The organism is Spirosoma montaniterrae, assembly GCF_001988955.1.
GTDB lineage: Bacteria > Bacteroidota > Bacteroidia > Cytophagales > Spirosomataceae > Spirosoma > Spirosoma montaniterrae.
Genome location: NZ_CP014263.1, coordinates 2,938,559 through 3,053,901 on the forward strand (window position 1 = coordinate 2,938,559; position 115,343 = coordinate 3,053,901).

General features: G+C 53.7%; 102 protein-coding genes, 1 tRNA gene and 1 pseudogene (2 of these 104 running past the window's edge). 52 read left to right on the forward strand and 52 right to left on the reverse strand.

Going from position 1 to position 115,343, the window contains the following annotated elements; all coding sequences use genetic code 11:
* From AWR27_RS12730 to lepB, 5 genes are all read left to right on the forward strand, one after another.
* Positions 1-163 carry the final stretch of a ParA family protein gene (locus AWR27_RS12730; protein ID WP_077131518.1) on the forward strand. The gene continues 620 nt to the left of window position 1, outside the view, so only the last 163 of its 783 coding nucleotides appear in the window; its start codon lies beyond the left edge, outside the window; the stop codon is at positions 161-163.
* Between the two features lie 62 nt (positions 164-225).
* Positions 226-1,152: a ParB/RepB/Spo0J family partition protein gene (locus AWR27_RS12735; RefSeq protein WP_077131519.1), complete on the forward strand. Its 927-nt coding sequence runs from the start codon at positions 226-228 to the stop codon at positions 1,150-1,152.
* A gap of 67 nt (positions 1,153-1,219) precedes the next feature.
* The gene (locus tag AWR27_RS12740) at positions 1,220-2,032 is read left to right on the forward strand and encodes a DUF5683 domain-containing protein (protein ID WP_077131520.1); all 813 of its coding nucleotides are present in this window, start codon (positions 1,220-1,222) and stop codon (positions 2,030-2,032) included.
* Between the two features lie 97 nt (positions 2,033-2,129).
* Positions 2,130-2,882, forward strand: coding sequence for a 4-hydroxy-tetrahydrodipicolinate reductase (dapB, locus tag AWR27_RS12745; protein WP_077131521.1), 753 nt, complete (start codon positions 2,130-2,132; stop codon positions 2,880-2,882).
* 95 nt (positions 2,883-2,977) lie between these two features.
* Positions 2,978-4,150, forward strand: a complete 1,173-nt coding sequence (gene lepB / locus AWR27_RS12750) for a signal peptidase I (RefSeq protein ID WP_077131522.1) — start codon at positions 2,978-2,980, stop codon at positions 4,148-4,150.
* A 102-nt stretch (positions 4,151-4,252) separates the two neighbouring features.
* On the opposite strand, the gene ung is transcribed toward lepB, so the two are convergent.
* Positions 4,253-4,918 carry a uracil-DNA glycosylase gene (gene ung, locus AWR27_RS12755; RefSeq protein WP_077131523.1) on the reverse strand — a complete coding sequence of 222 codons (666 nt, stop codon included), beginning with the start codon at positions 4,916-4,918 and terminating at the stop codon, positions 4,253-4,255.
* A 139-nt stretch (positions 4,919-5,057) separates the two neighbouring features.
* Here ung and apaG point away from each other — a divergent pair, with 139 nt between their 5' ends.
* Both apaG and AWR27_RS12765 read left to right on the forward strand, forming a co-directional pair.
* The gene (gene apaG / locus AWR27_RS12760; protein WP_077131524.1) at positions 5,058-5,444 is read left to right on the forward strand and encodes a Co2+/Mg2+ efflux protein ApaG; all 387 of its coding nucleotides are present in this window, start codon (positions 5,058-5,060) and stop codon (positions 5,442-5,444) included.
* 1 nt (position 5,445) lies between these two features.
* Positions 5,446-6,225 (forward strand): O-methyltransferase, encoded by a 780-nt coding sequence (locus AWR27_RS12765; RefSeq protein ID WP_077131525.1) that lies wholly within the window; start codon positions 5,446-5,448, stop codon positions 6,223-6,225.
* 79 nt (positions 6,226-6,304) lie between these two features.
* Here AWR27_RS12765 and AWR27_RS12770 read toward each other — a convergent pair whose 3' ends face one another.
* Together AWR27_RS12770 and AWR27_RS12775 are read right to left on the reverse strand one after the other, a co-directional pair.
* On the reverse strand, positions 6,305-8,497 hold the full coding sequence (locus AWR27_RS12770) for a DEAD/DEAH box helicase (RefSeq protein WP_077131526.1): 2,193 nt from the start codon (positions 8,495-8,497) through the stop codon (positions 6,305-6,307).
* Positions 8,498-8,959: 462 nt separating this feature from the next.
* Positions 8,960-10,522, reverse strand: coding sequence for a hypothetical protein (locus tag AWR27_RS12775; RefSeq protein WP_077131527.1), 1,563 nt, complete (start codon positions 10,520-10,522; stop codon positions 8,960-8,962).
* Between the two features lie 119 nt (positions 10,523-10,641).
* Between AWR27_RS12775 and AWR27_RS12780 the strand changes: the two genes are divergently transcribed.
* Positions 10,642-12,069 carry a hypothetical protein gene (locus tag AWR27_RS12780; protein WP_077131528.1) on the forward strand — a complete coding sequence of 476 codons (1,428 nt, stop codon included), beginning with the start codon at positions 10,642-10,644 and terminating at the stop codon, positions 12,067-12,069.
* A 31-nt stretch (positions 12,070-12,100) separates the two neighbouring features.
* Here AWR27_RS12780 and AWR27_RS12785 read toward each other — a convergent pair whose 3' ends face one another.
* A complete protein-coding gene (locus tag AWR27_RS12785; protein ID WP_077131529.1) occupies positions 12,101-12,910 on the reverse strand; it encodes a sugar phosphate isomerase/epimerase family protein in 810 nt (269 codons plus the stop codon).
* A gap of 234 nt (positions 12,911-13,144) precedes the next feature.
* Between AWR27_RS12785 and AWR27_RS12790 the strand changes: the two genes are divergently transcribed.
* Both AWR27_RS12790 and fbaA read left to right on the forward strand, forming a co-directional pair.
* Positions 13,145-13,510 (forward strand): hypothetical protein, encoded by a 366-nt coding sequence (locus tag AWR27_RS12790; RefSeq protein ID WP_077131530.1) that lies wholly within the window; start codon positions 13,145-13,147, stop codon positions 13,508-13,510.
* A gap of 153 nt (positions 13,511-13,663) precedes the next feature.
* Positions 13,664-14,743 (forward strand): class II fructose-bisphosphate aldolase, encoded by a 1,080-nt coding sequence (gene fbaA / locus AWR27_RS12795; RefSeq protein ID WP_077131531.1) that lies wholly within the window; start codon positions 13,664-13,666, stop codon positions 14,741-14,743.
* 123 nt (positions 14,744-14,866) lie between these two features.
* Here the strand turns inward: fbaA and AWR27_RS12800 are convergent, their stop codons facing one another.
* Both AWR27_RS12800 and AWR27_RS12805 read right to left on the reverse strand, forming a co-directional pair.
* On the reverse strand, positions 14,867-15,451 hold the full coding sequence (locus AWR27_RS12800; protein ID WP_077131532.1) for a hypothetical protein: 585 nt from the start codon (positions 15,449-15,451) through the stop codon (positions 14,867-14,869).
* A 129-nt stretch (positions 15,452-15,580) separates the two neighbouring features.
* Entirely contained in the window at positions 15,581-15,823 is a 243-nt protein-coding gene (locus tag AWR27_RS12805) for a hypothetical protein (protein ID WP_077133970.1), read from the reverse strand.
* Between the two features lie 132 nt (positions 15,824-15,955).
* Here AWR27_RS12805 and AWR27_RS12810 point away from each other — a divergent pair, with 132 nt between their 5' ends.
* Entirely contained in the window at positions 15,956-17,026 is a 1,071-nt protein-coding gene (locus AWR27_RS12810) for an Ldh family oxidoreductase (protein ID WP_077131533.1), read from the forward strand.
* A gap of 54 nt (positions 17,027-17,080) precedes the next feature.
* Complete coding sequence (locus AWR27_RS12815; protein WP_077131534.1) at positions 17,081-17,497, forward strand: hypothetical protein; 417 nt, start codon at positions 17,081-17,083, stop codon at positions 17,495-17,497.
* 39 nt (positions 17,498-17,536) lie between these two features.
* Here the strand turns inward: AWR27_RS12815 and AWR27_RS12820 are convergent, their stop codons facing one another.
* Entirely contained in the window at positions 17,537-18,112 is a 576-nt protein-coding gene (locus AWR27_RS12820; RefSeq protein ID WP_077131535.1) for a hypothetical protein, read from the reverse strand.
* A 196-nt stretch (positions 18,113-18,308) separates the two neighbouring features.
* On the opposite strand from AWR27_RS12820, the gene AWR27_RS12825 reads away from it, so the two are divergent.
* Both AWR27_RS12825 and AWR27_RS12830 read left to right on the forward strand, forming a co-directional pair.
* Complete coding sequence (locus AWR27_RS12825) at positions 18,309-19,796, forward strand: circularly permuted type 2 ATP-grasp protein (protein WP_198044992.1); 1,488 nt, start codon at positions 18,309-18,311, stop codon at positions 19,794-19,796.
* 89 nt (positions 19,797-19,885) lie between these two features.
* Complete coding sequence (locus AWR27_RS12830; RefSeq protein ID WP_077131536.1) at positions 19,886-20,866, forward strand: glycosyltransferase family 2 protein; 981 nt, start codon at positions 19,886-19,888, stop codon at positions 20,864-20,866.
* Between the two features lie 963 nt (positions 20,867-21,829).
* Here AWR27_RS12830 and AWR27_RS25785 read toward each other — a convergent pair.
* Positions 21,830-22,891 carry a hypothetical protein gene (locus AWR27_RS25785; protein WP_232325827.1) on the reverse strand — a complete coding sequence of 354 codons (1,062 nt, stop codon included), beginning with the start codon at positions 22,889-22,891 and terminating at the stop codon, positions 21,830-21,832.
* Between AWR27_RS25785 and AWR27_RS25790 the strand changes: the two genes are divergently transcribed.
* A complete protein-coding gene (locus tag AWR27_RS25790) occupies positions 22,838-23,833 on the forward strand; it encodes a T9SS type B sorting domain-containing protein (RefSeq protein ID WP_232325828.1) in 996 nt (331 codons plus the stop codon). The two genes, AWR27_RS25785 and AWR27_RS25790, sit on opposite strands and share 54 nt — an antisense overlap.
* A 1,068-nt stretch (positions 23,834-24,901) precedes the next feature.
* Here the strand turns inward: AWR27_RS25790 and AWR27_RS26040 are convergent.
* The gene (locus tag AWR27_RS26040; protein ID WP_335695382.1) at positions 24,902-25,963 is read right to left on the reverse strand and encodes a hypothetical protein; all 1,062 of its coding nucleotides are present in this window, start codon (positions 25,961-25,963) and stop codon (positions 24,902-24,904) included.
* Between AWR27_RS26040 and AWR27_RS26045 the strand changes: the two genes are divergently transcribed.
* Positions 25,910-26,905 (forward strand): gliding motility-associated C-terminal domain-containing protein, encoded by a 996-nt coding sequence (locus tag AWR27_RS26045; RefSeq protein WP_335695383.1) that lies wholly within the window; start codon positions 25,910-25,912, stop codon positions 26,903-26,905. The genes AWR27_RS26040 and AWR27_RS26045 overlap by 54 nt on opposite strands.
* Positions 26,906-27,041: 136 nt before the next feature.
* On the opposite strand, the gene AWR27_RS12845 is transcribed toward AWR27_RS26045, so the two are convergent.
* Positions 27,042-27,806, reverse strand: a complete 765-nt coding sequence (locus AWR27_RS12845; protein WP_077131539.1) for a YebC/PmpR family DNA-binding transcriptional regulator — start codon at positions 27,804-27,806, stop codon at positions 27,042-27,044.
* Positions 27,807-27,848: 42 nt separating this feature from the next.
* Entirely contained in the window at positions 27,849-29,132 is a 1,284-nt protein-coding gene (gene lysA / locus AWR27_RS12850; protein ID WP_077133972.1) for a diaminopimelate decarboxylase, read from the reverse strand.
* Positions 29,133-29,194: 62 nt separating this feature from the next.
* Between lysA and AWR27_RS12855 the strand changes: the two genes are divergently transcribed.
* From AWR27_RS12855 to AWR27_RS12890, 8 genes and pseudogenes are all read left to right on the forward strand, one after another.
* Positions 29,195-30,514: an alkaline phosphatase D family protein gene (locus AWR27_RS12855; RefSeq protein ID WP_077133973.1), complete on the forward strand. Its 1,320-nt coding sequence runs from the start codon at positions 29,195-29,197 to the stop codon at positions 30,512-30,514.
* A 1-nt stretch (position 30,515) separates the two neighbouring features.
* Complete coding sequence (locus tag AWR27_RS12860) at positions 30,516-31,241, forward strand: 6-phosphogluconolactonase (RefSeq protein WP_077131540.1); 726 nt, start codon at positions 30,516-30,518, stop codon at positions 31,239-31,241.
* Between the two features lie 122 nt (positions 31,242-31,363).
* Positions 31,364-32,671, forward strand: a complete 1,308-nt coding sequence (locus tag AWR27_RS12865; RefSeq protein ID WP_077131541.1) for an NCS2 family permease — start codon at positions 31,364-31,366, stop codon at positions 32,669-32,671.
* 110 nt (positions 32,672-32,781) lie between these two features.
* Positions 32,782-33,585 carry a 5'-methylthioadenosine/adenosylhomocysteine nucleosidase gene (locus AWR27_RS12870; protein WP_077131542.1) on the forward strand — a complete coding sequence of 268 codons (804 nt, stop codon included), beginning with the start codon at positions 32,782-32,784 and terminating at the stop codon, positions 33,583-33,585.
* Between the two features lie 79 nt (positions 33,586-33,664).
* A complete protein-coding gene (locus tag AWR27_RS12875) occupies positions 33,665-34,315 on the forward strand; it encodes an NAD(P)-dependent oxidoreductase (RefSeq protein WP_077131543.1) in 651 nt (216 codons plus the stop codon).
* Between the two features lie 141 nt (positions 34,316-34,456).
* Positions 34,457-35,637: pseudogene (locus tag AWR27_RS12880) on the forward strand (amine oxidase).
* A gap of 54 nt (positions 35,638-35,691) precedes the next feature.
* A complete protein-coding gene (locus AWR27_RS12885; protein ID WP_077131544.1) occupies positions 35,692-36,777 on the forward strand; it encodes a lipase family protein in 1,086 nt (361 codons plus the stop codon).
* A gap of 29 nt (positions 36,778-36,806) precedes the next feature.
* A complete protein-coding gene (locus AWR27_RS12890; RefSeq protein WP_077131545.1) occupies positions 36,807-37,292 on the forward strand; it encodes a hypothetical protein in 486 nt (161 codons plus the stop codon).
* A 132-nt stretch (positions 37,293-37,424) separates the two neighbouring features.
* Here the strand turns inward: AWR27_RS12890 and AWR27_RS12895 are convergent, their stop codons facing one another.
* The 7 genes from AWR27_RS12895 to AWR27_RS12925 form a co-directional block, all read right to left on the reverse strand.
* The gene (locus AWR27_RS12895) at positions 37,425-39,914 is read right to left on the reverse strand and encodes a cation-translocating P-type ATPase (RefSeq protein ID WP_077131546.1); all 2,490 of its coding nucleotides are present in this window, start codon (positions 39,912-39,914) and stop codon (positions 37,425-37,427) included.
* Positions 39,915-40,035: 121 nt separating this feature from the next.
* Entirely contained in the window at positions 40,036-42,690 is a 2,655-nt protein-coding gene (locus AWR27_RS12900) for a PQQ-dependent sugar dehydrogenase (protein ID WP_077131547.1), read from the reverse strand.
* Between the two features lie 118 nt (positions 42,691-42,808).
* The gene (locus tag AWR27_RS12905; protein WP_077131548.1) at positions 42,809-44,299 is read right to left on the reverse strand and encodes a RagB/SusD family nutrient uptake outer membrane protein; all 1,491 of its coding nucleotides are present in this window, start codon (positions 44,297-44,299) and stop codon (positions 42,809-42,811) included.
* A gap of 33 nt (positions 44,300-44,332) precedes the next feature.
* Positions 44,333-47,857 carry a SusC/RagA family TonB-linked outer membrane protein gene (locus AWR27_RS12910; RefSeq protein WP_077131549.1) on the reverse strand — a complete coding sequence of 1,175 codons (3,525 nt, stop codon included), beginning with the start codon at positions 47,855-47,857 and terminating at the stop codon, positions 44,333-44,335.
* A gap of 13 nt (positions 47,858-47,870) precedes the next feature.
* On the reverse strand, positions 47,871-48,911 hold the full coding sequence (locus AWR27_RS12915; protein ID WP_077131550.1) for a FecR family protein: 1,041 nt from the start codon (positions 48,909-48,911) through the stop codon (positions 47,871-47,873).
* A 98-nt stretch (positions 48,912-49,009) separates the two neighbouring features.
* Positions 49,010-49,591, reverse strand: coding sequence for an RNA polymerase sigma factor (locus AWR27_RS12920; RefSeq protein WP_077131551.1), 582 nt, complete (start codon positions 49,589-49,591; stop codon positions 49,010-49,012).
* A 111-nt stretch (positions 49,592-49,702) separates the two neighbouring features.
* Positions 49,703-49,774, reverse strand: a tRNA-Glu gene (locus tag AWR27_RS12925).
* A gap of 185 nt (positions 49,775-49,959) precedes the next feature.
* Here AWR27_RS12925 and AWR27_RS12930 point away from each other — a divergent pair.
* The 4 genes from AWR27_RS12930 to AWR27_RS12945 all read left to right on the forward strand — a co-directional run bounded on the left by AWR27_RS12930 (position 49,960) and on the right by AWR27_RS12945 (position 56,581).
* Positions 49,960-52,533, forward strand: coding sequence for a M14 metallopeptidase family protein (locus tag AWR27_RS12930; RefSeq protein WP_077131552.1), 2,574 nt, complete (start codon positions 49,960-49,962; stop codon positions 52,531-52,533).
* Between the two features lie 126 nt (positions 52,534-52,659).
* Positions 52,660-54,006 carry a transposase gene (locus tag AWR27_RS12935; protein ID WP_077130382.1) on the forward strand — a complete coding sequence of 449 codons (1,347 nt, stop codon included), beginning with the start codon at positions 52,660-52,662 and terminating at the stop codon, positions 54,004-54,006.
* Between the two features lie 79 nt (positions 54,007-54,085).
* Entirely contained in the window at positions 54,086-56,290 is a 2,205-nt protein-coding gene (locus tag AWR27_RS12940; protein ID WP_198044993.1) for a carbohydrate binding family 9 domain-containing protein, read from the forward strand.
* Between the two features lie 96 nt (positions 56,291-56,386).
* Positions 56,387-56,581: a hypothetical protein gene (locus tag AWR27_RS12945; protein WP_077133974.1), complete on the forward strand. Its 195-nt coding sequence runs from the start codon at positions 56,387-56,389 to the stop codon at positions 56,579-56,581.
* 178 nt (positions 56,582-56,759) lie between these two features.
* Here the strand turns inward: AWR27_RS12945 and dapA are convergent, their stop codons facing one another.
* The 3 genes from dapA to ligA are packed head-to-tail and all read right to left on the reverse strand — an operon-like array spanning position 56,760 to position 60,479.
* On the reverse strand, positions 56,760-57,656 hold the full coding sequence (gene dapA / locus AWR27_RS12950) for a 4-hydroxy-tetrahydrodipicolinate synthase (protein WP_077131554.1): 897 nt from the start codon (positions 57,654-57,656) through the stop codon (positions 56,760-56,762).
* Positions 57,657-57,711: 55 nt separating this feature from the next.
* The gene (locus AWR27_RS12955) at positions 57,712-58,350 is read right to left on the reverse strand and encodes a DUF2203 family protein (RefSeq protein ID WP_077131555.1); all 639 of its coding nucleotides are present in this window, start codon (positions 58,348-58,350) and stop codon (positions 57,712-57,714) included.
* A gap of 59 nt (positions 58,351-58,409) precedes the next feature.
* Complete coding sequence (ligA, locus tag AWR27_RS12960) at positions 58,410-60,479, reverse strand: NAD-dependent DNA ligase LigA (RefSeq protein WP_077133975.1); 2,070 nt, start codon at positions 60,477-60,479, stop codon at positions 58,410-58,412.
* Between the two features lie 149 nt (positions 60,480-60,628).
* On the opposite strand from ligA, the gene rpe reads away from it, so the two are divergent.
* From rpe to AWR27_RS13025, 13 genes are all read left to right on the forward strand, one after another.
* Positions 60,629-61,300 (forward strand): ribulose-phosphate 3-epimerase, encoded by a 672-nt coding sequence (gene rpe / locus AWR27_RS12965; protein ID WP_077133976.1) that lies wholly within the window; start codon positions 60,629-60,631, stop codon positions 61,298-61,300.
* 210 nt (positions 61,301-61,510) lie between these two features.
* Positions 61,511-62,749: an alpha-amylase family glycosyl hydrolase gene (locus tag AWR27_RS12970; protein WP_335695384.1), complete on the forward strand. Its 1,239-nt coding sequence runs from the start codon at positions 61,511-61,513 to the stop codon at positions 62,747-62,749.
* Between the two features lie 129 nt (positions 62,750-62,878).
* On the forward strand, positions 62,879-64,915 hold the full coding sequence (locus AWR27_RS12975) for an OmpA family protein (RefSeq protein ID WP_077131556.1): 2,037 nt from the start codon (positions 62,879-62,881) through the stop codon (positions 64,913-64,915).
* Positions 64,916-64,945: 30 nt separating this feature from the next.
* The gene (locus AWR27_RS12980; RefSeq protein ID WP_077131557.1) at positions 64,946-66,736 is read left to right on the forward strand and encodes a glycosyltransferase family 39 protein; all 1,791 of its coding nucleotides are present in this window, start codon (positions 64,946-64,948) and stop codon (positions 66,734-66,736) included.
* A gap of 21 nt (positions 66,737-66,757) precedes the next feature.
* Positions 66,758-67,570 carry a transketolase gene (locus AWR27_RS12985; RefSeq protein WP_077131558.1) on the forward strand — a complete coding sequence of 271 codons (813 nt, stop codon included), beginning with the start codon at positions 66,758-66,760 and terminating at the stop codon, positions 67,568-67,570.
* A gap of 13 nt (positions 67,571-67,583) precedes the next feature.
* Positions 67,584-69,587 (forward strand): NAD-dependent epimerase/dehydratase family protein, encoded by a 2,004-nt coding sequence (locus AWR27_RS12990; RefSeq protein ID WP_077131559.1) that lies wholly within the window; start codon positions 67,584-67,586, stop codon positions 69,585-69,587.
* 15 nt (positions 69,588-69,602) lie between these two features.
* The gene (locus tag AWR27_RS12995; RefSeq protein ID WP_077131560.1) at positions 69,603-70,511 is read left to right on the forward strand and encodes a transketolase family protein; all 909 of its coding nucleotides are present in this window, start codon (positions 69,603-69,605) and stop codon (positions 70,509-70,511) included.
* Positions 70,512-70,519: 8 nt separating this feature from the next.
* Positions 70,520-72,304 (forward strand): hypothetical protein, encoded by a 1,785-nt coding sequence (locus tag AWR27_RS13000; RefSeq protein ID WP_077133977.1) that lies wholly within the window; start codon positions 70,520-70,522, stop codon positions 72,302-72,304.
* Between the two features lie 3 nt (positions 72,305-72,307).
* Positions 72,308-73,477 (forward strand): acyltransferase family protein, encoded by a 1,170-nt coding sequence (locus tag AWR27_RS13005; RefSeq protein ID WP_077131561.1) that lies wholly within the window; start codon positions 72,308-72,310, stop codon positions 73,475-73,477.
* A 147-nt stretch (positions 73,478-73,624) separates the two neighbouring features.
* Positions 73,625-74,386 (forward strand): glycosyltransferase family 2 protein, encoded by a 762-nt coding sequence (locus AWR27_RS13010; RefSeq protein WP_077133978.1) that lies wholly within the window; start codon positions 73,625-73,627, stop codon positions 74,384-74,386.
* A 120-nt stretch (positions 74,387-74,506) separates the two neighbouring features.
* On the forward strand, positions 74,507-75,898 hold the full coding sequence (locus tag AWR27_RS13015; RefSeq protein ID WP_077131562.1) for a protoporphyrinogen/coproporphyrinogen oxidase: 1,392 nt from the start codon (positions 74,507-74,509) through the stop codon (positions 75,896-75,898).
* A gap of 106 nt (positions 75,899-76,004) precedes the next feature.
* Positions 76,005-78,722, forward strand: coding sequence for a PH domain-containing protein (locus tag AWR27_RS13020; protein ID WP_077131563.1), 2,718 nt, complete (start codon positions 76,005-76,007; stop codon positions 78,720-78,722).
* 11 nt (positions 78,723-78,733) lie between these two features.
* Complete coding sequence (locus AWR27_RS13025; protein ID WP_335695385.1) at positions 78,734-79,735, forward strand: hypothetical protein; 1,002 nt, start codon at positions 78,734-78,736, stop codon at positions 79,733-79,735.
* Here AWR27_RS13025 and AWR27_RS13030 read toward each other — a convergent pair.
* From AWR27_RS13030 to AWR27_RS13095, 18 genes are all read right to left on the reverse strand, one after another.
* Entirely contained in the window at positions 79,732-80,127 is a 396-nt protein-coding gene (locus AWR27_RS13030; RefSeq protein ID WP_077131564.1) for a hypothetical protein, read from the reverse strand. The two genes, AWR27_RS13025 and AWR27_RS13030, sit on opposite strands and share 4 nt — an antisense overlap.
* Positions 80,128-80,200: 73 nt before the next feature.
* Positions 80,201-80,452, reverse strand: a complete 252-nt coding sequence (locus AWR27_RS13035) for a hypothetical protein (protein ID WP_077131565.1) — start codon at positions 80,450-80,452, stop codon at positions 80,201-80,203.
* 109 nt (positions 80,453-80,561) lie between these two features.
* Complete coding sequence (locus AWR27_RS13040) at positions 80,562-81,005, reverse strand: hypothetical protein (RefSeq protein WP_077131566.1); 444 nt, start codon at positions 81,003-81,005, stop codon at positions 80,562-80,564.
* Between the two features lie 11 nt (positions 81,006-81,016).
* Positions 81,017-82,471 (reverse strand): TolC family protein, encoded by a 1,455-nt coding sequence (locus tag AWR27_RS13045; protein WP_083732841.1) that lies wholly within the window; start codon positions 82,469-82,471, stop codon positions 81,017-81,019.
* A complete protein-coding gene (locus tag AWR27_RS13050) occupies positions 82,468-84,732 on the reverse strand; it encodes a peptidase domain-containing ABC transporter (RefSeq protein WP_077131567.1) in 2,265 nt (754 codons plus the stop codon). Before AWR27_RS13050 ends, AWR27_RS13045 begins: the two co-directional genes overlap by 4 nt.
* 36 nt (positions 84,733-84,768) lie before the next feature.
* A complete protein-coding gene (locus AWR27_RS13055) occupies positions 84,769-85,950 on the reverse strand; it encodes an HlyD family secretion protein (RefSeq protein ID WP_077131568.1) in 1,182 nt (393 codons plus the stop codon).
* A gap of 327 nt (positions 85,951-86,277) precedes the next feature.
* The gene (locus AWR27_RS13060) at positions 86,278-86,463 is read right to left on the reverse strand and encodes a hypothetical protein (RefSeq protein ID WP_157579201.1); all 186 of its coding nucleotides are present in this window, start codon (positions 86,461-86,463) and stop codon (positions 86,278-86,280) included.
* Between the two features lie 14 nt (positions 86,464-86,477).
* Positions 86,478-86,771 carry a hypothetical protein gene (locus AWR27_RS13065; RefSeq protein WP_077131570.1) on the reverse strand — a complete coding sequence of 98 codons (294 nt, stop codon included), beginning with the start codon at positions 86,769-86,771 and terminating at the stop codon, positions 86,478-86,480.
* 46 nt (positions 86,772-86,817) lie between these two features.
* Positions 86,818-86,943: a class IIb bacteriocin, lactobin A/cerein 7B family gene (locus AWR27_RS25975; protein ID WP_157579202.1), complete on the reverse strand. Its 126-nt coding sequence runs from the start codon at positions 86,941-86,943 to the stop codon at positions 86,818-86,820.
* A gap of 247 nt (positions 86,944-87,190) precedes the next feature.
* On the reverse strand, positions 87,191-87,325 hold the full coding sequence (locus AWR27_RS25980) for a hypothetical protein (RefSeq protein WP_257788514.1): 135 nt from the start codon (positions 87,323-87,325) through the stop codon (positions 87,191-87,193).
* A 45-nt stretch (positions 87,326-87,370) separates the two neighbouring features.
* Positions 87,371-87,601, reverse strand: coding sequence for a hypothetical protein (locus AWR27_RS25290; RefSeq protein ID WP_157579203.1), 231 nt, complete (start codon positions 87,599-87,601; stop codon positions 87,371-87,373).
* A 74-nt stretch (positions 87,602-87,675) separates the two neighbouring features.
* The gene (locus AWR27_RS13070) at positions 87,676-87,867 is read right to left on the reverse strand and encodes a hypothetical protein (RefSeq protein ID WP_077131571.1); all 192 of its coding nucleotides are present in this window, start codon (positions 87,865-87,867) and stop codon (positions 87,676-87,678) included.
* Positions 87,868-88,164: 297 nt separating this feature from the next.
* Complete coding sequence (locus tag AWR27_RS13075) at positions 88,165-88,368, reverse strand: hypothetical protein (protein ID WP_077131572.1); 204 nt, start codon at positions 88,366-88,368, stop codon at positions 88,165-88,167.
* A 100-nt stretch (positions 88,369-88,468) separates the two neighbouring features.
* A complete protein-coding gene (locus AWR27_RS13080; protein WP_077131573.1) occupies positions 88,469-88,648 on the reverse strand; it encodes a hypothetical protein in 180 nt (59 codons plus the stop codon).
* Positions 88,649-88,816: 168 nt separating this feature from the next.
* A complete protein-coding gene (locus tag AWR27_RS13085) occupies positions 88,817-91,897 on the reverse strand; it encodes a lantibiotic dehydratase (protein WP_077131574.1) in 3,081 nt (1,026 codons plus the stop codon).
* Between the two features lie 180 nt (positions 91,898-92,077).
* On the reverse strand, positions 92,078-92,437 hold the full coding sequence (locus tag AWR27_RS13090; protein WP_077131575.1) for a response regulator: 360 nt from the start codon (positions 92,435-92,437) through the stop codon (positions 92,078-92,080).
* A 5-nt stretch (positions 92,438-92,442) separates the two neighbouring features.
* Positions 92,443-92,571, reverse strand: coding sequence for a hypothetical protein (locus AWR27_RS25985; RefSeq protein WP_257788515.1), 129 nt, complete (start codon positions 92,569-92,571; stop codon positions 92,443-92,445).
* A gap of 163 nt (positions 92,572-92,734) precedes the next feature.
* The gene (locus tag AWR27_RS13095; RefSeq protein WP_077131576.1) at positions 92,735-93,742 is read right to left on the reverse strand and encodes a sensor histidine kinase; all 1,008 of its coding nucleotides are present in this window, start codon (positions 93,740-93,742) and stop codon (positions 92,735-92,737) included.
* A gap of 266 nt (positions 93,743-94,008) precedes the next feature.
* Between AWR27_RS13095 and AWR27_RS13100 the strand changes: the two genes are divergently transcribed.
* Positions 94,009-94,251: a helix-turn-helix domain-containing protein gene (locus tag AWR27_RS13100; protein WP_077131577.1), complete on the forward strand. Its 243-nt coding sequence runs from the start codon at positions 94,009-94,011 to the stop codon at positions 94,249-94,251.
* Here AWR27_RS13100 and AWR27_RS13105 read toward each other — a convergent pair.
* Positions 94,246-95,022, reverse strand: a complete 777-nt coding sequence (locus AWR27_RS13105; RefSeq protein WP_077131578.1) for a LytR/AlgR family response regulator transcription factor — start codon at positions 95,020-95,022, stop codon at positions 94,246-94,248. The two genes, AWR27_RS13100 and AWR27_RS13105, sit on opposite strands and share 6 nt — an antisense overlap.
* A 44-nt stretch (positions 95,023-95,066) precedes the next feature.
* On the reverse strand, positions 95,067-95,786 hold the full coding sequence (bshB1, locus tag AWR27_RS13110) for a bacillithiol biosynthesis deacetylase BshB1 (protein WP_077131579.1): 720 nt from the start codon (positions 95,784-95,786) through the stop codon (positions 95,067-95,069).
* Between the two features lie 145 nt (positions 95,787-95,931).
* On the opposite strand from bshB1, the gene AWR27_RS13115 reads away from it, so the two are divergent.
* The 4 genes from AWR27_RS13115 (at position 95,932) to AWR27_RS13130 (ending at position 99,345) form a co-directional block, all read left to right on the forward strand.
* Positions 95,932-96,939: a nitrilase-related carbon-nitrogen hydrolase gene (locus AWR27_RS13115; protein WP_077131580.1), complete on the forward strand. Its 1,008-nt coding sequence runs from the start codon at positions 95,932-95,934 to the stop codon at positions 96,937-96,939.
* Positions 96,940-97,095: 156 nt separating this feature from the next.
* On the forward strand, positions 97,096-97,623 hold the full coding sequence (locus AWR27_RS13120) for an L-threonylcarbamoyladenylate synthase (protein ID WP_077131581.1): 528 nt from the start codon (positions 97,096-97,098) through the stop codon (positions 97,621-97,623).
* On the forward strand, positions 97,620-99,080 hold the full coding sequence (locus AWR27_RS13125) for a CCA tRNA nucleotidyltransferase (RefSeq protein ID WP_077131582.1): 1,461 nt from the start codon (positions 97,620-97,622) through the stop codon (positions 99,078-99,080). Before AWR27_RS13120 ends, AWR27_RS13125 begins: the two co-directional genes overlap by 4 nt.
* 58 nt (positions 99,081-99,138) lie before the next feature.
* Complete coding sequence (locus AWR27_RS13130) at positions 99,139-99,345, forward strand: hypothetical protein (protein ID WP_077131583.1); 207 nt, start codon at positions 99,139-99,141, stop codon at positions 99,343-99,345.
* Between the two features lie 2 nt (positions 99,346-99,347).
* Here the strand turns inward: AWR27_RS13130 and AWR27_RS13135 are convergent, their stop codons facing one another.
* From AWR27_RS13135 to AWR27_RS13165, 7 genes are all read right to left on the reverse strand, one after another.
* Entirely contained in the window at positions 99,348-100,139 is a 792-nt protein-coding gene (locus AWR27_RS13135) for a M23 family metallopeptidase (RefSeq protein WP_198045148.1), read from the reverse strand.
* A gap of 67 nt (positions 100,140-100,206) precedes the next feature.
* Positions 100,207-100,878, reverse strand: a complete 672-nt coding sequence (porG, locus tag AWR27_RS13140; RefSeq protein WP_198044994.1) for a type IX secretion system protein PorG — start codon at positions 100,876-100,878, stop codon at positions 100,207-100,209.
* Between the two features lie 24 nt (positions 100,879-100,902).
* Entirely contained in the window at positions 100,903-101,823 is a 921-nt protein-coding gene (locus AWR27_RS13145; protein WP_157579204.1) for a DUF6089 family protein, read from the reverse strand.
* A 224-nt stretch (positions 101,824-102,047) separates the two neighbouring features.
* Positions 102,048-102,923 carry an NAD kinase gene (locus tag AWR27_RS13150; protein ID WP_077131585.1) on the reverse strand — a complete coding sequence of 292 codons (876 nt, stop codon included), beginning with the start codon at positions 102,921-102,923 and terminating at the stop codon, positions 102,048-102,050.
* A gap of 85 nt (positions 102,924-103,008) precedes the next feature.
* Entirely contained in the window at positions 103,009-103,677 is a 669-nt protein-coding gene (locus tag AWR27_RS13155) for a CBS domain-containing protein (RefSeq protein ID WP_077131586.1), read from the reverse strand.
* Between the two features lie 38 nt (positions 103,678-103,715).
* Positions 103,716-104,522, reverse strand: a complete 807-nt coding sequence (locus AWR27_RS13160; RefSeq protein ID WP_077131587.1) for an alpha/beta fold hydrolase — start codon at positions 104,520-104,522, stop codon at positions 103,716-103,718.
* Positions 104,519-105,130: an anthranilate synthase component II gene (locus AWR27_RS13165; protein WP_077131588.1), complete on the reverse strand. Its 612-nt coding sequence runs from the start codon at positions 105,128-105,130 to the stop codon at positions 104,519-104,521. Before AWR27_RS13165 ends, AWR27_RS13160 begins: the two co-directional genes overlap by 4 nt.
* A 230-nt stretch (positions 105,131-105,360) precedes the next feature.
* Between AWR27_RS13165 and AWR27_RS13170 the strand changes: the two genes are divergently transcribed.
* Together AWR27_RS13170 and AWR27_RS13175 are read left to right on the forward strand one after the other, a co-directional pair.
* Positions 105,361-106,614, forward strand: coding sequence for an NAD(P)/FAD-dependent oxidoreductase (locus tag AWR27_RS13170; RefSeq protein WP_077131589.1), 1,254 nt, complete (start codon positions 105,361-105,363; stop codon positions 106,612-106,614).
* A gap of 10 nt (positions 106,615-106,624) precedes the next feature.
* Positions 106,625-108,097 (forward strand): flavin-containing monooxygenase, encoded by a 1,473-nt coding sequence (locus AWR27_RS13175; protein ID WP_077131590.1) that lies wholly within the window; start codon positions 106,625-106,627, stop codon positions 108,095-108,097.
* Here the strand turns inward: AWR27_RS13175 and AWR27_RS13180 are convergent.
* Positions 108,029-109,021 (reverse strand): NAD(P)/FAD-dependent oxidoreductase, encoded by a 993-nt coding sequence (locus AWR27_RS13180; protein WP_077131591.1) that lies wholly within the window; start codon positions 109,019-109,021, stop codon positions 108,029-108,031. The two genes, AWR27_RS13175 and AWR27_RS13180, sit on opposite strands and share 69 nt — an antisense overlap.
* Before the next feature lie 68 nt (positions 109,022-109,089).
* Here AWR27_RS13180 and AWR27_RS13185 point away from each other — a divergent pair, with 68 nt between their 5' ends.
* Complete coding sequence (locus AWR27_RS13185) at positions 109,090-109,902, forward strand: hypothetical protein (protein ID WP_157579205.1); 813 nt, start codon at positions 109,090-109,092, stop codon at positions 109,900-109,902.
* A 36-nt stretch (positions 109,903-109,938) separates the two neighbouring features.
* Here the strand turns inward: AWR27_RS13185 and AWR27_RS13190 are convergent, their stop codons facing one another.
* On the reverse strand, positions 109,939-110,847 hold the full coding sequence (locus AWR27_RS13190; RefSeq protein ID WP_077131592.1) for a hydrogen peroxide-inducible genes activator: 909 nt from the start codon (positions 110,845-110,847) through the stop codon (positions 109,939-109,941).
* A 103-nt stretch (positions 110,848-110,950) separates the two neighbouring features.
* Between AWR27_RS13190 and AWR27_RS13195 the strand changes: the two genes are divergently transcribed.
* The gene (locus tag AWR27_RS13195; protein ID WP_077131593.1) at positions 110,951-111,739 is read left to right on the forward strand and encodes a hypothetical protein; all 789 of its coding nucleotides are present in this window, start codon (positions 110,951-110,953) and stop codon (positions 111,737-111,739) included.
* Positions 111,740-111,771: 32 nt separating this feature from the next.
* Entirely contained in the window at positions 111,772-112,833 is a 1,062-nt protein-coding gene (hemH, locus tag AWR27_RS13200) for a ferrochelatase (RefSeq protein ID WP_077131594.1), read from the forward strand.
* A gap of 17 nt (positions 112,834-112,850) precedes the next feature.
* Here hemH and AWR27_RS13205 read toward each other — a convergent pair whose 3' ends face one another.
* Both AWR27_RS13205 and AWR27_RS13210 read right to left on the reverse strand, forming a co-directional pair.
* Entirely contained in the window at positions 112,851-113,849 is a 999-nt protein-coding gene (locus AWR27_RS13205; protein WP_077131595.1) for a c-type cytochrome, read from the reverse strand.
* 162 nt (positions 113,850-114,011) lie between these two features.
* A complete protein-coding gene (locus AWR27_RS13210) occupies positions 114,012-115,094 on the reverse strand; it encodes a hypothetical protein (RefSeq protein WP_198044995.1) in 1,083 nt (360 codons plus the stop codon).
* 203 nt (positions 115,095-115,297) lie between these two features.
* Here AWR27_RS13210 and AWR27_RS13215 point away from each other — a divergent pair, with 203 nt between their 5' ends.
* Positions 115,298-115,343, forward strand: partial view of an OmpA family protein gene (locus AWR27_RS13215; protein ID WP_077131596.1) — the beginning only. The gene runs 878 nt beyond the window's last position; 46 of the gene's 924 nt are visible here — the first part of the coding sequence; its start codon is at positions 115,298-115,300; its stop codon lies beyond the right edge, outside the window.

A 115,343-nucleotide genomic window follows, 5' to 3' on the forward strand; every position in this document is an offset into this window, starting at 1 on the left:
GGTGTTCAATACCATTATTCCCCGCAATATCCGGCTGAGTGAGTCGCCCAGTTTTGGCGTACCTGCTTTGGCGCAGGATGCCGACAGCAAAGGCGCGGTAAGTTATTTGAACCTCGCCCGCGAGATTTTGATTAAAAACGGCCTGATGCCACAGGAAGCCTAAGCAACGCGGGTGGAAGCCCGTGATTTCTTCCAACACTGCGGGTTTTTACCCGCGTTACAGGTATGGAAAACGCGAACACCAAAGCACCAAATAAGAAAATGATTGGCTTGGGCCGGGGGTTGGGTGCGCTGTTGCACGACAGCGAATCCGTAAACCGGCAAAGTAAGCCGTCGCCTTTCGAGGCCATCAGCACGATGACCGAGATTGGGCTGTCGCTGATTGAAACCAACCCGTTCCAGCCGCGTACCCGTTTTGATGAAGAAGCTCTTCAGGAACTGGCCGAATCGATTCGGGTGCAGGGTATTATTCAGCCTATTACGGTTCGGCAACTCGGCAAAGATCGCTACCAGCTTATTTCGGGCGAACGCCGGTTGCAGGCTTCCAAGCTGATTGGGATGGTCACCATCCCGGCCTATGTGCGCACGGCCAACGACCAGCAAATGCTGGAAATGGCACTGATCGAGAACATTCAGCGCGAAAACCTCAACTCCATCGAAATTGCCCTCAGCTATCAGCGGCTCATTACCGAATGTAGTCTGAAACAGGAAGAACTGGGCGAACGCGTAGGGAAGAATCGCACAACGGTCAATAATTACATTCGGCTGCTGAAACTGCCGCCCGTAATTCAGGCCGCCCTCCGCGACAACCTCATCTCGATGGGCCACGCCCGCGCCATTATTAATATCGACAACCCCGACACGCAAATTCGGCTGTTCAACCGGGCCGTCGATGAAGAATGGTCGGTGCGGAAGGTAGAGGAAGCCGTTCGTAACCTTGCCGATGAGGCCAATCAGCCCACTACTACCCGGCGTGTTACGCTGCCCAAGCAGGAAATGCGCAGTTTGCAATTCAAACTGTCGTCGTTGTTTGGCACGAAAGTATCTATTAAAGCCGATGAGAAACACAAAGGCGAGATTAAGATACCATTCACCTCGCAGGAAGAACTAACCAAAATTCTGGAGGTGCTGAACTCGCAGGGGCAGGGGTAAGCGTGTTAAATTTTCGTAACGACGCACCGAACCAATCAAAACGCGCCGTTCGGGACGTTGTGTAAGCATGAAGCAATTTGTTGTCGCTCTTCGTATTACGCTGTTGCTGCTTGCGTCGATTCGGTTTTCGTGGGCGCAGCAACCTGCCATTACGCCAGCTCCTACGCCCGCAGCCGTTGATTCTACCCAAATCGATACGGACAGCATTCCCGTTCCTGCCGGGCAGGTCATTCGTGTGGGTCAATCCGAACTAATAAGCGATTCAAGTGCATTGGTCCGGCCCGACACAGCCCGCCTGACAGCAAAACAGGAAGCTCAGATTCGCAGGATTGTTCCGCGCGTTGCTACGCTTCGGTCGCTGATGCTGCCCGGTTTGGGGCAAGCCTATAACAGGCAGTATTATAAGATTCCGTTCATCTACGCCGGTTTCGGAGTGATGGGCTATTTGTTTGTGCGGTATCGGGGCCTGGCCCGTGAAGCCGCCGAAGGTTATCGACTCCTGCTGTTCGGCAACATGATTCGGCCCGAGCAACGAGCCACGCTTAGTCCTACGCAGGTGCCGGGTATTTTGATTAATCCGGCCGAAGTAAAGATACCTGCCGTGTACGACAAACCCGAACAGGTGATAATTGGCGAGGGGGTTTTTCGGTCGGCAGCCAATGCAAAAAATGCCTATGATACATATCGCCGGTATCGCGACCTGAACGTAATTTTGTCTATCGCACTCTACGCGCTCAATGCCGTTGAAGCCAACGTATCGGCGCACCTAAAAACCTTTGACCTCTCTGACGACATTTCGATGCGCGTCGAACCCAGCATATTGCCCATGCCCAGCACCGGCCTCGTTCCCGGTGTTCGGGTTGCACTAACATTCAAATGAAAAATGTAGAATGAAAAATGAAAAATGTTATAGTCTTTCACTAAAGCATTGGTAATCCCTTCACTTTTCATTCTACATTTTTCACTTTTCATTACCTATGAATATTCTTCTTCTTGGCTACGGTAAAATGGGGAAAACCATTGAGCAGATTGCGCTCGACCGGGGCCATCAGATTGCAGCCCGCATTGACGTCAACAACCGTGCTGATCTGGAAACCCTGCCCGCCGATGCTGTTGATGCGGTCATTGAATTCAGTTCGCCCGAATCGGCGGTCGAAAACATCAAAATCTGCCTGACACGCGGCTGGCCCGTAGTCTGCGGCACAACCGGCTGGCTCAGCCACCGTGCCGAAGTCGAGCAGTTGTGCCGCGATACAAACGGCGCATTTTTTTATGCGTCGAACTACAGCATTGGCGTAAACCTGTTTTTCCGGCTCAACAAAACGCTGGCGAAGTTCATGCGCGATTATCCGTCGTATCGGGCATCGATGACCGAAATTCATCATACCGAGAAAAAAGACGCGCCCAGTGGCACGGCCATTACACTGGCAGAAGGATTGCTGGAACACTTACCACACAAAAGCCGTTGGACGCTTAAAGAAACCGACCATCCAAATTTGGGTGAAAATCAGGCCGATGCGGTTGAAATTGAGTCGCTGCGCGAAGGCGCGGTGCCCGGTACGCATACCGTCCGGTTCGATTCGGACGTTGACCTGATAGAAATTACGCACGTCGCCCACAGCCGACAGGGCTTTGCGCTCGGTGCCGTTGTGGCTGCCGAGTGGCTCGCTGGCCGCGAAGGCGTGTTTGGGATGGATGATCTGTTAGGAGTGATGAGTGATGAACGATGAGTGATGAGTTTGCTGACGCCAGGTCATTTCTTGTGTAGCACTCATCGTTCATCATTCATCACTCATCGTTCATCACTTATAACTTGTAGAATACTGTGTCTGAAGTAAAAACTCGTGCCGACGTGAAGCCGGCCAAAGCTAAAAAATCGGCCATCCGCGAATGGTTCGACTCGGTTCTGTTTGCCGTTGTGGCCGCAACACTCATTCGGTGGCTGTTTATGGAAGCCTTTACGATTCCAACGCCTTCGATGGAGAATAGCCTGATGGTGGGCGATTTTCTGTTTGTCAGCAAACTCCACTACGGCACCCGAACACCCCGGACGCCCCTGCAAGTGCCACTAACGCACCAGAAAATCTGGGGCACCAACATTCCGTCGTATAGCACGGCCATTCAGTTGCCGTCGTACCGCCTGCCGGGCTTCACAAGCGTTAAGAATGGCGACGTGGTCGTATTTAACGTGCCGCCCAAATACCTGAACGAAAACATCGACTACCCTGTCGATTTGAAAACCAACTATATCAAACGCTGCATCGGCATTCCGGGCGACGTTCTCGAAATAAAGCAGCGCGTGGTGTACGTAAACGGCAAAGAGTTTCCGAAGCCACCCCGCTCCGAGTATAAATTTTTCATCAAAACGACTGAGGTGCTCGACGCGAATTTCTTCCGTAAATACGACATCGTGAATGACTACCGCGACCCGAACCAGCCTACCGAGAACTGGAAACCGCAGGAGCAATATAACGATTCGACCAAAACAACGGCTTTGGTTGGCTACGTACTTAATACCACAGAAGACGTTATTGCTCAGTTCAAAAACTTTGATTGGGTGAAAGGTATCGAGCCGCTCGTCGACAAGCCGGGCGAAACCATGCCGGGCATTTACGGTACGCCAACGTTTAACTGGAATCACGATAATTTTGGTCCGATTACCGTTCCGAAAAAGGGTGCAACCATTCAAATTGATGCCAAAACGGTTGCGCTCTACGGCCCGGTCATTGAACTTTATGAGGGTAACGAAAAGGTAGAGACCACCCCCACGAGCATCAAAATCAACGGTCAGCCGATTACGTCGTACACGTTTAAGCAGGATTATTACTTCATGATGGGCGACAACCGCGACAACTCGCTCGATTCGCGGTTTTGGGGCTTTGTACCCGAAGACCACATTGTTGGTAAAGCGGTATTCGTCTGGATGTCGCTCGACCCCAATCCAGCTAACATCTGGAACAAAATCCGCTGGAACCGCCTGTTCAGAACGATAGACTAAAAAAGTTGTATAGTTATAAAGTTACAGGGTTGTAAAGTTAGCTGGCGCGTTCAGAAACCGGCGGAGCCAACTTTACAACCCTGTAACTTTATAACGCAATAACTACCATTCTATCGGCTTCAGCCCCTTGCTTTCGAGGTATTCATTGGCCTGGCTGAAGTGTTTGTTGCCGAACCAGCCTCCCCACTGTGCAGCCATTGGGGAAGGATGTTTAGCTTTCAGAATCAGGTGCTTTTTGCTGTTGATAACCGCGCCTTTCTTTTGGGCGTAGGCTCCCCAAAGCATGAACACCACGTTCTCTTTCTCGTCGGATATTAATTTAATCACGGCGTCGGTGAACGTCTCCCAGCCTTTGCCCTGATGCGATCCGGCCTGCCCTGCACGCACGGTCAGTGTAGCATTGAGCAGCATTACGCCCTGACTCGCCCAGCGTTCGAGATTACCTGATTTCGGTATGGGTTTCCCTAAATCGTCCTGAATCTCCTTAAAAATATTGACGAGCGATGGTGGTTTTTGGATGCCATCGGCCACTGAAAACGCCAATCCGTTGGCTTGCCCTTCGCCGTGATAGGGGTCCTGACCTAAAATAACGACCCGTGTATCGTCGAAACTGCATTTGTCGAACGCGTTGAAAATCAGCCGTCCCGGAGGGAACACACGTTGCGTACTATATTCGTGCCGCAGAAATTCGGCTAACTGAACAAAGTACGGCTTATCAAATTCGGCTTGTAGCCGCAACTGCCAGGACTCGGCGATAGATACTTTCATGAGTAAACGAATGCGTGAACGGATTGTCTATACGTAAACAAGACAGAATTAGCTGCAAAAATTTTTTGGAGCGGGTTCTTGCGTAACAGAACTAATCAACTTAATTTTCGTTGTAAGGTTGCCAAACGACACGAATTTTATGGTATCGTCCGTCACAGAAGGCGTAAAAGTTAGCGTGAAGACCGAGTACCAGTCGGATTATTCAAGCCCGATGCAGGCACATTACGTGTTTACGTACCGGATCACGATTGAAAACGCAAGCGACTACACCATCCAGTTGCTTCGGCGGCATTGGCTGATTTTTGACTCGAACGGCACTGTTCGCGAGGTAGAAGGTGAAGGGGTAGTGGGTTTGCAGCCCGTACTTGAACCCGGCGAAGTGCATGAGTACGTGTCGGGTTGCAATTTGCGCTCAAGTATGGGCAAAATGACCGGTACTTACCTCATCGAACGCATCATCGACGGCAAACAGGTACGCGTTACCATTCCCGAATTCACGATGATTGCGCCGTTTAAACTGAATTAAGTTGTTTCTCGCTTATCTCCGCTATCTCGCCCGCGCCCGCGACGAGCATTCTCTTCATTCGCCGTTTTTATTTTCGCTCTACACTACTGTTATCCGTGCCGACAATCGGCGCGAAGCGGCTTTCCGCCCAATTCGTGCACTGCGGCAACGGCTCCTGAACAACCGCCATTCCATTCAGATTACCGACTACGGAGCCGGTTCGCGCCTGAACCGTTCTAACCGCCGACGTATTAGCGATATTGCCCGTACCTCGCAAAAATCTGAACGCTTTGGACGACTGTTGTTTCGGCTTCTCCGGCATTCTGAAGCGCGAACGGTACTTGAACTGGGCACGTCGCTCGGTCTGACTACGGCATATTTAGCCGAAGCCGTTCGCCCGCAACAGGGCCGTGTGTTGACGTTTGAGGGATGCCCGCAAACAGCCACCGTAGCACGTCGAAACGTTGACGAACTAAATCTATCAAACGTAGAAATTATAGTAGGCAACCTCGACCAAACACTAATCCAGCAAACGGCAGGGTTATCAATGGTTGACCTGGTATTTTTCGATGCCAACCACCGCTACGAACCGACTGTCCGGTATTTTGAAACGCTCCTCCCCTACGCGCACAATGACACTGTGTTTGTGTTTGACGACATTCACTGGTCAGCCGATATGGAACGAGCCTGGACCTATTTAAAAACTCACCCTGCTGTTACGGTCACGGTCGATTTATTCTGGGTTGGGCTTGTCTTTTTCAGAAAAGAGCAGCCAAAGCAGGATTTCGTGTTGCGGTTTTGACTGAGTTTTCCATAAAAAGCGAATGCCATTACTTGACGTAATGGCATTCGCTTTTTATGGAAAACCAGCAACGGTTTGATTACCGCGCAATTTCAACGTTCACTCGGCGACCTTTGATGGTGTTGCCTTCCATAGCATCGACCACCCGATTAGCCACGTCTTTCGGTACGTCAACGTAGGTGTGCTTGTCGAAGATATCGATGCTCCCGATGGTGTTGCCAGGAATGTTAGCCTCACCGGCAATGGCACCGACAATATCGCCCGGACGCACAAAATCACGCCGACCAATGCTCACCATCAGGCGGGTCATGTTGGCTTCGCGCTCGCGCGGAGCCCGCTTCTCGTTACGGTCGCGATCTCCCCCACGGCGATCCTCGCGGTCGCCAAAGCGCGGGCGATCTGCTCCCTCACTACGGCCAAAACGGCCCTGATCACGGTCATTACCCCGGCCCCGGTCGTCGCGGTCGCCGAAACGGCCCCGACCTTCAGCGCGGTCGCCAAAACGGCCACGGCCTTCGGTGCGGTCGCCGAAACGCCCTCCCCGGTCATCGCGGTCGCCGTAGCGATCTCCTCCCCGACGGTCTGGTCCTTCGCGACGGCGGTCGTCGTCAAGGCCAAGATTCTGGTCGGCGAATTCGTTTTTCTCTAAGCCCATGCTGCGTTTCACGAGCGCGGCCACAACCTGCTCGGTCGAGAAACCGGCGTGGTGCAACTGCGTCAGCGTATCTTCATAGAGGTTCAAATCCTTGCTCTCCTGAATGGTTTGCTGAACCTGCTCGATAAAGCGGGCTTTGCGCACACCCACGATGTCTTCAAACGACGGAATAACGCCCTTTTCGACCCGTACTTTGGTATACGACTGAATTTCGCGGAAACGGTATTTTTCGTCACGACCTACCATCGAGAACGCCCGGCCCGACTTACCCGCCCGGCCTGTACGGCCAATACGGTGTACGTAATATTCTTCATCGAGCGGAATATCGAAGTTGATAACCGCGTCGACATCGTCGACGTCGATACCGCGTGCCGCTACGTCGGTGGCAACCAGAATGCTGGTTGTACCTGAGCGGAACTTGCCCATTACGTTATTACGCTGTGCCTGCCGCAGATCGCCGTGCAAGCCTTCGGCCTGATAGCCCCGAATTTGCAGGTCTTCAACAATCTCATCGACTTTGCGCTTTGTATTACAGAACACCAGCATCAGTTTGAGGTCGTACATGTCGATCAACCGGCACATCACCTCAACTTTAGCTTTCGGCTTCACTTCAAAATAGACCTGCTCGATGTTGGTGTTGGTCAGTTCTCTCTTGACCACCTTCACCAACACAGGGTCTTTCTGAAATTTCTGCGTAATCTGCATAATCGGCTTCGACATCGTAGCCGAGAACAGGATTGTCTGCCGCTCTTCGGGCATATCTTCCAGTATGCTTTCAATATCTTCACGGAAGCCCATGTCCAGCATTTCGTCGGCCTCGTCAAGAATCATCATCTTCACGTTGTCGAGCTTGAGCGTGTTACGCTCCATGTGGTCCATAACACGGCCTGGCGTACCAATCACGATGTGTACGCCCGACTTGAGTGAGCGAATCTGACGTTCGATAGAATCACCGCCGTAGATAGCTTCGATACGTACACCGCGCTTGTATTTAGCAAGCTTACGGATTTCCTCCGACACCTGTAGGGCCAGTTCGCGGGTAGGGCAAAGAACAAGCACCTGCACCGAACGGTCCTGCGTATCGATCAAATCGAGAGCAGGAATACCGAATGCGGCTGTTTTACCCGTTCCCGTCTGGGCCTGACCAATTACATCGCGACCAGCCAGAATGGGCGGAATCGCTTCGGCCTGAATCGGCGACGGGCTAACGAAGCCCATATCGGTCACGGCCTGCAAAATTTCGTCTGAAATGGCAAGGTCAGAGAACAGCGGCACAGCCGGTTCGGTTTTGGCCGGAGCCGTTGCCGAAGCAACTGGCTGTGCTATTAAAACGGGCGACACTTCGGCCTGTACGGGTTCAGTCTGAACTAATTCTTCCTGAACTTGCTCAGCCTGAACTGGCTCGTTTTCAACAATTTCCGCCATCGGCATTTCGTCGATTGCGGGGGTGTCCTCCGTTTTTTTAGTGCGGGGTTTAGCTGCTTTTTTCTTTGGCGTTTCGGCAGTAGCGTCGGTTGCGGGCGTAGCGGCAGCGGCCATTTGCTGGGCTACCTGTTCAATTTGGTCGAGCGTCAGGAGATCGTCCTGTGCATCGGCCTTTGTTTTTTTCGTTTTCATAAACTTGGAAAAATAGATAATAAACCCTCCAAGCGAAGACGAGTGTGTACCGGTGAACGGCGCGATACTGCGAGAATTGCCCAACGAACGATGCCCAACGACCCAACAAGGACCAACAGCCCCCTAACCAACCACGGGGGAGAAGACAGCGAAAATTGACGATTAGCCCACGCGCAAGTGTTCCGTCACAGCGGAACGTCCACACAGAAAACCCATCCAGTACATCCGTACAGTAGTTCTGGCAGACCCAACTCAGCGTGTAAAACAGGAGAAGACCAGAAACGCGACGGATGTCGCTTGTAAAATCTGGTGCAAAATTAAGAAGAATATCTTTAAATTGCAAATAAGCGTTTGTTATTGTTGTATTATTTTGAGAAACCCCGAATGATCGGCAAAACTATCATGCTCTTCGGAGTCGCGCTGTTGTTACCTGCCCTGTCGTAAGCCTTCTGCTGAACGTCATTATCGCTCTGGTCCGTCGTTTTTTCGGGTCGTAGCTTCCGCTGGCTTGGCAGGCGCATTGATGCTGTAGGTAAGTTTATTCAGGTAAAAAACCTCACGCTGAGGTGCGTTTGGGCGGTTTTGGGCAATCTTCTGAAAGCCACAGGCCAGAAAATACCGGTCGTACCACGCCATTACGTTTTCCTGCGCCGAAAACGTAACCCGTTCGTTTTCGATGTTTGTTTGTAGCTTGAACGTTTCCGTCTGTCGGAGTACCTCGCTGCCCTGAATTACCGACGTTGTAATTTGCCCGTCGTTGGGGTATGCCAGTACCATACGGTCGTCCTGTTGCGAAAGCTGCACCATCTCAGCCAGATCAGGACTTACCAATTCTTTGATTGGCAGGCAGTTGTCCCACAGTAAATTCCCCTGTTTGTCAAATCCACAGACAAATGCGTGCGTGAATCGAAACCCGTCGTAGCGGTCGGCTCCGCGCAGGTAGCCACCATACATAATCGAGTTACCCCGATACTGCGGGTAATAAACTTCAGCAATGAGCGTCAGACCGTTGGGCGAGGGTTGCAGATCATGAACCAGCAGCCGATACCGAAATTTATAGTCTTTCCCCTCTTCTTTTTTCTTTTGAGCTTTCGCCAGTATTTTTTGCTGCCGGTTGGGTTTCAGGTAGTTGAAAAAATTCTGCAATTGCGAAAATTCGACGTACCGGATATTGCGGGCCGCTTCGTCGGCAGCATCGGCAGAGTCGGTATGGCGAATGCGAGTTACGTAAATACCCTGCGAGAATGGTGTGCAGTCGGTTGAGTAGTTACCTACCAACATTGATTCCTGCTCGTTGATGGGCAGTAGTTTACCCGAAATCAGGTTATGTTTGGGGTCGTTGAAATCAACCGTTCGGGTTAGTTTGCCGTCGTAGTTGTAGGTTCGGATCGAGAATGTACACCGTCGGCGCGATGAATGCACCAGCACGTTGATTTCGCGCCGGGCGTCGTCAACTTCTACGCTGTTCAGTTCCATGTTGTTGACATACATGCCGGGCAGCACTTTGGCCGTGTGGTCGAAAAACGAGAACGACATCACCACGGGCCGCCCGTGCCGGTAGCCGCCCACATACGCCTGACTACCCATTACCTTAAACTGCTGTACATCGAATTGATCGAGCAAATGGCCCTGATGCGTTTCCACGCTGCCATCATCGAGATTAAGTTGCAGAAACTCGAATTCATTGCTGTCGTAATTGCGTAGCAAATGGTACTCATACTGCTCGTTATGGTACGACAACAGAGGCCGAAACCGAATATCCTGCGTGACTTTGCGTTTCCAGATGAGTTTCAGGTTTTTATCGAACCGCTGAAAATGAAACCGGGTTGGCGTATTATCAACAATGCCGCCCGTCCGCACGGTCATCAGCAAACCGCGTTCGGCCAATGGCAGCACGTCGAAGGCTTCGGCTTCGTTGGGATCGGCGGGCACCTCAACCCGAACGGCCTGCGCCAACTGCGCCCGCACCAGACCAATGGGCAGGTTTAACAGAACGAGGCAGAGAAAAAGTTGGACATGACGCATGTATCAAATGTACGAAGTACGCATGATGATAGTAACTATCCAGCCGCAAAATTGATGCCTCATACATAAAGCCGGGCAACTATCTTTGTCTTGAACTGGTATTATCTGGCTATTATCACATGCCCCACGCGTTGATTTCGCAGCGAAACGTATCTATACTGCTTTCTTTTTTTATTGTTCTGACGGGTCTGACATACTGGCATCGCTACCCAACGGGCGATGATGCCTGGTTTGCCGAGCAGTCGTACTGGCTGCAAAAAGAGGGCGTAATCCGATCAGAGTTTTTCAGGGGCATCCTGGGTTGGGAGAACCAGCTCTTGGTCAGCCATAAACTTTTCCTGCTGTTCGGGGCGGGGCTGATTCGGCTGTTTGGGTATCAATTGCCAACGGTTCAGTTTGTAGGTTTTATCTGCTTTTGCGTGCTGGTGGCCCAACTGATCTATTACGTCCGGCAACACGAACGCAACAACACCGGCTGGTATGTTCTGGCGGTTTTGGTACTCGTTTTCGCCAACCGGGTAATGGTGCGTATGAGTTTCGAGAACCGCCCGGAACTAATGCTGGCCGCTTTTGGCTTCGGCTCGTTTCTCTGTCTACAAAGCCGACCAACCACACCCGTCAAAACCGTATTGGCCGCTATGCTGGCGGGCATGGCAATGCTGGCTCACCTCAACGGGGTTATTTATTTGATTGCTGGCTTTGGGCTGCTCCTTTACCAGCGGCAGTATAAAAACGGGTTGATTTTTGCCGTAGCAGGTGGGTTAACTGGACTGCTGTATTTTGTTGACGTGATGCAGGCCACCAACGGATTTTCAGTGTGGTACTACCAATTTCGGAACGACCCCGCCACGCAGGATGCGTTTGGGCTAATGGCGAAGCTGCTGGTCATGCTCACGTATCCGAAGCTGTTTTTCGAATCGCCCGAACAGGCCGCGCTATCGCTGCTGCTGGTGTTCCTGCTTTGGCACCAACGCCGGTTATTAAGCCGTATCAATCAGCCGCTACGGGTATATGCACTTATTTTGCTGGTCTCATTCTGGCTACTAACCAAGAAAGGTTCCGGCACGTACCTGCCGCTGTTCATGCCGTTTATGTTTGCCCTGATTTATGAGCTATACCGCGTAAACCCATTCAAAAAGACAGCCCTATATGTGGTTTTAGCCGTGTACTTCATTATTGGCATCTACGGGACCGTGGAAATTATCTATAAAAATTTCTCTCAGCAGTATCTGCCTGTCGCCTACGAACGCCTACGTGCCAAGATTTCGCCGGGCCAAACGGGGCTGGTTCCACTAACCTTTTTTTTCAACGAGTATGAACACTATTCTCATCTGCTCAGCAACGAGAATTACAAACATCACGCCACACCCACAACCAACCCGGCGGCTGACATGGCGACATGGGCGTATGAGCGTGATGTAGATTTTATTCTGATGGATTACACGTACCGGCGCGAAGACTTCTATCCCGAATTAGGCACAGAACAGTTGCCCCATTACAAGCTTTCTTACGTTGATAACAGATTCGCCATCTACAAACGCCAGTAGCTGTTTATTGCCCCGTCTACACGCAAAACACTCAGACACTCCAGCGTTTCTTCAGGAAATCTTTCATAAACACGTTAATATCCCACTGACTCGCCACGGGCTGATTGGTATAGGGCAGCGTTGGTAAGTAGCCCGGTGCGGGGCCAAATTCGCAGGTAACGGTCAGTGCGGGAGCATTGGCCCGTTGTAGACGGGTGCGGATGGCATCCCACCACCTGGCGTGCGTTTCGAGGGCGTTGGCCCACTCCGGCGCACGCGGGTCCGATACCTGCGGAGCTTCGGGTTGCCCCACACGGCAGTGGACGTGGTCGCTGACGGCGATAGCCCGGTTCACGTTCTCGGCCTGATCGGTCAGGTATGATTCGGCCACGTTGACCCAGTGAGAATAATCGGCGGTCAGGCGCAGATTGGGCAGTTTCAGCAGGTAATACTGAATGGCGGGCGCACTGTAGCTGAAGCGGCCCCGGTGGGTTTCGTGCAGAATTTTCACGCCCGTTTGCTTTGCCACCTCGTCGGCCACCTGAATCAGTTCGGCGTTTTGCTCGAAGGTGAAATAATCGTGGCCGGTGTGCGAGTTGATAAACAGCGGCTTGTTTGACGCCACGTCGAGCAGGTCGTCGCGAAATTTCTGTTTGTGTTCGGCGAAGTCAGCCCCGCCACCGAAAGCCATCAGAATAACTTCCAGGCCATTATCACGCATGGTCTGAACGGCTTCTTTGCGCTTGCCGGGTCCGGCAGCAATTTCCATGCCGTCGTATCCGGCAGTTTTTACACGTTTGGCCGCTTCGGCGAAGGGCAGGCTTTCCATGCCCCACATCGGGCAGAAGAATTGGGTTTTCATGCAGAAAAATAAGCAAAAATTTATACGATAAGCTCTTTTGCACGGAAAGCCGGGCTTTTCCACGTACTTATATCATCTTGAGTTAACTATGGCGTATTGCTGACGCGAGTGAGACGCAAAGGGTTGCGTCTCTACGCCGGACGGTCAACTGTAGAGACGCAACCCTTTGCGTCTCAGCCATGCGTCAGCAATACGGCATAGGCGATTCCATTTGGTATTACTATATTCGTTGCTATGAACCGCTCTATTCTTCTTCTATTACTTCTGTACTCCGGCCTGACCTCGGCGCAGGTTGTCGTTAACGGCAAAGACATCAACAAGTTGCCTGATGTTGAGTACATTGAGTTAATACAGGATCAGCGGCCATTTATGCAGCGGCAGGTTTTCGCCGTGATCGATTATGGTCAAACGATTCGGTGGTTAGAATTACGACTGCACCGGATTCAGGACGAAAACGGTGGCGACAAACTCTTTGGCAGCGAAATGGATATCTTCAATTTTCTACACCGAAACGGCTGGGTTCACGAAACTACCTATGCCCGAGAATCCTGCGTGTATCACATTTTTCGGCGGCAAAAAGCAGTACCCGCCGAACGATAATATGGTCCTTCTGTCGTTAGGTTAGGTCCGAACCGTGCAGCTATCTGCTGTTCTATTGAAAATTCGTACTTTGCGCCATCATTCGCTCCGCACTTCGTCTGAACTATCTTTGACTTAATTTTTTCTGTTCATAGTTCAAAAATCAGTATTTGTATGTCTGAAGTAGCCACCCGCTTTGCGCCCGGTGTTGTGACCGGCGAAGGCGTTTCTGAGATTTTCCGGCACGCCAACGAAAACGATTATGCCCTGCCCGCCGTGAACGTGGTCGGCACCAACTCGGTAAACGCAGTTCTCGAAACAGCCAAAGCCGTCAACTCGCCCGTTATTATTCAATTCTCGAACGGGGGCGGTATTTTTTACGCCGGTAAATCGCTCTCGAACGAAGGCCAGAAAGCGGCCATTGCCGGGTCGGTGTCGGGTGCGCTGCACATTCACAATATCGCCGAATTATATGGCGTACCCGTGATTTTGCATACCGACCACTGCGCCAAAAAACTATTACCCTGGATCGACGGTCTGCTGACGGCCTCCGAACGGCATTTCGACCAAACAGGCAAGCCGCTTTTTTCGTCGCACATGCTCGACCTGTCGGAAGAACCTATCGAAGAAAACATCGAAATTTCGTGCCAGTATTTCGAGCGCATGGCGAAAATGGGCATGACGCTTGAGATCGAACTCGGCGTAACGGGTGGCGAAGAAGACGGCGTTGACAATTCCGACGTTGACGACTCCAAACTGTACACGCAGCCGTCGGAAGTGGCGTATGCCTACGAACACCTGAACAAAATTTCGCCCAATTTCACCATTGCGGCTGCATTCGGCAACGTACACGGCGTGTATAAACCCGGCAACGTGAAGCTGTCGCCCATTATCCTGAAAAACTCGCAGGATTATATTCAGGAGAAATTTGGTACGAGTCCGCTGCCGGTGAATTTCGTCTTCCACGGCGGTTCGGGATCGAGCCGCGAAGAAATCCGCGAAGCCATTCAGTACGGTGCGATCAAAATGAACATCGATACCGACATGCAATGGTCTACCTGGGAAGGCGTGCTGAACTACTACAAAGCGAAAGAAGGCTATCTGCAGAGTCAGCTTGGCAACCCGGAAGGGTCCGACTCGCCGAACAAAAAATACTACGACCCGCGTGTGTGGCTCCGCAAAGGCGAAGAAAGCATGATAGCGCGGCTGAAACTGGCATTCGAGGATTTGAACTGCATCAACCGGCTGGCATAAGGCAATGATTGGCGTTCACCCCACCCCAACCCCTCCCCGTTAGGGAGGGGCTAAGCATAGATGCTTCCAGCGGAAGCCCCTCCCTAACGGGGAGGGGTTGGGGTGGGGTGAATACGTGGACTATCAATACGTCCGCAACACACGCAGGCGATGATTTTTACCAATCCGGATACGCGGATTACTGAGTTTGTGAAAAATCAGCCCGCTAAGAGCCAAACCGCCTGCAATAGGCAACGTTCTCTTATCAAATATACCCTGATTGACCACGTCGGCCAATAAATAAAGCCCCCCGGCAATGGGAAAAAGCGTACCCGCAGCCGTGACAAACGGAATTCGGCGGTTGATATACACCTTCTGCACTTCAGAAATTTGGAACACAACGGGCTCATCGCGGTTCATGACTTCATTTGCCATCAGCACCACAAACGTGCTGTCGGTCACTTCGTATAGTTCCTCCCGAAAGCGTTGCCCCCGCGCCCGGAACTGAATTTCATCTCCCTGAAAAAAACGATAACGCCGAAAGCCCCCCAGTCGGTAGTTGACGTCGAGAGCTAAATATTTCGACGGGTGTAATAAAGCGGCATAAGCTCCGCCTTTCCGTTGCAATAGTTGCTCAGTCGTAAGCGTGTCGCGGGGCTGGGCGGAACAGTAAACAGATAGCAGTGTACATTGAGCAATGAACAGCAGTTGGATAAGTCGGGTAGGCATGGCGTTTACGGTAAAATTTTGCGAATAACGCTATTCAATCAATCACCATCTCGATTTTGCGAAATTTTAATCACAAAAAAACCAGCCTGCTACAGACTGGTCAATGAATGCTTTCGGTCAATTTTCAGCTTAATCGCGCTTATCCTTGATTGAATCGCGGACAGCTTCGCGGTAATCTTTACGAGCCGAGTCGAGTTCAGCCTGTTCTTCACGAACGTCTGACGTATCGCCCTCGCGTTGAGCATCAATTACGTCTTCTTTTTCGTCCTGTACCTCTTCGGCTTTGTTTTCCTTTTTTGAGTCGCAGCTCATCTGCGTGGCAGAACTGATTACCGCAAAGGCGAGGATGCCTGCTAATTGCTTGATTTTCATGATCAATAACGTTGTGATTACAATAAAAACAGAGCCGTTTACCAGCCCCTCCGTACTAAAACCAGCCAACTATCTTTTTGTTCATTACCTGAGTCAGCGGCCTGACTGTGGGTTTTCCGTACTTTTGCGCCCATGATTAGTGCATCTCAACTTCGTACTTATACCGAACAGATTTTCAACGCCATTGGCTGCTCCGATGCCGACGCCCGCTTAGCCGCCGACGTGCTGGTGTCTGCCGACCTGCGGGGCGTCGATTCGCATGGAGTGGCCCGGCTACCGGGCTATGTCCGGCTCTACGACCACGGGCGCGTAAATCCACAGCCGCACATTCGCATCGTTCACGAAACACCCTCTACTGCCGTGGTCGATGGCGACCGGGGATTAGGGTTGGTGGTGGGGCCGTGGGCCATGAACGTAGCGATTGAAAAGGCCCGCACTGCCGGAACCGGCTGGGTAGCCGTGCGTAACTCCAATCACTTCGGCATTGCCGGATACCATGCTCTGCTGGCTACCCAACACGACATGATTGGTCAGGCTATGACCCATGCGGCCCCACTGGTGGCACCAACGTTTTCGCTCGAAAAGATGCTTGGCACCAATCCTATTGCCGTAGCCATTCCGGCAGCTACCGAACCCACGTTTCTGGCCGATTTTGCCAGTACCGCTGTGGCCTATGGTAAACTCGAAATTCTGCAACGCAAAGGGCAGGACATTCCGGTCGGCTGGGCACAGGACGCCGACGGTCGGCCTACTACCGACGCTAACGCCATCCGCAACGGCGGAGCTTTGCTGCCGCTCGGTACTGACCGCGAACATGGCTCGCACAAAGGTTATGGGCTGGGCGCAGTGGTCGATATTTTTTCGGGCGTGCTGTCGGGCGCAAATTATGGGCCGTGGGTGCCACCCTTTGCCACGGCGGGCTTCATGGCCGCCAACGAGGGTGTTGGAGCCGGAACAGGCCATTTTTTCGGAGCTATGCGCATCGATGCTTTCCGGCCTGCCGACGAGTTTAAAGCGCACATGGATATGTGGATTCAGCGGTTTCGGCAGGCAAAAGCCGTTGACGGTCAGCGCGTACTGATTCCTGGCGATCCCGAACGGCTGATAGAAGCCGACCGGCTCGCCAACGGTATTCCGCTGCTGGAGCCGGTCGTGCAGAGTTTGCAGGAGTTGGGCGAACGGTTCGGGGTATCGATTATGTGATGCATTTCAACCCTTTCACTGCTGATTGGGTCATGTCGTAAAATGACTCATTGGATGAAAAAACTATTCGGCTTATGCGTCGGGGCCGCGCTGCTGACTGGATGCCAGACCAAAAATCCAGTTGCCCCTTCAGGAATAGTAGGCGGCTGTGCTGTTTGCGGCACGTGGACCTACGATAGCTTCGAGCAACGTACTCCCAATCAGTACGTGACCATCTATCGGCGGACCAACGAGTTCACCAATGCGGCTGGTTTGCGGTTTTTGAATACGGGACAGTTCTTGGAGCGGGCTAATGCCGGCTGGTGCGGCACCCCACCCATCGCCTATGCTGATTATCCCGACCAATGGAGAACCGAAGGTGACTCGCTGGCTATCGACGGTCAATTCTGGGGCGGTTCTCAACGCTCGAAGATTGCTGTTCTCTCAGTTGACGACACCCGCCTGATTATCCAGCGGGTATACAAACGATAGAAAGCAACTGAGGAGAGAAAGATTTTCTCTCCTCAGTTGTTACTTCTTCCCAAAGTATACCTGAAAGCCCAGGTTGAAGTTTATCGACTCGGGTATGGCAGGCGTCAGCGAGTTGAGACCACCGCCTAAAAGGGAGTTGACGGCTACGGTTTCGCCCCCGGTGTAGGTCAGGCCCAGATCGAAACTAACCGACTGATTGATGAAAAACGCCAGCCCTCCCGAAACACTGTAAATGCCATTCGTCGATGGATCTGCGTTGCCCGTACCACGACCTGAAAGTGAGGTGTTGATAACCCCCACTGACGCTCCCAGAAACGGTTTTACGTTCGATGGACCGATGTAATAGCGAGCAAACGGCGTAATGCCAATCTGCGTAACACGCGTTCCGCTGGCTCCGACCGAAAAAAACGGTACACCAACGCCTACAGCCAGATTATTGCCCACAAACCAGCCTATTGCCGGTTGCAGCCCGATGATAGAACCACCCCCACCCGACGTTGGGAATGTGAGATTTCCGACTTGAGCACCAACCAGTTTACTGCCTTTTTCCGTTTGTGCCGAAACCGTTGTAACTGCGCCCACACACAGGGCGATAACCAGGAGATAAGCCTTCATAGCAAACAATGATTATTTGTTCATTCTTCGCAAGAATACAGCAAAAACAAAATAAATGCTGATTATAGTGACATTAAATTTATTGAGTGACAAATTGCGCTGAAGACCACGACACATAAACCGCACCTGCCACAACTGATTATTTTGCCAGTCACCTAATTTACCATATATTGTTGGCTTAATAGAAAATAGTACCATGCAAAATCAATCACAGACGCTCAACGGCATGACCCAGTCTCAGGGACAGCTTTCAGGCAACTTCTCGTTTAGTGATTACCAGACTGAAAACTTTTTCGATGAAATGTTCGACGGGCAAACGCAGGTACGGGCCGGATATGCCCCGTTCCGTCAGCGCGTTGAGCAGTTGAGCCGTGAAGATATTGTAGCACGACAGCACGCAGCCGAACGAGCGTTGATGAGCATGGGCATCACGTTCAACGTTTATTCTGAAGGCGAAGGCACCGAGCGCATCATGCCTATCGACATCATTCCGCGCGTGATCGAATCTGCCGAGTGGGACCGTATGGAAGCCGGTTTAGTGCAACGGATTAAAGCCCTGAACCTGTTCATCGACGATGTTTACAATGAACAGCGGATTTTGAACGACGGCGTTGTGCCCCGCGAGCTGATCGAAACCAGCAAATCGTTTCTCAAACCCTGCCTCGGCGTGAAGCCCCCCAAAGACATTTGGTGCCACATTACCGGCACCGACCTGATTCGGGGCGACGACGGGCAGTTTATGGTGCTGGAAGATAACCTCCGCTGCCCGTCGGGGGTATCGTACATGCTCGAAAACCGCGAACTTACCAAGCAGACGTTCCCCGAAGTGCTGGCCCAAACGGGTGTTCGGCCTGTGTCGGACTACCCCATGCGGCTGCTCCAAATGCTCCAGTTTATCGCCGACCGGCCTAATCCAACGGTGGTAGTACTGACGCCGGGCATTTACAACTCGGCCTATTTCGAGCATTCGTATCTGGCCCAGCAAATGGGCGTCGAACTGGTTGAAGCGCGGGATTTGGTTGTATCGGGCGGTTATGTGAAAATGCGCACAACCAAAGGTTTCCAAATCGTTGACGTGATTTACCGGCGCATCGATGACACGTTTCTGGACCCGAAAGCCTTCAATCCTGACTCGATGATTGGCGTTCCGGGCATTTTTGAGGTGTATAAGAAAGGTCGCGTTGCGCTGGCCAATGCCCCCGGCACGGGCGTGGCCGACGATAAAGTGATTTACGCTTACGTGCCGCGCATTATTCAATACTACCTCGGCGAAGAACCCATTATCCCGAACGTGCGGACGTATATCTGCGGTGAAGACGAAGACTGCCAGTATGTACTCGATAACATCGCGCAACTGGTGGTAAAAGAAGCCAACGAAGCGGGCGGCTATGGCATGTTGATCGGCCCGAAAGCATCGGCAGAAGAACACGAACTGTTTCGGGATAAAATCAGAGCCAACCCACGTAACTACATCGCCCAACCCACTATTTCGCTCTCGCGGGTGCCAACCCTTGTGGGCGACCATGCCGAAGGCCGGCACGTTGACCTGCGTCCATACATTCTTTACGGCGACGGCGTCAACGTAATTCCCGGTGGCCTTACCCGCGTGGCCTTGCGCAAAGGTTCGCTTGTGGTCAACTCCTCGCAGGGCGGTGGCGGAAAAGATACGTGGGTGCTGTACTGAGTGAAAAATGAAAAGTGAAGAATGAAAAGTGAGTCAACATTGCTTACTTTTCGCTTTTCATTCTTCACTTTTCATTTTTCATTCTTCACTTGTACGACCTCAGCATCATCATCGTCAATTACAAAACGCCCCGGCTGATTCTGGACTGTCTGGCATCGGTACATGAACACACACGAGGCATTTCGTTCGAGGTTCTTATTGTCGATAACCAATCGGGCGACAATAGCCGGGCGCAGATTCAGGCTGTTTACTCCGACGTGCGCTGGTTCGACATGGGCTATAACGCGGGGTTTGCACGGGCCAACAACCTCGGAATTCGCCACGCGCAGGGCCGGAATATCTTGCTGCTCAACTCCGATACACTCCTGATCGACAACTTGTTGGCGCGTTGTGTTCAAGCACTTGACACCCAGCCCGACGTGGCGGCTGTGGGGGCGCAGCAGTTGAGTCGCGACCGGCAACTTCGGCCCAATCTCTACACAACGTTTGGGCAGATGCGTCGGGCTTTCTACATTCTGCCGCCCGGTCAGCGCACCGATAACTGGCTGCAACGGCAATTTCCCGATCCTGTATTTACTGACCCCAATCAGGTAGAATGGATTTCGGGCGCGTTTTTGATGACTCGCCCCCGAACCATTGCCCGCGCCGGTGCGCTCGATGAGTCGTTTTTTATGTATGGTGAAGATGTAGAATGGGGCTACCGGCTGGGCAAGCAGGGACGATTGCTGCTGCTGCCGGGCGCGCAATTTATTCATCTGGAATACGGTAGCAGCGATACGCATCAGCAACACGTTGTTACGCACATCAACCGGTTTAAGCCGCAGGTGCAGGTATCGCAATTGGTATGGATTCGGAAGCAATACGGTGTTGGGGCTTATTTGGTGCTGATTCTGCATTACATACTGCTGATACCTATTGTCTTCGCCGGGAAAATAGCCATCAACCTGAAAAACAGACAAAGTCCGTTTACCGGCCTGAGCAATCAGCGCGAATTTGCCCGGCAGGTAGGCATATTTTTACGCTTCTTCTGGAAGACATTGCTCAACAAACCGGGGTTTTACAAAGTATAACAGAATCATACCTGTTTTCTGCCCCAAATCGTTGTTGTAAAAACGCGTTTCCTCATGCGATTTACGTGTACTAATGGGCTGTTCGCCCTTTTTTTGACGGCTTTGACGTGGCCTATGGTTAGTCAGGCTACGCACCTGCGGGCGGGCGAAATCACGACCCGGCGCCTGTCGGCTACTTCACTCACCTATGAAATAACGTTCACTGGATATTATGACGAAACCCCCGGTGGAGGGCGAGCCGCAGCCGATCAGCAAACATCTGTGTGGTTTTGTTTCGGTGATGATACGTCTGTAGAAGTACAGCGTCTATCACGGACATTTATCAACAACCGGACGTCATCGATCAACGTCTACCGGGTGGTGCATACGTATCCGGGGCCAGGACCTTACACGATTGGCGTAACAATTCCCAATCGAAACAACGACACGAAAAATCTGCCCCCTCCTGATAGGTCAGATGAAATCCGTTTCTACGTTTCGACAACGATTCTGATCAACGCGGCTCTACAGGTCAACTCCACGCCCGTCATGCTCAACCCACCGTTGGACTCGGGCCGCGTTGGTCAACGCTTCTGCCACAACCCGGCTGCCTTCGACGCCGATGGCGACTCGCTCGCCTTCCGCCTGAGCGTACCTAAAGAAGGCCGTGAAGACCGATGCCCCCGCAGTCGCGACATTCCGGCCTACCAGGACCCCACCCGCTTCTCCCGCACCAGCGAGACCGGCGGCTCCCCCACCTTCACCATCGACCCCCGAACCGGCGAGTTGTGCTGGGACGCCCCCGGCGAAGAAGGCCAGTTCAACTTCGCCTTCATCGTCGAAGAATGGCGAAACGGCGTGCTCATCGGCGAGATCACCCGCGACATGCAGATCATCGTCGTCGACCAGACCAACCGCAGACCCCTCCTCCAGCCACTGCCCGAACTCTGCCGCGAAGCTGGCTCGCTCATCTCCGTGCCCGTATCAGCCGCCGACCCCGACAACAACCGCGTCATCATCTCGGGATTCGGGGGCGTCTTCAACGTCGGACCCGATGGACGACCCCTGGCTGCGGGCGAGCTGATCGCCCCCGACTACGCCCGACTTTCCAGCAACGGCCTGCCCCAGAACCAGCCCGCCACCTCGACCTTCACCTGGCAGACCAACTGCAACCACATCCGCAGTGCCCCCTACGACGTCACCTTCAAGGTCGGTGACGTGCCCACCAGCCGCTCGGCCACCAGTCTGGTCGCCTTCCAGACCCTGCGCATCCGCATCGTGGGGCCCTCGGTCAAAAACCTCACCGCCCGCCCCACGGCCACCACCCAGGGCCGGGCCATCCAGCTTAGCTGGTCGCCCTACGCCTGCGCCCCCACCGGAGCCGAGGGCCAGCCCACCCGCCTGCTCGTCTACCGCCGGGAAGGCTGTACCCCCGTAACGTCGGAGACGTGCACCACCGGCCCGCCACCGGGCTACAGTCAGATCGCTGAGCTGCCCGTCACGGCCACCACCTTCACCGACACGGCCAGCCTGCGCCGGGGCATCGCCTACAGCTACGTGCTGGTGGCCCGCTACCCCGACCGCAACGGCGGCTTCAACGGCGGCATGAGCCTGCCCTCGGCCCCCGTCTGCCAGCAACTGCCCCTGCTCATGCCCGTCATCACCCAGGTCACCATCGACTCCACCGACGCCCAGCGCGGCCAGATCACCCTCCGCTGGTCGAGACCCATCGGCCTGGCCCCCGGCGACCTGACCGGCCCCTTCCAGTACCGCATCCAGCGCGCCACCGGCCTCGACGGCACCGCCTTCCAGCCCCTGACGACCATCACCACCACCCTCGAGCCGACCACCGTCGATACCGTCTTTGTCGACAGGGGCAGCAGCACCTCGGCCCTCAACACCACGGCCAACGCCTACCGCTACCGGATCGAGTTCTTCTACACCACCAACGGCCAGTTCACCCGGCTCGACGTCACCGAAGCCGCCAGCAGCGTGCGGCTCAGCAGCGGCCCCGGCCCCCAGCGCAGCATCGCCCTGCGCTGGCAAACCAACACCCCCTGGTCCAACGACAACCAGCCCCACCGCATCTTCCGCAGCCGCAGCGGCCCCAACGGGCCCTTCAACGAAATCGCCCAGGTCAACGTCCAGGCACCGCCCAGCTACGTCTTCACCGACGATGGCTCCGACCGCATCACTGCCGACGGCAACACCAGCCGCCCCCTCTCCGCCGACTCTGCCTACTGCTACCGGGTGCTGACCCGGGGCCGCTACACCGATGCCCAACTGACGGGCTTAGGCTCGCTGACCAACCTCAGCCAGACGCTCTGCGCCCAGCCCGCCGACACCACCCGCCCCTGCCCGCCCGCCCTGCGGCTCGACAGTCTCAACTGCGCCAGTGTGCAGGCCGAGCAGTTCTGCACCCAGACTAATTTCCAGAACCAACTCCGGTGGAGTGCCACCAGCGGCCCCACCTGCGACAGCCAGGTGGTGGGCTACCGCATCTACTACGGTCGCTACGAGCAGGACAGTCTGCGGCTGCTGACGGAGGTGGCCACGCCTACCACCAGCTACGCCCACCAGAACCTGACGACGGTCTCGGGCTGCTACTACGTGACGGCCCTGAGCCGACGGGGCCAGGAGAGCCGCCCCTCCAACCGGGTCTGCAACAACGCCTGTGCGGTGTTTGCCCTGCCGAATGTGTTCACCCCCAACGGGGATGGCAAGAATGATGTCTTCAGTGCGTTGCGCTGCCCGGCTTTTGTGGAGGAGGTGCGACTGGTGGTCTACAACCGGTGGGGGGCCAAAGTCTATGAAGGAACCAGCCGGGAGCTAAGCTGGGATGGCAGAAGCAGCGAGGGGCGGGAGTTGCCCACGGGTTTGTACTACTACGAGGTGCAGGTGCGGTTCAGTTATGTAGACCGCAACGCCCCGCCCAACGTCTACAAGGGCTGGGTGCAAATCCTCAGAGAAGGCAACACCCAGGGGTAGAGACGCAAGATGTTGCGTCTCCCTCGCGTCAGCCCTTCGTGTCTCTCTGGCGTCAGCAGGAACCATCCGGCACCAGAGACGCAACATCTTGCGTCTCTACTTTTTTGCTTTTGAATATACTTTTATACCTCCAATTCGTTGTACTACAAACGCGGTTTCAGTATGCGATTTATCTATACAATCGGGCTATTCGCTCTTTTTTTAGTGGCTTTGGTTGAGCCAGTTACCAGTTATGCCACGCACGTTCGGGCAGGCGAAATTACAACCCGACGTATATCGGCCACGTCGCTTACCTACGAGATTACTCTGACGGCCTATTACGATGAGGTAGATGGTGCATTAGCTGCGGCACAGGGAGCGGACGAATATACTATATGCTTTGGCGATGGTACATCGGCACTGGTTCGGCGAGATCCAAAGCGATTTATCAATGGCCGGACGTCATCGATCAACGTCTACCGGGTGGTGCATACCTATCCGGGGCCGGATACATATACGGTTAGTGTGACGATTCCCAACCGAAACAACGACACGAAAAATCTGCCGCCAGCCAATCAGTCGCAGAATATTTCTTTTCACGTTTCGACAACGATTCTGATCAACCCCGGCCTGGGGCTCAACTCCACGCCCGTCATGCTCAACCCGCCCTTGGACTCCGGGCGCGTCGGCCAACGATTCTGCCACAACCCGGCTGCCTTCGACGCCGATGGCGACTCGCTCGCCTTCCGCCTGAGCGTGCCCAAAGAAGGACTGGCCGAGACCTGCCCCCGTAGCCGCAACATTCCGGCCTACCAGGACCCCACCCGCTTCTCCCGCACCAGCGAGACCGGCGGCTCCCCCACCTTCACCATCGACCCCCGAACCGGCGAGTTGTGCTGGGACGCCCCCGGCGAAGAAGGCCAGTTCAACTTCGCCTTCATCGTCGAAGAATGGCGAAACGGCGTGCTCATCGGCGAGATCACCCGCGACATGCAGATCATCGTCGTCGACCAGACCAACCGCAGACCCCTCCTCCAGCCACTGCCCGAACTCTGCCGCGAAGCTGGCTCGCTCATCTCCGTGCCCGTATCAGCCGCCGACCCCGACAACAACCGCGTCATCATCTCGGGATTCGGGGGCGTCTTCAACGTCGGACCCGATGGACGACCCCTGGCTGCGGGCGAGCTGATCGCCCCCGACTACGCCCGACTTTCCAGCAACGGCCTGCCCCAGAACCAGCCCGCCACCTCGACCTTCACCTGGCAGACCAACTGCAACCACATCCGCAGTGCCCCCTACGACGTCACCTTCAAGGTCGGCGACGTACCCACCAGCCGCTCGGCCACCAGTCTGGTCGCTTTCCAGACCCTGCGCATCCGCATCGTGGGGCCCTCGGTCAAAAACCTCACCGCCCGCCCCACGGCCACCACCCAGGGCCGGGCCATCCAGCTTAGCTGGTCGCCCTACGCCTGCGCCCCCACCGGAGCCGAAGGCCAGCCCACCCGCCTGCTCGTCTACCGCCGGGAGGGCTGTACCCCCGTAACGTCGGAGACGTGCACCACCGGCCCGCCACCGGGCTACAGTCAGATCGCTGAGCTGCCCGTCACGGCCACCACCTTCACCGACACGGCCAGCCTGCGCCGGGGCGTCGCCTACAGCTACGTGCTGGTGGCCCGCTACCCCGACCGCAACGGCGGCTTCAACGGCGGCATGAGCCTGCCCTCGGCCCCCGTCTGCCAGCAACTGCCCCTGCTCATGCCCGTCATCACCCAGGTCACCATCGACTCCACCGACGCCCAGCGCGGCCAGATCACCCTCCGCTGGTCGAGACCCATCGGCCTGGCCCCCGGCGACCTGACCGGCCCCTTCCAGTACCGCATCCAGCGCGCCACCGGCCTCGACGGCACCGCCTTCCAGCCCCTGACAACCATCACCACCACCCTCGAGCCGACCACCGTCGATACCGTCTTTGTCGACAAAGGCAGCAGCACCTCGGCCCTCAACACCACGGCCAACGCCTACCGCTACCGGATCGAGTTCTTCTACACCACCAACGGCCAGTTCACCCGGCTCGACGTCACCGAAGCCGCCAGCAGCGTGCGGCTCAGCAGCGGCCCCGGCCCCCAGCGCAGCATCGCCCTGCGCTGGCAAACCAACACCCCCTGGTCCAACGACAACCAGCCCCACCGCATCTTCCGCAGCCGCAGCGGCCCCAACGGGCCCTTCAACGAAATCGCCCAGGTCAACGTCCAGGCACCGCCCACCTACGTCTTCACCGACGATGGCTCCGACCGCATCAGTGCCGATGGCAACACCAGCCGCCCCCTCTCCGCCGACTCTGCCTACTGCTACCGGGTGCTGACCCGGGGCCGCTACACCGACGCCCAACTGACGGGCTTAGGCTCGCTGACCAACCTCAGCCAGACGCTCTGCGCCCAGCCCGCCGACACCACCCGTCCCTGCCCGCCCGCCCTGCGGCTCGACAGTCTCAACTGCGCCAGTGTGCAGGCCGAGCAGTTCTGCACCCAGACTAATTTCCAGAACCAGCTCCGGTGGAGTGCCACCAGCGGCCCCACCTGCGACAGTCAGGTGGTGGGCTACCGCATCTACTACGGTCGCTACGAGCAGGACAGTCTGCGGCTGCTGACGGAGGTGGCCACGCCTACCACCAGCTACGCCCACCAGAACCTGACGACGGTCTCGGGCTGCTACTACGTGACGGCCCTGAGCCGACGGGGCCAGGAGAGCCGCCCCTCCAACCGGGTCTGCAACAACGCCTGTGCGGTGTTCGCCCTGCCGAATGTGTTCACCCCCAACGGGGATGGCAAAAATGACGTCTTCAGTGCGTTGCGCTGTGCGGCTTTTGTGGAAGAGGTGCGACTGGTGGTCTACAACCGGTGGGGGGCCAAAGTCTATGAAGGAACCAGCCGGGAGCTAAGCTGGGATGGCAGAAGCAGCGAGGGGCGGGAGTTGCCCACGGGTTTGTACTACTACGAGGTGCAGGTGCGGTTTAGTTATGTAGACCGCAACGCCCCGCCCAACGTCTACAAGGGCTGGGTGCAGATCCTCAGAGAAGGCAACACCCAGGGGTAGTCAGAACCAGGATTAGCCCCGATTGACAAGATTAATGCAAGATTCTACGTTGCGCTTATTAGGCAACAGAGCAGCAAATAAGCGCAGCGTAGAATCCTGTTTAATCCTGAAAATCCCTGCTAATCCTGGTTCTGATTTATTTCATGTTATGATATACCGTCTGAACATCGTCGTCCTCTTCGATGCGTTCGATGAGTTTTTCGGCGTCGGCGGCTTCTTCGTCGGTTAGCTCTTTATAATCGTTCGGAATGCGCTCGAATTCGGCCTGATTAATGGGGATTTTACGGGCTTCAAGTGCTTTCTGCAAGGCACTAAACGACTCAAACGGTGCGTAGATGATATACTGATGCACCTCTTCCTTTCGGGCGTCTTCTTTGCGCTGCTCAATCGAATCATCTAACGCTTCCTGATCGAATACGATTTCCTCGGCCCCTTCATCGATGAGTTCGAGCAGCAGTTCGTCGGGGTCGATGCCCTGTACCGGAATCCGAAATACGCTCTTGCGCTCAAACAGGAAGTTGTGCATGCCCGACGTACCCAAACTACCGCCGAGTTTGTTGAAATAACTGCGAATGTTGGCAACGGTGCGGTTATGGTTGTCAGTGGCGGTTTCAATCACCAGTGCAATGCCGTGCGGAGCCATGCCTTCATACACAATCTCTTTGTAATCTTCCTGATCTTTCGAGGTCGCCTTTTTAATTGCCCGTTCAACGTTTTCTTTGGGCATGTTGGCGGCTTTGGCATTCTGGATAATGGCCCGCAGCCGCCCGTTGGTGTCGGGGTCGGGGCCAGCCGCTTTCACGGCAATCACGATGTCTTTACCAATGCGGGTGAAGGTCTTCGCCATTTGCCCCCACCGCTTCATTTTCCGGGCTTTCCGGTATTCAAATGCGCGTCCCATTATTTTAAAGTGAAAAATGAAAAGTTAAGAGTGAAAAGTGAGCTATTGATGAAGAAGCGTTTGTTCTAACATTTCACTTTTCACTCTTAACTTTTCACTAAAAATATCTACTTGCCCCCGAATTAAATCCTCGAACGTTTCGCGTTGCCGAATCAGGTAGGGTTTGCCCTCGTATACCAGCACTTCGGCGGGGCGTTCGCGGGTGTTGTAATTCGAGGCCATACTGAATCCATACGCCCCGGCATTCTCCAGCGACAGCACGTCGCCGGGCCGTACTTCGGGCAGTTGCCGGTCAGCGGCAAACGTGTCGGTTTCGCAGATGTAGCCTACCACGTCGTAGCTTTTTTCGGTGCCAGTGGGGTTCGAGACGTTCAGAATAGTGTGCCAGGCGTCGTACATCATGGGCCGAATCAGGTGGTTCAACCCCGAATTAACCTGCACAAACGTCCGGGTTGGGTTTTCTTTCACCACGTTTACGCCCACTAACAGATGCCCGCTCTCGCTCACAAGCAGTTTGCCCGGCTCGAAACAAAGCTGAACTTCACGCCCATAGCGGTCGCAGAACGAGCGGAAAGCCGCCGATACTTTCGCGCCGAGGTCGGGCAGGTCCGTGAAATAATCACCCTCGCGATAGGCTACTTTGAAGCCGCTGCCGAAGTCGATAAACTGCAAATCAGGATAATCGGCAGCCATCTCGAACAGCACGTCGGCGATTTTCAGAAACGTGTTGCTGTCCTTAAAATCGGAGCCGGTATGCACGTGCAACCCAATAATTGGAATCCCATATTTGGTAGCAATGGCCCGAATCTGCGCGTTGTACTGGTTCGGAATGCCGAATTTCGAGTTCTCGTGGCCGACCTGAATTTTAGCCATGCCGCCGTCGAGCAGGCTGGGGTTGATACGTAAAGCCACCGGGTAACGGTCGCCATAAGTTTGGCCGATTTGTTCGAGCAGTGGCAGGTTGTCGGCGTTGAGTTGTACGCCCAGTTCGAGAGCTTCCTGAATTTCGGGCCAGGCATTGCCGCTGGGGGTGTACATGACTTGTTCGGGCGCAAAGCCCGCCATCAGAGCAAGCCGCGCTTCGTTGACCGATACCACCTCCACGTCGATGCCCTGCAACTGCATCAGTTTCAGGATGCTCAGGTTGGTCAGGGCCTTAGCCGCGTATTTTACCTTTAGATTAACGCCGTCGAACGCTGACCGGAGCGCATCTATTTTTTCGATAATTTTGTCGGCGTCGTACACGTACAGCGGTAAACCGAACTCATCGGCAATGTCCAACACGTTAACGCCCTGAATCTGATACGATTGATTGGTGAGTTGCATTCTGAACAAATTAGGATGCAAATATACGAGGTAATGCCAAACCGGGCAGCGGTTCAATGACTATGCGACTTCTTACGCTTCTCTTTTTAACAATCCCAATTACTTCCTTCGCGCAATCGCCCCTGTTGCAGTCGGGGCCGATGGTGGGCTATTCTGACTTTCGCGAGGTAGCGCTCTGGGCACAAACCAAACAGCCCGCACGGGTGCAAATCCGGTATCATGAAGTGGGCAAGCCGCAACCGGCTTACCTGACCAACGAAGTGCAGACCGACCGAAAAACGGCTTTTACCGCCCACCTGCTCGCCGATCAGGTGGAACCCGGAAAAAAATACGAATACGAACTGCTGATCGGGGGCCAGAAGGTGAGCCTGCCCTACCCGACCCGGTTCCAAACCCAAAACCTGTGGCAGTGGCGGACCGACCCGCCGACCTTTCGCTTCGGCGTCGGAAGCTGCACTTACGTTGGCGAGCCAGCAGTTGACCGCCCCGGTACGCCCTACGGCGGTGGCTACGAGATTTTTACGGCCTTAACCGCCCAGAAACCCGATTTCATGCTCTGGACGGGCGACAACACCTACACCCGCGAGGTGGACTGGAACAGCCGCACAGGCGTACTGCGCCGGTACACCCACACGCGTTCGCTGCCCGAAATGCAGCCCCTTTTAGCTAATACGCACAATTACGCCATCTGGGACGATCACGATTACGGCCCCAACGACTCCGACCGCAGCTACTGGCTCAAGCCCGTGACGCTCGAAGCCTTTAAGCTGTTCTGGACCAATCCGAATTACGTGTTCGATGAAGGTTGTACGGGTACTTTTTTCTGGAACGACTGCCAGTTTTTCCTGCTGGACGACCGCACCTTCCGCGCGCCCGACGAGATGCCCGACGGCCCCGACAAAATGTATTTCGGTGAAAAACAACTACAATGGTTCATCGACGCGCTGCGGTACAGCAAAGCCACGTTTAAGTTTGTAGTTACGGGCGGGCAGATTGTGAACCCCTCGGCCCTGTTTGAAAACTACGCCATCTACGCCACCGAACGCGACCGACTTTTCAAAGCCATTGCCGACGCCAAAATTCCGGGTGTGCTGTTCCTGACCGGCGACCGACACCACAGCATCCTGCACAAACTTGACCGGCCCGGCACCTACCCACTCTACGACCTGACGATTTCGCCCCTGACCTCCGGCCCCGCCAAAGCCCGCGACGAAGAACTCAAACAACCCACCTATGTTGACGGTACGTATCTATCCGAGCGTAACTTCGGCATCCTTAGCGTCACCGGCCCACTACGCGACCGCGTTCTGACGATTCAGATTTACGACCAGAAAGGCACTGAACGCTGGAAACGCGAGATTAAAGCCAGTGAATTGAAATGATATGACCCTACAAACCTTTCCCACCCACGACGAACTGTCGCAACGTGCTGCCGAACACATGGCGGCTTTGCTTACTCAGAAACCCGACGCGCTGCTGTGCGTGGCGTCGGGTGACACGCCCATTGAAACCTACCGGCGGTTTGTAAAACTGGCGCAGGCGGGGCAGGTCGATGTGAGCCGCTGTCAGTTTGTGGGCTTAGACGAGTGGGTAGGCTTCGGCCCCGACGACCTGGGGAGTTGTTCGTACTACATCTTCCGCGACCTGTTCCGGCCCCTCGGCCTGCGCCCCGACCAGATGCACGTTTTCGATGCCAAAGCCGACGACCTGCTGGACGAATGTGCCAAAATCGACGCTGTAATTGACCGGCACGGCGGGCTTGACTTGCTACTCGTCGGCATGGGCATGAACGGCCATATTGCTCTTAACGAACCTGGAACGCCCTTTACGAACGGTTGCCACGTTTCGGAACTGGCCGAAAGTACCATTACCGTCGGGCAGAAATACTTCGACAAACCCACTGAACTCTCACGCGGCATCACGCTCGGTCTGCGCCATCTAACCCAGGCCCGCGACGTACTGCTGATGGTGAGTGGCGCAAAGAAAGCCCCCGTGTTGCGCGACGCCCTCACCGGCCCCGTTACCGAACAGATGCCCGCCAGCATCGTACAAACCGTTCCTCAGGCACAGGTTTGGGTCGATGCCGGAGCAGCGAGTCTGCTCTCTTAGCTCGGCGAGACATTTGCTTTGCTCGGCGAGACATTCGTCTCGTCGCAATTAACTGCGGATATATATCCGCTTTCAATACGTCGGGACATTTGTCCCGACGAGCCGATGACCCAACCCGAAGCATGAGACCTGAAACAAACACGCGCACTGAAATCCTCGCTGGTATTTCAACCTTTCTGGCAACGATGTACATCATCGTGGTCAATCCGGCGATTTTGAGTCAGGCGGGTTTGCCATTTAGCGGAGTGCTGACAGCCACGGTACTGCTGTCATTTTTCTGTAGCCTGATGATGGGCCTGTATGCCCGCAACCCACTGGTGGTGGCGCCGGGCATGGGCCTGAATGCGTTTTTCACGTTCACTGCCGTAAAAGGCATGGGCCTAACACCCGACGTTGCGCTGGGGGCTGTATTTTGGGCGGGCATACTGTTTCTGCTGCTGTCGCTGCTGAACGTTCGCTCGGCCATTGTCCGGATTATTCCGCTGCCGTTGCGCTACGCCGTTTCGGCGGGTATCGGGCTGTTTATCACCTTGATAGGGTTTGAGAACGCCAAGTTTATTGTGGCAAACCCGGCCACGCTCGTCGGTATTGCCCGCTTCAACGACCCTATTGTGCTGACGTTTGTGTTTGGGTTGCTGCTCACGGCGGTGCTGGTGGTTCGGAACGTGCCGGGGGCTATTATCATTGGCATTGTGCTGACTACGCTGGCGGCCTGGCCCATTGGGCGGTATTGGGGCGATTCATCGGCGGTGAATTTCGGGCTGAAAACCCTCGTCAATGTTCAGGGCATTGTGGCCGCGCCCGATTTTTCGCTGGTTGGCAAACTCGATCTGGTAGGCTCGCTGAAATGGTCGCTCTGGCCGGTTATTTTCGCCTTCGCCTTCACTGACCTCTTCGACAGCCTGAGTACCTTTGTGGGCGTAGCCGAAGCGGGTGGTTTGCAGGACGACAACGGCCAACCGCGTAACCTGAACCGCTCGCTGCTGACCGACGCCGTAGCGACCACGCTGGCGGGGGTCTTCGGCACAAGTCCCGGCACGGCCTATATTGAGTCGGCGGTGGGCATTGCGCAGGGCGGGCGCACGGGGTTAACGGCCATTGTAGCGGGCTGTTGTTTTCTGCCGTTTCTGTTTCTATCGCCCCTGTTGTCAATGATTCCGGCCATCGCCACGGCTCCGGCTCTGGTACTGGTGGGTGCGTTCATGATCAAGCCCGTTACGCGCATCGACTGGAGTCAGTTAGACGATGCCCTGCCCGCGTTTCTGGCTTTAGTGCTGATTCCGTTCAGCTATTCTATCACGCAGGGGCTGATTTGGGGCTTTCTGTCGTGGACGGTTATAAAAGTGGCCGTTGGTAAAAGCCGCGACGTGCCACCCGGCCTGTGGTTGGTCGATGCCTTTTGCGTGCTGGCCCTAACAGCGGGGCATTGATTTTCTTAGACAGGATTTACAGGATAAAACAGGATTTAGTTTTTGCCACAGTGCTCCTGTTTCATCCTGTAAACCCTGTTAATCTTGTCAAAAAACGAATCCTGTAAATAATGAAACATATACTTCTCCTGTTGCTTACATCTCCTATCGCTCTGGCGCAATCATATAAAACAGAACCCGTAACGGCCCTGCTTGGTGCCTTTGGCGAAGAGGTGAAATTGGTTCAGCAGTCTGTTCAGAATCCAAAGACGCGCACTATCAATGGCATCTCATTTACGACGGGCATGATTGGTAAACAGCGGGTCGTAGTTGCAGAAACAGGCATTGGTAAAGTAAACGCGGCTATGACAACAGCCTTCGTGCTGGCGCATTTCCGACCGCAACGGGTCATTTTCACCGGCATTGCGGGCGGAGTAAATCCCGATTTGCAACCGGGCGACATTGTGATTGCGCAACAGACCGGCTACCACGACTACCGCAGCGTTACGTTTTCGCAGCAACCTACGAGCCAAACCCTCGACCCCATCAGCAAACGCATGAATCCGGCTTATTTCCGTGCCGATTCGCTGCTCCTGTTGAAAGCACTTTCAGCCAGTAAAAAAGCTGATTTTGAAGCCATCCCGACCACCTCGCGCCCGCCCTCGGTTATTACGGGCACAGTCGTTACGGGCGATGAGTTCGTGAACTCGGAAGCGCGGGTAAATCAACTCCGCACCGACCACAACGCCGATGCCACTGAGATGGAGGGTGCCGCCGTGGCGCAGGTTTGTTATCAGCAGGGCATTCCGTGTTTAGTTATCCGTAGCCTAAGCGATAAAGCCAACGGCAACGCCCGGCAAGACATGCTCACATTTTACAAAATTGCTGCCCGGAACTCAGCCAAGTTAGTGCTGGCTATTGTGGGCGAGAACTAATGGAGGCATCCGCGTTCCATCATCAAAACAATTAGCCCGCAAATTTGCTTGTACAACCATACAACTATGCACGTTCTCTATGTCTACGATTGCAATTTTTGGCGCAACGGGCCGTACAGGTCTTCCATTGGTGCAGAAAGCCCTCGATGCGGGCCACTCGGTGCGGGCGTTGGTCCGCAACCCGCAAAAAATGACCATTAAACACCCGAAGCTTACGCTGATTCAGGGCAGTAGTCTTGATGCGGCTAAAGTCGCCGAAACCGTTCGCGGTGCTGATGGCGTCATTAGCACGTTAGGGCCGGATAAAAATAGTCCTGCCGACCTGCAAACGCGCTCTACGCAACTCATTATTAACGCCATGAACCAATATGACCTGCGTCGGCTCATCAGTCTGACAGGTGGGGGCGTTCGCGATGAAACGAATGACAAACCGAAATTCATGGACCACGCTATCGTGTTCATCATGAAGAACATAGCTGGAAAAGGCGCGCGAAACGCCCTGCTCGACGGCATCAATCATGCCGACCTCATCCGCCGAACCAACATCGACTGGACTATCGTGCGTGGCCCGGTGCTTACCGACGACCCGGCAAAAGGCCGCTATCAGGTGGGCTATGTCGGCACCGTTCCCGGTATTAAACTCACCCGCGCCGATCTCGCCGATTTCATGCTGAAAGCCTTCGAGAAAAAAACTCACGTCCGCGACATGCCGTTTGTAACGAATGGCTGATTACAGATGACGGTGGACAACGAGTAGCCAATAGTTAGGCATAAACAGTATGCCGCAATAGGGCGTTTATTACTGTAGCTTTCTGTCGAACAGCCCTCCTACTTAACTGTTGGTTGCTCGATGTTGGCTGTTCACTGAAAAATGCTTAACGTTACTTCACTGACTATCAACCCGTTTCAATCGTTCTGGTGGGCGGGTTTTGAATGTACTGACCAACTCAACTGCTTTGGCAACCGGGTTGATTTCCTGCCACTAACGGGCCATTCACAACTGCTTCGGGAAGATTACGAACGACTTAACCCATTCAGGATTCTTACCGTGCGTGAAGGAATCCGGTGGAGTCAGGTGGAGCGAACGGCGTATCAGTATGATTTTAGTACGGTTGAAACCATGCTAACCGAAGGCCATCGGCAAGGCATTCAGCAGGTTTGGGACTTGTGTCATTTTGGCTACCCCGACGACCTGACGCCCCTGCACCCGATGTTTGCCCGGCGGTTTACCCACCTCTGCCGGGCATTTGTACGTTTCTACCGCGACCGCTATCCGACGAACCACTGATTGTTACGCCTATCAATGAAGTCAGTTTTATAGCCTGGCTGGGGGGCGATGCCTGCGGAACCTCACCTTATTGCACCAAACAGGGCTGGGAAGTAAAGGTTGGGCTAATGCGAGCTTACATCGAGGGTGTAGCGGCCATGCGCGAAATCGACCCCGGCATCCGCATTTTAACGACCGAACCGCTGGTTCACATCGTGCCACCCCTGAACCCCACCCGGCAGCAGCGCATCGACGCGGCCAAAGCAGACGACAATCAGTTTCAGTCGGTCGATATGCTGGCAGGACGGCTCATGCCTGAGTTGGGTGGTTCGCCCGATTTCGTTGACATCGTGGGTCTTAACTACTATTACAATAACCAGTGGGAACAGGGTCCGCGCGATTTGCTGGGCTGGGCCGACACCATACCCGACCCACGCTGGGTGCCGCTTCGGAACCTGTTAACGAAAGCTTATCAGCGTTACAAACGCCCCATCGCGCTAACCGAAACCAGCCACCCCGGCATCGACCGGCCCCACTGGATTGAGATGATTGGGCATGAATGTGCGGCAGTGTTGGCTGCTGGCATACCACTCTGGGGAGCCTGCATCTACCCCATTATCGACCGGCCCGACTGGGATCACCCGGAGCATTGGCACCGTTCAGGTTTGTGGGATGCCGACCTGACAACCAACCCACCGGGCCGGGTGCTGGTGCCAGCCTATGCCGAAGCGTTGTGGCGAGCGCAGGAAGTGGTTGCTTCCCAACGGCAACAAGTTCATTCGTAACAATTTGCATTACAGTTGATTAAGCCATTATTCACCCTCGTACCTCTCCCCTTTATGAAGCACCTTCTCACCTTCTCATTCTTTGTTCTATTCTCCTTCAATAGTCTGAGCCAACCCCTCAAGCCCGGTTTCGACAAAGTCGAATACATTGAGTTGCTGAAAGTATCGGCTCAATTTGGCGATTCGACCTACATCAACAACTTTCCTAAACCCGAACGGTATCGGATGGCCTACCGTTCGCCCGAAGTTGGTCTGGAAAATCGCTGGGATTTATGGAGCGACGGAGGAAATACCGCCGTTATCAGCGTGCGCGGCACTACGGCCAGTAGTGTAAGCTGGTTAGCCAATTTCTATGCAGCTATGATTCCGGCCAAAGGCGAACTAAAACTGTCGGATAAAGAAACCTTTACGTACCAACTGGCGTCTAATCCACGAGCAGCCGTACACGTTGGCTGGTTAGTGGCAACGGCTTTTCTGGCGAAAGACATACTGGCTAAGATAGATTCGTGTTACCGGAGCGGCACGAAAAATGCTTTGATTATCGGCCATAGTCAGGGCGGGGGTATTTCGTTTTTGCTGACGGCTTATCTGTACAACCTGCAAAAACAGGGCAAACTACCTGCCGATCTGCGGCTTAAAACGTACTGTAGTGCGGGGCCAAAGCCGGGCAATCTGTATTTCGCCTATGAATACGAAGCCATGACACAGGGCGGCTGGGCTTTCAACGTGGTGAACTCCGCCGACTGGGTGCCCGAAGTGCCGTTAACCGTGCAGACGCTCAACGATTTTAACGAAACGAATCCATTTAAGGGCGCACCGGCTATGATTAAGCAACAAAAGTTTGGGCAGCGGCTGGTACTGAAGTACGTTTATAACAAGCTTAGCAAACCTTCGCTGAAAGCCCAGCGCAATTACCAGAAGTTTCTGGGACAATTTGCCTCGAAAAACGTGAGCAAAAACCTAACAGGTTTTACTGCCCCTACCAACTATTACCAAAGCAGCGATTATGTCAGAACAGGCTCGCACATCGTACTACTCGCCGATGAAGCGTATTATAAACTGTATCCAGATGATGAGAAAAAGATTTTCGTTCATCACTTCCATCCGCCGTATTTGTATCTGACAGAAAAATTGCCATAGTATCAACCAACAACCATTCATTCGCGACCATGAATCAATTCCTCAACCCCATTCTACTCGTAGGCGTGGCTTTGTTAGCCGCCTGTCAGGGCCAGAAGAAGACCGACGAAACTACTTCGACCACTGTGGCTACTGGCGAAACAACAGCCGCCGTCACTACGGCCCCCGCGCCCCAATGTTATGCTTATTACTCGGCGAAGGACACGGTCAGTGCCCAGCTTACGATGATGGACACTACGGTTGCCGGTACGCTGCTATATCGGCTGTCGGGTAAAGACGCCAATACCGGCACCCTGAGCGGGCGGATGATGGGCGACACGCTGATGGCGGATTACACTTTTATGTCGGAAGGGCAGGAATCCGTTCGGCAGGTGGCCTTTCTGGTGAAAAACAATGAACTCAGCGAGGGGTATGGCAACGTGAGTGAGCAAAACGGCAAAATGGTATTCAGCGATAAATCCGGGTTAAAATTTCCCGGCACGATGGTGCTGAAGAAAGTGGATTGCTCGAAGTAAAATTCGTGAATGGATACGCGGGGCTGTCGCGCTGCTTATCCTCATTTTTCAAATTCCCTCCTCAATTATGAAACGAATCATACTCTTAGCCTCACAAAACGTTAATGAATACATTATCCTCACGGTTGTCGGTTAGTTGCGTTTCCGAATCGCTTTATACACTTCAATCCAGCCCACACTAATCAGCGCGGCCAGACTACACCAGCCCAGAGCCAATGCCGACACGGGCGCGAATCCAAACAGCGTCCGCACGCCCGGCACGAGCAGCGTAATTAGCAGTAGGGCGAGCGTCAGGCCCAACAGCAGGGTCATGATTGGGTTGGGCATCCGTAGTGTCTGAAACACTGACTGCGTGAACGACCGGTTTACCAGCGCGAGCAGGATATTGCCGACCACCAACGTGGTAAAAGTTAGCGTCCGAACAACGGTTACGGGTTCGCCCTGCTGCATTCTGGCGTAATACACACCCAGCACCGCTGCTGCCATAACCAGCCCCTGCACAACGCTCCGGCCCAGTTCGGCCCCTGCCAGAAACGCATCGGGCTGCGGTCGGTCAGTAGCCTGGCGGGGCGGCTTTCGCATTTGTCCGGGTTCGGCGGGTTCGTTCTCGAAGGCAATAGAGCAGGTTGGCCCCATCACCAACTCCAGAAAAATGACGTGGATCGGGCTGAACAGGTTGGCCCACTGCCAGTTGGCCAACAATGGCACTGCCACCGTCAGGATAATCGGGATATGGATGGAAACGATGTAAGCAATCGCTTTTTTGAGGTTTTGATAAATCCGTCGCCCCTCGGCGATGGCCGCGACCATGCTGCTAAGATCGTCGTTGACCAGCACCAGCGATGCAGCTTGTTTAGCCACTTCGGTGCCACGCTTGCCCATTGCCACGCCGATGTGCGCGGCTTTTAGGGCCGGGCCGTCGTTGACCCCGTCGCCGGTCATGGCTACGACCTCGCCGTTGGCTTTGAGCGCGTTCACGATCCGCAGTTTGGCCTCGGGGAACATCCGCGCAAATATCACTGTTTGCCCCGCCTGCTGCCGAAGCGTCGGCTCGTCCATGCTCATTACTTGTTGACCCGTCAGCAACGTATCAGCATTGGGCAAGCCCACTTGCCGGGCAATAGCCTGCGCTGTTTCGGGGAAATCGCCGGTAATCATCTTAACCCGGATGCCCGCGTCGGCAAAGGCCTGCATTACGGCTTTGGCATTGGGTTTGGGCGGATTTTCAAGGGCAATCAGGCCCAAAAACGACCAGATAAACCCATCCTGTTCTGCCGGAAACGTGGGCGACACGTATGTGCCGCTCGCTACGCCCAGCACCCGAAATCCGGCTACTGAGAGTTCTTTCGTCACGGCGCGAATCCGTTCAGCTACAGCCGGCTGGAGATGGCAAACGGCCAGAATATGCTCTACGGCACCTTTCCCGGCCACCACGACCTCTCCCGCTGGCGACTGCCGAACGTGAGTCATCATGGGGGGCATACCAGCCAGCGGATACTCATGAATCAGTGGGTATGTATCAGCGGGCATGGTGCCAAACGCGGCAACGATTGCTTTTTCCATCGGGTCGAAGGGGTCGGTTTCGCTGGCCCAGCGGGCATAGGCCAGCACCGATTTGGCCGTGTCCGGCAACACGTCGGACAACGGTATTAGCGTGTCGGTGGCTCCGTCGTAGAGCTGACTGACGCTCATGCCCTCCTGGGTAATAGTGCCGGTTTTATCGGTGCAGATCACGGTGGCCGAGCCGAGACTTTCGACCGTCTGCGGTTGTTTGGTTAGTACCCCGGCTCGGCTCAGGCGGGCGGCTCCCAGAGCCATGAAACTGCTGAACGCTACCGGAATTTCTTCGGGCAGAATCGACATGGCCAGTGTCAGGCCAAAAAGCAGGGCCGTAACCCAATTGCCGGAACGGGCATAGTTGACCCCACAAACCAGCACGAAGGCAACAAAGCCAATCCACGCCATTCGGCCCACAAATTGCCCTATTTGGCGTTGCAGAGGTGTTTTTTCGGTCGGAATGGTGGCCAGGCTCTGCCCAATTCGGCCCAGTTGGGTCTGCCCACCAACCGCCGATACGCTGAACCAGGCATTGCCCGACATGGCGTTCGTTCCCGCCAGAAGCAGGTCGCCCGGCTTCTTCGCAACGGCCATCGACTCGCCCGTCAGAGTAGCCTCATCTACAGAATAATCGCTGGCTTCTTCAATGACCCCATCGGCAGGTATGCGCTCGCCCTCGCTGACCAGCACGGCATCACCAACCACCAACTCGTCGATAGCAATAGACACCTGCTGCCCGTTGCGCCGAACCTGTACGCGGGGTTGCGTTAGTTCACGGAGGGCGGTCAGGGCACGATCACTACGAATCGACTGATAGATCGAAATGGCCGCGACCATCAATAACGCGGTGGCCAGCGTGATGGCTTCGGCAAACTGCCCCAAGCCGACATACACCGTACAGGAAGCCAGCAACAGCAAAAACATGGGTTCCGTCGCCACGTCCTTCAGTGTTGCCAGCAAGCCCGAACGGGCTTTGGCAGGAAGCGTGTTGGCTCCGTGTTTAGCCCGCGAGGCAGCAACGGCTTCATCGGTCAGGCCCGGCATTAGCGAAGACTCTGGTAGCATAGCCGTAAAGTACAAACTGCACTGTTTCAGGCGAACTGATTATAAACAGATCTGGGGCTGATTCTACTCAACGAGCATCAAATTGATTAGTGCTGGTACGCATCAGCTCCGATGAACTGGATCAGTTGTTGCGCGACTGACCGAACTCCAGCCAGGCAACTTCCAGCCTGCGCCAGATACCGATCTCCCCCGCTATTGGCTTGTACACCACGTACAGATTGTGTACGCCAGCGGTAGGGTTTAACGAAGCTATGGGCATTTGCTGGTTAGGTGGCCCCGGCTGAACAGGCAACACGCCCACCAGTTGACCGGTTGGCGAGTCGAGCCGTAGTTCGAGTTGCCCTCTCAGGCCGGGGGAGGTAAGCCGGGCCGTGACAGATTGAATACCGCTTAGGTCTACTCCATTGAAGGCCAGCCATGCCCCCGGCTCGTTGTAGGCCATCACGGCTTCGGTAGCACTCAGATTGCGACTGGCAACGCCTTGGCTGGCACTGGCCTCCTGTGCTGCCACACGGGGCGAGCGCAGCAACACCACGTCGCGTCCGGTCAAACCGCCCTTGTCGGTATATTCCGCCGTCAGCAGATACCGCCCCGACCCCTTCGCTACCGTCAGCGCACCCTGCGGAGCCACCGGGCTGGGGGCGTCTCTGAGCGATAAAATATAGCGCACCATCTCGCCTGCGTCGGCTTCGCTCAGTTGCGGGTGTGCCGACATAACGTGTTCACGGCCCCATACGCCCCCTCCGCCGTTGATGACTTTTCGGCCAAGCTGACTCACCACCGACGCATTTGTCGTGGCATCGTATCGGCGCGAGATGGCCTGCCAACTGGGACCGACCGATTGTTTTTCCGGCGCGTGGCAGGCCCCGCAATCGCTCTGGGCCATCAGCATCTGTCCCCGGCTGCGTACTGTTCCTATGGCATCCAGACCCGCAAAGTCGTAGCCGGTTGGCAGGTATTGCTGCGTTACCCGCACCGACCGGGACGAAATTGGTTTGCCTAATTGCCCGTCTTCGCGGTCGGTTACGTGCACCCGGTAGGGCAGCGGCCCCTCACCAAAATAAAACGACCGGTTGGGGGTCAGTCGAATGCTAACGCGGGGTGGCTCGTTGCCTACGCGCACCGTGAGTCGATTGGTAGCCGCACTACCCGACGGGTCCGTCACGGTTAGCCGAACGGTGTAGGTGCCCGGTTTGGTGAAGGTAAATGCCGGATTTTTACCCGTTGCCTGTAACGACTGGCCCGTAAACTGCCAGCGGTAGGTTAGCGAATCAGCCCCGTCATAGTCGAACGAGTCGCTGGCCGAGAACTGGACCCGCAGCGGGGCGGCACCTACCGTACGGCTGGCCGTTAGTTTGGCAATGGGGGTGCGGTTGCCTTCGGTGTACTCGATGCGGACCAGCCGGGCATCCGTGTTTTTAGCCCGCCAGTAGGCTCCGTATTCCAGCAAATACAAGGCACCCTCCGGCCCAAAGGTCATGTCGATGGGCTTGCTGAAGGTTTCGTTCGGCAGAAACGGTTCCAGCCGGGTCAGTTTCCCCACCGAATCGACACGGGCCGTGAAAATCCAGTTGCGCATCCAGTCGGCAATGAACCATGCTCCCTCGTAGTAGGCCGGGAATTGCCGGGCCGATGGGTTGCCCGGTGGGTAATATACTGGCCCGCCAATGGCATTTCGCCCGCCCGTTCCTAAGGCCGGAAACTCGGGCGACGCATCATACGGATACCAGATCAGGGCGGGCTGAACGGGCGGCAGGTTGCGCAGCCCCGTGTTGTTGGCCGACTCGTTGACGGGTGCCAGCGGGTCGTAGGCCGTTCCCGATTGTTTACTGGCAAAATCGAAGCGGTGGTAGGGTTTGCTGTTGCCCACGAAGTAGGGCCAGCCGAAATTACCGGCTCGTGCGGCCCGGTTAAACTCATCGTGCCCACGCGGGCCGCGCCCCAGGCTGTCGCGCCCGGCATCGGGACCTACTTCGCCCCAGTAGAGTACGCCGGTGCGCGGGTCGATGTCGATGCGGTACGGATTACGGCAACCCATTACGTAGATTTCGGGTTTCGTGCCCGGCGTACCGGGTGGAAAAAGATTACCTTCAGGAATCGCGTAGGTACCGTTCGCCACGGGGCGGATGCGCAGAATCTTACCCCGGAGGTCGGCGGGGTTGCCCGCCGAACGGCCCGCGTCGAAGTTTTGTCGGCCCGGTCGGTCGTCGGTGGGCGCGTAACCGTCCGACTCGAACGGATTGGTGTTATCGCCCGTGCTCAGGTAGAGGTTGCCGCGCCGGTCGAAGGCCAGCGAACCGCCCGAATGGCTCACGCCCTCGGCCACGACCGGAATACGCAGCAAATCGCGCCGGGTCTGTTGCAGCAAACTATCGGGACCTATCACGAAGCGGGCCAGTACGTTATAGGCTGTATCGGCTACTACTTTAGGGTCGCCAAAGTAAAGATAGACGTAGCGGTTCTGGCTGAAGTTGGGGTCTAACGCCAGGCCCATCAGACCGTCTTCGCCCTTGAAGCGCACGGGCAGTTTGGCCAGTCGCTGCCGTTTGCCCACTGCCGGGTCGAAGCGGTTGACCCAGCCGGGCCGTTCGACGTAGTAAACAATGCCATCGGGAGCTACGGCTACTTCCATAGGTTCGTTGAGGTCATCGTCGAGCACAACCTTTGTAAACCGACTATCGGCGGGTTTGGTCGTCTGAGCGTAACTCCGCAGCGGAAAAAGCAGGCTGGTCAGAAGCCAGACCCGCCAGCCGGTACAAGCAATTTTATCAAGCATAATTCATTAATCAGCGTTCGCCAGGGGGCGTTCGCAGAGTTCACGTTGTAAGGCCGTTACATCGACGTTTTGTACAGGCGTTTTGTTTTCAAGAGAACAACCCCCGATTCTGGCCCGTTTAGTTCAAATTCGGATTCAAATCCTTCTCTGACTGCGGAATTGGCAAGAACCGTTGATTATTGGTGACGGTAATACCCACTTTGGCCAGTTCAGAAACCAGCCGGTTCGTGCGCACGAGGTCGAACCAGCGGTCGCCTTCGAGGAACAATTCTCTGGCTCGTTCGGCGTAAAGCGAATCACGGAAAGCGGCCTGATTCAGCCCTGCTGTCAGGTTCGGCATCCGCGCCCGGTTCCGAACGCGGTTAATGGCTGCGTAAGCATCGGCGGTGGGGCCACCCGCTTCGTTGAGGGCTTCGGCCTGAATCAGCAGCACATCGGCCAGGCGCAAAATGGGCCAGTTGTTGGCCGAGTTGGCAAAGGGGGCGTTCTGGCCGGTCAGTTTATACTTCAGGGTGTAATAGTTGAGCGTGTCGGGCGCAGCCGTTCCGGCAGATCCCCGGAACGGCGTGTAAGGAATGGTTCGCCCCTGATTGTTGACGATTGTGGGCGGAAAAATGGCGGTTCGGCGGTCATCCTGCGGGCTGAAGAGCCGGAAGCCCAGCGGAGGAACCGTATATCGACCAAGACCTTCCCGTCCGGCAATACCCTGTAGGATGACCCCACGCGGGGGTGTCCAGCGCATAATGAACGACGGCACCGCAGCATCCTGATTGAATTGAATATCGAAAATAGTCTCGCCATTGGGAGCCGAATTGGCGGCATATTTATTGGCAAACAAAAACGCATCGTTGTAATTGGGCCACAACGCATACCGGCCCGAGTCCATCACTTTCTTGGCATATTCGGCAGCTTTGGCCCAGTTTCGGCGCGTCAGATAGACCTCAGCCAGCAGAGCGTTGGCGGCTCCCAGCGTAACCCGACCGTTGTCGGCACCCCCATAAATAAGCGGCAGGCCGGGGTTCTGCTGGGTTTCGCCGGCTGCATACTGCAAATCAGCGATAATGGCTGCGTAGATGTCATCTTCAGTACTTTTTGGCGGCTGAATGTTGTTCAGTCCGGCAGTGGGTGTCAGAATCAATGGCACCGACCCCCACAGCCGAACCAGATTGAAATACGTGAAAGCCCGCAGGAAACGAGCCTCGGCCTGTGTTCGGTTCTTAATCAGGGCTGACGCACCGGTTGCCGAAGGGACACTGGCAATAAGGGCGTTGGCGTTATTGACGGCGGTGTAGAACGTACTCCAGGCATTCAACAGGTTGCCGTCCAGGTCATTGAACGTAAATAAATCCCAAGGTTGCCAGGCAGCGGCATTGTCGCCCTGTGGCCCAAACTGCACCAGATCTGAGCGCAACTCATTGAAGGCGGGTATCCGCTCCTGATAATTCGAGGACAGTTGCCCGTAGACGGAGTTGACGGCTTCAATTAAATCCCGGTCTGTGTTATAAAACTGATTGCCAACAATCAGTGCGGTTGGTTTTTCTTCCAGAAATTCCCTACAGGCCGTTGTTGACACGAGCAGGAAAAGAAGTAGATACGTAGTGGCTTTCATGATGTTGTATTGCATATGAAGTGAATGACTGAATCAGAAGGTGAGCGATATACCGCCCGTAATGACGCGGGGGTTCGGATAGGGGCCGTTGTCGATACCGCCGATGGTGCCTGCCCCGGCATTGGTAGCTCCGGCAGCGGTATTGCTCGAACCGCTGATGCTCGTACCCACAATGTCGGGGTTGTAGCCGGTATAGTTGGTCCAGGTGAACAGGTTGTCGGCACTGACAAAAATCCGTGCCTGATTTAATTTGACCACCCGGCTAACCGTCTGCGGAATCGTGTATGACAGGGTGATGTTTCTCAGCCGCATGTAATCTCCGCGTTCTACGAAGAAGTCATTTACGTTGCTGCCGAAATTATTCCGGCTCCCTGCCTGAATGGCCCTGGGTATGTTGGTGTCGGTATTGGTGGGTGTCCAGCGGTCGGCGGCTTCGGCCAGATTGTTAAACCGACCGTCGAGCGTGAGCAGGTTGGCGCGGGTTAGGTTGTAGATGACATTGCCACTAACGCCCTGAAAAAAGACGGCCAGATTAAAGCCTTTATACGAAAACGTATTATTGACTCCGTAGAGCAGGGTTGGGTCGCGAACGCCCAGCACGGTACGGTCGTCGGGCGTAATGCGACCGTCGGCGTTGAGGTCTGCAAACCGCCGTTCGCCGGGCAGGGCACCGGGCTGAATCGACGTGTTGTCGTTCGTCTGGAAGAGACCATTGGTGCGGAAGCCAAAAAATGACCCCACAGCCACGCCTTCCTGAAGAATGATATTACCGGCAAAAGCACGCGCAACGGGTAGTTGTTCGATGCGGTTGCGGTTGCCCGAAATATTAAAGGAGGTGTTCCAGCGGAAAGCACCATCGAGGTTGTTGCTCGACACTTCGACCTCCCAGCCCCGGTTGCTGACCGACCCTAAGTTTTGCGTAACGGTGCCAAACCCGCTCGTGCGCGGAATGCTTCGGTCGAAAAGCAACGCATCGGTGCGTTTGTCGTAATAGTTGGCCGAAACCGTAAACCGTTCTTTCAGCAGGCCCACGTCGAGGCCAATGTTGAACTGAGAGGTTTTCTCCCAACTGAGGTCAGGGTTGGCAATCTGACCCGGCTGACGCCCCACAAAGGCGGCATTGTTGAAAACCGTTGTAACCGACGAAAGAATGGGCAGCGACCGGAACAGACCAATTTCCTGACTGCCCGTTTGCCCGTAGCCTACCCGCAACTTAAGGCTGCTGGCAACGTTGGTCAGTGGAGCAAAAAAATCTTCTTTCGAGACCACCCAGGCTGCCGATGCCGCCGGGAAGTAGCCAAACTTATTACCCGCCCCAAACCGCGAAGAGCCATCGGCCCGGAACGAAGCAGTTAGCAGATATTTGTCCCGAAAGCTGTAATTGACCCGGCCCAGAAACGAGAGCATTTGCCATGAGTTATTGTTGGCAAACCGATTGAGCGACACTAAATAATCGCCATCATACGAAAACGGACCGGTGTTATCGTTCAGCCCCTCGCCAGCCACCTGCAACCGGTCGAACACGTTTTTCTGCGCGGTTTGCCCAACCACAGCCGACAGCACGTGCCGGCCAAACGTGCGGTTGTAGCTGAGTGTGTTTTCGATAAGGGTGTTCAGGTTTGAGTTGACACTCCGGTCAGAAGAGCCGCCAGCCGCCCGGATGCCGCCGTTGGTGGGTTCGTAGTAGATGCCTTTGGCCGTGAGGTTGTCGACGCCGAGATTCAGGCGGTAGGTTAGCCCTTTGATGAACTCGATTTCCGTAAAGAAATTACCGAGTATGCGGTCGTCCGAACGCTGGTTCGTCACTAAGTCGGCAAAATACATGGGGCTGGGCAGGATAGACGTGATTCCAGCCGCGTTTAGCCCGAGGTTCACGCCCGCGTTGAAGTTATCAATCGGATTGGCATTGTTCTGATAGATACCGTTGAGCGTCACGGGCTGGTTTGGCACCATACGTAAGGCATTGGTAATCAAACTGGACCCGCCATCACTGAAGCCCAACTCCGTATCGAACCGGGATACGTTCAGGTTAATGCCCGCCCGCACCCGACTGCTGATATTGTGGTCTAAGTTGAGTCGCACGGCATAGCGTTTAGCGGCAGTGCCTTTTACAATACCCTGCTGATCGAAGTAGTTGCCCGACAGGGCGTAGCGGGTTTTCTCGGTTCCTCCACGCAGCGACAGTTGGTAGTTTTGCACGGCGGCTGAGCGGAAAAGCGCGTTCTGCCAGTCGGTGTTGTATTCGTTATTCAGGGCTGTTACGGGTGCCTGTGGATTGGGTACGCCATTGGCACCAAACGTATTGGCACGGGCTTCGGTGTTGAGGTTGTAAAACTGCTGGGCGTTGAGCACCGACAACCGGCGTTCGGTACTCTGGACTCCATACGACGCGTCGAAATTCACGACCGACGTACCGGCTTTGCCGCGTTTGGTTGTAATCAGCACCACGCCATTGGCTCCCCGCGAGCCGTAGATAGCCGTTGCCGAAGCGTCTTTAAGAATTTCCATCGACTCAATGTCGTTGGGATTAATACTCGACAACGTATTGACCTGAGAGCCAGCATTACTACCCGAACCACGTACTGTAAACGACGCATTGGTATTGTTGTCGATATTCAGCGGAACGCCATCGACCACATACAGCGGCTCGGCTCCGCCATTGATGGAGTTGGTTCCCCGCACCCGTATCTGAAGCCCACCTCCCGGTGCGGCAGATGTCTGTGTTACCAACACACCGGCGGCCCGGCCCTGCAACATCTGATCGAGCGAGGTGGTAACGGCCCGGTTGACGTCGGCGACTTTAATTTGCGAAACGGCCCCGGTCAAATCACTTTTCCTGACCGTACCGTAGCCCACTACAACCACTTCGTTTAGCCCCCGCTCGTCGGCCTGAAGCGTAACGTTGACCCGACTGCGCCGGTTGATAGAGACCTCCTGCGTTTGGTAGCCGATGTACGAGAAAATCAGGATACCGTCGCCGGGGTCGGGAACACTCAGGCGGTAATTCCCGTTGGCGTCGGTGGCGGTTCCGGTTCCCGTACCTTTCAGCAGGATGTTAACGCCCGGAATGCCATTTTGGGCATCGTCGCTGGTTACGCGCCCGCTCACCACAAATTTGGGGGCTTCGACTACCGTTTTTTCCGCTGGTTCGGGTAAAGAAACTGCCGTTTGTGGATCGGCAAGGTCTGATACGGGCTTAACCGGCAGCGTTGGCTGAAGCACAAAAGTGGTGGGGCCAAGCTGTTTACACTGCCAGTTGAGCGGAGTCAGCAGCCGGGTCAGTGTAGCTTCAATACGACCCTCGAACGTATCGATTGAGGGCACCTCCACGGTTATTTTACGGGCTAAATTCGCCTGATAATTAAAGCGCACGTTATAGCGATTTTCAAGCGCGTCGAGCAATTTGGGCAGCGTGTAGGTCAGCGGTTTCTGACCAGTCTGCTGCTGAGCCGACCCGGCGTAGGCCCGAGCCAGTACCTGTGCCTGGGTGGGTAGTGCCAGCAGGAGCATCCCGATGACGAACACCCAGCCGAGCCGGATGGATAGCGAAGACAACATAGAGTAGATGGGTTTATGGATTGTGAAGTGGTTTGCGGAGAATTAACTGATTGGCTTCCTGTACCACGTCGGCCCCAAACGTTTCGGCCAGAATGCGTGTCAGCAGCGTAGTGTCGGTAGTAGGCAGCTCGCCCGTATACGTAGTTTCTTTCCAACCCTGCCCATCGAACACAAGGGTCAGCCCGTATACCTCTTCAACGCGCTGACTGAGTTCCGACAGGGTTGCCGCCCGGAAGAGCAGCCGTCCGTTGCGCCACGCCGTCAGGCTGGGGTCGGCAGTAGGCATAACCTGAATGGCGGGTCGATTGGCTGGTTGCTGAGCAGTCTGACCGGGTCGCAGTTCGAGCGTCCGGCTGGGTTCACGAGCCGACGAAAGACGTATCTTACCTTCGTCGAGCGAAACGGTTGTTTTACTACGGAGCGTGTTGACGTTGAAGCGCGTACCCAGCACCTCAATGGTTAGTTCACGGGCATGAACCACAAAATTGCGCCCCTTCGCGGGAGTTGGCCCCGGCTGTTTTGTTACTTCAAAATAGCCCTCGCCCGACAGCCAGACTTCGCGCTGTTGCCCAAACGACCAGCGGCCCGGCACCCGCAGACTGCTGTTGGCCGCCAGCGTAACCACAGTCTGATCGGCCAGCAGAATACGTCGCTGTTGCCCAAAGCCCGTTTGATACGTGTCACTGGCCCACCCATATTGATACCCCTGCCAGCCCAGCAGTCCCAGCAGCAGGCAGGCTGCTACGCGAAGCCAGGTTCGGCGATACAGCGGAATGATGCGTACCGGGGGCGCGTCGATCTGGGTTAGTACTGCCTGAAATCGTTCGTGAAGCTGATGGGGCGTCAGCGTTTGCCAGTCGGCTACCCGTAGTTGCCGGATTAGCAGCCGGGCGGTGTCGATGGTATCAGCTTTCTGAGGGAAAGCCAGCCGGAACGCCTGCCAGTAGGCTTCCTGCTCGGGCGTGCCCTGAAGCACCCAGTTCTGGACATCCTCGTCCATAACAAAGTCGAGCGGCTCGAAGGACAGGTAATGGTCAAACGGTTTTTCGGACATAGTGTATAGCCTATATCCAACAATGACAGACAGGGCACTCTTTGTAATAAGTGAATTGTGAAATTTTTTCTTAGAATAAGAGAAATGTATTAAGCGGTTTACTGGCTCGTCCACGCTACCTGCATCAGGGCCAGTAGTAGCCGCCAGTTGGCTGGAAATTGTTCGCGTATAGCTTTCAATGCCAGATAGACCTGATTGCGGGCGGCCTGGTAACTCAGGTTCATGACGGCGGCAATCTGAGGATAGTCGAGGTTATTAAAAAAGCGTAGGTAGAGTATTTCCCGTTGCCGGGGTGTCAGGGCATTAAGTGCCCGTTGCAGTGCCTGAGTCTGCTGCTGTTCATCTAACGAATCGATCCATTGCTGTTCAAAGGAAAACTCAGCGGTAAATGACAGCGTATCGTGTTCAATGTCGGTAAACAACGGTTCTCTCCGGTGTCGACTCAGTTGATTGCGCAGCGCACGCAGCAAATAAAACCGGATGGAGGTAGTGGGGCTGGTGGTGGCGCGGTATTGCCAGAGTTCTACGAACAGATCCTGGATGGTATCTTCGACCAGTTCGGGCGGCAGGCCAAACCGACGCCCGTAGTTGAGCAATCCCTCATAATGGTCGAAGTAGATTTTGGCAAACGCCGAGCGGTCGCCTTGCCGGAATGCATTCCAGGTATCGGCTTCAGTCATACAGGCATTCGTAAATATGACAAGCTGTTGAATCGAACGCTAAAGAAACAAAAAACCCCTGAATAACAGTGTATTCAGGGGTTTTTGTACAACATCCGTTGTATATGTTAGTGACCGATACGGGAATCGAACCCGTGTTACCGCCGTGAAAGGGCGATGTCCTAACCGCTAGACGAATCGGCCGTCTTGTAAAAAGACCCAACGTTTTGGCTTATGTGCCGCTGCGTTGGCGAATCGTGGTGCAAAAGTAGGGCAATAAACCGATAATGCAATAGGCTATCGTAAAATTTTTCTCAAAAAACGGTTCCTGTGCGTTTTCGTCCTATTTTTGAACACGTTAGCCTGTTCATTTTTTTTAACCCCTATACATGAAACAATTCGTACTGCTGGCGGGCCTTGCGGTCGCGTCGCTGTCGGCTGCTGCACAAACAGCCTCCCCCACCTCAACGAGCCTGACATCGCCCGCCCAATTTCTTGGCTATTCGGTTGGCGACCGGTTTACTCCCCATCATCGTGTGCTGGCCTATGCCGAACTGGTTGCCCGGCAGGCACCTAACCGCGTTAAGCTGATTCCTTACGGCCAAACCCACGAAGGCCGACAACTGATGGTAGTAGCCGTGGCATCGGAAGCTAACATGGCCCGGCTGGAAGAAATCCGAACCAACAACCTCAAGCGTATCGGTATGATGGATGGTGCGCCCTCTGCCGCTACCCCAGCCATTGCCTGGCTGACCTACAACGTTCATGGCAACGAAGCAGTTAGCACCGAAACGTTTCTCGATGTATTATATCAGTTGCTCGACACCAAAAATGGCAGCGGCCAATCGGCTGTTTCGCAAAAAATTCTAAACAACACGGTCGTGATTCTCGACCCCGATGCCAATCCCGACGGGCACGACCGCTACGTGAACTGGTATAATCAGATGATGGGCCGGATGGCCGACCCTACGCCCGCAGCCCGCGAACACAACGAACCCTGGCCGGGCGGTCGCTACACCCACTATCTCTTCGACCCTAACCGCGACTGGGCCTGGCAAACGCAGGAAATCACGCAGCAACGCATGGCCCTCTACCAGCAATGGATGCCGCACCTGCACGGCGATTTCCACGAAATGGGCGTTGAAAGTCCCTATTATTTTGCGCCTTCGGCTAAGCCGTACCACGAAGACATTACGAAGTTTCAGCGTGATTTCCAGCAGACTATCGGCCAATATTGCAGTCGGTATTTCGACCGTAACGGCTGGCTCTACTACACCCGCGAACGCTTTGACCTGTTTTACCCCAGCTACGGCGACACCTACCCAACCTACAACGGAGCCATCGGCATGACCTACGAGCAGGGCGGCAGTGGCCGGGCCGGGCTGGCCGTCGAAAAAGCCGACGGCGACACCCTTACGCTCCGCCAACGCATCGATCACCACGTAGCAGCCAGTATAGCCACGCTCGAATCGGTGGCCGACCGTGCGCCCGATGTTGTAAAGGAGTTCGGCGCGTTTTTCGACAAAGCCCGCAACACGCCCGTTGGTGCTTACAAAAGCTATGTCATTAAATCGAATGGCGACGCCGGACGGTTGAAAGCCTTGCAACAACTGCTTGACCGGAACAAGATCAGCTACGGCTACGCGGGCAAGGCGCAGACGGTAACGGGCGGCTTCAACTACCTCACGCAGCAAACCGACAAGAGTGTTTCGGTAGCTGCCGAAGACTTGGTTATCAGCGCGTATCAGCCAAAATCAACACTGTTGAAAATTCTGTTCGAGCCGAAATCGACACTCGAAGATTCAGCAACGTATGACATCACGGCCTGGTCGCTGCCCTACGCGTTTGGGTTGCAGACATATGGCTTCACAACGCGCCTGAATCCGGCGAACAGCCAACCGCCAGTTGTAAGCACCAGCCAGTCGGTAACAGCAACCGGGCGGCCTTACGCGTACTTGGTGCGCTGGCAGTCGATGCCGGCAGTACAGACGCTGGCGGGGTTGCTGAAACAGAAAGTGAAAGTACGGGCGTCGGAGAAGACGTTTGAACTGGATGGCAAAACCTATCCGTCGGGTACGCTGATTATTCCCCGCGCTGGTAACGAACGCTTTGGCGACCGCTTCGACGCGCTCGTTCGGGCCGAGGCTACCCGCACTGGTGCTGAACTGACGCCGGTTTCGACAGGGTTCGTCACAAAAGGCTCTGACTTTGGTTCTGACTTCGTAACCAGCCTGAAAGCTCCGCGCGTGGGCGTTGTGATCGGCGACGGTGGCCTGCCTCCGGCGGCTGGCGAAGTCTGGCATTATTTCGATCAGGAACTCAACTACCCCATCTCGCTTTTTGATGGCAACGCACTCGGCAACGTGGAATGGAATAAATTGGACGTGTTGATTTTGCCGACAAATTACGCCTATAGCCGCATCCTGAACGACCGGGTGCTGACAGCCCTGAAAAGCTGGATTCAGGCGGGCGGCAAACTGATTGCGATGGAACGGGCGGCTGCCTTTCTGGCCGGTAAAGACGGATTCGACCTGAAAGAGAAGGAAGATAAAAACAAAGACAAAGATAAGAAACCAACCCCCGTCGATTCGCTCAAACTCTACGGCGACCGTGAACGCACGGCCATTTCCGATGAAACGCCGGGCAGCATCTACCGCGTCAATATCGACACCACACACCCGCTTGGCTTTGGCCTGACGGGGGGTTATTACACGCTGGTTCAGAATGCTTACAACTTCGATTTTCTGAAAGATGGCTGGAACGTAGGCTATCTGAAAGGCAACAATTATGTGGCTGGTTTTTCGGGCAAAAATGCCAAAGAGAAGCTTAAAAATACCCTGCTGATGGGCGTTCAGAGCTACGGGCGGGGCAGCGTGGTGTATTTAGCCGACAACCCGCTGTTTCGGGGATTCTGGTACAGCGGCAAACTGCTGTTCGGCAACGCCGTGTTTATGGTGAATTAACGACCCAGAAATACAGGTTTCTAAAACATGAGTCATCCCGAATTTTAGGGACACTCTGAAAAAAGAACCTCCTTTCTTAGCTTTGAGCATCACCACAACGCCAAAGCCAGAAAGGAGGTCTTTTTTATGGCAACGCCATGCACACAAAATAACAATACGACGCGCGTAAAGTCAACCGCGAATGACTTTCTACAAGCCCGAATACAGCACTATCTCCAACCCATTCAAGACCAGCTACTCCAGCAAATCGACAAGCGACTCGTAGCTACCTTTGCGACCTTGTTTAGCAGCATTCTGCTCTTTCGTAACACGAAGATGGGACTGCTACTGAGTGAGTTAGGAGGCTATATCGCTGGGCATGCCCACGCCCCGGCAGGTACCAAACGCCTAAGCAACCTCTTACGATGCGCCTATTGGGACGCTGCTGTTATCGAGGAGTTTTTCTGGGCCAAGACCCAACGACGCATTGCCCAACTGGCGACTATGGGCAAACGGCCTTTGCTGGTGTGGGATGATAGTCGCATCGAGAAGCCAGAAAGTTGGTTTGTCGAAGGACTTTGTTCAGTCGAAAGTAGCAAGGGGAAACGACTCACCAAGATCAAGAAAGGCTTCTACAAGCCCCCTTCAGCCCGCATCTGCGTGCCGGGCTTTCACTGGACGGGTGTATTACTGGCCGCGCTGGGCGAAACACCCAGTGTGTGCCAGATGAGTTGGTGGACGACGCGGGGCAAGCATAAAGAGGTGGGTACCAACATCATGTTCCGTCTGCTTAGGCAGTTACAGGCCCATCTGCCAGCTTCCGTGCTGCATGTGCTGGATCGGGGCTATGCCAGTAGCTGGACGATTGAGTGGATGAGCCACTTCAAACAGGACTTTCTGGTGCGCTGGAAAAAGAATCACCTACTGACTCACGGCGAAAAAGGCACCAAACAGACCCATCTGCTGGCCCGTAGTTGTGCGCCCCAGAGCCGTAAGCTCCTGCGCGACAAGGAACGTAAGATTACCAAACAGGTCAGTGTGGGTTGGCTGGCCGTTCGTCATGCGGAGCATGAGCTATTGCCTTTATGGTTGCTGGTGGTCCGGGATCGCAGGCATCAGCAACCGCCCATGTACCTGCTCACATCCGTACCCGTCCGGGATGTGCATCAGGCTTGGCTACTGGTACACAGTTACATGCACCGTTGGCAGATTGAACAGGCTTTTCGAGCGGGCAAGGCCGAGTTCGGCCTGGAGTCGCCCCGGCTGTGGTTCTGGGAGAACCGGCTAAAGCTGTTGGGCATAGTCAGTTTAGTGTATGACTTTCTGTTATCGCTGTTACGCCACTGGCCGGATTGGATACCCCTATTTTTGAAACGGTGGGTACCCCGAACAGGCAATCGGCACCGATGCTCGTCGGTGCCGATTTACAGACTGCGGTTAGCCATCTCAAACGCTTTAATGGTGGCCTTCGCCCTCACTCAAAATTCGGGATGACTCATGTTTTTACGTTTCGGCGGGGTAAATCAGAGAAGGCATTGTCTTCTTCTGCTAAGAATTTAACAAACTCAATTTGGTGAAACCTTTCCTGTTTCTGCTCAACGCCCTCTTTCTGTCGGTGCCACTGCTGGCTCAGAAGAAAAATGAAGCTTATCAACTGCATATCAGCCGGGCTACATCGCCCATCGTACTGGATGGGTCTGTCGATGAATTGGCCTGGCAGACGGCTGAGGTAGCCGGTAATTTTTCGATGGTACTGCCAATGGATACCAGCCGGGCCAATGTGCGTACCGACGTTCGTATGGCCTACGACGATAACAACCTGTATCTGAGCGCAGTCTGTTACCACGGCAACGTGCCGGGGCCGTACATTGTTGAATCGCTCCGGCGCGACTGGAATTTCGGGCGCAACGACAACTTCATCTTTTTCATGGACACCTTCGACGACCAGACCAACGGTTTCACGTTCGGCACCAATGCCGCCGGGGCGCAGTGGGATGGTCTGCTCTACGAAGGGAGTAGAGCCAACCTGAGTTGGGATAACAAATGGACATCGGTGGTGCGCAACTACGCCGACCGATATGTACTCGAACTGGCAATTCCATTCAAAACCATTCGGTACAAACAGGGCATAACGCGCTGGGGTATCAATTTCAGTAGGCAGGATTTGAAAACTACCGAAAAATCGGCCTGGGCACCCGTACCGCGTCAGTTTCCAACGGCCTCTCTGGCCTACACGGGCGTGCTGGTATGGGACGCCCCACCGCCATCGCCCGGCCCGAATATCTCGCTGATTCCATACCTGCTGACGGGCCTGACGCGCGATTATCAGAACAGCGTTCCTACCAAAGGCCGGTTTGATGCGGGTTTAGACGCTAAAATTGCCGTTACGTCGTCGCTCAATTTAGACCTGACCGTTAATCCTGATTTTTCGCAGGTCGACGTTGATCAGCAGGTGACGAACCTCGACCGTTTTGAGCTGTTTTTCCCCGAACGGCGGCAGTTTTTTCTGGAAAATGGCGATCAGTTTACCAACTTCGGTTATACTAACATTCGCCCATTTTTCAGCCGCCGGATTGGGCTGGGCGGGGTTCCGATCCGGTTTGGGGCGCGGCTAAGCGGCAAACTCAACAAAGACTGGCGGTTAGGTGTGATGGACATGCAAACGGGCCGCGTAGATGAACAGGGTTTGCCTGCTCAGAACTTCGCGGTGCTGGCACTGCAACGGCGCGTATTTGCCCGCTCGAACGTGGGCGTATTGTTCGTGAACAAACAATCGCTGAATTACAGGCCTGAGGCCAACAAACCAACCTATTCGCAATACAACCGAAATCTCGGCTTCGAGTATAATCTGGCTTCATCGAATAACTTATGGTCGGGTAAAGCCCTGTATTTGAAGTCGTTTCAGCCGTTTATATCCGGCGAAGACGCTGTAGTGGCCGGTAATCTGCAATACAATAGCCGCCGGTGGGTGCTGGGTGGGCAACTCGAACGGGTCGGAAAAAACTACACCGCCGAAGCAGGTTATGTACCACGCCGGGGCTACACGAAGGCACTGGCAACGGCGGGTTATACGTTCTTCCCGACGGGCGGTTCGGTACTGAGCCACGGCCCACTGGTTCAGAGTGTCCGGTTTTTCGACCCTGCCGGGCGGCAAAGTGATGCCGAGACGTTTCTGGCGTATCTGGTCACGTTTCGCAGCCGGGCCACGTTTCAGAGTTGGATAGCTACCGACTACATTCGGCTGCTGGCCCCGTTCGACCCGACAAACACGGGCCGGGATAGACTCGAAACCGGTACAGAACACCGCTGGCGAGCCTGGGGGACCGAATTTCTGTCGAAACCGCAAAGCTTATTCACCTACGGTTTTTCGTCGCGCTACGGCGGTTACTATGCCGATGGCACCCGGCTGTTTCTGACCGGTACGCTTGGCTACCGATTTCAGCCCTACGTCAGTTTAGCCGCCAACATCAGCTACACCGACATTCGGCTGGGGCAGCCCTGGGGGCGTACCCGGTTCTGGCTGGTTGGCCCCCGCTTCGACCTGACCATGACCAACACGCTGTATCTGACCACGTTTGTGCAGTACAACGAGCAGCAAAAGAACATGAACGTGAATGCCCGCGTACAGTGGCGTTACAAACCTGCTTCCGACTTTTTTCTGGTTTTCACCGACAACTACCTGCCGAACTCAGCCCAGATTGGGCAGGACGTACCAGGGTTATTTTCGGTCAGAAACCGGGCGTTGGTCTTAAAGTGGACGTATTGGTGGAACGTTTGATAATCAGAACGTTGAACAAACGGTTTCGCGTGTAGTTAAATGACCATTCGCCGGGTGCGGTTGCCCACGGCACTACACGTTTTTTGCTCAACAATTATGAAAGCTCTATTGCGTTTTTTACCGACGGCCATTGTCGCCCTATTTCTGACACTGTTTCTGACCAGTTGCGAACTCATCGGCGATATTTTCGCAGCCGGTGCTTACACGGGGATCATCGGCGTTATTATCGTTATCGCGGTTGTTATCTGGCTGGTTTCAAAATTATTCGGCGGAGGACGTCGGGGCATATAATACGACATTGAATCAGGTATGGCGTGTTGCTGACGCACGTGGAGACGCAAAGGGTTGCGTCTCTACAATTGGCCATCCAGTGTAGAGACGCAACCCTTTGCGTCTCCCTCGCGTCAGCAACACGCCAATGCAACGTCAAATCGGTGTAAAGTCATCCAGAGGCATAGATACAAATAAATCAGGCTACTAACTCCAGCAGGCCATCGCGTTGGAGAACGGTTTTCTGTTTTTCGCTCAACTCGTCGGAAGCTTTCATGAGTGGGAGCCGCACTTCGCCCGAAATCAGGCCCATCAGTTCCATTATATTCTTGACACCCACAGGATTACCTTCTTCATAGAGCAGCGGGTCGATACGCAGAAAGTGACCGAGTTGTCTCTGAGCAAAGGCAAAGTCGCCTTGCAAAGCCGCGTCGATCAAAGCTGAGAACTTAGCCGGGAAGGCGTTGGCAATTACCGACATCACGCCCACGCCCCCGATGCTGATGATGGGCACAGCCTGCACGTCGTCGCCCGAAATCAGCAGAAAATCATCGGGTTTGTCGCGAGCGATTTCCATGCATTGCTCGATTACGCAGGAGGCTTCTTTCACCCCGATGATATTGGGGTGTTGAGCCAGCTCGCAGATTGTTTCGGCGGTCATGTTGATACCTGTCCGAAATGGAATGTTGTAAAGAATGACCGGCACCGGGCTTGCATCGGCCACTCGCGTAAAATGCTCAATAACACCGCGCTTACCGGGTTTATTGTAGTACGGGCAAACCGACAGAATAGCATCGACGCCGTTAAAATCGATGGCTTTCATACCCGAAACCACGTCTGCCGTAACGTTACCCCCAACCCCATATACGATGGGCAGGTTTTTCGGATTATTTTCTTTCAGGTATTGCAGCAGTTCCGCTTTCTCGGCCTTCGTCACGGTCGGCGATTCGCCCGTGGTGCCTTGCAGGACAATATACCGAACGCCCCCTTCGGAGACGTGCCGGATCACGCGGCCAAAGCCGTCGAAATCAATGGAGTGGTCGGCGTTGAACGGGGTTACGATGGCAACGCCCACACCGTGAAACTGAGAATACATGATGCCGCAAAAGTGATGTTATGACAAAGTTACGGGAAATGCCCCGTAAAGTGCGTTACGCCGTTACAGGTTCCTGCGAGAAATCGCGGGGCGTAAATCCTTTAGGCCGCAATAGGTCAAATACCTCATCGTGAATGGGGGCCGTGTAAAGCCCCGCCCGCGTGGCCTGTTGACGGACTTCTTCTGCCCCATCAACAAACGCGAGTATGCCATAAATCTTTTTGTGTCGATGCTCAGGAAAAAAGCGAACAAAGCGGTCGAGCATCTGGAGAATCTGTTCGATATCCCGTTCTTTCAGATGGCTTTTCACCTCGACCAACACCGCCGTATTCACGTCACCGTTTGCCAGGCCCAGCACGTCAATTTCCATTGTGTCGCCCCCGCGCTGCGTTTTGTAGCGCATGGCTACGTCGGTCATGCCAAACTTTCGGCGCAATACCCGCTCCATCGACGGAAACGCCATGCCCTCTGTGAATGAGCCGAATTTATTACCAATGTCGCCCACTATTTTAGCTACGCGATTTATTTCTTTATCCGTTTCACGCTTCGCTTGCTGGCGTTCACGGTGCTCTTGTTCACGTTGCTGTTCACGGTCGGCAATCATTTCGCGTTGTTTCTCGGTAATCTCGCGTTGTTTTTCGGTGATCTCCCGGAGGATGGCTCGAATTTCGTCTAAGCTGGTGTTAGCTTCCATAGTTGGGTGGGCGTATGTATTCGCACAAAACTAACAAATTTGTTAATAGAATCCGTTCGTTAACCCAGCATGGCCGTAAACTCGTCTTCGCTAATCATCGGTACATTTAACTGCTGCGCTTTGTTCACTTTCGATGGTCCGGCCCCTTCGCCTACAATCAGGTAATTGAGCTTTTTCGAGACGCCACTAAGCAGTTTGCCACCGTGGGCCGCAATCTGTTCTTCGATCTGTTCGCGGCTGTAGTTCTGAAACGTGCCCGTATACAGAAACGTTTTGCCCGCCAGCGCATCACTCACGGCCTCAACCACCCTGCGCTCTCCGGCCATCTGCAAACCAGCCGCCCGTAATCGCTCCACATAGGCCCGATTCTCGTCCTGCCCAAACCACTCGAACAGGCTTTGGGCAATGCGCGGGCCAACGTCGGGAACGCCCGCCAGCGTTTCGAGCGATGCGTTTGTGAGATCGTCGATGTTGCCGAAATAATCTACGATGCGTTCGGCGGTGGTATTACCTACGTAGCGAATGCCCAGCGCGAACACCACACTGGCGAACGGCTGCTGTTTCGAGCGTTCGATAGCCGACAGAATATTATCGACCGTTTTTTGCCCAAATTTCACCGTGCGGGCCTTCCCCGGCTCTTCCGAACCGTCTTCCCGTACAATCAGAGTAGCCGGATACGTTTTCTCCAGACCAAGCAGATTATCGTTTGTCAGACTGTAGAGGTCAGCGGGGGTTTGCACTAAGCCGCGTTCGATGAGCAATTCAATTTTACCTTCGCCTAAGCTTTCGATGTTCATGGCCCGGCGTTGAATAAAGTGCTCGAAACGGGCCTGCCGTTGCGGAGGGCATCCTTTTTCGTTGGTGCAGTAAAAATGCGCTTCCGCTTCGCGCCGAATCAGCGGAGTGCCACAGGCCGGGCATTCTGTGGGGTAAATAATAGGTCGCTCCTGCCCGGTTCGTTTCGCCAGGTCAACGCCGGTTACTTTTGGGATAATTTCGCCCCCTTTCTCCACGAATACCGTATCGCCCAGCATTACGCCAAGGCGAGCAATTTCGTTGGCATTGTGCAGCGACGCCCGTTTCACCACCGTACCGGCCAGCAACACGGGCGTCAGCCGGGCTACGGGCGTAACGGCACCTGTCCGGCCAACCTGATACGTGATGTCGTTGAGCGTAGTGCTGGCCGCTAAAGCTTTGTATTTGAAGGCGATAGCCCAGCGCGGACTTTTGGCTGTATAACCCAGCTCTCGCTGCTGATCGTAACGGTTTACTTTCAGTACGATACCGTCGGTGCCTAATGGCAGGTCGAAGCGTTTGGTTTCCCACTCGCTGATATAAATCATTACGTCTTTGATATCAGCACATTTCCGCCAGGTTTGAGACACGTTGAAACCCCACTGTTTCAACGCAATCAGGCTTTCTTCATGGGTTTTGAAGACGTCTTCTTCCGATAGAAACGAGTACAGATAGCAGTCGAGCCGACGCCTGGCGACAGCCGCCGAATCTTGTTGTTTAAACGTACCCGATGCAGCATTTCGCGGGTTCGCCAATAGCGGTTCGCCAATGTCTTCGCGCTCTTTATTGATCCGCTCAAACTCGGCCAGTGGTAAAAAACCCTCACCCCGAACCTCAAAAAGCGCGGGTATCTTATCGCTCTGAATGCGCAGCGGTAACGTGCGGATGGTGCGGATGTTAGGCGTTATGTCGTCGCCCCGCACACCGTCGCCCCGCGTGGCTCCCTGCACGAGCACACCGTTTTCGTAGGTCATGCTGAGGGCTACACCGTCGAATTTGAGCTCGCAGATGTATTCATAATCAGCCCCATCAAGCCCTTTCCTAACCCGATTATCGAACTCTACGAGGTCTTCTTCGGAGTAGGTATTGCCCAACGACAGCATTGGGAAACGATGGTAGACCGTCGGAAACTCTTTGCTGATGGTGCCACCCACGCGGGCCGTAGGCGAGTCGGGTAGCCGGAATTCGGGGTACTGACGTTCCAGATCGGTTAGCTCGGTCAGCAGTTTATCGAACGTAAAATCATCGACTTCCGAAATACTGTTCTGGTAATACTGATAATTGTAGTGGTTTAACTGACGGGTCAGTTCGGCGATTCGTTGCTGGGGGGTCATTTTTTCAGTTGGCAGTACAACCTTAGCAACCACTACGAGTAGCCAGTGGGTTTATTACCGATTGACGATTCAAATTACAACCGGCAATATTGGTTTTGTTTCTTCATTCGGCCAAAAAAAAGTACTTTTACGAGTTAAATTATTTACGCATGACCCCGCCAATTATAGCTCCGTCGATTTTGGCCGCTGATTTCGCCAATTTGCAACGCGACGTGGAAATGGTGAACCGCAGCGAGGCCGACTGGTTTCATGTCGATGTGATGGATGGCATGTTTGTCCCGAATATTTCATTCGGTTTTCCGGTGCTGGAAGCCATCCGGCGGCATACGACGAAGCCACTCGACGTTCATCTGATGATTGTGCAGCCGGAGCGATACATTGCCGAATTTGCGGAGAAAGGAGCCGACCATATCACGGTTCATTACGAAGCCTGTACGCACCTGCACCGGGTGCTGACCCAGATTCGGCAGGCCGGTTGCCAGGCGGGCGTGGCCCTGAACATGCAAACACCGGTAGACGTATTGGCCGATATTGCCGATGCCTTCGATCAGGTGCTGATTATGACCATCAACCCCGGTTTCGGCGGTCAGAAACTGCTGCCGCTGTCTGTTCCGAAAGTTCGTAAACTGCGGCAGTTATTGCAGGGGGCGGGCAGTTCGGCCCTGATTGGGGTAGATGGCGGCATGGATCTATCGAACACAGCCACACTACTCGATGCCGGTGCCGATTATGTGGTGGCCGGTACGTCGGTGTTTGGGTCCGACGACCCCATAGCGGCCATTCATCGCCTGAAAAGCAGTCGCCAGCCCACAATGGCCTGATAGCTTCACACCAACCAGTATGAGACGACAAAACCAATCTATGAAACATACGATTTTAGCTGTTGCTGTAGGTGTATTGCTCCTGACAGTCAGTGGCTGCAAGACGCGAACCTCCCAAACTGAAGCTTCGGCCTCTCCTGCCGACACAACATCTGCCACTCCCCCCCTGCCCCCGATTGGGCTAAAAACGCTACCATCTACGAGGTTAACGTGCGGCAGTTTTCGCCGGAGGGTTCGTTTAAAGCCGTTGAAAAACAGCTACCCCGTCTCAAAGAAATGGGCGTCGATATTATCTGGCTGATGCCAATTTATCCGATCAGCCAGAAAAACAAAAAAGGAACCCTTGGCAGCCCCTACGCCATCGCCAATTACAAAGCCGTTAATCCCGCTTACGGCACCCTCGCCGATTTCAAATCGCTCGTTAACCGTGCGCACGCGCTGGGGCTGCGCGTTGTGCTCGACTGGGTAGCGAACCACACCGGCTGGGACCACGTATGGGTACAGCAGCACCCCGATTGGTACACGCTCGTTGATGGTAAAATGACGACGCCCCTCGACCCCAAAACCGGCAAACCTACCGACTGGACCGACGTGGCTGACCTGAACTACGCCAACCCCAACATGCGCAAAGGCATGATCGACGCCATGCAATATTGGGTGAAAGAATGTGACGTCGATGGCTATCGGTGCGACGTGGCGGGGTTCGTGCCCAACGATTTCTGGGCGCAGCTTCGGCCTGAGTTAGACAAAATCAAGACCGTGTTCATGCTCTCGGAGTGGGAAGACGAGCCGGATCAGTTCAAGAGCTGTTTCAATATGAACTACGGCTGGGCCATGCACCACGTTATGAAAGATATTGCCAAAGGCAATGCGCCCATTTCAAAAATCGACTCGTTGCGGGCGGCCAACAAGAGCCGTTTTCCGAAGTGGTATTATCAGATGTTGTTTACGCAGAACCACGACGAAAATACCTGGAATGGAACGCTGGCCGAATCATTCGGTCCGGCGGCTGATGCGTTCATTGTATTGAGCAGTACGCTGGAAGGTATGCCATTGGTTTACAACGGTATGGAGTCGAACCTGAACAAACGGTTGGCCTTTTTCGAGAAGGATACCATTGCCTGGGGAACCTACCCACGAGCCAACTTTTTTGAAGCGTTACTGACACTTAAACACCGCAATCACGCCCTCTGGAACGGGCTGGATGGTGGGCCGGTGGTCAAAATTCCGACCGACCGCGACGATAAAGTATATGCCTTTCACCGGCAGCGCGATACGGATGCCGTAGCTGTACTCGTTAATTTAAGCAATCAGCCGCAGACAGTTCGGTTAGACGGCGACGGTTACGAAGGTAAATATACCGACGTGTTCAGCCACCAACCCGCCGAACTGAAACCCAATATGATTGTTACACTCCGCCCATGGGAGTATAGGGTATTGACAAATTAATAAGCAATATTGAATGCTGAATTTTGAATGTTGAATGTTGATTTGTAACTATGATATAGTGAAATTCCCTCGCTACACCCCACAAGCCAACAGTCGATAGTCGAAACTCAACATTCATTATTATCAAGTATGCGTACAGGGCTTTATCTAACCTTAATCGGGCTGTTCATTCTAACCACTGCCGGATCGGCCCAGTCGATCCAATGGGCGAGTCGGGTGGTGGGTGTGTCGTCGGAGAAAAAGGGGGAGTCTACTGGCGATCAATACAAGGCATCGCAGGCATTGGGCAGGCCCAGTAAGGTGCCGCAGATGGGCGAGTCACCCTGCGCGTGGGCACCGTTTTATCCCGATGGAACGCAGGACGAATGGATTCAGGTTAGTTTTGCCAAACCCATGCCCGCCCGGCAAATCGTCATTGCGGAGAACATAAATCCGGGTGCCATTGTGCGCGTTGTGGTTATTGACGAGAAAAAGCGGGAACATATTGTCTATCAGGGAACTGGTGCACAGCCCCGGCCCGACCCGCTACTACATATTTTCCCCCGCGATTCGGGTTACGTTTGCCACCAAATCAAGGTCTTTCTGAATGGAGCCACGCTGAGAGGCATCAATCAGATTGACGCTATTGGCATCTCAGAAGAAACTAAACCACTGACGGTCAGTATTAATGTATCGAAAGATACGCCTAAAGAAATCGTCAAGGAAAATTTAGGCAAGGCCGTTAACTCGCCGGGGCAGGAAGTGGCCCCCGTGATTTCGCCCGATGGCCGCACACTTTATTTCACCCGAAACTATAATAAAGCCAACATCGGTTCATCTGACCATCAGGACGTTTGGTATTCGTCGCTCGGTTCGGCTGCGGGCGGCAGTCCTGGCTGGAGTGAAGCCGTAAATATTGGCGCGCCTATCAACACGCCGGGCGATAATGCCATCAGTGGCATGGCCCCCGACGGGCGCACGGCTTACCTGATCAATGTCTACCGACCCGATGGTGGGCTGACGTTCGGTATCTCAAAGTCGATTCGGACCAAAGCGGGCTGGTCGCAACCGGTTGAATGCAAAATCGCTAACAATTATAATCTGCACGAGCAGAATCAGTTGGAGTTTTGCATCTCGCCCGATGGAACGGCTATCATTCTGGCCGTACAGCGAAAAGACACGCGCGGCAACCGTGATTTATACGTATCCCTTCAAAAACCAGACAAAACCTGGGCCGAACCCGTATCGCTGGGATCGGTGGTGAACTCCGCCGATTTTGAAAGCTCGCCGTTTTTAGCCGCCGATGGCCGCACACTCTATTTTACGTCGGGCGGACATCCGGGTTTTGGCAACGGCGATATTTTTGTGGCGCGTCGGCTCGATGACTCATGGGGCAACTGGAGCGAACCCGAAAACCTCGGCCCGGCCATTAATACGCCCGAATGGGACGGTTACTTCACCATTCCGGCTTCGGGCGATTACGCATACCTGAGTTCGCGGGCGGGGTCGATGGGCGAAGACGATATTTTCCGGCTCAAACTCTATCCCACCATCAAACCCGATCCGGTTGCCATTGTATCGGGGCAGGTGCTCGATGCACAAAGCAAAAAACCGGTTTCGTCGGAAGTCGTTTCAGGACTGTTCAACGATCACAAAGAAGTGGTCAAGGTCGACTACAGTCCCGAAACAGGTGAGTACAAAATGATTCTGCCCACGCAGAAAACCTATAACCTCACCGCCCAGAAAGAAGGCTATTTCCCCACCACCGAAACCCTCGACCTGAGCAAAGACAAACGTTTCCGCGACATCCGGCGCAATCTGTATCTGACCAAAATAGAGCCGGGCCAGAAAATAACGATGCGCGAAGTGCTGTTTCAACAAAGTCAGGCCGCTCTGCTAACCGGGGCCAACGTTGAGCTGGACCGGCTGGTTACCATGATGAATCAACACCCGGCGATGGAGTTACTCATCGAAGGTCATACCGACAATCAGGGCGACTGGGAGCCGAATATGAAGCTGTCGGAAGATCGCGTTCGGGTGGTGAAAGAGTACCTGACCGGCAAAGGCATTGCCGCCAATCGGATTCAGACCAAAGCCTGGGGGCCGAGCAAGCCCATTGCGAGTAACGAGACCGAAGAGAAGCGCAAACAGAACCGGCGGGTAGAATTCACCATTCTGAAAATGTAATGACCAGGATTTTGCCGTAGTTTTGCGGCAATGTTTACCATATCCAACCGCACTGCACTACTTGGCTTAGGTGCTCTTCTGGCCTTATCGCTGGCCCTGCGTCTTTATCGCTTAGATACCTATGCCATTTATTTCGATGAAAAATCGACGTTGCTTATTAGTCAGGGCGTTTGTCTGGAAGGTTTTAATCAGAAAGATGTTTTTGCCAAGCCGTACTTCACTCCGGCTGAGTTCTGGAAGCCGAAAACGGTTCACGATTTTATCGAAGCCAATATCCGGGGCGACATTGGCAACAGCCCCGCTTACTATGCCGTTCTGAAGGTTTGGTTAAACCTGTTTGGCCTGAGCGACGCGTCGCTGCGGATGCCATCGGTAATTTTCAGCGTGTTGATTGTGGCCCTGATCTTTGTTTTCGTCAGGCGGCATTTTCGTTTTCTGGGCGAGCAGCGGGTCAATACCTTAGCGTTAACCAGCGCGGCTATTGCTGCCGTGGAGCCGTTTTTCGTAGCCTACAGCCACATTGCCCGCAACTATTCGATGACGTTTTTCCTGACGTTGCTGGCAACGCACCTGTTTCTGCTTATCCTCGAGCGCATTACCGACTGTAGGCCCGTTGCGTGGTTATATGTTGCTTATGGCATCACATTCGTTGCTTCGGTTTTATCTCATTATCTGACGGTTACGGTATTTCTTTGCCACGGTTTGTACGCGCTGCTGTATCTGCGCAATGCCCGCGCCTGGGTAGCACTGGGCGCAACGGCTGTAATCGGGCTGGGGCTGGTATCGCTTTGGTTCATCTTCGGCGGAGGCAAATACACGTTCTTTACGCTGAACTATCAGGCTAATTTCTACCGAAACATCGCGCTGACCAATCCGTATAATTCGGGCTTCGGTACAATCCTGCCCGCTACGATTCCGAATATTGCGGTGCGGGCTGTACCAATTTTCACGGATTTGTTCATGCCCACCAATGGGCTGGCGGGGGTATTGGCCGGGCTGCGTAACTCCCTGCTGGCACTGGGGCTCGGCACCGTTGCAACCGTTATCATTCACCTATACCGGCCCGTAACAAAACCACCGGTTTGGGTCTACGGAGCCGTTACATTAGTGTTATTGACGGGCGTGCTGATCTATACGGTGCTTCCGCTGCGGCTGCTGGTTTTGTCTGTGTCCGTACCGTTTGTGTATCTGATTGGCTGGTATATCACTACGCATGTTGGGGGCAGGCAGCAACGGCCCGTTGTGTTGTTGCTCTTGCTGGCTTTCGTTCCGACGCTGTTTCTGCTGTTCATGGCGTGGCGGTCGGGGCATACGTTCGGTATTACGCAGCGGTATTCCGGCTTCTCGTTTCCATACGTCTGTATGTTGGTGGCAATGGGTCTGCATCAGCTTACGCAACTTCGGTGGTGGTTTGCGGCCCCTATTACGGCGGTGCTGTTGATACAGGCCGTTCATCTACTAACGCTGCTGGGCGACATCTACGCCGACCGTGCGCCCAAATACACCTACTTTGCCGAACCGCGCATCGCCAACCCGTACTGGTCCTCGGCTCAACAGATTAAAAAATTGTATGCCCCCGGCGATACGGTGCTGTATCCGAACAAGACACGGATTATTCATTCCGAAAAAATGGATCGGACCTACTCGCCGGTTTCGCTGCTCGATGCGCAATTAGTGAACGTGTACCTGCCTAAAGACGCGCAGTACGTGCAGCACATCGACGCCAACGAACGCGACCGCATCATCTTAAAAAAGGGGGATACGGGCCAGAAAATTGTTATTTTTGACTTCAAAGGCCGGACGTACCGCTACGGCGAGTAAGTACGAACCGATCAACCGACTATGACTTTGACAACCGAAGCAATTGATATAAAAGCTCTCTGCGGGCAGTTGCGGCTCAACATTCTGGGGCTGTACAATCAGGCACACGCGGGCCACATTGGCTGCTCGCTGAGTTGCATCGACCTGATGGTTGGTACACTCGTGCTGCGTAAACGGCCACAGGATACGTTTCTGCTCTCGAAAGGCCACGCGGCTGCGTCGCTCTATGCCTGCCTGAACCACCTCGGCGAAATTTCGGACGAGGTACTGGCAACGTACTACCAGAACGGCACTACCCTACCCGCCCACCCCGCCCCTAATCAGCACGCGGGCATTCCGTTTGCAACCGGTTCGCTCGGGCACGGGCTGCCCATTGGTACGGGCGTGGCACAGGCCAGCAAATTACTTGGCGACGACGCGCGTGCATTCGTACTCATGTCTGACGGCGAAACCAACGAAGGCACTACCTGGGAAGCGGCCCATTTTGCCGTACAGCACGGGCTGGATAATCTGATTGTACTGATCGACAAAAATGGATTACAGGGCTTCGGCAACACCACCGACGTGCTGGGCGACACCGCCGATGCCCGTACCTGGACTGCGATGGGCTTCGAAACCGTGGAGATTAACGGCCACGACGTAGAGCAGATTACAGCTACTATCGACGCGCTGACGATGGCACAAAACGGTAAACCTAAGGCAGTTATCGCTCACACGGTAAAGGGCAAAGGCGTGTCGTACATGGAGAACCGGCTCGAATGGCATTACCTGCCCATGACGCCCGCTCAATACGAACAGGCCACCGCCGACGTGAAAGCGCGGTATTTTTCGTAGGTTTGCCCCCTGAATGAACCAGAACACCCCCGTTTTGCTATCCGCTAACATTGCCCGGCTCAACGGCCCCATCGTCGTTTTTGGGGCCAGCGGCTTCATCGGTGCCAACCTGTTTGAGCAGCTTTTCCGCATTCGTCAGGACGTTTACGCCCTCACACACGACGCCACCAAAGCATGGCGGCTTAAGCTTTTGGATGTACCTGCCGAGAACATCGTTCACTGCGATATTCTGTCCGATGCATCGGTGAAAGACGTTTTTGGGAAGATAAAGCCCAAAACCATCTTCAACTTAGCCGCTTACGGTGCCTACAGCAAGCAGAAAAACGTTGGCCTTACCTACGAAACCAACGTACTCGGCACGGTCAATATTCTCGAAAACTGCACGCCCGACATGGTCTATATCCACGCAGGCAGCAGTTCGGAGTACGGTTTCAACTGTACGGCTCCAAAAGAAACCGACCGGGTTGAGCCCAACAGCCACTACGCTGTATCGAAAGTATCGGCAGCTTTCACGCTCGAATTCTACGCCCGTGTGCATGGACTGAAAACGCTCAACCTGCGGCTTTATTCCATCTATGGCGGCTGGGAAGAACCCGACCGGCTCATTCCGCGTCTGGTTGAAGAAGCGCGTAGTGGCAAGTGGCCCCCGTTAGTATCGCCCGACATCAGCCGCGATTTTGTGTACGTCGATGATTGTATCGGCGCGTTTGTGCTGGCCGCACTGCGCGTAAACAAGGAAATCAGCGGACGCTCGTACAACATTGCAACCGGCCAGAAAACCACCATGCGTGAGTTGGTCGAGGTGGCCCGGCAAACGTTCTCGGTTCAGCCCGAGCCGGTTTGGGGCAGCATGGGCAACCGCGCCTGGGACTTGGCCGAGTGGTATGGCGACCCCACAGCCGCCGAAGCCGACCTCGGCTGGAAAGCCACCACAAGTTTAAGCGACGGCCTGCGCCAAACCGCCGACTGGCAGCTAAACCATAACTACACTGAGCGGGTATTGCCGGCTTTTCAGACGCCTACGCTCAACCCGGTAATCTCGCCCATTATTGCGTGTTACAAAGACGCTCAGGCCATTCCGTACATGTATGAACGGCTCGTAAAAACGTTCAACGAGATGAAAGTGCGGTACGAGATTATCTTCGTGAACGACAACTCGCCCGACAATACGGATGAGGTGCTGGAAGAAATCTGCGCCAAAGACCCGAACGTTATGGCTATAAAGCACTCGCGGAATTTTGGATCGCAGTCGGCGTTTTTGAGCGGGATGGAAATCGCCACTGGCGATGCCGTAGTGCTGATGGACGGCGATTTGCAGGACCCACCCGAAATTATTCCGAAGTTTTATGAGAAGTGGCAACAGGGCTTCGATGTAGCTTACGGCGTTCGGGTGCAGCGCGAAATGGCCCCGCACGTTCATTTTTTCTACAAGCAGTTTTACCGCCTGTTCCGGCGCACGGCCTACATTAACATCCCGGTCGATGCGGGCGACTTTTCGATGATCGACCGGAAGGTCGTGCGCGAATTGGTCAACCTGCCCGAAACCGAGCAGTTTCTGCGCGGGCTGCGGGCGTGGGTTGGTTTCAAACAAACCGGCGTCGATTATGTGCGGCCCGAACGGATGTTTGGCGTATCGACCAACAACTGGACCAAGAACATCTGGTGGGCGAAGAAGGCGATTTTCTCGTTCAGCTTTGCCCCGCTGGAGTTAATGACCTACGCCGGTTTCGTGCTGACGGGACTGTCGTTTCTGGGAATTTTGTGGCAAATTGTGGCCCGTTTGCTCAATTTTGACCCAAACACGCCTTACGGCATTTCGACCGTTCTGGTATTGATTATGTTCTTCGGCGGAATTAACCTGTTAGGCATCTCGTTTTTAGGAGAGTACATCAGCAAAATTTTTGAGGAGACAAAAAAACGTCCGAAATTCATTCGGACAATGGTTCGTAAAGGGCAGCGCGTGTACCGCACAGCGGCTGAAATCAGTACGCTGGTTGAGCAACGACGGAGTAAGTAGTTCATCTAATAAACTATGCGAAACGAATTTTCTGCCGCTATCGAACGCATCGGGCGCGACGACGATAAAGTAGTTTTTATTACCGGCGATCTCGGCTACAATGCCCTTGAGAACGTACAGGCCGCACTGGGGCCGCGATTTATCAACGCGGGCGTGGCCGAGCAAAACATGGTTGGTGTGGCCGCTGGCATGGCCTATAAAGGATTCAAGGTGTTTTGCTACAGCATTGCGCCTTTTGCCGTGTACCGCTGTCTGGAGCAGTTTCGCAACGATGTTTGTCTGCATAAAATGCCGGTATTTCTGGTAGGTAACGGCGGTGGCTACGGCTACGGTATCATGGGCAGCACCCATCACGCTATCGAAGATTTAGCCTGCCTGAGCAGTCTGCAAAACGTGAATACCTATGTGCCGGCCTTTGCCGATGAAGTGGCTCCAATGCTCCAGCAGATTGTGAGCGAAGGTGGCCCCGCTTATCTGCGGCTCGGCGTTGGCCCCAAAACACCCGACGGAGCCGAAACCATTGGCACGTTTAAACACATTGTCCGGGCCGAACAGCCTATTGGAACAGTAGTATCCCTCGGCCCCGTAACAGCCAACGTGATGACCGCCTTGCAGGACGAACTACTCGTCGGGCAGTTCGATGTATACACCGCTACGAACTTACCCCTCGACCTGCCCGCCGACCTGGCGCATCGCTGGGCTAAAAAGCCGTTGCTGGTAGTTGAAGAACACGTATCTATTGGTGGGTTAGCCCAGCAACTGTCAGTGAAACTGCTGGCCGACGGTGCCGCACCAAGCCACTTCGTCAGCTTGTCGGCACAGGGATACCCTAACGGATTGTATGGCGACCAAAAGTACCATCAGCAACTGTCGGGCCTCGACCCGGCTAACATTGCGCGACATTTAGCGTCGTTTACAAACTAATTTTGCGCTTGATAACGTCTACTCATACCGCCCAAAGCCGCCCGGCATTGGCACCAACCCGTCGTTTCGGCTGGCTTCCGGCGGGGCTGCTGGTGCTGCTGCCCGTGCTGGTATTTTTCGGCGTATGGCAGTATTATGCCGTGAACGTACCCAAGTGGGATGACCATGCGTTGCGCGGCTTTTTGCACAATCTTTCCCTCGAAAGCACCTTCTCAGGCAAAATTTATCAATTCTTCCAACAACATAACGAACACCGGATTGTGTTTGACCGGGTCGTTACATACCTCGACTACCGGGTATTCGGCACACTTAGCTACACGCACCTGATGCTGGTTGGCAACCTGAGTTTGGTGGGTTTGCTGATACTATTCGGGCAGATGCTGCGTCGGTCGGGTTCGGCTTTGTGGGATCAATCACTATGGTATGCGGCTCCGGTGGCGTTTTTGCTGTTCAATCTGTCGCATTGGGAAAACATGTTCTGGGGCATGGCTGCGTTGCAAAACTTCACGGTTGTGTTGTGGGTTTTATGGTCGTTGTATTTGCTGGCCTACACGAATCGGCTTTATGCCGCCATACTGCTGGCGACGCTGGCAACGCTAACGAGTGGTAACGGGTTGACAGTCTGGCCCATTGGTCTTGTTTTATTGCTTCATCAGCACTTTTTCCCGAAAACCAGCCCACGCCCTGTTCCCCGAAAATCACTCTGGCTCTGGCTATTAGGTGGCGTTGTGGTTATGGGATTGTATTTTGTCGGCTACCAAAAACCCGACGGCAATCCGCCCGCTCGTGGCCCTGTCACCGACTTTCTGAAAGGATTTCTGGCCTTTACGGGTTCGGTGGCTGAAGCCATTCCGTTTCGGTCCGCTTTTCAGAACAGCCTGCTTCTGGGCGCGGTTATGACGCTTCTGACCGTAGGGCTGCTCGTCCTGATTGCGCTGAAACAACTCCGGCGCGAACGGCTCACGGCGGCAGATTATTTCTTTGCAGGCAGTTCGGCGTTTCTGCTTGGCACGGCAATTGTCGTGGCTTGGTCGCGGGTGGGTTTTGGGCTGGATTTGCTGATTACCAGCCGCTACAAATTGTATTCCTGCACGCTGCTGGCATTGCTCTACGCCTACGTATGCCTCAACGTTAACCGCTCTGTTCGACCGTTTGTTGGCCTGGCGGGTTTGCTGGGTGGTGCTGCGCTGGCATGGCTGTCGTATCTGTCTTTTTTAGACGAAACCATTGGCCTGCGCCACTGGCTGCTCACGAATCAGCAGTTCAACTGGACATATACAACCAACCGCCCCGTTGCACGGGTTGACTCCGTTACGGCCCGCTATACCAAGCCCGCCCCGGCTTTTTATGACACCCTTTTGCCAACTATTTTTGGTCCGGCCTGGATTGGCCCGGCCCGGCCTGGACTGGCCTGGACTGGCCCGGCAGAAACCACAAAGTCGATAGTCACGATCACGAAAACGGCTACCGGCTTTCAGATCGACAACGAATCGGCGGAGCCGCTGAGTTTACGCGACAAAGCCACGTTCATCGTAGCGCGGTCAGCACAGCGAACCCATCTGTTTCCCGTTCGACAACAGCAGCACACGGCGTGGCAGGCACGATTCTGGCCGGGTTGGTTGTTTAAAAACGGCTTCCGCACCACTATTTTTGCTACCGACCTCGACGCCGGCACCTATCAGCTTCTCTTGCTGACCGTATCGGGCGAACCCGGCAAAACGGTACTGGTCGACACCCGACAAACTATTACGCTGGCAAAAAAAGCTGATCCGACGTTTAAACAAAACTGGTAAGTTATGCAATCGAGTGTTCCTCTCACGGCCCCGGCCCGCCCGGCTCTAAATCATCTACTCCAGTTGGATGGGATTCGGTTTGTGGCCGTTGGCTTAGTGCTATTCGACCACTGGATGGCCGAGCGGGGTCTCGAATTGCCGCTGGGTGCGCTGGGCGTTACTATTTTCTTCGTCCTCAGTGGCTTCCTGATAACGCGCATTCTGCTGTCGAGCAAAGACAAACTCAGTCATCAACCCAACGGCGGCTTGGGCAAATACCTGAAAACGTTCTACATCCGCCGAACGCTGCGCATTTTTCCGATCTATTACATCACTCTGTTTGTACTGTATGTGGTCAACGAGCCGCCCGTGCGCCGAACCATTGGCTGGCTGGCACTGTACGCTACCAACATTTACATGGCCTACTACACCACCTGGATGGGTACAGTCGATCATTTGTGGTCGCTGGCGGTGGAGGAGCAGGTATATTTATTTTTCCCGCTGCTGCTGTTTTTCGTGCCGCGCCGGTGGGTGCCGCTCACGGCCCTGCTTATGATTTTGGGCGCAGTTGCCATGCGATACGTGCTCTATCGCGCCCGAATGCCGTGGTTTATTGGCTACGTGACTATGCCCGCCTGTTTAGATTCGTTCGGGCTGGGGGCTATTATGGCCTACTGGTGGCTGTATCAGCGCGAACGTTTCGGGCGGGTGTTTCGACATTCGGTCTGGATTTGGGTTTTCATTGCGTTGTTTGCGCTGGTAATTTATTTAACAAAAATTTTACCGGCCATCCCCGACAGCACTGGTCTGCCCGGCCACCACAATATCATGTCTGACGTGTGGGAACGATTGGTGGCTTCACTGATTGGCTTCTTTCTAATTGGCCGGGCCGTTGTTGGCTTCACGAATCCTGCGATGAAATGGCTACTCGAAAACCCAGTCAGTCAGTATATGGGCCGTATCAGTTATGGCTTATACCTGTTTCATAACTTTGTTTTCAACGTATATCATACACCGCCAACGCATATTACGCTACGCATCTGGCGACGCGCTTCTGATTTGTTACCGTTCCTGAACAGCAGCTATTTTTTCCAGTTTTCGTATTTTCTGACTCTGACCATTCTGTTGGCAACAGTATCGTGGTATTTGATTGAAAAACCGATTAACAACCTGAAAGATCGGTACGCTTATTGAGCAAGTAGGGTATTTCCGTTCGATAATCTACATACAGTTTCGGCAGTGAGGCCATAACAATTTCCTATATTTGCGGAGTTTATAGCATGTATAGTGAATGCTGTTCATTATACGCTGTTCAGTATTCATTCATTTAATGACCCCTGCATGAGTCTCCTGCTGTCAATTGTAATGCCGGCTTACAACGAAGAAGAAGTAATTGAAGTAGTTGTCAGGCAGTGGACCGATTTGCTGACCCGCCAGTTTCCGACCGAGAATACGCGCCTGATCGTAGTGAACGACGGTTCGCGCGATAATACCGGGGCCATTCTGGATCAAATCAAAGAAAAATACCCCAAACTGATTGTGGTGCATCAGCCCAACGGTGGGCATGGTAACGCCGTGGTCAATGGCTATCGGCAGGCCGTTGCGCTCGATTCGGAATACGTGTTCCAGACCGACAGCGACGATCAGTTTGTTACCGACGATTTTGGTAAACTCTGGGCCAAACGCAACGAATCGCCGTTTATACTGGGCTACCGCGAAGAACGCTACGATGCACCCGCCCGGCTGGTGATTACCAAAATTCTGCGGCTCAGTATTGCTTTCATCTACGGCACCTACATCAAAGACAGCAACATTCCATTCCGGCTAATTCGTGGCACGTTCCTGCGCCGGTTGCTGGAGCAGTTGCCCAATCCAACGCCATTCGCGCCGAATATTTTCTTGGCTGTAATGGCAAAAAAAGCTGGGAACGAAACATTCGATATTCCAATAACCCACAAAGAGCGTCAAACCGGCACCGTTTCGATTCTGAAATGGAAACTGCTGAAGGTTTGCATGCAAAGCTTTAAAGAATTGGCGCAGTTCCGCTTTGACCTGGGTGGCAAAGTAAAAGCACTCAAAAGACCGGAGCCTGTAGCGGCCTGAAAAAGAGTTGTACGGTTATAAGGTTGTAGCGTTGTATAGTTGGCTCCGTCTGTGTTGCGTCTGTCAGCCGTTTTACAACTTTATAACCCGACAACCATACGACTTGAATTTTCGCTCAACATGAATTATAAATACGTTATTATCGGATCAGGGCCTACGGGTCTGGGAGCGGCTTACCGCCTGAAGGAGTTAGGCATTACTGACTTCATCGTTTTAGAAAAAGAAAACCGAATCGGTGGCCTGTCGAAAAGTTTTGTCGATGACAAAGGGTTTACGTGGGACGTAGGCGGTCATGTGCAGTTTTCGCACTACAAATACTTCGATGACCTGATGGTCAGGGCGTTGGGAGAAGATGGCTGGCTCAGTCACCAGCGCGAGTCGTGGGTTTGGATCGAAGGGCGGTTTGTACCGTATCCGTTTCAGAACAACATTAAGTATCTCTCGCCCGAAACTATGTGGAAATGCCTCGAAGGCATCATTCACAACTACAAGTTTCCGACTAACCAGAAACCGGCCAACTTCCGCGAGTGGATTCTGGCCACGTTTGGGTCGGGGCTGGCCGAAACGTTCATGTTCCCGTACAACTTCAAAGTCTGGGCCTATCCGCCCGAAGACATGAACGCCGTATGGGTAGGCGAACGAGTAGCAATCACTGACCTTCAGCGGGTTACGAAGAATATTATCTTCAATCAGGACGATTTCTCGTGGGGGCCAAACAGCACGTTTAAGTTCCCGAAACAGGGCGGCACGGGTAGCATCTGGGACGCCGTTGGCCGATTGGTTGGTCACGAATACATCAAACTCAACGCCAATGTTGAGCGGGTTATCGGACCGGAGAAAAAGATTATTCTGAGCAGCGGGGAAGAAATTCAGTACGAACACCTGATGAGTACGGTTCCGCTCGACATTTTCACCCGCAAGATAGAAGGGCTTGATTCGCAGGTGGTTGAATTGGCACAGGGGCTAAAACACTCATCAACCAACGTGGTTGGCATTGGGCTGAAGGGCAAACCGAAAGAGAGCCTGAAAACCATGTGCTGGATGTACTTCCCGGAGTATAACAGCCCCTACTACCGCGTCACGGTTTTCTCGAATTACAGCCCCAACAACGTACCCGACATCAATCAGCACTGGTCGCTGATGACCGAAACGAGTGAGTCGTCGGCCAAACCGGTAAACCGCGAAACGCTGATTCAGGACACAATTCGCGCCCTGAAAGAAGATCAGTTGATTGAATCGGAAGAAGACGTAATTTCGACCTGGCATATGGCGTTCGATTACGGTTATCCAACGCCCTCGGTTGAACGCGACGGGATTCTGAAAGCTGTATTGCCCAAACTTGAACCGTTCGGTATTTACTCACGGGGCCGGTTTGGAGCCTGGAAATATGAAGTTAGCAATCAGGATCACTCGCTGATGCAGGGCGTTGAATGGGCCAACCGCGTTGCCGCTAACATTCCTGAACTAACCCTCCCCTTCCCCGAAACCGCAAATGCGATGTGGGGAAAATGAAAAATAGTTGTAAAGTTGTAGGGTTGTAAAGTTGTACAGTTATTGGCCCAGCCAGCTAACGGAGCAACTTTACAACCCTATAACTTTACAACCCTATAACTACAAAATGAACCGACGTCTCTGGCTTTGGGTGATTGGCCTGGTCTTACTGGTGGGCGGATGGCTCGGCTACCAGTGGTTGCGCCCGGCATCTGACGAAGCCAGAGCGTTGGTGCCGCCGGGTGCCTTACTCATTCTGACCAGCGACCATTTGCAGGATACGGTTTCGGCGCAGGCGTTCCGATCAGCCATTTCGCTCCGGCAACTTCCGGTTTTCAACGAAGCCCGACAACGGCTCGACCGATTTCTGTATACTACTGCCGACACATCCACCGTTTTGAGCTTCATTAAAGGCAAAAACGTACAGTATTCCCTGCATAACCTATCAAAAAACACGCTCGATTTTATCTTCTACATTCCCTTCGCCGAGCGCGACCGGGCTTTTCTTAATCGCCTGACAAACCCCGACCCACGCCAGTATCGGGTGCTGAACCACACATTTTCAGGCGAAAAAATATTTGATCTGGTTGCACGGGGAAATGAACCGGTTGGGTCGTTTATTCTGACCAATAACTATCTGATTGGCAGCGTTTCAGGAATTTTAGTAGAGAACGTAGCGCGGCACATGCACCAAACGCTACTTCTAAATCGTGAACGGCTCGGAGCTTCATTTGTGCGCAACGACGACGAGTTGGCAGGTGTATCGGTCCGCCCCAGCGTCATTCAATCGCTGTTTAGTAATGCGGGATCGCTGGTGCGGTTGTTTTTGCCCGAAGAATTGAATCTGCACTTTCGACCGTCGGCCTCGCCTTCGCACCTGATTGGGTATTCGATTGATAAGATTGGCGGTCGGCGCGACGTTGCTGTCCTCTTCGCCGGCCAATCACCACAACGCATCACGCACGCTAACCTGATTCCGCAAACGACGGCCACCCTCTATCACATCGGTATCAGCGACGCCGGGCGATTCGGCAAATCGCTGAGCCAGTTGTTAAGTTCAGCGTCCAGCGATTTTCTGCGTGACCGATTCAGTCAGATTGAATCGGCAACGGGGCCGCTTTATAACGCGCTGGGGTCCGATATTCTGCTCTGTCGGCTCGAATCGGCAACGGGTTCTGCCCGGCAGGTACTGATTCTGACCGCCCGCGACGGTAAGGAGTTAGCCAACGCTTACCAGCAGGTCGCTTACCGGGCTGGCGCGTCGGCACCGGCACCACTGAAAACATTTTTGGGCCATAAGACGCTGTTACTCAATGTTCCAGAGTTGCCCGCATCGCTGTTCAGCAGTTTATTTGCGGGTTTCCCGCAAAGCTGGATTACACAACATGGCTCCTCACTGATTATTGCTAATAGTGAAGAGGTTATGCAGGAATACCTGCAACAGGTACAGCGGAAGGCCGTTTGGTCTGCCGATGCGCGGCAGGCTGAATTACTGAACGAAACCCTGCGCCCGGCCAACTTCACGGCTTTTGTGCGGCTGAACCGGGCACAAACAACCGTGCCGCTCACCTGGCCTGCCGCCTGGCAAAATCTGCTCGACCAGCCCGACCCGCTAACAGGAACGCCCGCGCTGGCGAATCTCGAAAATATGGCCTATCAGGCCAGCTACGGCAACGAAAACATTCAATCGACGGTAGTACTGGGGCGCACCACACGCCGGGCCAGTCAGGCCGTATTGAACAAGGTCTTGTTGCAGAAAAGAACCGAGTTTAATGCTCCGCTGATTGCTGCGCCCGTGGTAGCAGGGAGTTTAAGCGACGGCACGGCTCAGTTTTATGCCCAGAATAACGCCGGGCAATTTGTGCTGGTGACACCCGAAGGCGATAAAATTGTACAGGATACGACCGATGGCCCTATTCGTAGTAATGCGCTGGCCGTTGACTTTTTAGACAATGGGCAGCTACAATACCTGTTCATGACCGACCGGGCACTCTACATTGCCGACCCAGGTCGAAAACAAGTGCGTTTGCAGTCGATTCGGTTGCCCAAAGGAATAGATCCTTCTTATCTGGCCCGACCACGCGGTAGTCAACAACGAGCGATTGTAGCCCTGGTGGCACACGCCGACGGGCATATTTACGCCCTTGACCGGCAACGGCGGGCTTTTGTTCGGATGCTGACAGCTCCGCGAAAAGGCCCGTTGCTGCTACCGTTTCAGGTGATGGCAACGCCAGCAGGTATGGACGTTCTGGCGGTTCAGGCCGATGGTACGCTCAATTATTGGAACGAAAACGGTAAGCAGAAACCCCTTTTTCCGAGTCGCATCGAACGACAAAACGAAGAACAAGTCGAAATTCGCTTCGCCGGTCCGGCTCTATTACCGCCCGGCAAACCATTTATTCAGACTATTACCGACGAAGGGGAGCTACTATCCATTAATACCAACGGTCTGATTGCCAAGCGAACACAACTCTATCGCCCGGTTCAGAATGGCGAGTTCCGGCTGTTTCCCGATGAGGAGCAGACCAACTGGCTATTGCTCCGAAATACAGATACTGAAGTGGCCGTGCTGGACCAGCAGGGTCAACGGCGGTTTGAGGTACGGGCATTGCAATCGGGTCGCAACAACGTTCGGTATCACCGGCTCGGCGCGGGTGTCGAACTCATCAGCGTCAAATCGGGCGGATACACTACCTTGTACGACCTGAACGGGCGCGTTGTTGGCGACCGGCCCATTCCGAGCGACTTTCCGGTGGCGGTGCAGTTCGACGAACGCACGAACGAATTATATGTACTAAGCGGAGCCAAACAAGCCGTGCAACTGTTTAGCATCCGACTTCGGTAGTTTAATCAAAAATGATGCGCTATTTACGCTACACTATCCTGTTAATTGCCAGCGTATTTTGGGCGGCTGGGCTGTCGGGTACGGTTTCGCACTGGCTCTATGAGCAGGGCGTTATTGCCGACGATTATCGCTACGGCGACCTATACCGGCTGTCGGCTCTGCCGCAGTTCAAACAACCGCAGCCCACCTGCCCGGCCTCTAACCGCGCCAGCGATACAGCAGCAACGCACCTGTATCTGCTTGGCGATAGTTTCACCGAACCCGAGCGCATTAGCCGCAACGATTTCAGCGTCAGCCATTTTCAGCGGATAAAGTGGGATTTTCCGCAGCGTGTGCAGTTAGACTCAACGCGACGAAACGTGCTGCTGATTGAGTCGGTGGAGCGGCACCTGCGCGAACACCTGTCGCGGCCCGTGCGTGAGGTGATGATTGAAACCGATACTACCCAAACGCCAACTGAGCCGTTGGCCTGGTATCAGCGTGTTTATCATGATTTTCACCGCGAAGACGTGGAAGAGCGGCTCGAATCGGCTCTGTTTAGTCAGGATTGGGCGTTCTGGTTCAAAGAAAAAAAAGCCAGCCTGACACAAGGCTGGTTCGACCGGGTTAGCACGGGCGTGAGCGTATCGCGCAACAGGCAAGCCATTTTCCTGCATTCCGATGCCGATTCATCCGTGATGCAGTCGTCGTTTTCGCCCCTTACCAACCGCGACGTCGATGCCGTTGTCGATAGCCTGAACGCCACCGCAGCTTACTACCGGCAAGCAGGGTTCGATGCCGTTTATCTGAGTATTATCCCCAACAAAATCAGCATCTTAGAGTCAGAGCGGGGTTCCTATAACCGCCTGATTGAGCGGGTTCAGCAACATCCGCGCTTACAGGTTCCGGTTGTTAACGTGTATGATGCCTACCGCCAAAATCCCCAATCGTCGTACCTGAAAGGCGACACCCACTGGACCTGCGAGGGCCGGGCAACGTGGCTGGCATTAGTCAGACAAAAACTTGGCGTTTAAGCCGCCAGCACGGCCTGCGTTCGCATGTTTCGTACTACCTCGTCGCAGTTGGCGCAGGCAAGTTTCCCCTGCTGATGAAACCAGCGGCAGCGATCACGAATGGCACAGGCAACGAGCGGGACATCGGCCTTGCGGTTCATGGCTTCCACGATTTTACCGACCAAACCGCAACCCGTTCCTTCGCCGGTCCAGTGGCCGCAGCCGTTTTTAGCGCAGTTGCTGGCAAATCGAAACCGCTCCTCCGGGGCACGTCCGCGCCGGGCTGTTTCCACAAAGGTCTGGTCGATAACAATCGATTCATCGAGGTATTCAATGTGGCCCGATTCATTCTGAATGCCGAAGAGTTCGGCACCGGGCTTAGCAATAGAACTGGGGCAGAGCAGCGAAGCCATACGGATAGGTAGTTAACGTGAGCGGTTTGACATTGGCAGTGTTTCATATCCTGCCAATGTCAAACCTTGTGTGTTATTTGGTCAGCAAATCAGTTCCGGGGAATGGCTCACGGGGCGGCAGCATACCGGCAATGGGCGGAATCAGGATGGGCGTGGGCCATCGGCTGACCTCGAACGGTAACGATTTCCCTCCATCGATAGCAGCCTGTGCCTCGGCGGTTAGCTGGCCGTTTTCGTCGATTTGCGCCAGTGCTCTCATCAGTTCTTCGCGGCTGGCAGATTTACCCTTCAGGGCGTTGATTTTGTCGATAATACGTTTTTCCATGACTACTAATAGATTGTGTTAGTTGTAAATTGATTTCGTATCAAAATTCTGGCAATACGCTTCAAATAGCTATAACTAAGGGTTTTAGTGTAGTCAGTTGGGTTATAGTTTATGCGTGGACACACACGATTTGCTCGTAAGCAGCACCCGCCAGCAGACGAACCCGCCGAATAAACTGCCCGGCCTCCGGTTGTTGCACGTCCACGCCCTCAAACACACCTTCTAAGAGCAGCATGGCCGATGGCGACAGCGTTTCTAACGAATGAATGTACCGGTTGGGGTCGTGTAACAAACGAGCGCGAACCAGTAGATAACCCACTGCCCGAACCGGCCTGGTCAGCATCGATAGCAGCGTCAGCATATCGGTTAACGTAGCCGCGCCTGGCAGCAGCAACAAAGCCAGTCGGTCGCGCTCTTCGAGGAGTCGCCGGTAGTCGTGAGCCTGCCGACGGCGGTTTAAGGTATTCAATCGATTAGTGAGACTCTCCACACGGGGCCGGAGCCACGCCAGTTCAGCCTGAACCGGGGAGTTAAGCAAGTCGTTTGGTAGCATGACGTAACGATTTACAGGGTTCCGTTTCGGTAAAATTCAGCTACTTTAGCCCGCAACAGGGTTTCGTAACGCGCCTGAATCAGGTTGACCGATGCGCGGTCGAGGTTGCTTTTGGCGAGGTTATAATCTACGGCGTTGAGCAGCCCCGCGTTGTATCGGGCTTCGGCAGCTTTGTACGACTGTTGTAGCACCGTTACCTGTTGGTCAAGTGCTACGTAGCGATCATACGCATTTTGCCAGGCCGTTACGGCCTGATCGACAGCCTGCCGCAACGTTCGCCGAACGTCTTCGCCCTGCGATTCGGCCAACTGCTGTTGCAAACGGGCATTTGTTGTCCGATAGCGCACCTGAAAACCATTCAGGATCGGTACGCGAACGCTAAAGCCAATGGCTTTGAACTGGTTGTTATCCAATTGCCGGAAATAATTGATTCGCTCCTGCGACGACACCGGCGACAGCATCCGCACCGGATACACCTGTTCGCCCACCGTAACGAAGGCCGACGTAGGCTGCTCTACCAATTCATTACCCATCATGACCTGCCGGGCCGCACTCGAAAAAGCTGTTCCCCAGTTTGCCAGCAGCGACACGGTGGGGTAGGCCAATCCCCGGGCGATATCGACACCTTTCTGAGCCGCTTTTGTGCGCAAATCTGCTGCCAGCACGTCGGGCATGATGGAACGAGCCTGCTCATAGAGCATGTGTGCATTCACACTGGCGGGGTTGGCAAGCCGGGCGGTGTGCTGCGGATCGGTTTCTAAGCGGGCTACCGCGAGCAACGTACCCGATGGCAGGTTCAATGCCTGGAGCAGCGCGAGATGGGCCGTGTTCAGGTTCGTTTGTGCCTGCACCCGCTGCATGTCGTCGTTGGCTAACTGGCTACGGGCGTCATAGAGGTTGTAGGGCGATACCGTACCGGCTTTTACCAATTTCTCCATTCGCTCAACCTGCGCCCGCGCCACACTCACCTGAACTTCACTGGCGGCCAGCATATCCTGCGCCGACAACACCTGCAAATACGCGAGCAGGGTATTGAGCGTCACGTTATTCCGCGTGGCGTCGGCATCGTGCTGACTGGCGCGGGCCAGCAGGTTTTGCTGATCAAGGGTATGTTTTAGCTGAAAACCATTGAATACCACCCAGTTCAGGTTCAGGCCGGCGTTGTTGGTCGTAATCCGATTGTTAACAATACCGTTGGTAAACGGGTCAACGTTGCGACCAAAGTTCAGTGCCTGATTCGATACGCCCAGCAGCGTTGGCAACTGGCTCCGGCGTGTTTGTTCTACCGAGTTATCGGCAATTTGTTTTTGCAGATCGGCCTGCCGAACCACCGGTTGATTTTGCAACGCCAGCGTAATACACTGCTCCAGCGTGACGGTCATAGCCGCCGGAAATGTGGTTGATGATTGCGCTCGAACCAGCCCCGCCAGTCCCAGCGCAGCGATGCATAGAAACGTCGTTTTCATGCTGTTAGTTGGGTTTCGGTCGTGTTGACTGCGTGAGGGAGTATGTCGCCATTGGCACTGATTTGCAGCAGGTCGATGGGCGCAGCCGGAGCAAGCGGGTGAACCGCCGTAAGCGGCATCTGCGAAGCCCACAGCCGGAAGTAGGCTCCCTGTAGGGCCATGAGCGCGAAATGAGCACCTTCTTCAATTACTTTGCCCTGATCGACTACCACAATTTTATCGGCGTTCATGACCGTACTAAGCCGGTGAGCAATCAGAATAACGGTTTTGTTCTGTTCGCGCAGATGCCGGATGGTTTCCTGTACGCACTGTTCCGAAATGGAATCGAGCGACGACGTAGCCTCGTCTAAGATCAGAATATCAGGGTTTTGGTACAACGCCCGCGCAATGGCAATCCGTTGCTTCTGGCCACCCGACAAACTGGCTCCGTTTTCGCCGAGGTACGTATGGAATCCGTTGGGCAGCTTTTCGATAAACTCCGTGATGCCGAGCCGCTGGCAGATGGCCATAATCTGCTCCATATCAGGTTGATATACCCCTACGGCAATGTTATCGATGACATCACCGGCGAAGAGATCTATCTTCTGCGGCACTACGCTCACCCGTCGCCGGAGACTGTCGTTACTGATGTGCTTGATGTCGTAGTCGCCAATGTGAATGCTGCCATGTTGCAGCGGATAGAGGTTTTGTAGCAACGACAGCAGCGTTGATTTACCGGAGCCACTCTCGCCCACTACCGCTGTAATTTTACCCTTTGGCACGGTTAGGTTCAGGTGGTCGAACACCTGCGTGCGGCTTCCGTAGCGGAACGATACGCCGTTGAACCGGATGTCGCCAATCATGTCTGAGCGCAGTTCAATCTTATTCTCGGTCTGTTCGCGTTCGAGGTCCATGATTTCAAACAGGCGGTCGGCGGCAATGAGCGCGTCCTGCACGGTGCGGTTCATGCCAATCAATTCGCTGGCGGGACCGGTGAAATACCCAATCAGGGCGTAAAACGACATCAGTTCGCCCGGCGTAATCTGATTATCAATAACATAGCCCGCTCCTACCCACAGCAGAATAATCGTAAACAGGCGCGACACAATCTCCGTCGCGTTGCCCGACCAGATGGAGTTGCGGGCCGAGTTGAAAATCGTTCGCAGCAGTTTAACAAAGCGGGTTTCGGTTTTGATGTTGGCAAACGATTCCAGCCCAAACCGCTTAATCGTTCCTACGGCGTTGAGCGATTCGACCAATTGCGACTCCAGTTCGGCGGAATCTTCCATCAGAATCCGCTGGTATTTTTTGTTCAGCCGGTTCACGAGGTAATAGATAATCCCGTAGAACGGAATCACGGCCAGCATAATCAGAGCCAGTTTCCAGTCGTAGGTAAACATCATACCGAACGAAAACAGTACGATGAACACATTGACAACCAGCCCCGTAGCGGCATCGTTGATAAACGCCCGAATCTTCACGGCGTCGTTGATGCGCGAGATGATTTCGCCCACGCGCATGGTGTCGAAAAACTGCTGCGGCAGTTTCATCAGGTGTTTGTAATACCCCAGAATCAGCCGGGCGTCGATCTGCTGCCCCGTTTTCAGCGCGAACATACTTTTGACCGTGCCGATAAACAGTTGCAAGAGCAGAATCAGAATCATCGTCACGCTGAGCAGGTTGAGCAGATTGCGGTTGCCCTCCACGATGACGTTATCCACGATTTTCTGCACGTAAATCGAAGTCGATAGCCCCAGCACGGTGTAAATGAGTGCCCCAAACAGGGCTTGCAGCATCACGCTCCGGTGCGGCAAAACTAATTGCCAGAACCGTTGCAGGGCAGATACCTTCTGATTTCCGGTCTGAAACTCGGCGTCGGGCAGCAGCAGAATCAGTACGCCCGTCCAGATTTTCTGAAACTCTTCGTGGCTGTATTTCACGAACTTACCCGGCCCAGGGTCCATCACTACTACGTGCTTCGGCGTAACGTCGTAGATAACCACGAAGTGCTGCAACACGTCTTTTACGATAACATGGGCAATGGCCGGTTTTGGTATTTTGGTCAGACTCTCGAACGTGCCACGCACACCTTTGGCTTGAAAACCCAGCCGTTGGGCCGCTTCAATCATGCCCAGCACGTTGGTGCCTTTCTGGTCGGTGCTCGCCATTTGCCGGATGCGGGCAATGGGCATCAGCAGTTTATAATGAGCCGCTATCGACGCTAAGCAGGCCGCTCCGCAGTCGGTTATATCGTGTTGCTTAACAATAGTTTTCTTCTTCATGGCTGATAATAGGGCGATTGTATGGAGTTGGGTAGTTTATAACTTCTGGGCTACGACCGGCGTATTTTTCGGGTTGAGCCAGTCGTCGGCTTTGTCGTAGAGCAGGTCGAACAGGCTGCGTTCGGTCACGACGAAGTTGGCCCGCAGCGTCATACCCTTTTTCAGGTTGCCTTTGTAGCCATTTTTAAGCGTCAGGAAATCGCGCTCCAGGCGGCATTTCACTTTGAAAACCGGCTGGTTATTCATCACCACGATGTCGTTCGATACGTCGGTGATTTTGGCGTGGGCCAGCCCCCACTGATTGTAGTCGAACGCATCGACCTGAATCCGGGCGGTCATGCCGGGGCGTAGCAGACCAATGTCTTTGGGCGATACGTAACATTCGACCAGCATGCTGGAATCGGGCGAAATAACGCCCAGCACTTCGCCCGGCTGCACGTAACTCCCCGGATACCGCCCCGCCAGTTGGCTCACGGTGCCGTTGACGGGTGCTTTGATGGTATGCAGCGTCTGCTCATTGAGAATCTGCCGCTCCTGCGCCCGCAGTTCGTCGAGGGCTAATTGTTGCTGAGTCAGGTTGGCCTGCCAGTCGCTCACCTGCCGTTCAATCTGCGAGGCATACTGCGCCACTACGCTCTGATAGGCATATTCTTTGTCTTCAAATTCCTGCTTGGCAAGTACCTGATCCTGATACAGTTGCTGCGTTACGTCCAACTCACGTTTGCGTTTGGCCTGGGCCTGCGTGTTTTCGGTGAGCATAAACCGAAACTGCTCGTACTGCTGCCGAATCAGGGGCGATTGCAGATTCGCGACGTTAAGCAGAGCCTGCCGGTCGGCCCTGACGAGCCGTTCGAGGTCGCGGATGTTGAGGAGTTTTTCGGCCTGCTGCGACCGGTTGAGCCGGAGCCGGGTTTCGAGAACGGCGGTCTGCAGCCGAATCATGGGTTGCCCCCGCCGAACGGGCTGATTGTCGCGAACAAGAACCTGAGCTACCGTACCGGCCACCAGCGGGCGGATTTCGTTGCGCTCGGCCACCGGGCGGATGATGCCGGTACTTTGCACCGACACCTCAGTATAAATGAAAGGCAGTGAGAGCAGCGCGGCCACGATAGCCAGGGCTACTGTGCTGTAGATGAGTTGCCCCCTCACCGTGACCTGGGGCAGGTAAGCCTCCGTCGTGTGGTCAATGACGGCGGGCGGATGGAGTTCGGTTTGCATCGTTTCTCTGACGTTTAGATAAGGCTTAAAATCTTATCTCAAAGGTCGGGCGATGCCGCAGCGAACTCAATAACAAGGCGTTGTACTTTATAACCAGCCGGAATAGCTTATGCCTGTAGTATGATCGACCCATTAAAAAAGCATCTCCCGATCAGCAAGTGCTCGGGAGATGCCACACGTTCAATCAGTGAGTCACGTAATAAATAAACTCACCTACACTTTTACCGAACCTATAAATGAAGTATGCCGAAAGCAAGACGAGAACGAAAGCTACATATCTATTGTCCGACAGTTCTAACATACTCTTTATAGCCTTTTCTACCACGTTCATTTCTTGTGCGTGAGGTGATAGATAACTTCGCCGGTGTACTTTCCTGCCTCGTAGATGGCTACAGCAGCAGCAGCAGCAGCTCCGATGGCTAAAAAGGGAACCAGAAAGCCGCCACCTTTGATAACAAGCATTTCATCGTCAGCTATAGCAACCACCTTGTAATCGCCTGATGATAAGTTCATTGCTTCCATGATGATTATTTCGCAGCCTGTTGATATCCTACATATACACCAGCTCCAAAAATACCGGCTGCTGCGGTTCCGGCAGCTATCCAACCAGCCGCTTTAGCAGTAATAACTACCCCGCCAATCACGAGGGGGAAAATACCACCATCAGTACCTTCCATTTCTTCGCCGTTCAGACTAACCAAGCCAGCGTTCTCATTATCTACTAAGAAAGAATCGAGCGACAATACGTCGGCATTAGAAAATTGTGCGGTTAACATTGCTTTGTCTAATCTGTTTTTTTGAAAAAATTGATTCGTACTCATCTACTAAAAGCTAATACTACGACTTCTCTAAAACGTTTAGCAGAAACTATCGCTGCGAGAGAAGCAGACCTACAATAACGCCCAGCAGGAACGGGTTGCCACCTTGTACTTGCTCCAGTTCGTTTGCGTTCAGTTCTACTACTTCAGCCTGATCAAAGTTGAAAGTTGCCATTGTTTTGTTTGTTTTAAGGTTTAAAATTTAAGTAAACACTTTGTAACACGCAGCACCTCGTCACTATCCGGAATGGACGATTTTGCTGCTATCATCATCAGGCGTTGCGCTGTGCTTAATCGGGGTTGCTAAACTTCAGTTATCGGCATTACAGTAGATGCCCGCCTGGTCGAGTTTAGAACCTGGCAAACACGTTGCCCGTCTGTACAGATGCTCTTTAAAACAGCCGCATATAGTTGCGACCCTGTCAGGCCTGAGGGCCTTTGTAGCGAAGCAGGTCGCTTACGGCATCGATGATGGCATCGACAATAGCGTCCACAATGCCTCCGCCCGCTACAGTTTGCATTTCTTCCTGACTTAGCTCTTGTTGTTCAGTATTCATGGTTGTAGGTTCTTTTATAGTAATTAGACAATACGCTTCTGACGCTTAACCGAGTACCTTACCTACTCGCAGATTAGTTTTGCGAACCCGGATTGGTAGAGTCGGGCTTATTTCCAGATGGATGGAATCGCTTTCCGTTGGTCGAGTCTGGGGCGTTGTAGCCGAGACTTCCTTTTGCACAGAGCGGGCAGGCTGAACGGTTGTTTCCTCACGTTCGCAGGCACTCGCCAGTAATACCAGTCCAGCGAGACAACTCAATCGAATTAGCTTTTTCATGGTTTCGCTTTCTTACAGGTGACAAAGTCTCCTCAGTGACTCCGGCTATACGCCCCGTTCGGAGGAGTGGTTAATCACTGCTTGTCGGGCGGAATGCTGAAGAATCTGTCTTCGCCAGCCGGTATGCGCTTGAGGCCAAGCAAAAAGAGCGACAGGCCCGTAAAGCATTGATAATAACCTCCCGTAATACGGTTGAGGGCGGTACCGTCTAATTCCTGAACACCAGGCACGGTCAGGGTGCGATTATTGTTTTCTATCTTTTTCATGGTCAGTAGTTTGCGTTTTTATTTCGTTACAAAGTTTTGTGCTTTCTTCCGTTATTTCAACAACCTCTCGTTGTAGTTTATTCGATTAGGTTATAACGACTTTGTTTAGGTTTCAGCGAGAAGAACCCCCTCGTCTACTGGGGCGAGGGGGTTGCTGTTCTCCGCCCTATCCACCTTTATCTTTACTTTGTATCACTTCCCGGCGCAACTACGGTGTGGCTAGCCGGTAATTGACTTATATGCCTTCTACAATCGCATATAGGTATGTTTTCTTTTGTACGTTACACGGCCCTTATACTACGCCACGGGCGGATACAACTCAATAGGCAGGTTCACAATTGGGCCACCAATCGGGAACGGCAGCGGCATGGGTAATGGCTTAGGAAAAACTGGGAACGGCAGCGGACGAATGCGCCCTACCAAAGAGCCACCTGATGTTTGTTGCAGTTCGTTCTGGCCTAATGCGGGCAGTTCGCTGCTGGTTGTGCGTTGGTTTTTCATGAGGTTTGTTGTTGGTTGATTGATGATGCAAAGTTGTGAGCTAACTCGTTATGTATCAAAAACTTACCATTATAGTTTAGTCAAATAGGTTATAAACCTCTCAGGCCGCTTCTTCGTAATAAGCAATAGGCTCATCAACCGGCAGTTCCATCTGCCCAAACAGATCACCCGCCGACACAATCCAATTGTCATCGAACACACCGATTTCATCGGCCATTGAATCGATGTCATTGTTAATCCATACTTCAAATGAGAATTCGGAGTTGATGCGCGTTTTCATGAGTTTATCCGGTTTATGTTATCATTAATTAGCTTGTTTTTGTTGTGTCAAAGTTGGCAGGCTATTTATTGGTTCTCAACAACCTGACGTTATATCGTAATCAGTGTGGGCATAACTTATTCGCCTGCCCAAACGGCATAAAAAAACCGGCCTTAGCCGGTAGTATAGTTAGCTTTTCTTCGGTTGCAGCCGCGCCCGAACCGAGTCGTAATGTTTGGCTAAACAATGGTATAGCACCAATTCGTAAGCCCGCTGCTTGGACGGGAAAAGCCGGTTTATGAGCATGTGTACTAAGCTTTTGAGGATGTTCTGCCACGCTTCGCCCGGCCCTATGGCTTCGCCCAACTGCCGGAGCAGCGTAGCCTGCTGTTGCCGCCAGTCGTGTACGTCTTCATCAACGCCAAACTGCTCCGACAACGCCTGAGCCAGTAGCGGTCGATAGGTACGGTATTTCTCATTCAGTTGCTGGCGCAGTTCAGAACGCCCGCCAAATTCCTGAAAAAAGCTTTCTTTAAGCTGCGTAATCATCGTTAGGCAGGCATCGACCGACAAGCCCGCATCGGTTAGCAATACGTCGATTTTGCGAACGGCGAAGGCAAAGCGCGTATTCTCATCGAACACGTCGCCGGTTTGGGTAAGAAACGCCAGCGTTGACAGACTATCGTGGTGAAACAGCGTTTCACAGCGGTCTATGTGTTCTGTGCCATACCGTTCCAGTTCGCGCTGATACGTATCGACCTGCACCCGATACACCACGCCAGCCTCAATGGATTGTTGCAAGGCCCGCTCGGTAGCCCGAACAACGTACTGATAAAACTCAAGGTGCGGGTTTCCCCGGAACCGCAGCCGCAGGTGCGGGTCGGTATCTTTATACCGGACAAAGAAAAAAGCCTGCACAATCTGCGTTTTCAGCAACTGTTGCACCACCGGATAAATGGCCTGAACCAGCAGCGCGTCAGACGTTTTTTCGCCAGTGTAAATCTTCAGATAAAACCACTCGCTGCCAACCGAAAACTTACGCTGTGGCAACTGACCGCTGATTTGACTCAGGCCGGGCAGTGGTTTGGCCTGTGTGTTATAAAAGGGAAGAATCAATTCATGCGTAAACCGTTCGCGCTGGTGCGACAGGGGGCAGTTGTCGGGTGAAGCTAAAAACTCGGTTAAACGAATCTCATCATGCTTTTTGATTTCGCCCGCCAGCAGGGCGAGCGAAGCCGGTACGTGCATGGAAATGCAAAGTTCATTGTCGCCCTGAGTCAGTAAAAATTGATCGGGCAAACCGGCTGCGGTCAATTGTGCTACCAGCCGAAGCGGATTTTCGGGCGTAAGGTCCCGACATTTGAGTTGCCAGGTAGCCCGGCTCAGAATAATGTTGTGATACCGCACACGGGGCAAATACGTTTGCGTTCGCAACACACCCCAATTCCAGGCTACGTTCAGGTGAGCATCCTGCGATTGGAGGTCGCATAGAAACCTGTAAATTGGCAGGCCATGCGTAAAATTGTGGGCATTGGTCAGTCTTGGAATAACGCGCCGGTTCAGCCGTTTGGAGCGCAGAATCAGCGTATTGTTCCGAATCGACACCATCAGGTCAGCCAGAGAAATCTGGTAATCGGGCGATACTGACGATTGGCCCAGATACGGAATTTCGTACCGATGCAGTGCAGGACGGGACAGAATATTACCCACCCGATCTTCGGGCAGATGAACAATCTCGGCAAAAATAACATCGGCGTGAAAAAGCTCCTTCTTCGCCACCGAAGCCCGCAAATGCTGCTCAAGCTGGGGTTCGCCTTCGCAGAACCGACTGAGCAGGCTCAGGCCCGACGGTCCGCGATAGGCCAGTAGATTGAACCGAAAGTCGCCGTTGTCGATGGCTTTCTCCGAAGCTGCCAGCAGGGTGCCAAATACGTAAAAACTGTAGGGCAACGGAGCCGACGTTCGCTGTTGTGAGCCGATGTAATTCAGGTCGTCTTCAGACAGTAGCACTTCGCGCTGCTGGGTTCTGAGGGCGTTGGCATATTTATCCATCACAAACGTTTGCCACCAGTCCCAGGTAGTTGTTTGAGTGACCTGTTCGCTGCTAAAGGTTAAGTCATCGATTAAGGGCGCGTAGCCAACGCCCAACGTTGAACCGGAGCCATAACCAACGCCAAACTCGCTGTCGAGGGCCAGTGCCAGCGGGACTTCCTCGTCTTCGTAGCGGTTATAGAATCGGTGCTTGAACTCGTCCAGATCAGGGCATCGATGGGGCTGATTCAGCACTAATAGTTTCTCCAGATTACGGTTTAGCTGCTGCATCATCCGCTCGCTCAGCCGCAACTTTGTCCCATTGAAAAACGCATCGACCTGTAAAACGTCGGTAGTTTGAGGAGTAATCTGGCGGTCGGTAAGCCATTGCCGGACATCGTGATACACCCGCTCGAAGTCGGTATCCTGGAGTATGGTTCGCAGTTGGCAAAGCTCACCTGCAACGGTTTGGGCAGTTGGCAGGGCTTCGAGCCGTGCTATCAATCCATCGAGCGCGTACAGGCCGGTTACGGCAGGCTCAATCGTAAAAACGAGCAGTTGACCCTCTATCAGTTGCTCTATAAAAGCAGCAGCTTCATCGGGCTGCGCATCCAGTTCGGTCAGCCGTTCGATTAGCTCCTGAATAGTAGCTCCGTTACGGGCTGCTTCCAGCACCGCCATCAGGTACGGGTTTTCTTCGACCGCGCTGATGAAATAATGCCGTTGCCCGTCATTGTCCTGTTGTTCAACATAGCGTAACGAAGAACCGACCGGATATACCGACGAATTGGGAACCAGTTGGAGTTGGTTGCGTATGGCCTGCTGTTGCGTGAGCCATGTGCGAATCGCAAGCAGGTTGTCGATATCCAAACGCTGGTGCGTGTGAAGGGCTGCTATTCCGCCTGTTTGCAGTTGTGTTTGTGGCCCATAAGCGCCAACGGCACAGCCGGCAAACAGGCCATAGGGCGTTGGGCGGCTGCACATCCGCACGAAATATTTATGCAGCGTGGTAAGCAGTTTATCGTGTTCGGGCAGCGTTTCGCCCAATAGCCACCGCTGCAAGCGTTCGTAGAGGGCAGGCGAAGCAGCTAATATAGCCCGTTGTGCGGCAGCGTTCTGGTAGTGCTGGCGCAGCAGGCCGTCGAGCGGCTCGGTGAGCAGACGTTCGTAGAAACGGTAAATGTGCTGTAGGGAAAAAACAGGCTGTCGTAGTACGAAAAAGTTGGCAGGATGGATCATAGAAAGATAAAGCCAATTGCTATCATCTCCCTAAACTAACTGTGTACCTGATTAATAGCGAATATTAAGCATTTATTTTTTACTAAATTATTATTGATGCATACCAATGCACTACTTGTTCAATAACCAACATATATAATTCTCTTTGTAGCCATAAAGTTACATCAGATTAGAACCTGGTCATCCTTTTTTGGCTATATATCGCTCCATTGTTTGCGCGAAGCGGTCGAATGAATAAGGTTCTGTCAGGAAATCGAAGGGGTTCAGATCCAGGTAGTCAAAAAGGTGCTGCGGATAAGGCGACGTTGCAATCACTACCGGGTGCCGACGCAATGCATCCAGAAAATCGTCGGGTACGCTCGTATCGGGGTCGGGCAAGCGTAAGAAAACCAGTTCACAGTCAGCCGATTGCAGACAGGCAAGCATGTCATCGGTAAACGCACCGGCCTGACCGACGCCCAGCCAGCCGATGCGTTGTAGATAGTGGGCAAGCTGACTCCGGCTCGCCCTCGAATAATTAAGGGTGAGATAAGCTTGCAAGGTTGTTATACTATTGTGGCGATGGTCCAGGTCTTTCCGGTATTCTTCAGGCCAGCGTTAGCTGTTGTCAAACAAACGAGCCGTTCTTTTTTCAGTGTTAAGCGGGTGGCGTTGGCAGTAGTCAGCGTTTTCATGACGAAAGTTTTGATATGGTTTTAGTATTGTTTTAGAGCCTTTGTCGGTATCGACAGGTCAAAGATAAATTCCCGATTTCAGCATAATCAACAACTTTAGACGTATTCACCCCTGCTTTTCGACTAATGACACTGTTTCTTCGACCAATGCGCCAATGAAAAATCACTGAAGCTCAATCTGCAACCGGGCCGTATATGAATCAGAATCGGGCGTAAGGCTCAGTTCATACCTGCCCGCGTAGAGCGAATCCAGCCGCCGACGCACGTTCGACAGTCCTACTCCCCCAGCCTTCTTACCTTTGTTTCTAATCAGCGACTCCGGTATTTGCCTGCTTATGAGGCTGTTTTCAACCTCGAACAGTAATACACCCGAGCCAATTTCGGCCCGCACCTGCACATAGGCTGGCTCGGCGGCTCCTTTGACGCCATGTTTAAAAGCATTTTCAACAAAGGCAATCAACAACAAAGGTGCAATAGTATATGGAGCCGGGTCGCCCTGCTGGTCGTACTCGATCAATACATCTTCATCGAGCAGCCGATTGCGTTCCAGACTGAGGTAATTCTGAATGTAAGCCAGCTCTTTTTCCAAATCGATGCGGGGCACGTTTGCTTCGTAGAGGTTATAGCGCATCAACTCCGACAACCGCAACACTAAATCGGCGGCCTGCTGATCGGAATCGAAAACCCGGCCATAAACGCTGTTGAGCGTATTGAACAGAAAATGAGGATTAACCTGCGCTTTCAAAAAAGCCAGTTCCAGGTTCAGATTGTCGGTTCGTAACCGAATAATATCATTGACGACCCGCACGGTCAGAATGATTAACGCAAACGGAAAGCTATACATAAAACTCCATAAAGCTCCCAGCCAGTTGCTGGCAAATCCCAGCAAACCGGCGTCCAGAAACAATTTCCAGTCGCGCTCGATACGGGGGCCATCGTTAATTTGTTGCAGATACCAGAAGAGCAGATAATTCGTCTCGTAGATAAGGGTATGGACAAAAAACAGCCAGGCAAGCCCTACCCCAAACCGATATTTGTAGATGTAGCGGGGAAAAACAAAATAGCCTAAGAAATAATAGATAGCTATTGTTTGCAGAACCAGCCCCACCGATATCCAATCCTCTACCTTTTTGTTGTCGTGAAAGAAAAAATCAACGAGAATAAGTCGCATGATTAGCGCACATCCTATCCATAACACGATGTGCGTAGTCAGGCTCTTACGGTTTGCGGTTAACCAGTTTGCCATTGTTAGTTTTTACAGTAACATAAACGATGCGTGTGAACGGGAATGACTTTACATATCTCGTGCCAGTCGAAGCCTATTGTTTACTGGTCGAAAAAAACTGTGTATTGGTCGAAATTAGTTTTAATGCATTCGTTGACCTTATTGTTTTGTAGCAACCAAACACGCAAACAACCGCAAAACCAACTTCCGTCATGAACCCAATTGCTCTAAAAATCCGCAAGCTGCGCGAAATTCACGGCTACCCCCAGGAGTACGTTGCGTTTCAGTTGGGCGTTAGCCAGGCCGCTTACAGCAAAAAAGAAACAGGCCGCACCGAACTATCGCTGACGGTGTTGCAGCAGGTTTCGGCCCTGTACGGCATCAGTCTCATAGACCTCATCAACCTGAACGTACAAGACCTGATTGTGATGGCTGTTCGGCAACAGGTTTCATAACAGGTTCTTCCTCAGTTCTTCCATCACGGCATCGCGGTAGGTAACGCCAATTTGTACGCGTTTCTGCCCGTCGATGGTTTTAATCAGATTACCGTCTATTTCTTTAATAGCCTGCCGACGCACAATGAACGACCGATGTACGCGCAAAAATTTGGAGGGGGGCAACATCTCCTCCAATCGGCTCATGGTCATGTGCGTAATCAGGAGTTGATCGTTTAGTTGCAGCCGAACGTAGTCTTTCATACCCTCGGCGAACACAATATCGTCGGGCGCTACCCGTACTAATTTCTTATCGGCTTTAATCAGGAAATACGGCACCCGCTCGCGTGGGTCGGCAAGTTCGTCGGATTGCGGGCGGGTAGCCGGGCGCGTCAGCACGGGCGCATTCGGGTCAGCAACAAAATTCAGCCGCTTCGCCACGCGGTTGATGGCTTCCAGAAATTTGTCGAAACCGGCAGGCTTGAGCAGGTAATGTGTTACGGCGTCGAAATTATAGGTTTCGGCGGCAAACTCAGGCGAGGCCGTCACCATAATAACAGCCGGGTGCGGCAGGGGCAGCGAACGCAAAAATTCGACGCCTGACAAATACGGCATCTCCACGTCCAGAAACAGCACGTCTGGTTTGAGCTCCTGCACCTTGTCCAGCCCATCGAACGGATCGGTGCTTTTGCCGAGCAGCCGCAGATAAGGCACCCGCTCAATGTACTTTGTCATGATGTGGTGAGCAGCCCCCTCATCATCAATCAAATAGCAGGTTAGTGTTTCGTTCATGATAAAAGAGCGAGAAACCCCGTGCCTTTAGGCCGGGGAGGATGTCAAATCAACTGAAACAAGTCTTTCACACCCAGCATCCGCTTAGTGATGAAGCCTTCGCCAAACTCAACGCCAATGCGGTGGCCGTGTTCGCGGGTGCGGGCCTCCAGAAACTTCATAAACGGTTCGCCCGAAATATAACTCGCCGGTTCGGTACTGTTTGGGTTAAAAAACTGGCTTTGATAGGCTTTGATAGCCGCTAATTTGCCAGCCCAGTACGGCGACACGTCGACCACAAAATCGGGTTGCAGCGAACGATCCTGAATAAAATGGTAGATGTAGGCTGGCCGGTGTGCTTCCTGCGGCTGACCATCTTTGCCCACTGTCTCAATCATGCGCAGGCCAGCATAAAAACACGCTTCAACGACCAACTGAGCGGCCCGCCCGTGGTCGGGATGGCGGTCGTCGGGGGCGTTGGTCAGCACGATCTGCGGACGATATTGGCGAATAATAGGAATCAGAGCCATCTGGTGTTCTTCGTCGTTACGGAAAAACCCGTCGCGGAAACCCATATTTTCGCGGGCTGCCAACTGCATCAGCCTTGCTCCCTCGGCAGCCTCCTGTAGCCGTATTTCGGGGGTTCCGCGTGTACCCAGTTCGCCCCGTGTCAGATCCACACCTGCAACGGTACGGCCCTGATTCACAAGTGAAAGCACCGTACCGGCGCAGGTCATTTCAATATCGTCGGGGTGGGCCGCAATGGCTAAAACATCAACCTTCATGCTATAGTCTGTTCGTTGTGGTTTGTTTGGCCGGTAAAGTTACTGGCCGGTACTTATCCATCAACCACAACTGCGTGTAGATAGTCCCAGTTTAGCCGAAATCTGTTATTTTGCGTTGATTCCGACCCCACTTCACCCCTACCATATGTCTTACAAAGCTCTTGCCCTCCAGCTAACTTGTCAAACCGTTAATCATTGTGAAACCCGCGACGAAGCCGAAACGCTGATGTTGCAAACTATTGAACGAATCGAAAAACAGATTGCGGCCTCCATCAACTTCATCGGGCGCGACACCCTGCTGGTGGTTGTGCCGGAGTATTTCCTGACCGGCTTCCCGATGGGTGAAACCATTGAGCAATGGCGCGAAAAAGCCGCCCTCGAAATCGATGGGCGTATTTACGAAGCCTTGAGCGCGGTGGTGCAACGACAGCAGATTTACTTTTCAGGAAATGTCTACGAACAGGACCCGTTTTTCCCTGAATTGTACTTTCAGACCAGCTTTATCATCGGCCCCAACGGCGATGTGCTGCTGCGCTACCGGCGGCTGAACTCGATGTTTGCGCCCACACCCCACGACGTTTGGGAGCTGTATCTCGACGCTTACGGCTACGATTCGCTGTTTCCGGTGGCAAAAACCAATATCGGTAATCTGGCCTGCATAGCGTCGGAAGAGATTCTATACCCCGAAGTAGCCCGGTGCCTGTCGATGCGCGGGGCCGAAGTGCTGCTGCATTCAACGTCGGAGACGGGTAGCCCGCTGCTAACGCAGAAAAACGTGGCCAAACTGGCGCGGGCCATTGAAAACATGGGTTATGTGGTATCGGCAAATTCGGCGGGCATGGCCGGTAGCCCGATTCCGTTTGGCTCAACCGATGCCGGGTCGAAAATCATTGATCCAAAGGGCATTGTGCTGGCCGAAGCTGGTTATGGCGAGAGCATGGTTGCCAATGCCGACATCGATCTGGCCGCCCTGCGCGAGTTTCGGCAACGCCCGGCAATAGGCAACCTGCTGGCCCGCCAACGCACCGAACTCTACGCCCAGAGCTACGCCAGCACGAGTATCTACCCGCCCGATACACTGCTGGGGCAAACAGCCGAACGCCAGCATTTTGTACGCACCCAACAGGAAGTGATTAAGAAACTGTATTCGTGAACCATCTGAACCAGGATTAGCCAGGATTGACAGGATTAAACAAGATGCTACGCTTTGCTCATTCGATTCTGTAAATAAGCGCAGCGTAAAATCCTGTTTAATCCTGCCAATCTTGGCTAATCCCGGTTCAGACGTATCTTTGCGGTTTCGTTTAGTATGACTCCCATTCGTGACATTGCGCACCAGCTTCGGCAGGGGCAGCTCATTGCGCTGGCCGACGAAACTGGCTGGTCGGTAGCCGCCGATCCGGTCAGCGATACGGCTGTTGAGCGGCTGCTGTTGCTGCGTTCACTGTTGCCCCCCGGTCAGCAACCTACGGTCTTGATTCAGAACACCGATCAGTTGGGCATGTACGTTGCCAAACTGCCCGACGTAGCTTACGACCTGGTTGAGTTTGCCGAAAATCCGCTTACCGTAGTTTACGATCAGGGTAAAAACCTGTCGGTAAAACTGCTCGATGAGCACATAACGGTAGCTGTCCGGCGGTCGCTCAACACCGACGTGCAGCGGCTGATTGGCAGTTTTGGTCGCGGATTATTGACCATTCCGCTCGAATCATTGTTATTACCACAGGTTGCTGCCGATGCCATCAGCGAACGTTTCGGTATGCTGCCTCCTATGCCTAAGCGGATGCGCATTATGCGGCTGGGCGTAAATGGCGAAGTTGGGTTTATCAGAAAATGAATTTTAGCGAAATCTTACATACACATTCGATTTTTGACACCATTGCCCGTGAGGCCGATGTGCTGGGCGTCGATGCCTACGTGATTGGTGGCTTTGTGCGCGATTTGGTGCTGAATCGGCCTTCAAAAGACATTGACGTAGTGTGCATTGGCAGCGGCATTGCGCTTGCCAACGCCGTAGGCCGTGCCTTGACTACCAACGTGGCCGTATTTGAAAATTTTGGCACGGCCATGCTGCGGGCCGGAACCTGGGAAGTCGAGTTTGTAGGTGCCCGCAAAGAATCGTACCGCAGCGATTCTCGCAAGCCGATTGTAGAAGACGGTACGCGAGAAGACGATCAGAACCGGCGCGATTTCACCATCAATGCGATGGGCATTTCGCTCAGCAAAAAAACCTTCGGTGAATTGCTCGACCCGTTCGACGGCCTGAAAGACCTGAAACGCAAGATTATTCGCACCCCGCTTGGCCCCGACATTACGTTTTCTGATGACCCGCTGCGGATGATGCGGGCCATTCGGTTTGCGTCGCAGTTGAACTTCGACATTGAGCCGGATACGTTCGATGCCATCGTGCGCATGAATGACCGCATTGGTATCGTTTCGCGCGAACGCATCACCGACGAGCTAAATAAGATTATTCTGTCGCCAACGCCTTCGTATGGATTTAAGTTACTCTATCACGCGGGTTTGCTGGAACGCATTTTCCCGGAATTAGTTGCGCTGAAGGGCGTAGAGACGATAGAAGGCAAAGGCCACAAGGATAACTTTTATCATACGTTGCAGGTCTTAGACAACGTAGCACACCGCAACCAGAAAGGCGAGTTGCCTGCTGAGCCGGAAAACTACGAGCTATGGCTACGCTGGTCGGCCCTGCTGCACGACATTGCCAAGCCTGCCACCAAACGTTTCGATGCCCGCGTTGGCTGGACCTTCCACGGCCACGAAGACCTGGGCGCACGTTGGGTGCCGGGCATTTTTCGCACCCAGAAGCTGCCTATGCATGAAAACATGCGCTTTGTGCAGAAACTCGTGCGGCTACACCTGCGGCCCATTGCTCTCACCAAAGAAACGATTACCGACTCGGCCCTGCGCCGGTTGCTGGTCGATGCAGGCAACGACCTCGACGGGCTGATGGCCCTATGCCGGGCCGATATTACCTCGAAGAATTACGAGAAAGTGCAGAAACACCTGCGTAATTTTGACAAAGTAGAGCGTAAACTGCACGACCTCGAAACACGCGACCAACTGCGTAATTTTCAGCCGGTTATTACAGGCGAGCTGATTATGGAGACCTTTGGCCTGCCGCCCTCGAAAGAAGTTGGTGAGTTAAAGACAATGGTGCGCGAAGCCATCCTGGACGGACTCGTATCAAACACAATGGAATCTGCCTATCCGTTCCTGCTCGAAGAGGGCCATAAACGGGGCTTATTTGTTAAAACGATGAGTGATGAACGATGAGTGTTTGCGTCAGCCTACTCATCACTCATCGTTCATCACTCATCACTATAAAATACACATGGAAAACAATACCAACTTTCGCCGGTTCTTTGGCGCATCACTAACCATTCTCGGCATCATTGTCGTTTTATTTGCCCTGATCGCGTTCCTCTCCGACGGTAAGCCCGTAATGGGTCTGAGCGTGAACAAAGCCGAATCTGCCGCGCCGTTTATCGTGGGTATGATCTTTTTAGTGACAGGCGTGAATCTGGTACGCGAAGCATGAGTTCACTTCGTTAATTTCGCCGTCAGTAGCCACTGGTAAGGGTTCATTGGCTTGGGCAGGCCATCGGGCTGAATTTGCAGATACATCAGATGCAGGTGCGTTGGTGAGCGGCTTTTGTAGGCGTTGAAGCCCGTGCGCCCTATTTCGGCGAGTTTTTGCCCGGCCTGTACCCATTGCCCCGGCGATACATAAATCCGGTTATTGTGGGCGTAATAAAACAGGCCGTGCATAACGGGGTCGTAAACCCAAATCCAGTTGCCGCCCCGGTACTCGGAGCCGGGTTGCCAGCCGGTTTCAATGGCTAAAACAATACCGCCGGTCATTGCCAGAATATCGACCGGCTGGCCGTTGCGGTCATCTAAATTATCCTGATTGCGGTCAACGATAAAGATGTCCTGGGCTGGGTGGCTACCGCGTACTTTATAATCGAACAGATCGAAACCGATACCCCGGTAGCCTTCGCCGTGCGTACCGCCGATGGCCGTGGCCGTATAGCCCCGCAGTGGAAACGCAAAATACCGACCCGTTCGGCGCAGACTGTCGCGTTCGAGCGAATCTATGCGATACGGTCCGTTGTTACGAAAACCTTGTTGCAGACCGCGCATAATACCGCTGAACTGCATCCGGGCCGAGTCGGGCGTAATATGCTGCTGGCGGATTTGCGTGTACAGCGTCTGAAACTGCTGACAGTAAGCATAGAGTGTAGGCTCGTCGGAGTTGGTGATAACCACCTGCGATGATGCCGCGTTTAAGCCACCGACCAGAATAGCCCCCAGAATACCCACTGCCCGCATGAATAAAGTTACGTAACGTTTCACTCGTTCTGAATTGAGCGGGTAAAATTACGGAACGAACACCACTTCACGGACACACGATTTTATAAAACGTATAGCTGACGGTAATGGCCGTGTAGGTATAGCTATCGCGCAGGGCCGGGTTACCCTGACCGAGTTTACTGGTTGTGACGCCGAAGGTGCGGTCGCCGAGACCATCCAGATAATCGTTATTGGTAAAACGGGTGCCAAATTCCACGCCTACGCTCCACGGGCGTTTGATTTCGTACTTAATACCCACGCCAAGCGGAAAATTGACCATGCCCCGCGCCCGAATGGTGGCGTTGCGAAAGCTACATAGCCCTATTCCACCGAACACATAAGGCGACCAATTTTTAGCTTTGGGGGTTAGTTTATAACTGCGAAAATTGTATTCTACATCAACCGTAGCTTCGCTCAGGGTACTCCGAAACGAAAAATCGCGGGCCTGTTGAAACGGGTCGCGGCTGAAACGATCTTCGCCCTGAATCCAGCCAGCAGCTAAGCCCGCCCGAAACGACACCGAGCGGGTTGCATTGTACCGAAAAAACAGATTGGCCGCCGGGCTATACGAACGCGGATTCAGGAACGCTGAGACGTCGCCCTTATAGAGCATACCGCCCACTCCGCCCCCTACTTCTATTTTTTGTGCCTCCGTGCCAAGGCTGATAAAAAGCCCGGCCACCAAAAGCCAGGCTTTATAAACATGTTGTAAGTACATAAGCAGGCAGTCTTTCATCAGTGCCTACCTAATAGGTGGACATTTAATTTTACCCGGAATAACATATTGAATTGAAATATTAGTCAGGATATAGCCGTCTCTCAGTATGCCGTCGGCACCGCGAACCGTTGTCTGAAACGGCGTTGGATCAGCCGTAAACAACTCCTGAGCTACCGTGTAGCGGTCGGTCGCATTCTTATAACGGGCCGCATTCCGTTCAAAACGCCGGTCAGACATAAGCACGCCCACGCCCTGTAAAGTAGCCGGGTCGGGATACGGGCTGCCACCTACGTCATCGAGGTAATCGGAGAATGAATACCGATAGCCAATTTCAAACCCAACGTTAAAATCATCGTTGATGCGATACCGGGCACCAATCCCAACCGGAATCGCAATTGTTACCAGCGAATACGGTTTATCGCGTCCGGGTTGGCTTTGTCCTTCGGTATGGAGCGGTTGCAGCTTCACCCACTTCTGCGCTTCGTAATCGCCGTTGTTGGGTGGCGCGGGCGTCCGGGCTTCGGGGCTGTGCGCCACTAAGGCTACCCCCCCAAACAAATACGGTGTTAGCTTGGCCCGCACCCGCGAATCTCGACCGTCGGCAACAAAATTATAGAGACCTGTTACAGCAAACTCTTTGAGATCGTTTCGGAAATGCAGGTTTCGGGCATATTGAATGGCAAATGCCTGCGGGTTATGTTTGGTGAACGTATAGTCGTCGCCTACAATTCGGGCGTAGGTAAACGAAGCGCGGGCGGCAAAATTCGGCGTAAACTGCCGCGTGTAGCCGAGGGTAGCATTCCAGCGGGGCAGAATAAACGTGGAGCGAAGCACTTGCCGATACCCCGCCAGGTCACCGTAGTAGTGCGATGAACCCGCTCCGAACGAAACGGTTGAATACGGCAAAAACTTCGTACCCGGTCGGCGTTGTGCCTGCCCCTCCATACTCAGGGTTATAAGCCAGCATGTGACTACAAACCCAATTAGTACACTCTTACACTTGTCTTTCATAGCAACACACGAATCAACCCATATGGCTCTAAGGCCAGCCATTTCGGAAACGGCCCAACCTTCGTTTTTATTGGTGTTGATTACTTAATTTTCTTGTACAGCCCTGATTTCTATATAACCTTTATCAAAAACCGTGCTGTATTCGGCGTCGAAGCAATTTAATTTCGAATATCCCAGCCCCAATTGAGTTTACTGCGTAAGGTATTCAGGAAGTTATCATCGCTTAATTTTACCAACCGGGCCACGAAAGTTTCTTTCTGTACACTAATTCGGGCCGACGTATCGACCGTAAACGAACGCGAATCGAGCGCGGCCAGAAAGTTACCGCTTCGGCTTTCTACCTCAAATGCGAGTTGGCAGCTATCCATCACAATCATTGGCCGCACGTTCAGATTATGCGGGCTGATAGGGGTAATAATAAAATTATTGGTTTGGGGCAGCAGTACCGGCCCCCCGCAACTGAGCGAATACCCGGTTGAGCCGGAAGGGGTCGATATAATAATGCCATCGGCCCAGTATGAATTCAAAAACTCGCCATCGAGGTAGCTATGTACCGTAATCATTGACGACGTTTGGGTGCGGGTGATGGTAAAATCGTTCAGGCCAAACGGCAGATTACCAAAAATATCGGGCGTTGAGCGCACGCCTACCAATGTACGTTCATCGATGCTGAACTGTCCGTTATACAGCGCATCGATCATGAGTCGCACCGAGTTTGGCGCCACCGTAGCCAGAAAGCCCAGCCGCCCGATGTTGATACCAACAATTGGAATCTGGCGGGGACCAACGTGCGTAACGGCATCGAGCAGCGTGCCATCTCCTCCCAAACTAAAAATGAAGTCGGCCTCTAAAACGCCCTCCTCAATCGTGTAGGTGATTTGACTGTAGTGCGCTACCGAGGCATTATCTAAAAATTCGCGGTAACCCGCCGAGATAATAACTTCGACCTGTCGTTTTGCCAATTCGTCAAACATCGACTGAATATATGGCCTGGCCGATTCGGGAAAGTTGCGCCCGTGAATGGCGATTTTCATGGAGAAGGGGTTGTAAGGGGTAAGGTCGCAGGTTGTAGGGTATAAGGGCCTTACACCTCACAACCTTACCTCTCTATACCTTATTTTACGTGTTCAAATACCGCAGCAATGAGTCGAGCCGTTCCTGATCGATGCTTTCGACGGGGGCGTTGGCAAAAGCGGCTTCAATTTTATAACCGAATCGTTCGAGCGTCGAAATAACCGGCCCTATGTCGCGCCGGTTGAGTTTGAGTGTCAGTTTCGAGCGATCTGGCATTCCGTAGGCTGCGCTTGAAAAATAACTGCTGACGATTTTCACCTGATTCGATTCAATCAGCCGACTGATTTCGGCCATCGAGTAATCGCGTTCGTTGATGTTTAAAATCAGAATCGCGCCCGTTTCCTGTACGCCCAGTTCCTGAGCAAACTGTTTGAGCAGTTCGCTGGCCGAGATAGTACCGATAAACTCGCGGCTTTCGTTCAGCACGGCTACCACCTCCATCCGGTTCTGAATGGCAAGCCCCATGACCTCGTACATGTGCTGATCGTCAGCCACATAGGCTTTCTCGAACAAACGCATGGTATCGGCCAGCAGTTGCTCATCATCGGCCACGTCCATCAATAATTCTTCACTGATAACTCCTCGATATTCACCCTGATCGGCCAGCACTAACTGCCCAACGCGGTGTTCCTGCATCCAGTCTAACGCTTGCCCGACAGAATCGGACGGCTTTAGGGCCGGGAGCATAGGGTCTATAAGTTCGGCTGCCAACATACAAGTAGGTATAAACGTAACGGGTATACGGCAGAAAACTACGAAAACTCCGTCATAGTTTCCAAATTCCCCAACTGTTCGCTGTAGATGGGATGCCGGTCGAGCCAGTCGGAAAGCAATTGGTTGAAGCGGTCGGGGCATTCCATCATGGGCGCGTGACAGCACTTGTCGATGAAATACAGCTCTGAGTCGGCAATGAGCCGATTAAACTCATGCCCAACCTCGGCAGGTGTAATGGTATCGTTCAGCCCCCAGACCAACAGCGTTGGCACCCGGATTTTATACAAATCTTTGGCAACATTGTTACGCTGCGCCGATTTGGCAATACCTACAATGTTCATACATTTAGGTATACTGCTGGTAATCTCGAATACCTCGTCGATCAGTTCTTTTGAGGCTACTTTCGGGTCATAAAACGTGTAGGCTACCCGCTCGGCAATGTACTCGTAGCTGCCGCGCTTGGGGAATGAGCCGCCCATACCGTTCTCAAATAAACCCGAACTGCCTGTTAGCACCATGCGCCGAACCCGGTCGGGATTTTTGAACGTGTACAGAATCGATAAATGCCCGCCCAACGAGTTGCCCAGCAGCGTCAGGTCGTGTAAATCTTTCTGATCGACAAATTTTTCGACAAAGGCCACCAACCCTTCGAGGCTGGCCTGTCGCACAGGCATGTCATAAATAGGCAGCATCGGGATTACGACCCGGTATTGCCTTGAAAACGTATTAATTACACTATCCCAGTTACTGAGTGCCCCAAACAGGCCGTGTAATAATAGCAGCACATCGCCCTGCCCTTCATCAACATAGCGGAAACCCGCTTCTTCTTTCAGTTGGTAGTTCATACATGTTGTGAGATTAGCGTTGTGGCGGAATAGGTATTTGGCAATGATACAAAATCAATCCAGTTTTTTAGCAATACTGTCCCATATTCCGTTAGTGCAGCTTCAGGATGAAACTGAACGCCCCAAATGGGTAGCCAACGATGCCGGAATGCCATAACCTCGCCAGCATCAGTCGACAGCAGCGGCAGCAGCGTACCGGGCAAATTGGTTAATAGCAGCGAGTGATAGCGGGTAACGTTGAAACAGTCTGGCAACGTTTGCGTCAGCACGTCGTCGGTCAGTACGCGCACTGGCGAGACTTTGCCATGCATAGGCCGTTCGGCAGGGGTAAGCGTAGCACCGAAAAACTCGCCAAGAGCCTGATGCCCCAGACAAACGCCCAGCATTGGCACGTGTTGATAGTAGCCATCAATAACCTGCATGAGTTGCCCGGCCCGGCGAGGTATACCCGGCCCCGGCGACAGCACGACGGCGTCGGGCCGATGATGGGGAAGTTTCGCCGGCCATTCGTTATTGCGTATGACATGGCAGGTCGCTCCTGCCTGTTGCAGGTAATCGACCAGCATGTACGTAAACGAATCGAAGTTATCAATCACCAGCAGTTCCATACCACTATACTTAATCTACTTTGGCAAAATTAACACCTTCTAAAAAAAAGCAATAACAGTAATTTACCTATATACTGATTATCAGCATATTATTTTTTTATTATCATTGATATGTGCAATATTTATCAAAAAAGTACCACAGTATGAGCTATCCATATGGCTCATTTGTATAACGCAGACTTGCGTACATTTGCCAACAACGTTTCTTGTCCATCAATTTACGCTGACGTATGCCCGCAGAATCGCCCATTATTATTGTTGGGGCCGGTATGGCCGGTCTGACCTGTGCCGTTTATCTGAAACAGGCCGGTATCGACGCGCTGTTGCTCGAAGCTTCCGATGGCGTGGGCGGGCGCGTTCGGACCGATATTGTCGATGGGTTTTTATTAGATCGGGGCTTTCAGATTCTGCTTACAGCTTATCCCGAAGCAAAGCGGTTGCTTAACTATTCGTCGCTCGACCTGCAACTGTTTCGGTCGGGCGCGCTGATTCGGCACCGCGAACCTAATGCATCGGCAGAATGGATGAAATTACTGAACCCATTTCAGGAGCCATTGTCGGTGATTCAAACGCTGACGTCGCCCGTGGGTACAATTGCCGACAAAATCCGAATTGTGGAACTGTTGCGTCGAACGCAATCGCTGACCATCAGCGAGTTGTTTGCACAAACGCCTACCACAACCTTTGCACTGCTGCACGAAATGGGTTTTTCCGATCAACTAATCGAACGGTTTTTCCGTCCTTTTTTTGGCGGTGTTTTTCTGGAAGATGCCCTCCTTACGTCGAGTAATTTCTTCGAGTTCTGCTTCCGCATGTTCTTCGTGGGCGATGCTGCCGTACCGGCGCGGGGCATTGGAGCCATTGCCGAACAGTTAGCTAATCGGCTCACACCCGGCCAGATCCGACTGAACAGCCCCGTCGCTCAAATTGACGGTCAGCGCATTCAACTGGTATCGGGCGAGACACTATCGGCCCGCGCCATAGTACTGGCCGTCGATGCGGCTCAGGCGGCCCGGCTGCTCCATCGTTCGGTGCCTGCCGAGCGTGGGTTTACGCATACAACCTGCACCTACTTCGCAGCCAGCCAATCGCCCAACACCCAGAAGTTACTGATGCTGAATACGCAACGTAGTTCTGCCGTGCATAATATTGCCGTTATGAGCGACATCGCCCCCGCTTATGCGCCCGCCGGTCAGTCGCTTGTTTCGGTCAGTACGCAGGGGCTGGAACTGGTCGACGAAGTAGCTCTGACGCTACACATTCGTCGGGAGTTGAGCGAGTGGTTCGGGGCCGACGTGCAGCAGTGGCGTCACCTGAAAACGTATCACATTCCGCACGCGCTGCCTGCCTACGGCCCAGAGGCTGTACATCAGCCGCTTCAACTGTCGGCAACGTTGTACCAATGTGGCGATCAGACGGCCTATCCATCGCTCAATGCTGCCATGCAAACAGGTCGCGAAGTGGCAGAACTGATTAGCCGATAGCACGTGCAATATGAAACCCGATGTTGACGTAGCGATTGTAGGAGCCGGTTTTGCCGGATTGGGTGCGGCCATCCGGCTGCAACAGCGTGGCAAAACGTCGTTCGTTATTTTTGAACGAGCTTCCGACGTTGGCGGCACCTGGCGCGACAACGTGTATCCGAACTGTGCCTGCGACGTGCCTTCGCATTTGTACTCCTTTTCATTTGCTCCCAACCCGGCCTGGTCGCGGAAGTATTCGCCACAGCCGGAGATTCTGACGTATCTCCAGAACGTAGTTGAGCAGTTTACGCTTCGGCCATACATTCGCTTCCGTACCGACATTGTCCGAACCGAGTTTTCGGAACAAACCGGCTTCTGGACGCTTACCGACCGGGCTGGCAACGTTACTACAGCCCGTGTGGTGGTTGGTGCTACCGGCCCTCTCAACCGGCTCAGCCTGCCGAAACTGCCAGGCATCGAAACTTTTACCGGACCCGCCTTTCACACCAGTAACTGGAATACGTCGACGGATCTGACAGGCAAGCGTGTAGCTGTTGTCGGCACCGGAGCCAGTGCTATTCAGGTGGTTCCGGCTATTGCGCCGAAGGTGGCACAACTGACTGTTTTTCAGCGCACAGCTCCTTATGTAACACCCCGTCAGGACCGGCAGACGTCGGCGTTTGAACAGCGGCTGTTTGCCTCGATTCCGCTCGTCCGAAAAGCCTACCGGGGGGCAATCTTCTGGCTGAACGAGTTAACGGGTTTGTCGTTTCTGGGCAACGAAACGCTGCACAAAGTTGGCTCATCCATTGCCCGCAAACACCTCGAAACAGCAATCAGCGATCCCGAACTCCGGCGCAAAGCCACGCCCGATTATAAGATGGGCTGCAAACGCGTGCTGGTTTCCGACGATTATTACCCGGCTCTCGCCCGCCCAAACGTTGAGTTAGTGACCGACCCGATTGCGGAGGTCAGGCCGAACAGCCTTGTTACCACCGACGGCACCGAGCGGCCCGTAGACGTGCTTATTTACGCAACAGGCTTTACCGTGGCGTCTATTGTTTCAGACCTCAGCATACGGGGCCGGGCGGGCAGGAAGTTATTCGACGAGTGGCTGACAACCGGACCACAGGCGCATTACGGCATTACGGTGTCGGGTTTCCCGAATCTGCTGTTATTGGTAGGCCCCAACACGGGACTGGGCCATAATTCCATCGTTCATATAATCGAGTCGCAGCTTAACTACATGATAAGCTATCTCGATTTACTGGATAGGGCAGGTGAAGGCGTGTTTCTGGACGTTCGGCCCGATGCCCAGGAAGCGTATAACAACACTATTCAACAACGAATGATTGGCACGGTCTGGGCATCGGGGTGCCGAAGCTGGTACATGGACGCGCAGGGACGCAATACCACCATCTGGCCCGCGCTGGCGTCAACCTACCGAAACGCTACGCGCCGAGTCAACCCGGCTGATTATGAACGCTGCCATCGCCCGACCTGATACAAATGCCCGCTCAACGCCTGAACGCAGATCGCTCAGACTATCTGCGCCAAAACCGTCGCCCCCAAACAGCAGTGGAAATGGTGCCGACGCAGCCAGAAACGGAGCCGGGTGTTGCCGTTCGGCGTGGCTATATCGCCAGCGATGTACCTGCACGACGCCGACGGTTTCGGCAGGAATCCGACGCTGCAATTGAGTCAGCAATTGGCGGCCAGCGGCCTCCAGATCACCGTCGAGGTTTTCGCGGCTGAACGAGCTACTGGCATGAATCGTGACGGATGGCTGCTCGGGCGAGATGCCTTTCTGCTGATTATCAACTACCCAGGCCACGTCAGGCGTGGGCGATTGCCAGAAACCTGGTGCCGGTATCAGGCCCGACCGCTCTACGGTTGCCAGCACCGTCAGACACGGCTCATAAGAAATAGCATCGAGCGCGATACAGTCGGCGGCTTCGAGCCTGCAATCGCTGTCGTTCAACAGGGCGAGGGCCTGCGGAACGGGTATCGTCAGCAACAGCGCATTGGCCCGGTACTCGTTTCCGGCTTCGGTTTGCACCAGCCAGCCAGTCGACTCAGCGGCTACCCGAACCACCTTTTCGTTTAGTTCAATGCGTAATCCCTGCGCAAGGTGTTTGGCGATACCGCTCATGCCTCCCGTGCCTACGTAATTCACTGCCTCTTCCGATTGCCAGATTGCTGTTGTATTAGCTGCCCGGAGCGTTTCTATGCACTGCTGAAATTCGGGCGTCTGCGCGGTTATGTACTGTGCGCCGTGGTCGGCGCGTGCGCGGTCGATGCGTCGGGTTGCCATACGACCGCCAACGCCCCGGCCTTTGTCGAGAACGGTAACGTCGTAGCCGAGTTGCGTGAGTTCGCGGGCGGCTGTCAGGCCAGCTATTCCCGCTCCAATGATGAGTACAGACAAGGTAGATTTCGCATTTTTTGGCGTACTTCGTACTGCCACTGAATTGTGACCGCAAAGCTAAAGTTCTTTTGCATTTTATCCGTCGATACCTGCTTCCGTTGCTCATTGCCCTACCCATTGGCTTCGTTTGGCTATACCCCCAGCTCCTGCGGTGTATGCGCGTTGGTGCGTCCGATGCGTTTCAGACGTTGCCGGGCGTACCGGGCGTTTATGTCAGCCGCATGGCTACAGTCCGGCAGCAGACGCAACTCCGCGAACACATCAAAACCGCCCGTGCTCGCATACGTCGGTTCTGGGGCGATCAGCGGGGCCGGGCAGTGCTGATTTATTGCCCGCAACAAGCTGATTACGAACGTTATTGTATAGGGGGCGAAGGAGCCGGGTGTAGCCTCGGCACGCCCTGGGGCGAATCGTTTTTAGTGCTTGGCCCCGAAGGTAACAATGCCGACGTGATGGCCCACGAACTCTGCCACGACGAACTGTTTGCCCGGCTGGGGTGGTGGCGCGTGAAGCAGCAAATTCCAGTCTGGTTCAACGAAGGTCTGGCACTGATGGTCGATTATCGATTTACCGATCCGGCAGTGTGGGAGCAACCGGGTCAATTGCCCCCCGAACACGCCGACAGCGAACTCATGCCGCTTGCTCCTCCTGCCATGCGCCCGCTTACCAGTCTCGAAACTACCCGCGATTTCTTCGGTGGCGACTACGACGATGTTATGCTGGCTTATCAGACAGCCGCCGATGAGGTGTCGCGCTGGCTGCTGGTTGCAGGCCGTTCGGGCGTTCCGGCACTAACGAACGCTGTTGCCAACGGCGAAAACTTCGGTGTCGTATACCGTCGGCTGGAGCGGGACAAGCGTAACCCTGCTCCCGTAAAATAGCGACAGCGGGTTGAGAACGCTGTAACCCGGTTTTCTTTATCGTTCCACTTCGTTGGGCAGATGGGCCAGAATCTCGCTTTTGAGTGCGTAGATAAGCTGGCGTTTCAAGAAGCTGCGGTGCATTACCAGACTCACTTCGCGCACTGGCTGGGGCGTGGCAAACGGGCGCAGTCTGGCCCGGCGCGTTTTGTCCATATCGAGCGTAGCCAGAAACGGAAGCAGCGTAAAGCCATTTTGCCGGTCAATAAGTTTGATCAACGTTTCGAGGGAGCCGGTTTCGTAACGGAGCGGGGTGTTGCTGTTCGGCTGGCGGTCGGCACCACACAGGTCAAGTACCTGATTACGAAAGCAATGCCCTTCGGTGAGCAACCATAAACCATCCGTTTGCAGGTCGGCAGGCGTTACTACCGTTTTCCCGAACAACGGGTGTGAGTCAGCCGCGTAAACAACGAGTTTCTCCCGAAAAAGTGGCAGTTCGGTAATACCGTTTTCGGATAAAGGCGTTACCACCAACCCTACATCAATGAGACCGTTGCGAAGCCGCTCCACAATCTGCTCCGTAACCAACTCCTGAATCTGCACCGAAACCGCCGAATAGTTGACCACAAAATCGCCGATAAAATAGGGCAACAGATACGGGGCCAGCGTTGGAATGATGCCAATGCGCAGATCGCCCTGAAGATCATTTTTCGACTCGCTGACAATTTCGGGAATGCGCCGGGCCGACCGCAGCACCTCCCTCGCCTGAGTCAGAATGGCCTGTCCGGTTTCAGTGGGCACAACGGGTTGTTTCGAGCGGTCAAAAACCAACACACCCAACTCATCTTCTAATTTCTGAATCTGCATACTTAACGTTGGCTGCGTTACGTGGCAGGCTTCGGCAGCGGTGGCAAAATGCCGGTAGGTATCAACGGCAACAATATAATCTAACTGCGACAAGGTCATGCTCATGCCTATGTGTTATCAATAAAATCTATACAAATCTAAGTCCTATAAGTTCTAAACGAAGCGTTGAATCATCTACATTTGCCATTAAAACGCATCGTTCATGAAAACACCTCAACTACTCCTCTTTTTTCTACTGCTCAACATAGTCGTGGTACAGGCGCAGTCCCGCAAAACGACTAACCCGCCCGCACCGGGTTTCGACCTGGCTGGTTCCGACGCTAAAGCCGTTCAGATTGCCGACGACGTGATGGCTGCAATGGGTGGCCGAAAAGCCTGGGACGAAACTCATCTGATTGCCTGGAATTTTTTCGGTTTTCGGAAATTGGTCTGGGACAAATGGTCGGGTAACGTGCGGGTCGATAACCTGCGCGATGATCAGACCGTGCTGTTGAATATCAACAACAATCAGGGCCGCGTATTCAGAAATGGGCAGGAACTGACCGAACCTGATTCGGTAGCCAAATATGTTCGTCAGGGCAAGAATGCCTGGATAAACGACTCGTACTGGTTGGTGATGCCATTTAAACTTAAAGATTCGGGCGTGACGCTGAAATACCTCGGCGAAGAAGCCACCAAGGATAGCCGCCCCGCCGACGTACTGCAACTGACGTTCAAGAATGTTGGGACTACACCCGATAACAAGTACAAAGTCTGGGTCGATAAACAATCGCATTTAGTAACGCAGTGGGCACATTATCCGAAAGCTACCGACGAACAGCCGCGCTTTACGCTTCCGTGGGCTGATTATCAACGCCACGGCCAAATTCTGCTCTCCGGCGAACGGGGCGACCGCGACCTGACCGACATCATGGTATTTACGGGACTGCCCGGCGAAGTCTTCAGCAGTTTCACCCGCACCGACCTGAGCCGCTACCCACAGGCAAAATAAACTTACTACTTCATACCGCTGTTTCCCTGTACATGGAAGCACCTGCTCTGCAACAATTCGCCACCGCCCCCAAAGCTCCCGGCAAAACGGGCGTTCTACTTGTTAATTTAGGTACGCCCGATAGCCCATCGGTGTCCGACGTTCGCAAATACCTGCGCGAGTTTCTGATGGATGGCCGCGTTATCGATATTCCGTTTATTCCGCGTTTTCTGCTCGTCAACGGCATCATTGCCCCGTTCCGGGCACCAAAATCGGCCAAGACGTATAAAGAAGTCTGGACCGAAAACGGGTCGCCCCTGAAGTATTACGGCGAAGTGAACGAGCGGCAGTTACAGCAGGCTCTCGGCCATGCGTATGTAGTTCGGCTGGCGATGCGCTATCAAAGCCCCAGCATTGACGCGGGGCTGAGCGAGTTTCAGCGGCTCGGCCTGACCGACATCATCGTGATTCCGCTCTTTCCTCAATATGCTTCGGCCACCACGGGTTCGGTATATGAGAAGGTGATGGACGTGTTGAAGACCTGGCAGGTAATTCCGCAGGTACGGTTCGTGAATCGGTTTCTTGAACACCCCAAATTTATCGAAGGGTTCGTACAGCTTGGCCGCAAATACATGGCCGACTATGAGTACGACCACTTTCTGTTCAGCTACCACGGCCTGCCCGAACGGCAAATTCGCAAAGGCGACATTACAAAGTCGGTTTGCCAGTTGGGCGAATGCTGTGGCTCATTACGCGCCGACAATCAGCATTGTTACCGGGCGCAGTGCTTTGAAACTACCCGCCGGTTGGTGCGTGAACTGGGCATACCCGAAGGCAAGTACACGACCTGTTTCCAGTCGCGGCTGGGCCGTGACCCCTGGATTCAACCCTATACCGAAGATACAATTCGGAAACTGGCAAAAGACGGTATTAAGAGCGTACTGGCTTTTTCACCCGCTTTCGTAGCCGATTGTCTGGAAACGACAATTGAAGTCGGCGAAGAATACAAAGAGTTGTTTGAAGAACTGGGCGGCCAGCACTGGCAGTTAGTAGAAAGCCTGAACGACAGCCCGTTATGGGTTGAAACGCTGGTCGATTTGGTTAAAACGGCGTAAAAAATACGCCGTTTTAACTACCGGCTTGCAACCAGTTTCGATTTAGGGGTAAAATGCGTCACGGCATTGTTTACGGGCTTCAGTGTACGCAGGTACGCATAAATGGCCCCCAAATCCTGCTCCGACATACCGCCATACATCGCCCACGGCATAATGGTATTGAACTCATTCTGAGCTACTGTCGGGCTAACGTATCTTTCGTGCGTGTGTGCCTTAAAACGGGCAATGAACGCGTCACAAGTCATGTTCAGAATGCCGGTAGCGTGGGGCGTCAGGTTAGCCGACCGCACCGTGCCGGTTGGTATCGGGAACACGCGCCCGCCTGCCATTTCCATACCCGGCAGCGGTTGTCCTTTGTCGTCGGCGGGTGTGTGGCAATCGGTGCAGGAAGCGAACGTAGTCAGGTAGTTGCCATACGCAACCGTATCGGCAGGGTTGGGCCGCTTGCCGAGTGCAGCTTTGGTAGGTATGGTGTTGATAATGAAATTCATCGGGAAGTCAGGTTCAGCCGCCGGTATCTTGTTTGGAATCGGCTTCAGGCTGCGGAGATACGCAATGATGTCGTAAATATCTTCCGGGTCCATCCTGGCGTAACTCTGGTAGGGCATCACCGGAAACAACGCCCGTCCGTCGCGGTTGACGCCTGTGGTAATGGCCCGAAAGATTTCGCCGTCGGTCCAACTGCCGAGACTGGCCGGGGTAATATTGGCTGCGTAGAAGTTTCCCGGAAAGCCCATTTCGCGGACAAACGCTTCGCCCCCTTTACCCTCTGTGCCGGGCACCATTGGCCCCGCCAGTTTTGTGAAATCGCGCGTGGAATGGCAGTCGATACAGGCTGCTACATGATTGGCTAAGTACCGCCCATGTTCAATCTGAGCAGTTGTGGGTTTGATTGCCAGTTTAGGAGCCGGCCCAACGTTTGGCAGGGCCAGTTTCACATAAGACAGGCCCGCAACGACTATAATAACGATGACCCCTACGAGGCCAAGAGCAAGTTTAAGTAATCGCTTTTTCATCCGGTTAAAAGAGGAATTGTGGGAAAGTCGACAATTAACAGCGTAAGGATATGAAGTGGTAGAGAAATTAAGTAAGCGGTATAGACTCTTTATTGACAGGGTATAAAAAAGCCGGACAGGCTTATGCCCATCCGGCTTGTATGCCGTTGTTAATCAGAACATTCAGGCAGCCATGCGATAAGCAGGTTCGTCATCTTGCTGCGGCTGTTCGAGCATCGGTGCAATGATGGTATTCATTCGTTCGCGCACAAAACTTTCCTGTAAATAGGAAGGTAATTTTGCCACCAACTGCCGGTACGCCATCATACCGAGTGACTTTGCAATGTACGCTTCGTGCACGCTGTTTACGTGAGAAACAATATTCACAAGGCTCTGGTGAAACAGCTTCACATCAATCTCTGAGTCGACAAACCGCTCAATCTCGCGGTTGGTCGAGGAGATGCGCAGGCGGCTCAACATGTCGAAATACGTGGTATAGCCAATCTGCTTCGCCAACTGCTTATATTGCTCAACGCTGAATTTCTGTAAAATCTCGCCTGTTTTGGGACTACGCAGGGCCGTTTTCGGATTATTCTGGATAGCATTGCGCAACGCCCTGACGCGCTGATCGCGGGTGGTTTTGAGGAACTGCGCCAGCTCGGCCTGCGCCGATCCCGCCCGCGATGGCAACAACAATTCGCTGCGGCCCGGAACGGCAAATCGCTTCGCCATTGGCAACCGCTGAATACGGTAGCTGTTGATGGGGCCGAGCGCGTAATAGCCAATAGAGGCCGGGTAATAGCCCCGGACAACCATGTTGCCAATGCGCTTACGGATAATTTCTTCGTTACTCACATTCACGCCCTGCACAGCCAGAAACGCCCGTGCGCTAAACAACGCGCTGTAGTATGCCTGCGGAAAGGTCCAGTGCAGCGAGCTTTGCAGATACTGCTCATCGTTGACAACGGGCGTAATCCGTAGGGCGTATTCGGCACTCCAGCTATTCAACAGCAGTTTCTCCAGTGCCCGGCGGGTATCGTCGGTATGGCGTCCATAAAACTGCTGAAACACGGGGAACTTAGCCACATCGAGCAGGTCATTCTGATGCTGAATGTGGTAGTCCATTGCAAAAAAATGGTTCAAAAACACCTGGGCCGGAATCGATCTCCGCCAGTTCTCATCGTGCGGCAGCGCGCCAGTCGGAGCCGTTGCAAGCGGTGCCTGATCGGTCGGGGAATGCATCGAAACGCTGGTTATCTGTGTCATACTTTATTAACGAAAAAGGCGTTTTCAACGTTCAAATTTTATCAACTATTTTCTTATCGTAATACACTGAAATACAGTTGTTTATCTATGATTTTTTAACAACTTTCCAACCCTGTTTTTATACCCTTTCCGAACGAGCCACAGCGTCTTTTTTCAGCCTGAGAATGGCACTATATCGAGGGTTTTTCCGTTAGCATCAAACAATGATTTCAACTCGAAAACAGTTTATTTTTTTCGGCATACTGCTGC

Excerpts from the sequence above, each read along its gene's own strand:
- AWR27_RS12735 (WP_077131519.1), top strand. The coding sequence starts at position 226 with ATGGAAAACGCGAACACCAAAGCACCAAATAAGAAAATGATTGGCTTG.
- AWR27_RS12740 (WP_077131520.1), top strand. The coding sequence starts at position 1,220 with ATGAAGCAATTTGTTGTCGCTCTTCGTATTACGCTGTTGCTGCTTGCG.
- dapB (WP_077131521.1), top strand. The coding sequence starts at position 2,130 with ATGAATATTCTTCTTCTTGGCTACGGTAAAATGGGGAAAACCATTGAG.
- ung (WP_077131523.1), bottom strand. The coding sequence starts at position 4,918 with ATGAAAGTATCTATCGCCGAGTCCTGGCAGTTGCGGCTACAAGCCGAA.
- apaG (WP_077131524.1), top strand. The coding sequence starts at position 5,058 with ATGGTATCGTCCGTCACAGAAGGCGTAAAAGTTAGCGTGAAGACCGAG.
- AWR27_RS12770 (WP_077131526.1), bottom strand. The coding sequence starts at position 8,497 with ATGAAAACGAAAAAAACAAAGGCCGATGCACAGGACGATCTCCTGACG.
- AWR27_RS12775 (WP_077131527.1), bottom strand. The coding sequence starts at position 10,522 with ATGCGTCATGTCCAACTTTTTCTCTGCCTCGTTCTGTTAAACCTGCCC.
- AWR27_RS12780 (WP_077131528.1), top strand. The coding sequence starts at position 10,642 with ATGCCCCACGCGTTGATTTCGCAGCGAAACGTATCTATACTGCTTTCT.
- AWR27_RS12785 (WP_077131529.1), bottom strand. The coding sequence starts at position 12,910 with ATGAAAACCCAATTCTTCTGCCCGATGTGGGGCATGGAAAGCCTGCCC.
- AWR27_RS12790 (WP_077131530.1), top strand. The coding sequence starts at position 13,145 with ATGAACCGCTCTATTCTTCTTCTATTACTTCTGTACTCCGGCCTGACC.
- fbaA (WP_077131531.1), top strand. The coding sequence starts at position 13,664 with ATGTCTGAAGTAGCCACCCGCTTTGCGCCCGGTGTTGTGACCGGCGAA.
- AWR27_RS12800 (WP_077131532.1), bottom strand. The coding sequence starts at position 15,451 with ATGCCTACCCGACTTATCCAACTGCTGTTCATTGCTCAATGTACACTG.
- AWR27_RS12805 (WP_077133970.1), bottom strand. The coding sequence starts at position 15,823 with ATGAAAATCAAGCAATTAGCAGGCATCCTCGCCTTTGCGGTAATCAGT.
- AWR27_RS12810 (WP_077131533.1), top strand. The coding sequence starts at position 15,956 with ATGATTAGTGCATCTCAACTTCGTACTTATACCGAACAGATTTTCAAC.
- AWR27_RS12815 (WP_077131534.1), top strand. The coding sequence starts at position 17,081 with ATGAAAAAACTATTCGGCTTATGCGTCGGGGCCGCGCTGCTGACTGGA.
- AWR27_RS12820 (WP_077131535.1), bottom strand. The coding sequence starts at position 18,112 with ATGAAGGCTTATCTCCTGGTTATCGCCCTGTGTGTGGGCGCAGTTACA.
- AWR27_RS12825 (WP_198044992.1), top strand. The coding sequence starts at position 18,309 with ATGCAAAATCAATCACAGACGCTCAACGGCATGACCCAGTCTCAGGGA.
- AWR27_RS12845 (WP_077131539.1), bottom strand. The coding sequence starts at position 27,806 with ATGGGACGCGCATTTGAATACCGGAAAGCCCGGAAAATGAAGCGGTGG.
- lysA (WP_077133972.1), bottom strand. The coding sequence starts at position 29,132 with ATGCAACTCACCAATCAATCGTATCAGATTCAGGGCGTTAACGTGTTG.
- AWR27_RS12855 (WP_077133973.1), top strand. The coding sequence starts at position 29,195 with ATGCGACTTCTTACGCTTCTCTTTTTAACAATCCCAATTACTTCCTTC.
- AWR27_RS12860 (WP_077131540.1), top strand. The coding sequence starts at position 30,516 with ATGACCCTACAAACCTTTCCCACCCACGACGAACTGTCGCAACGTGCT.
- AWR27_RS12865 (WP_077131541.1), top strand. The coding sequence starts at position 31,364 with ATGAGACCTGAAACAAACACGCGCACTGAAATCCTCGCTGGTATTTCA.
- AWR27_RS12870 (WP_077131542.1), top strand. The coding sequence starts at position 32,782 with ATGAAACATATACTTCTCCTGTTGCTTACATCTCCTATCGCTCTGGCG.
- AWR27_RS12875 (WP_077131543.1), top strand. The coding sequence starts at position 33,665 with ATGTCTACGATTGCAATTTTTGGCGCAACGGGCCGTACAGGTCTTCCA.
- AWR27_RS12885 (WP_077131544.1), top strand. The coding sequence starts at position 35,692 with ATGAAGCACCTTCTCACCTTCTCATTCTTTGTTCTATTCTCCTTCAAT.
- AWR27_RS12890 (WP_077131545.1), top strand. The coding sequence starts at position 36,807 with ATGAATCAATTCCTCAACCCCATTCTACTCGTAGGCGTGGCTTTGTTA.
- AWR27_RS12895 (WP_077131546.1), bottom strand. The coding sequence starts at position 39,914 with ATGCTACCAGAGTCTTCGCTAATGCCGGGCCTGACCGATGAAGCCGTT.
- AWR27_RS12900 (WP_077131547.1), bottom strand. The coding sequence starts at position 42,690 with ATGCTTGATAAAATTGCTTGTACCGGCTGGCGGGTCTGGCTTCTGACC.
- AWR27_RS12905 (WP_077131548.1), bottom strand. The coding sequence starts at position 44,299 with ATGAAAGCCACTACGTATCTACTTCTTTTCCTGCTCGTGTCAACAACG.
- AWR27_RS12910 (WP_077131549.1), bottom strand. The coding sequence starts at position 47,857 with ATGTTGTCTTCGCTATCCATCCGGCTCGGCTGGGTGTTCGTCATCGGG.
- AWR27_RS12915 (WP_077131550.1), bottom strand. The coding sequence starts at position 48,911 with ATGTCCGAAAAACCGTTTGACCATTACCTGTCCTTCGAGCCGCTCGAC.
- AWR27_RS12920 (WP_077131551.1), bottom strand. The coding sequence starts at position 49,591 with ATGACTGAAGCCGATACCTGGAATGCATTCCGGCAAGGCGACCGCTCG.
- AWR27_RS12930 (WP_077131552.1), top strand. The coding sequence starts at position 49,960 with ATGAAACAATTCGTACTGCTGGCGGGCCTTGCGGTCGCGTCGCTGTCG.
- AWR27_RS12935 (WP_077130382.1), top strand. The coding sequence starts at position 52,660 with ATGGCAACGCCATGCACACAAAATAACAATACGACGCGCGTAAAGTCA.
- AWR27_RS12945 (WP_077133974.1), top strand. The coding sequence starts at position 56,387 with ATGAAAGCTCTATTGCGTTTTTTACCGACGGCCATTGTCGCCCTATTT.
- dapA (WP_077131554.1), bottom strand. The coding sequence starts at position 57,656 with ATGTATTCTCAGTTTCACGGTGTGGGCGTTGCCATCGTAACCCCGTTC.
- AWR27_RS12955 (WP_077131555.1), bottom strand. The coding sequence starts at position 58,350 with ATGGAAGCTAACACCAGCTTAGACGAAATTCGAGCCATCCTCCGGGAG.
- ligA (WP_077133975.1), bottom strand. The coding sequence starts at position 60,479 with ATGACCCCCCAGCAACGAATCGCCGAACTGACCCGTCAGTTAAACCAC.
- rpe (WP_077133976.1), top strand. The coding sequence starts at position 60,629 with ATGACCCCGCCAATTATAGCTCCGTCGATTTTGGCCGCTGATTTCGCC.
- AWR27_RS12975 (WP_077131556.1), top strand. The coding sequence starts at position 62,879 with ATGCGTACAGGGCTTTATCTAACCTTAATCGGGCTGTTCATTCTAACC.
- AWR27_RS12980 (WP_077131557.1), top strand. The coding sequence starts at position 64,946 with ATGTTTACCATATCCAACCGCACTGCACTACTTGGCTTAGGTGCTCTT.
- AWR27_RS12985 (WP_077131558.1), top strand. The coding sequence starts at position 66,758 with ATGACTTTGACAACCGAAGCAATTGATATAAAAGCTCTCTGCGGGCAG.
- AWR27_RS12990 (WP_077131559.1), top strand. The coding sequence starts at position 67,584 with ATGAACCAGAACACCCCCGTTTTGCTATCCGCTAACATTGCCCGGCTC.
- AWR27_RS12995 (WP_077131560.1), top strand. The coding sequence starts at position 69,603 with ATGCGAAACGAATTTTCTGCCGCTATCGAACGCATCGGGCGCGACGAC.
- AWR27_RS13005 (WP_077131561.1), top strand. The coding sequence starts at position 72,308 with ATGCAATCGAGTGTTCCTCTCACGGCCCCGGCCCGCCCGGCTCTAAAT.
- AWR27_RS13010 (WP_077133978.1), top strand. The coding sequence starts at position 73,625 with ATGAGTCTCCTGCTGTCAATTGTAATGCCGGCTTACAACGAAGAAGAA.
- AWR27_RS13015 (WP_077131562.1), top strand. The coding sequence starts at position 74,507 with ATGAATTATAAATACGTTATTATCGGATCAGGGCCTACGGGTCTGGGA.
- AWR27_RS13020 (WP_077131563.1), top strand. The coding sequence starts at position 76,005 with ATGAACCGACGTCTCTGGCTTTGGGTGATTGGCCTGGTCTTACTGGTG.
- AWR27_RS13025 (WP_335695385.1), top strand. The coding sequence starts at position 78,734 with ATGATGCGCTATTTACGCTACACTATCCTGTTAATTGCCAGCGTATTT.
- AWR27_RS13030 (WP_077131564.1), bottom strand. The coding sequence starts at position 80,127 with ATGGCTTCGCTGCTCTGCCCCAGTTCTATTGCTAAGCCCGGTGCCGAA.
- AWR27_RS13035 (WP_077131565.1), bottom strand. The coding sequence starts at position 80,452 with ATGGAAAAACGTATTATCGACAAAATCAACGCCCTGAAGGGTAAATCT.
- AWR27_RS13040 (WP_077131566.1), bottom strand. The coding sequence starts at position 81,005 with ATGCTACCAAACGACTTGCTTAACTCCCCGGTTCAGGCTGAACTGGCG.
- AWR27_RS13045 (WP_083732841.1), bottom strand. The coding sequence starts at position 82,471 with ATGAAAACGACGTTTCTATGCATCGCTGCGCTGGGACTGGCGGGGCTG.
- AWR27_RS13050 (WP_077131567.1), bottom strand. The coding sequence starts at position 84,732 with ATGAAGAAGAAAACTATTGTTAAGCAACACGATATAACCGACTGCGGA.
- AWR27_RS13055 (WP_077131568.1), bottom strand. The coding sequence starts at position 85,950 with ATGCAAACCGAACTCCATCCGCCCGCCGTCATTGACCACACGACGGAG.
- AWR27_RS13060 (WP_157579201.1), bottom strand. The coding sequence starts at position 86,463 with ATGAACTTATCATCAGGCGATTACAAGGTGGTTGCTATAGCTGACGAT.
- AWR27_RS13065 (WP_077131570.1), bottom strand. The coding sequence starts at position 86,771 with ATGAGTACGAATCAATTTTTTCAAAAAAACAGATTAGACAAAGCAATG.
- AWR27_RS25975 (WP_157579202.1), bottom strand. The coding sequence starts at position 86,943 with ATGGCAACTTTCAACTTTGATCAGGCTGAAGTAGTAGAACTGAACGCA.
- AWR27_RS25980 (WP_257788514.1), bottom strand. The coding sequence starts at position 87,325 with ATGAATACTGAACAACAAGAGCTAAGTCAGGAAGAAATGCAAACTGTA.
- AWR27_RS25290 (WP_157579203.1), bottom strand. The coding sequence starts at position 87,601 with ATGAAAAAGCTAATTCGATTGAGTTGTCTCGCTGGACTGGTATTACTG.
- AWR27_RS13070 (WP_077131571.1), bottom strand. The coding sequence starts at position 87,867 with ATGAAAAAGATAGAAAACAATAATCGCACCCTGACCGTGCCTGGTGTT.
- AWR27_RS13075 (WP_077131572.1), bottom strand. The coding sequence starts at position 88,368 with ATGAAAAACCAACGCACAACCAGCAGCGAACTGCCCGCATTAGGCCAG.
- AWR27_RS13080 (WP_077131573.1), bottom strand. The coding sequence starts at position 88,648 with ATGAAAACGCGCATCAACTCCGAATTCTCATTTGAAGTATGGATTAAC.
- AWR27_RS13085 (WP_077131574.1), bottom strand. The coding sequence starts at position 91,897 with ATGATCCATCCTGCCAACTTTTTCGTACTACGACAGCCTGTTTTTTCC.
- AWR27_RS25985 (WP_257788515.1), bottom strand. The coding sequence starts at position 92,571 with ATGAAAACGCTGACTACTGCCAACGCCACCCGCTTAACACTGAAAAAA.
- AWR27_RS13095 (WP_077131576.1), bottom strand. The coding sequence starts at position 93,742 with ATGCGACTTATTCTCGTTGATTTTTTCTTTCACGACAACAAAAAGGTA.
- AWR27_RS13100 (WP_077131577.1), top strand. The coding sequence starts at position 94,009 with ATGAACCCAATTGCTCTAAAAATCCGCAAGCTGCGCGAAATTCACGGC.
- AWR27_RS13105 (WP_077131578.1), bottom strand. The coding sequence starts at position 95,022 with ATGAACGAAACACTAACCTGCTATTTGATTGATGATGAGGGGGCTGCT.
- bshB1 (WP_077131579.1), bottom strand. The coding sequence starts at position 95,786 with ATGAAGGTTGATGTTTTAGCCATTGCGGCCCACCCCGACGATATTGAA.
- AWR27_RS13115 (WP_077131580.1), top strand. The coding sequence starts at position 95,932 with ATGTCTTACAAAGCTCTTGCCCTCCAGCTAACTTGTCAAACCGTTAAT.
- AWR27_RS13120 (WP_077131581.1), top strand. The coding sequence starts at position 97,096 with ATGACTCCCATTCGTGACATTGCGCACCAGCTTCGGCAGGGGCAGCTC.
- AWR27_RS13125 (WP_077131582.1), top strand. The coding sequence starts at position 97,620 with ATGAATTTTAGCGAAATCTTACATACACATTCGATTTTTGACACCATT.
- AWR27_RS13130 (WP_077131583.1), top strand. The coding sequence starts at position 99,139 with ATGGAAAACAATACCAACTTTCGCCGGTTCTTTGGCGCATCACTAACC.
- AWR27_RS13135 (WP_198045148.1), bottom strand. The coding sequence starts at position 100,139 with ATGCGGGCAGTGGGTATTCTGGGGGCTATTCTGGTCGGTGGCTTAAAC.
- porG (WP_198044994.1), bottom strand. The coding sequence starts at position 100,878 with ATGTACTTACAACATGTTTATAAAGCCTGGCTTTTGGTGGCCGGGCTT.
- AWR27_RS13145 (WP_157579204.1), bottom strand. The coding sequence starts at position 101,823 with ATGGAGGGGCAGGCACAACGCCGACCGGGTACGAAGTTTTTGCCGTAT.
- AWR27_RS13150 (WP_077131585.1), bottom strand. The coding sequence starts at position 102,923 with ATGAAAATCGCCATTCACGGGCGCAACTTTCCCGAATCGGCCAGGCCA.
- AWR27_RS13155 (WP_077131586.1), bottom strand. The coding sequence starts at position 103,677 with ATGTTGGCAGCCGAACTTATAGACCCTATGCTCCCGGCCCTAAAGCCG.
- AWR27_RS13160 (WP_077131587.1), bottom strand. The coding sequence starts at position 104,522 with ATGAACTACCAACTGAAAGAAGAAGCGGGTTTCCGCTATGTTGATGAA.
- AWR27_RS13165 (WP_077131588.1), bottom strand. The coding sequence starts at position 105,130 with ATGGAACTGCTGGTGATTGATAACTTCGATTCGTTTACGTACATGCTG.
- AWR27_RS13170 (WP_077131589.1), top strand. The coding sequence starts at position 105,361 with ATGCCCGCAGAATCGCCCATTATTATTGTTGGGGCCGGTATGGCCGGT.
- AWR27_RS13175 (WP_077131590.1), top strand. The coding sequence starts at position 106,625 with ATGAAACCCGATGTTGACGTAGCGATTGTAGGAGCCGGTTTTGCCGGA.
- AWR27_RS13190 (WP_077131592.1), bottom strand. The coding sequence starts at position 110,847 with ATGACCTTGTCGCAGTTAGATTATATTGTTGCCGTTGATACCTACCGG.
- AWR27_RS13195 (WP_077131593.1), top strand. The coding sequence starts at position 110,951 with ATGAAAACACCTCAACTACTCCTCTTTTTTCTACTGCTCAACATAGTC.
- hemH (WP_077131594.1), top strand. The coding sequence starts at position 111,772 with ATGGAAGCACCTGCTCTGCAACAATTCGCCACCGCCCCCAAAGCTCCC.
- AWR27_RS13205 (WP_077131595.1), bottom strand. The coding sequence starts at position 113,849 with ATGAAAAAGCGATTACTTAAACTTGCTCTTGGCCTCGTAGGGGTCATC.
- AWR27_RS13210 (WP_198044995.1), bottom strand. The coding sequence starts at position 115,094 with ATGACACAGATAACCAGCGTTTCGATGCATTCCCCGACCGATCAGGCA.